The sequence below is a fragment of the Pseudoalteromonas sp. HL-AS1 genome, from assembly GCF_031198785.1.
Classification (GTDB): domain Bacteria; phylum Pseudomonadota; class Gammaproteobacteria; order Enterobacterales; family Alteromonadaceae; genus Pseudoalteromonas; species Pseudoalteromonas distincta.
Genome location: NZ_CP133569.1, coordinates 3,114,258 through 3,229,600, shown reverse-complemented (window position 1 = coordinate 3,229,600; position 115,343 = coordinate 3,114,258). Strand labels below are relative to the sequence as shown.

The following is a 115,343-nucleotide window of genomic DNA, read 5'->3' as shown; positions in this document are numbered from 1 at the left end:
ATTTACGCGCTTTTAAAAGCGATGATTTTATTGATGCGTTATTTAGCCAAGATGAGGACGACGTTTAATTTACCAAAAAAGGGAGCTAGCTCCCTTTTTAATTGCGAGGAATACTAATTTCATTAATGTGTTAATGGAGTTGGCATAATAAAAAGATGATAAATTTTCAGCAAGTAAGTAAGACCTATCCTGGAGGGCACCGCGCCCTCGAAAAAGTTAATTTTCATATTAAACCGGGTGAACTTGCCTTTTTAACTGGCCACAGTGGTGCGGGTAAAAGTACGTTGCTTAAGTTAATTAGCTTAATGGAACGTCCTTCAGCAGGTAGTGTATTTATCAACGGTGTTGATTTAAACAAAGTAAACTCGCGTCAAATTCCTTATGCTCGTCGTGATATAGGTATTATTTTTCAAAATCATAGGTTATTAGAGCGCTATACTATTTTTGATAACGTGGCATTACCTCTCATTATTGAGGGGACTCACCATAAGCAAATAGCTAAACGGGTCCATGGCGCGCTTGACAAGGTAGGCCTAATTGACAAAGTGAAATGTCATCCTTCAATGCTATCTGGAGGCGAGCAACAACGTGTTGGTATTGCCAGAGCTATTGTAAACTCCCCACCAATTTTACTAGCTGATGAACCAACAGGTAATCTTGACCCAGAGCTTTCAATGGAAATACTCAAGTTGTTTGAAGACTTTAATAAACACGGTACCACTGTTCTTATCGCAACGCATGATTTGGGTTTGGTTGCACGTATGAAGTACCGTAGCTTAACCTTAAAAGATGGCCGTATGCTTCAAGACCCGCTTGCTGAGGGGGCACTATGAGTTTACTTTTTAAAGGTCGCCAAAATAGTAATGACAAGCAAAAAAAATCCGTATTAGCTGGCAGTTATTTTTTTATTATTAATATTTTTCGCCAAGGTGTGCATAGCTTAGGTGAAATGTGGCGCACGCCGCTTGCATCTATGATGACTATCGCTGTACTTGGTTTGAGCCTAACGTTACCTGCAACACTTTACTTAGTCGTTAAAAACGTACAGCAAGTGAGTAGTGGCTTTGAAGAGGCGAGTGAAATATCGTTGTTCGTTAAAGAAAGTATGAACGAGCAAGAAACGCAAACATTAGTAAAGCGTTTAGCACTTTACCCAGAAGTGGAAAGTGTTGAGTTTATTTCAAAACAACAGGCATTAACTGAATTTAAAGACGTATCTGGCTTTGGGCAAGCTTTGGAGTATTTAGATAAAAATCCATTACCGGATGTGGTGCTCGTTACTCCAACAAAACGTCACAGACACCCAAATGCCGCTAAAGTACTGCTAACTAAATTAGAAAGTGAACGTGAAGTTGATTTTGGTAAGCTCGATATAGCCTGGTTAGAGCGTTTAAATGCATTACTAGATTTACTTAAAGAAAGTGTAATAACCATCGCATTATTACTACTTACCTCAGTGACACTTATTATTGGTAACACCATTCGTTTGTCGATCATGGATAAAAAAGAAGAAATACAAGTAATGAAGCTAGTAGGCGCAACGAACACCTTTATACATGCCCCATTTTTGTGGACCGGTATTTGGTATGGTGTAATAGGTGGTTTGTTTGCCTTTATATGCGTAGGTTTGATGATGTGGTGGCTTTCAAGCGCAGTGAGCAGTGTGGCGGGGGTGTATCAAACAAGTTTTTCGTTAATAGGATTATCGCTTAATGAACTCGGCTTTTTAGTGTTACTAGCAACAAGCTTAGGATTTGTAGGATCGTACCTTTCTGTAAATCGATATATTAAAGAAATAGAACCCGATAAAGTATAAAAACCCCTGCAAACTATAAGTGAACCAACCCAGCTTGATATGCGTAACGTATCGGACTGGGTTGTACCTCCCGTTATTAAAACTGTCATATTTGTGTACTATCCTCCCATAAAGTAATGAGTTGTAAATAAGGTGATGCGGTTAGGTTAATTGGCTGCAATCCCTCAATTCATCACTTATTCAGTCGCTTGTAGTAGACTAAACACATACTAAAAACTGCTTGATTTATACTTTTAAAAAGTTTTAAATTGGGGTTAGCACTCTTAGAGAAAGAGTGCTAAGATAGTTTCAAATGTTTATCACCGAGGTGAAAAATGAGTAAAGATTTATACGCAATGGCACTTACAGTCGGACAACAAAGCGCAAGCATGGACGGTTACCTTCAAGCGGTAAGCACTATTCCTATGCTTAAAGTTGAACAAGAGCAAGAACTTGCTAAAAGACTTCAGGAAGAAGGCGATCTTAGTGCTGCCAAGCAACTCATTATGTCGCATTTACGCTTTGTAGCACATATTGCTAAAAGCTACTCGGGATACGGCTTACCACAAGCTGACCTTATTCAAGAAGGTAATATAGGCCTGATGAAAGCGGTTAAACGTTTTGACCCTACAGTGGGTGTACGTTTAGTGTCGTTTGCAGTGCATTGGATTAAAGCCGAAATTCACGAGTTTGTTCTTAAAAACTGGCGCATAGTTAAAGTTGCAACCACTAAGGCGCAACGTAAATTGTTTTTTAATCTTCGTAAAAACAAAAAGCGTTTAGGCTGGTTCAACCAAGCTGAGGTTAGCACTGTTGCTAGCGAGCTAGGTGTGAGTGAAAAAGAAGTACGTGAAATGGAATCGCGCATGAGCGGCCAAGACATGGGCTTTGACCTAACTGGTGACGACAACGACGATGCACCAACAAGTACATACTCTCCAGTACAGTATTTAACAGATGGCGCAGCAGACTTAGCTGACGACGTTGAACAAGAGCAGTGGAAAGAGCAAGCGCATACTCGTTTATTTAGCGCACTTAAAACACTAGATGAACGTTCACAAGATATTGTTAGCGCACGTTGGTTGTCTGATGATAAAGCAACCCTTCAGGAGCTTGCACAAAAGTATAGTGTATCTGCTGAGCGTGTTCGTCAGCTTGAAAAAACAGCGATGAAAAAGTTACAAAGCGCTATGAGCTGATATTGCTCAGCAGCAAATTTAAAAAGCCCTGCATGAAAATGCGGGGCTTTTTGCTTTTGAGCAGGTTGGTTTGAGCGAAGCGAAACCCAACGATAAAATATCTAATTAAGTAATACCGATACTCTGCATTATTAAATGGTTATACCAATCCGCAATAATACTTAATGATTTTACGGGGCTAAACGTGTCGCTACCTGCGTTAAAAAATTCTCATTTAGAACAACTGAATAGCGAATTTTTTGCCTAGCTATCAACACGTTTTTCCGCCCTCAAAATAGACCACTTAATTAAGCGAATTGGTATTAGTTTATTATTCGGATATAGCATTATTTAAAGCTTATATTACCGAGCACTCACTCCTTTTCCCTCAGCATGCGCTAACTGAATGTACTTACGTTCAACTAATTGCGAAACCGGTACGAGCTCAAAACCTTGCTTAGTTAGCTCTGGTAAGGCATGGCGTAAAAATTCGATGGTTTCAGGGTAGGGATGAGCAATTGCAATGGCAAAATTGTGATCGGTTGCTTGTTGTTTTAATTCATCAAACCTTAACTGCAATTGTTCTGGTGTAGTTATATTGTCTAAAAACACTTGGCGACTAATATTAGCAACACCCAAAAAGTTAGCAGCATTTTGTGCCTGGCTCAAATCGGTTGTGCGACTATCTAAAAAATATAAATGACGCTTTTTAAGTACTTCCATTGTCCACTTCATAGCTTGGCTTTTTTGCGTAAGCGCTGAGCCCATGTGGTTATTAACGCCTTTAACTTGCGGTAAACTAGCGAGAGCTGTTCCAAGAGTTTGCTGAAGCTGCTCTTTATTCATATTTAAAGTAAGCGCACCAGGCCCTAGTTCTTTACCGTTAAGTGCCTGCATGGGTATATGAAGCAATAACTCTTTATTTGATTGACTAGCAAGTGTTGCAAAAATTTGCGAATAAGGGGTATGGGGCAAAATTGAATACGACAATTGCCCAGGTAAGGAAAGGAACTCTAAGTCCCGTTGATGATAGCCTATATCGTCTATCACTATTGCTATTTGCTTGGCGCTAATTGTTGCAGAGCTAAAACAAATAGCTAATGTTAGCCATTTTATTATTTTCACGTTTATAGTTTTTATTATCTTTTTAGCTTTATTTATACAGCTTATACAAGCTATTGCATGCTAAGTAATTGTTTGGCTTTAACCAACTGTAAATCGGTTAGATTACCAGTAAGTAATTGCGCATTATTGTTAGTGTGTTCATTTTTTATTATAACGGCTTTATTACTTTGTGAAAGGTTTGTTTGATTAACCGCCACATCTGGGGTTATTCCTATTCCATCAATCGATTTACCTAACGGTGTGAAGTATTTCGCTGTGGTGAGCTTTAATGCGGTATTGCCATCACCGAGTGGAATGAGTGATTGTACAGAGCCTTTCCCAAAAGATTGGCTGCCAACAATGGTTGCTCGGTTATTATCTTTAAGTGCTGCTGCAAGTATTTCGGCTGCAGAGGCTGAATTTTCGTTTATAAGCACAACTATGGGCGCATTTTTTAGAATGTCTCCACGCTTTGCATAAAATGCTTGGTTAGCATCGTAAAAACGTCCTTTAGTCGTCACTATAGTGCCACTTTGTAAAAATAGGTCTGATACAGCCACTGCGCTTTGTAATGTCCCCCCTGGGTTATCACGTAAATCAATTACTAAGCCTTTAAGTGGGTAGCCAAAATGGCTTTGCAGGGCGGCAACTTGTAGTGCAACTTCATGTAATGTGTGGTTAGAAAAGTTATTGATAGCTATGTAGCCAGTTCCAAAATCTAAAAGTTCGCTTGTTACACTTTCGAGGTTTATTTGGCGACGTGTAACATGAAAAGTGAGTGGGTTTTTATTGTTATCGCGATTTACAATTATATCTATATTCGAAAATTCACTGTCTCTTATTAGTGTTGCTATTTCGTCGATAGTACGATTTTGAGCTGCATTGTTGTTTACACTTACAATAATATCGCCTGGTAAAATACCTGCTGCTTTTGCGGGCGAATTATTAACCACGTTAACAATAGTCATATTCTCGTCTATGTTTTTAACTTCTATACCAATACCTGTGTAACGACCATTTGTGTTATCAAATAATGAGGCTAACTCATACTCATTTAAGTACTTAGAATAGGAGTCGAGTTTTGAATATAAACGCTCAAACTGCTGGTTGTTATATTTAATATGGTGGCTATTTTGTAAGGTGAGATCTTCAACGTAATAGGTATGAATGTTAAAGAGTATTTCGTCTATTTGTTGTCTTTTAAGATCTTTAATTGAGCTTGCTAGTGCATTACTAGTAAAGGTAATTAGGGTTAGTAATACAAGCAAGTACAGACTTATATAAAAGTCTGCACTTTTTTTATTAACGGTATTTATTGTGTGTTTTTTAGTTGTCATCAGCTGCTCCAGGGCGGTGCAGCGATTTATCTAATTAAATACGTTTGCACCATTTTACAGGATTTACTGCGCGTCCTTTGTGGCGTATTTCAAAGTATAGACCAGAACTTGCCTGTCCGCCGCTTTGGCCTACCAAAGCGAGGGTTTCGCCTTCACGTACCATATCCCCTACATCTCTTAGTAGCGTTTGAGCGTGGCCATATAGGCTCATAAAACCTTCACCATGGTCTACAACAATTACCCATCCATAACCTTTTAGCCAATCGGCAAATACAACTTGCCCGTTGTGCACGCTATTAATATTAGTTCCTTCTTTTGCACCAATTAATACGCCTTTCCAATCAATACCACCATGCTTACGTTGGCCGAATGTGTGCTCTAACTTGCCTTTGCTCGGCCAGTCTAATTTTCCCTTGCTCTTATTTAGGCCAAGTAATTCTATTTTTTGTGTTTTTTCTTTTTCGAGCTCTTTAATCGTTGTTACTAAAGTTTGTTGGTTTTCTTTTAAATAATTTATTGAGCTTTTAGTGCTGCTAAGCTGAGCTTGTAAGTTTTTAAGATTAGCTTGGCGTTCACTTTGTGCATTAAGTAATGCAGTTTGACGCCTTTTTTGTTCATCAAATAAAAGCTCTAGTTTTTCTTGTGTTTTAACGAGCTCTTTTTGGTTTTGTACTATTTGCTGTTGAAGATCTTTTAGATCTTCGATTTGTTCAATACGGGCTTTATTTAAGTAATTGTAATAGCTAAGTGTGCGCTCAAACTTGGCTGTGTCTTCTTGATTCAACAGCATTTTAGAGTAGTCGTCGCCACCGGCCATATAGGCACTTTTGAGTTGCGCGGCTAAAATTTTCTGAAACTGAGTGTGCTTTTTATCAAGCTCATCGGCTTTACTTTGTAACTCTTTTTGCTGTGTTTTAGTCTCTTTTACAGATTGCTCTGCCATGTTAAGTGCTTTAGCATTTTTAGCTATATCGAGTTCATGGCTTTTTAGATTTTTTTGTAGCGACGCTATTTTTTTTCTTTGGGCGTTATATTCAGCTTGGCTTTGCTCAAGTGCATTTTGAACCTCTGATAAGTCTTTTTTAGTACGATCTTCATTAGCAACTGCAGATGCAGCCACTAATGAAGTTAGTATCAAACCGCACTTAATTAACCGGTTAATACGTTTATTCATGTGTTATTTCAACATCATGATAGGCGTACCAGTCATTTCGCTTGGTTGCTCCATGCCCATTAAGTGAAGCATTGTAGGGGCTACATCGCTTAATGCTTTACCTTGCATAGGCTCTGCATCGCGACCAACATATATAAAATGTACCGGTTCACTAGTGTGGGCAGTATGCGCTTGGCCTGTTTTAAGATCAGCCATCTGCTCAGCATTACCATGATCGGCTGTTATTAGTGCTTCACCACCAAACTCTTCAAGTGCATCAACAACACGTCCGATACAGCTATCTACAGCTTCACAAGCTTTAACAGCAGCTTCAAATACACCAGAGTGACCAACCATATCGCCGTTAGGGTAGTTACAAATAATAGCATCGTATTTACCGCTTTTAATTGCTGCTACTAGTTTGTCGGTTAGCATTTCTGAGTTCATTTCAGGTTGTAAGTCGTAGGTTGCAACTTGCGGCGAAGGAATTAGCTCGCGTGTTTCGCCTTTAAATTCACTTTCGCGCCCGCCACTAAAGAAAAACGTAACGTGTGCGTACTTTTCAGTTTCTGAAATGCGAAGCTGTGTTTTGTTATTTTTTTCAAACCACTCACCAAGTACGTTTACTAACGGTGTTGAACCAAAGGCAATAGGTGCATCTATATCGGCTGCATACTCTGTCATCATTACAAATGCACTAAGCTCTGGCGTTCTTTTTCTTGCGAATCCATCAAAATCAGGCTCAACAAAAGCGCGAGTAATTTCGCGGGCTCTATCTGCTCTAAAGTTGGCAAAAATTAGAGTGTCGCCATCGTTTATTGAAGCAGGAGCGGCGCCTGTTGGTGTAATGGTTGTAGCGGCCACAAATTCGTCGTTTTCGTCGCGCTCGTACGCTGCATTAAGTGCCTCTACGCCGTTATCAAAATTAAAGTCACCTTCAGCTAATGCAATTACGTTGTAAGCTTTTTCTACGCGGTTCCAACGGTTGTCTCTGTCCATTGCGTAGTAGCGGCCAATAAGTGACGCCAAACGACCGCATTTAAGTTCGCTAAATAACGCTTCAATACGTTCGATTGACGCTTTAGCACTACGTGGAGGTGTATCGCGGCCATCTAAAAAGCCATGAAAGTAAACTTCTTTAGCGCCACGTTTTGCAGCAAGTTTTATGCTAGCAACTATGTGGTCTTCATGGCTATGCACACCACCTGGGCTTAAAAGACCCATTATGTGAACTGCTTTTCCTGCACTTACCGCTTTATCTATGTTTTCAACTAAGGCTGGGGTTGAATCAAATTCGCCATCGTTAATTGCTTTAGTGATACGGGTAAAATCTTGATAAACAATGCGACCAGCACCTAAGTTCACATGGCCAACTTCTGAGTTACCCATTTGACCATCAGGAAGACCAACATCTAAACCCGAAGCTGATATTAATGTGTGTGGCCGTGTGGCCCATAAATTGTCTAATACCGGTGTGTTAGCTGCAAGAATAGCATTACTTTGCGTATCTTCGCGGTATCCCCAACCGTCTAAAATCATTAATACCAGTGGTTTTTTATGCTCTGTCATAATAGCTCCTGAAAATTAGTATCTGTTGATGGATACTGTGCACCTAAAAGGTTTATTAGCGTGGTTTTAGCATACCGTGTTTTTAAGCTAGGATCAGCATTGAAAACAAGATATTAAATTTTTTCACTTATACCTCATTGACTAACCTGAACTCTGCTTGAGATAGATTTATTATCCAGAGTTCTTGTTAACTATATATGGGGGCTTTATCGTTTTTTAAACGTCTCTAAGTGCTCCTAAACTCGCATTTTAGGTTGGTTTGGGTATACTTGCGTGGCTAAAGTACAAAATAATTAAAACATCACGTTTTAAAACATAATTTCATAGTGGAAGTAGAATGGATCAATATATTGAATTTATTACAAATCATCCCATTTTAAGCCTTGCTTGGGTTGGTATTGTTTTCCTTATTGTTAGTGGCTGGATAAAAAGTAAGTTTTCAGCTGTTCGTCAAATAAATCCTCAGCAGCTTACGTTACTTATTAACCGTGATGACGGTCAAGTAATCGATATACGTGCGCAAAAAGAGTTTAATGCAGGGCGTATTTCTGGTGCTGAGCACTTAAGCCCAGAGAATGCGAAAAAATCTGACTTTTCAAGCCTTGAAAAGTACAAGACTAAACCCATTATAGTTGTATGTACTACAGGTATGACTGCCCAAGGTACTGCAGCCGCTATGAGTAAAGCTGGTTTTGAACGAGTTTACTTATTAGCAGGTGGCATGGGTGCATGGCAATCTGCCAGCTTACCAACTACAACAGGTCGCTAATCAGTTTAGCTAGGCCGATAGAGGATTTATTATGAGTAATGTTGTTTTATACACCAAGGCGTATTGTCCATTTTGTCAGCGTGCTCTTTCGCTTTTAAACAGCAAAGGCGTTGAATACACAAATTATGATATTGGTGTACAGCCTGAGCTACGCGATGAAATGATTGCCAAAGCAGGTGGTGCAAGCACAGTACCGCAAATTTTTATTAATGATGAACATATCGGTGGCTGCGACGACATGATGGCTATTGAAGCGCAAGGTAAACTTGACGCTAAGCTAAACGCTTAATTTAATTATAATAACGAACAAGTTAGGAATAACAATGAACGAAGAAAATCAAAACGTAGCAGCTGCACAAGACGGCGCACAATTTACTATTCAACGTATTTACACTAAAGATGTATCGTTTGAAACGCCAAACTCTCCGGCCATTTTTCAAAAAGAATGGACGCCAGAAGTTAAGCTAGACCTAGATACACGCTCTAATAAACTAGACGAAGGTGTATTTGAAGTTGTTTTAGCGCTGACTGTAACCGCTTCTCTTGGTGAAGAAACTGCGTTCTTATGTGAAATTCAACAAGCAGGTATTTTTACTATTGCTGAAGTTGAAGAAGTGCAACTTGCGCACATGCTAGGTGCATTTTGTCCTAACGTGTTGTTCCCATATGCACGTGAAGCTGTTTCAAACCTTGTTAACCGTGGTACTTTCCCACAGCTTAACCTTGCGCCAGTTAATTTTGATGCGTTATTTGCACAATACATGCAACAACGTACTGCGCAAGTTGACCAGGCTTCAGCAGACGCATAACTTATGAGTACAGCAACTACAGCTGTTACTGTATTAGGGGCGGGGTCTTACGGCACCGCCCTTGCTATTTGTTTAGCCCGAAATGGTCACCACGTGACACTTTGGGGAAGAAATAGCGACGACGTTGCCACGCTTGCAGCTGAGCGGAAAAATCAACGTTACTTACCTGATGCTCCTTTTCCAGATACTCTTACTCTTGAAGCTAACTTACAACATGCCGTTGCTAGCAGCGCTATTGTACTTGTTGTTGTGCCAAGCCATGCTTTTGGCGACACACTTGCGCAGATTAAACCTGCATTGCAAGACGGTGCTAAAGTAGCGTGGGCAACTAAAGGGCTTGAGCCTAATACTGGACGTTTGTTACAAGAAGTGGCTTTGCAAGAATTAGGTGATGATATTCCACTTGCGGTACTGTCGGGTCCTACGTTTGCAAAAGAAATGGCGATGGGGTCACCTACAGCTATTTCAGTGTCTTCTACGTCGCCTGAATTTGCTCAGCAGCTTGCTGATTTACTTCATTGTGGTCGCTCATTCCGTGTGTATAACAATGATGATTTTATTGGTATACAGCTCGGTGGTGCGGTTAAGAATGTAATTGCCATTGGTGCCGGTATTTCGGACGGTGTTGGTTTTGGCGCTAATGCGCGTACCGCACTTATCACCCGAGGCCTTGCAGAGCTTACTCGTTTAGGTTGCGCTCTTGGCGCTAAGCCAGAAACCTTCATGGGGATGGCAGGCCTTGGCGATTTAATACTAACGTGTACAGATAACCAATCACGTAATCGTCGATTTGGTTTAGCGTTAGGTAAAGGCGAAAGCGTCGATGCTGCTATTGAGTCAATTGGTCAAGTAGTTGAAGGCTTTAGAAATACCAAAGAAGTGTATTTATTAGCGCAGCGTAGCGGTGTAGAAATGCCGATTACCGAGCAAATTTATAAAGTGCTTTATGAAAATAAAGATATGAAAGAAGCTGCAATGGCGCTATTAGGCCGAGAGCAACGCGCTGAATAAGCGCTTGAGCTAGGCCTTAACTAAAAAACCGACACTATGTCGGTTTTTTATTGCCTAACGGATTATATTTACTGCGCGTTAGGGAAGCCCAACTGACGCCACGACTCGTAAACAAACACGGCGACTGCATTTGACAGGTTCATACTACGGCTATTTGCTTGCATAGGAATACGTACACGCTGATCGTTTGGTAATGCTTGAATCATTTCATCAGGCAGGCCGCGTGTTTCAGGACCAAACACTAAACAGTCGCCAGCTTCGTAACTTGCTTCATGGTGAAACTGACTACCTTTGGTTGTACATGCATATATTTTTTTTGGTTTACATTTTTCAAGGTAATCTTCAAATGAGGCATGGCGTTGAACATGACTAAATTCATGATAATCAAGTCCTGCACGTTTCACGCGCTTATCGTCCCACTCAAAACCTAGCGGCTCAATTAAATGTAATGCATAGCCGGTATTGGCACATAGGCGAATAATATTACCAGTGTTAGGCGGTATTTCAGGTTGGTATAAAACAATATCCAGCATAATGAGCCTTATAAAATAATCTGTAGTTTGACGAAGGGCAGTATACACGAAACCTTTTAAAAAAATGATATACTCACACTATTGAGTACTCCTAATTATCGGATTAAAACGTGCATAACCGTAGCTACGAATTTTGGGTTAAAACTTCAAGCATTGTTACCATGGTAATGGTTAGTTTAATGATTGGCGCAAAAACATGGGCATGGCTGGCTTCTGGCTCTGCCTCAATGCTTGGCTCGTTAACTGATTCGTTAATGGATATTACTGCCACCGCCATGAGTTTTTTAGTGTTAGGTTACGCACTGCGCCCAGCAGATGATGACCATAGATTTGGACACGGAAAAGCTGAAGCACTTGCAGGGCTTGGACAAGCCGCGTTTATTGCAGGCTCAGGTTGCCTACTTGCTTTTCATGGTATTGAGCGATTATTTAACCCTATACAGTTAAGCCATTCTTTATTAGGTGTGTGGGTAAGTATTTTTGCTATTGCGTGTACGCTCGTCATTGTATTTGTACAAAACAAGGTGGTTAAATACACCGATTCAATTGCTATAAAAGCCGACTCAGTACATTACAAAGGTGATTTAATATTAAATGCCGCTGTGCTATTAGCTATTTTGTTAGCTTATTATGGTGTGTTGTATGCCGATCCTGTTTTTGCGATAGGTGTAGCGGGTTACTTACTTTATAACAGCTGGGATATTGCTCGCGATAGTGCCGATCATTTAATGGATAAAGAACTGCCAGATGATGAAAAGCAAAGCATATTTGATATAGCCAGAGCCCATGCTGATGTACATGGTGTGCATGATATTCGTACGCGCCAAGGCGGAAAAGTTAAGTTTATCCAAATGCACTTAGAGCTTGATGATCATTTAAGTTTGATTCGCGCACATAACGTAGCTGATGAAGTAGAGGCAATGCTTAAAGAGCGCTTTGAGTCTGAGGTAGATATACTGATCCACCTCGACCCTTTGTCGGTACTTATTAAGCCGTCACCGACTCACAAAACTGATACAAGCTTTTAAGCAATGGCTGGCGTATTTCATCACGTTCAAAAAACAGCTCGTGTTTAGCGCCTTCAAAGCTTTTAAGTACCGTGTTTACGTGCCTGTTTGCTAATTTATATTGGGCATTGTTATCAACCACTTCGTCGTTTTGCGCACTGGCAATATAAAGTGGAATAGTCACGCTCAAGTTATCCACAGAAGTTATAAATGCAAACGTCGCATTTAGCCAGCCGTAAGTAACACCGCCGAGCTGTAGTAATGGCTCTTCTTGATATGTTTGCCTAAATAGCTCGTAACGCACTGGGCTGCTGGTTAATACATTTGTAGCAAACTCATCGGGTATGTAATCGGTTTGCCCTAGTGCGTAATTGTCTTTTTGACCCAAAAGGGTAGCGGTACTTGCTATTAATTTAGCTAAAGGCTTTGGTGTGTTTTTTGTATAAATATCAAGCATAGGCGCTGATAAAAACGCGCCACTAAAATTGTGTTCAAAATGCGCAAGGTAATCAAATGCTATGGCGCCGCCCATTGAATGACTCACTAACACCTTTTTACCTTGCCAATGAGTATCCACTATTTGTGTATTAAATAAGTTTAGGTCTGCGCTGTAATCTTTAAATTGATTAACATGGCCTTTGTGCTTATTTGGTAGGTGGCGATAAGAGCGGCCTTGTCCTTGGTGATCGGCTATGAATATGGCAAAATTATTGTTATACAGCTCCCATAACAACTCTTTATATTTATCTAACCCTTCAAGGCGCCCAGAGCTTATTACAATGGCATTTTTGGCTTTATTTGGTATGGCATAAGCATAAAATAATTGCCCGTTAGGCGTATCTAAATAAGCTTTAATTAGCGTGTTTTTATAAAAATTATTAATTGTTATTTGATTACTTTTAAGCTCACGCTCACTACTATAAAACATGCTTTACTCTTTTATTAATGGCAAGGTTATATTAGCACACAAGCCACCTTGTTCTTTATTTGATAATACTAAACTGCCGCCATGTGCAGTAATAGCATTTTTAGCAATCGCAAGACCTAAACCCGTGCCACCACTTACGCGATCCCGCGCATCTGATTGCCTAAAAAAGGGCTCACAAAGCTTGCTCAGTTGATCATCGGGCACACCAGAGCCATCATCACATATTTCTATATAAATGGCATCTGTGTGCTTTAGAGTAATGCTAATTGTATTGTTTGCGTATTTAATAGCGTTACGAAGTAGGTTTTCAAGCGCACTGGCAATAAGTGTTTCGTCGCAATTAATATTTACGTCTACAGCGCCCACTATATTGAGCTGCTTATTATTTTGTTTTGCTTCAAACTGCGCATCGTTAATAACGTGATCTACAATTATTTGTAATGATTGTTTTTGCAATGAAAGCGCTTGGCTTTTTGCTTCTAAGCGAGAAACTTGCAGCACGTCGGCAATCATCTTATCAAGTTGGTTTGCTTCTTTTTCTATGCGTAATAAATACGATTGGCTAGCGTCGTTAGCTTGCATTTGCGCAAGACCGGTAGCCATTTTTAAACGCGTAAGGGGCGAGCGTAACTCATGTGATATGTCGGCTAATAAGCGTTTTTGTGAACTAATTAAAAGCTCTAACTGATTGGCCATGCTGTTAAAGTCTCGCCCAAGTATTCCCAGCTCATCTTTTCGGTTTACAGAAATGTCGGCTCTTGCGCTTAGGTTGCCCGCTGATAGTTTAATAGCTGCTTTTTTAAGACTATTTATAGGGGCTATTAAGTTACGGCTAAATACAAAGCTTAAAATAAGAGAGGCAACAATTGCGATGACTATTTTCATCCAATTAGGCATAAGCTTAAAGCGCATTAATAGCGGCGGTTGATGGTTAATATCTATTTCATAAAGATAAAAACTCCCTTCAGGCACGTTTATGTTAACAGGGCCGAAGGCTTGATATTTTTCAGTAAAAATAATTTGTGGTGACATATTTTGAGTAAAGTTTAATAAACTTAAGTCGATGCTCTCTGGCACCTCTTTACTACTAAGGGAGTCTTCGCTTTGAGCTGCGCTTAAGTATAAAAGTTTACGCTTTGATAGGCGGGGGTGTACTAATACATCGCTTAGGCTGCGCTTATGTTTAATAACAGTGCGCTCAATACTTTTGGCGGTATATATTAAGTTTTTTTTCATAGGGCCATAAAGCGGCTTGTTAGTTACCGCGTTAATAGCGGTAATGTTACTTAAAAATATAAGCGCTGCAACGGTGCCGATTATAGTTAACCAAAACCAAATAAATATTTTAAAAAACAGGTAGTGCCCAGGGTGTTTTAACCAAGCAAAGTAAGTGCTTTTATTCGCCTTGGATAAAGACATAACCCGTACCTCTCATTGTTTTAATTCGCTCACCTGGAATATGCTCTGCTATTTTTTTGCGGATATTACTTACATGCATATCGATAGAGCGATCAAAAGAAGCTAAGCGCCTACCTAGTACTTCTTCACTAATTTGCTCTTTACTAACCACTTCACCTGCATTTTTACACAATAGCGTGAGTATTTCGTACTCTGTACCAGTAAGCGTTAGTGTAGAGCCGTCTATTGAAGCCTCGCGCGCAGCAAGGTTAACAGTAATGCCATTAACGAGTAACTTACTCGTTGTAGCTACATTTAAGCTATTAATGTGCTCTATACGGCGAGTTATTGCTTTTACGCGGGCTAGTAATTCACGATGATTAAAAGGCTTTGGAATGTAATCGTCAGCGCCTAGCTCTAGACCAAAAATACGGTCAAAGTCTTCACCTTTTGCTGTAAGCATTATTACCGGTGTGAGTTTTGTTTGCCTAAGTTGTTTAAGTACTTCAAAACCATCAAGCGTTGGTAACATTACATCTAGCAATATCAGGGCGTAGTCATTTGCTTGTGCTAGTTCAAGGCCTTGTTCACCGTCGTGTACGCATTGTATTTCAAAGCCTTGGGCAGTTAAATATTCACTTAATAGCTCACAAAGGCCAGTGTCGTCATCAATCATTAATAGTTTCATTTACAAACCCTTAGAGTTGTTTATAGCGTTATTTTACCCGCTAAATAGTGCAAAGGTGAATCTTTACACAACCTTTACACTGCTTTGCGTTACTTTGCGTTGAGTTAGGTATAGTTAACTCACTGGCGTATACCCAGTCAGCCTCAAGATACAGAATTCAGCGTTTCACAGCAGCTGGCTATCAAGGCGTGACTTTGCAAGAATGGCATTCCCTTTTAAAAAGTCACAACACCGAGAGCTAGTTGCTGTGAAACGCCCAAAGGGTTGGTTTTAAAACGATTTATTCTGCGTTATAGGTTTTAACAAGGGAGCAACCATTGGTTACAATCAATGCCTTGCCTAAATAGTTTTTAATTCCAACTGAAACTCGCTTCTTGCGGTTGATTGGGTATGTTAGCCACAACCAACCCAATATTAAGGTAATGATTATGACTAAATTAAACACACTTTCAAAATTAGTACTTATCTGTGGCTTAGCAACAGCAACGCTTGGTGCTGGTAGCGTGTTAGCTAAAGGCGACGGACATAAGCAAGGCCATTCTCAAACTCGTTTTTTACTTTCTGAGCGCGGCGTTGAAAAATTAAACCTAACAGATGAGCAGCAAACTAAGCTAAAGGCTATTTTTGAAGCGCAAAAAACACAAATGAAAGCACTGCGTGGCGACGATAAAGAAGCCCGTAAAGCGATGCGTGAAGCGCACAAAGCAAAAATGGATGCATTACTTTCGGCTGCAACATTTGACGAAAATGCAGCAAAAGAGCTATTAAATGAACGTCATGAAAAAGGTGAGCAATTTGGTTTAATTGAACTAAAAACACAACACCAAGTAATGCAAGTGCTTAACGCTGAGCAAAAAGAGAAGTTTGCTAAAATGCAAAAGCGTATGAATAAAAAGCACCGTAAACAAAAAAGTTAATTTTACTTTTTTGTAAATACTAAAAAACCAGCGTAATGCTGGTTTTTGTATTTAGGGCATTATGAAGATAAATTATTTAAAAAAGTCATCTTCATTTTTAGCCATCATTGCCTCAATATCTTCTATCATGTCTTGGCTAAACTCTTGTGCCGAGGTGATTGGTGCAGAAATTTTATTATTTTCGAACGACCATTCACCTAAATCAATTAGTTGGCAGCGCTTTGAGCAAAAAGGGCGAAATGGGCTTTGCTCTGACCATTCAACTTTAGTTTTACAGGTTGGGCAGTTTACAACAGTAGGCATAAATTACTCTCTACAAATTTTTGGTGCATATTACATTACTTAGATATGAGTCTCTAGATATAAGGCTCTGAGCTTAAAGCTTAGAGCCTTATATCTTTTACTGTGGGACTTTTAAAAATTGGTTACGCGGTTAATTTCACCAAGGGATGTAAGGCCATCGGCTGCTTTGCGTAAACCCGATAAACGTAAATTATTAAACCCGGCTTTAAGTGATACGTCTGCTATTTCAAGCGAATTACCACCGCGCATAATAATTTGGGCAATTTCAGGAGTAATTTGCATTACTTCGTAAATACCCACACGCCCTTTGTAGCCATCAGTACAGCTATCACACCCTTTAGGCGTATATAACGTCATTTCTTCAATTTGCTCGGCACTAAATCCTTGGCGAGCTAGTTCTTCACTCGGAAGTTGTTCTGGCGTTTTACATTTAGGGCACAAGCGACGTGCTAAACGCTGGGCTATTATTAAGCTAATCGAGCTTGCTACGTTATAAGCGGGTACACCCATATTTAATAAACGAGTGATTGTTTCCGGCGCTGAGTTTGTATGCAATGTTGATAAAACCAAGTGACCTGTTTGCGCCGCTTTTATTGATATTTCTGCGGTCTCTAAGTCACGTATTTCACCTACCATAACTACATCAGGATCTTGACGTAAAAATGCGCGCAGTGCGTTGGCAAAAGTCATGTCGGCTTTAATATTTATTTGTACTTGGTTTACACCTTCAAGGTTAATCTCAACCGGATCTTCCGCAGTACTAATATTACGCTCAGGTTGGTTTAATATATTTAAACCTGTGTATAGCGATACTGTTTTACCAGAACCCGTTGGCCCTGTTACAAGTATCATCCCTTGAGGCTGGGCAAGCGCATCCATGTAGAGCTTTTTCTGCTCAGGCTCATAGCCTAATACATCAATGCCTAACATAGCGCTTGATGAATCAAGAATACGCATTACTATTTTTTCGCCCCACAAGGTAGGCATGGTACTTACACGAAAATCGATACTTTTGCGTTCAGTAATTTTTAGCTTAATACGACCATCTTGTGGTTTGCGTTTTTCGGCAATATCGAGTCTCGACATAACCTTAATACGCGCAGAAAGCTTAGTCGCTAATGTGTTAGGTGGGCTTGCAACTTCATGCAAAATGCCATCAATACGAAAGCGAATACGGTACTTGTGCTCATACGGTTCAAAGTGTAAATCAGAGGCGCCTTTTTTAATGGCATCCATTAAAATTTTGTTGATATATACGATGATAGGCGCATCATCTTTATCGTCATCTTGCTGGGATGTATCTTTTTGGCTTTCTGAGTCTAAGTCAGCAAATTCTTGAAACTCGTCATCAGTTAAATTTAAGCTGCCAGCAGCATCTAGTAACTGCTCAATTTTGGCATCGAGTTGAATATAATCAACAGCAACAACTTCGCATGATAGACCGGTACTAAACTCAAAGTTTTCAAATGCGCCATAATCTGTTGGGTCTGATGCTGCTATATAAACTTTTCGATCTTTTTGAACAAGCGGCAAAATGTGATGTTTACGTATAAGTTTTTCTTTTACGAGATCGGCTGGAATTTTTGTAGGGTCAAAATCTTTTAAATCAAAATAAGGTACGCGAAACAAATCAATACATTGTTCAGCTAAATCTTTACTATCGATTTTTCCACATTTAGAAATAAGCTCAGCTGTTGAGGCAAATTCATTTTGTTTGTTTTTAACCGTGTCGGCATCAATGCGGCCAAGGGTTATAAATTTTCTCAATAACGGTGAGTTAATATTCATTGCGCACCTGTTTTATTCCTTCAATAGTAAGCAATTTATCAGAAAAAAGAAGGTGATTACATCACCTTTCATTCTTTGTTGTGATTTTACTAACTAAAATACGAGTTTGTGTGAGTTAGTTTTGTTGTGTAATGCATATTGTAGGTACTTTTTATGAAGATCAACAAGTTCTATATGCACTAGGTTTAAACTACGGTCGTTATTTAAAATATCATCCGCTTTTTGCTGTTTATCGGCGCGTGACATTTGCGAGGCAATAATACTTTTAACTTGCTCACTACTTGTGTTGTCACGTTTTGCTGTACGCGCTATTTGCACAGAGGTTGGTACATCAATAAGTAGGGTATGGTCGCAATACTTATCAAGATTATTCTCAAACAATAAAGGCGCTACTAAAACAGCATAAGGGCTAGTTGCATTATTTAAATCGTTTAGTATTTTTGCGCGAATAAGAGGGTGTAGCAACGCATTAAGCCATTTTTTGTCACTGTCGTTAGTAAATATTTTTTTGCGAAGCTCTGCTCTATTTAATGTGCCATCAGGTAATAAAATATCTTTACCAAAGTGGGCTGTAATCGCTTTTAGCCCTTTGCTATTTGGGAGTACGACTTCACGCGCAATTATATCGGCATCAACTATTGTAATACCAAGCTCTCCAAACATATTGCTTACGGCCGTTTTACCACAGCCAATACCGCCTGTTAAACCTAATACCCAGCTGTTTACTTTAGTAATTTTCTCACTCATTTTAATAACCTATTAAATTAAAATAAGCGCCTTGAATTTGGTTGCCCCAAAGCATTGCAATCCAGCCAGCTATCGCTAAATAAGGGCCAAAAGGGATAGGGGTCGCTTTGTCTTTACCTTGTATGCTCAACAGTGCAATACCTATTATGGCACCTACTACGCTCGAAAGCAGAATAATAGTAAGCAATGACTGCCAGCCAAGTAACGCCCCAAATACAGCGAGCAATTTAAAATCGCCATAGCCCATGCCTTCTTTGCCGGTCAATAGCTTAAATAACCAAAATACGCTCCATAAGCTTAAATAACCACAAGCAGCGCCAATAATGGCATCAGTAGGCGTAATTGTGTAACCTAATACCGAGGCAATAAGTGCAAGCCATACAAGCGGTAATGTAAGCTGGTCTGGCAGTAACATGTGATCAATATCAATAAAGGTTAGTGCTACTAAAATCCACGTTACAAAAATATATAAAAGGGCTTGCTCGGTCGTACCAAAGCTGTAGGCAACAATTAAACTTAATACGGCAGTAATTAGCTCTACAGCAGGGTAGCGAGCAGAAATAGGGTTACTGCAGCTTGCACATTTACCTTTAAGTATTAACCAACTAATAATAGGAATATTCTGCCAAGGCTTAATGGCAGTTTTACATTTAGGGCAGGTAGAGTTGGGTTTTACTAAGTTGAAAGGTTCGCTGGTGTTGGCTTGTTTAGATTTATTAGCTGTAAGTTCATCTTCCAACAGTAGTCTGCATTCGCTTTGCCACTCACGTTGCATCATTAGCGGTAAGCGATAAATAACCACATTTAAAAAGCTACCGATACATAAACTAATTAAGCCAACTGTGGTTAAATAAAACCACAATTGGCTTTGCATTACTTCAATAATACTTTGCATCATATTACCTGAAAATTGTTTTAAAAATTAAGTGAAAATTGTTTTAAAAATTAAGTGAAATTATTATCACAAAGAGAAATAAAAGAGAGTAAATGAGAAGACATTACTAGCCATACCTTAACAAAAAGGTAAGCCTCTCTTTTATTTCCTGTAAATTGTTATTCTTGGTAATTAAATGACAGAGCCCAATTGGAAAATAGGTAAGTACATCGCAACAATCAAGCCACCAACAAGTACACCCAGTACGGCCATAATAAGTGGCTCAAGTAGGCTTGAAAGACCGTCTACTGCATCATCAACTTCTTGCTCGTAAATAGTTGCTACTTTAGCAAGCATGCCGTCTAGTGAGCCAGATTCTTCACCAATCGCAACCATTTGTATTACCATATCAGGGAATATTTTTGAGTTACGCATTGCCCAGTTCATTTGGTTACCCGAGCTAACTTCGGCTTTTATATCTAAAATGGCATAGCGGTAAACCGCATTACCTGAGGCGCCTGCAGCAGAATCCAGCGCATCAACTAGCGGTACACCAGCAGCAAAGGTAGTCGAAAGTGTACGAGCATAACGGGCAACAGCAGCTTTATTTAAAATCATGCCAATGATTGGCAGTTTTAAAACAGCTCTGTCGGTAGCATCGCGGAGTTTTAAGCTTTTTAGTTTGGCCTCTTTAAAAGCCCAGCCGAATGCAATAATTGCTATTAGCATCATCCACCAATATTCCTGCATAAACTCCGATATGCCAATTACAAATAGGGTAAATGCAGGGAGCTCAGCACCAAAGCCGGCAAAAATATCCTGAAACTGCGGTACAACAAATATTAGCAATATTGAGGTAACTATAAGTGCGATAACTAATACCGCAATTGGATAAAACATCGCTTTTTTAATTTTTGATTTTAGTGCTTCAGACTTTTCTTTATAAATGGCCACGCGGTCGAATATTTTATCTAAAGCGCCAGATTGCTCGCCCGATGCCACTAAATCGCAATATAAATCATCAAAATAACGGGGGTGACGTCGCAGGGCTTGCGATAACGGTTGGCCAGCCTTTACCTCATCAGCAATGCTTTCCATCAGTTTACTTACACTTTTATTGGGTGAGCCTGAGCCAATCATTTCGATTGACTGAATTAGCGGTACACCCGCCATTAGCATGGTGGCAATTTGCCGAGTCACCAACGCAATATCTTTTGGGGTTATTTTTTGATTGCTAGCTAAACCAAACAATGGTTTAGCTTTTCGCTTAACCTTAGAAGGGGTAATACCTTGTTTACGCAGTTGTGCTTTAACTAAAGCAACACTTGAGCCGGTCAGTTCGCCTTCTAAACGTTTACCGCGAGCACTAACACCTACCCACTGAAACGTGTCTAAGCTTTTATTTTCTGGTTGTTTTGCCATAAAGTTCTCTTATTTTGAGGGAGCTTCCCATATTCCTTTATCCCATGAGATGTTTTGAGGATATAAGGCTTTAGCCAACTTTCTTTCCGCTTCCGCTTGATCCTTTAATCCAAGAAATATTAGCGCTCTGATTCTCTCAAAGTAAATATAGTCACTAGGGTAAACTTGTAAAAACTCTTTCGACCAATTTAAAAAACTATTTACCTTAGCATGGTTTTGATTCTGAATTGCAACTTCAAGTTTTAATGTATTGATTTGTATTTCTTTGAACTTGTATTCAATGAAAGGGTTTAACGTTTTTGATAGCAACATATGGTTGTTAGGTTCATTGTAAATATAATGCCTTAATGTGATACTTGACTGTATCGCTGTTATGGTGAATATGGTAATAAAAACAACTATGAGTAAATTAGTGATTTTCAAAAAGCTTAGGTTTATTTGAATGCTCTTTTCTTTTAGGTTGCATGCTTTAGTTATATAAAACAATAAAAACGTGAAAACAATAAAATGTATAAATGATTGGTAAAAAGGGTGTTCAGTGCTGCTGTGAAGTAAAATAGGTGTAATAAGTAGGAAAAGTCCAAATTTGTTCTGCGAGTTACTTTTAAAAATAATAGAACATAAATAATAAAACAATAAAAGCATGGCGGATGCAGCTATAACACCTCCTTCAACTAACCATAAAATAAATTCGTTATGAGGGTGATTTACTTTTTTTCCTATATTTATATTATTCCTCTCGGCTGCTTTTATAGCTGAGTGATCAGTAATGACTCGATGAAAGCTGCCGTAACCATGCCCAATAATAGGTTTTTCTAAAAAAGCGCCTAAACTATCTTGGTAAATTTGTAATCTTGCATTAGGGGTACTAAACATCTCTTTTTTTGATACGTATTCATTACCCGTACTATATGGAAGAGTTTTCGCCAGTATAAAGCTTGCCATGATACCCGAAAGAAGGAATGCAAGCTTTCTTCTTTCTTTTTCTTTAAATATTAAAAAAATATACCAACAAAGAATAACACCATACGCTAGGAGTCCCGTTCTGGATTGAGTCAAAAATAAAGCCCAGCTATTCACAAAAATACATAGGTATAAAAAGCTTTTTAGACTTCTTGCCTTTAATCCTGTTAGTAAGTAAAACGAAATAGCAATGCCAGTTGCTGTATAACTAGCTAACACATTCACCTGCTGGAAAATACCTGTAGGGCGATCATATTCAATTTTTATCGCAAAGTAACTATCTGCGGTCATTAAGTAGTTCTGATAAAGGGCAAAACAAGCACTCAATAAGCTAGAAAAACAAATTAAATACAAAAGAGATTCATTAAAAGTTTTCTTATCTTTTATCTGTAATAAACAAAAATATGTCAATAAGCCTAAAGCGATATAAATAAACCTAGGCAAAGCTGAGTAAAGTTGGATTTGTTCACTATATAGTGATGGGATCAAAAGTAATGTAAATGAGGCAAACGCAATAGTTAAAAAGAGATCGGATTTAAAAGTCTGGTGGCTTTTTATTGAGTTGTAAATAACGATGAACAACGCCCAGCTTAATGACAATAAAGCAAATGTATTAAAAGGTAATGAAAAGCCAAAACCGCCTACGTTAGGGATGTAAAAAAATATTGAAATGAGCAGTAACGGGGTAAATAGTAAAGCTGTTTTATTAATATGAAGCAAATTGAAAGGCCTAGCAAAAAGAGCGCATCTAGCGCTCTTTAGGTTTTAAAATTAAGAGCAGTTAGTTGGTTTGTGTTCTGCATCAGCTGTTGACGCACATGTCCACTCGCCAGCTTTAGAGCGAGATAATGTTACTGTCTTACCGTTTACTGCAGGACCGCCCGAAACAGTGCCTTTAATACTACCCGTACCTTCACCATCAGCAGAGTCAGCAGTTATTGCCACACCTGAACAAGCCTTATTATTTATACCTAAGTCATCAGCATCAAGAGTGCCAGAAATGCTGCCTTCATTCATTTTGATTTCAAATGCAGTTTTGCCCGGAGCAATTTCAGCTAAACAAGCTGTAACTTGTGATTTAGATGTGTAGTTTTGATAAGCAGGTAGTGCTACTGCCGCCAAAATACCTATAATTGCTACTACGATCATTAATTCAATTAGGGTGAAACCCTTTTGGTTCTGTTGTGTCATTGTTTTCATGTTTCCTCTCCTAAAGGATAATGTTGTGGTAAATAAGCGTTATTTAAGTAGCATTAGTGCTTAGCTTAATTTGTTTATTTAACCTGTTTACTTAATTTGTTTATTTAAACTGTTTATTTAAAGAACAAACTTTACTGTACAGCGTATTATTAGTTTGTATAAACAAGAACACGCTGTGAATTTAGTTATTAAAGTTACCAATATTTAGCACTTTAATGTGTTATTTAGTTACTTTTATATTTATAAATTAGCTTATATTTTTAGGTATAGCTGTATAAATACTTAACTTTTTTATGCATTTCATTGCACTCATTAATATTAAACCAGCTAATTAGTGCTTTTATATTAATGGTACATTCATTTATAGTACAACAGCGTGAGTTTACCACTGTTTTTTTACTTTTTAGTACACGGATTATATTTAAAAAAAGTATTTTATTTAACAAAATGTTAAAAAGCAATCCTTTCGGGTTATTTAATGCTTTATAGTATCTATTGTCAATGAATTAGCGCAGTTTAAATTTAAAGTCTGCGTTATTATTAATCAAATCGCATTGATAAATCGATTGATTGTAAGTTTTTTGTTAGCGCCCCGCTCGATATAAAGTCTACCCCAGCTTGTGAGTGAGTTTTAAGCGTTTGTAGGGTCATATTGCCCGAAACCTCAAGTTTTGCGCGTTTGTTAGTAACTACTACAGCTTGCTTTATTTGCTCTACGTTAAAGTTGTCGAGCATTATAATATCGGCACCGGCATCTAGCGCTTGTTTTAGATCAACAAGTGATTCAACTTCTACTTCTATTGGTTTGTTTGGTTGGTTTTGTTTAGCTTGCGCCACGGCTTTGTTTATACCGCCACACGCTGCTATGTGATTTTCTTTTATTAAAAACGCGTCGTATAAACCAATACGGTGGTTTGCACCGCCGCCACATTTAACGGCGTATTTTTGTAAAATGCGTAAACCAGGTATGGTTTTGCGGGTATCGAGTAGTTGGGTTTTTGTACCCGCAAGTTCTTTTACATAATGAGCTGTGGTAGTAGCCGTGCCCGAAAGTGTTTGTACAAAGTTAAGTGCTGTACGCTCGGCAGTTAAAATAGCGCGAGCCGAGCCTGTTGCTGTAAATAAAGTACTGTTAGCTTTAACTGCATCGCCATCGTTTACTAGTACATTTACTACAACGCTTGGCTCTACTTGCTTAAATACTTCAATAATTAGGTCTTTACCACAAAATATGCAGTCTTCGCGGGTAATTAATTTAGCGTTTGCTTGCTCATTTTGAGGGATCAATTGCGCGGTAATATCGCCTTCTTGTGCGGTTTGATAATTTAAATCTTCGTCAAGTGCTAGAGTAACAAGCTGAGTAATAAGAGTGTGCGAAATAGACATGGAATGCTCATAAGCGTTAATAAATTAAGCAAATTTTACTATGTTTATAAAAGAAAGAGAAGCGATTGCCTTTTCACCAATATAAAGATAAGCGCTTGAAGTAAATTCGTACCTACGTGTGGGTTTGTATTATCTGCAGGTGAGGTTTTATACCTCGCTTTTAATTTCAAAAGTTATGTTACATGAGCGGATGTAAATTAGCACCTACGTATGGGTTTGAATTATTTGTAGGTGAGGTTTTATACCTCGCTTGTTACTATCATTGTTTTAATAAATCCATTAGCATCAGTGCTATGTATATCTTGATATTTATATAATAAACGTATCATGAAAATAGATTTAGACGGTGTTTTAAGTACGGTAGCGCAGCGGCCTTGTTCGCATTTTGATGAGCGCCCTGATGAGGCTGATATTTCTTTATTGGTGATTCACAATATATCATTGCCAGCAGGGCAGTTTGGTACCTCTTTTGTTGATGAGTTATTTATGGGTAGTATTGACTGCAATGCTCATCCGAGTTTTAGTGACTTAAATAATTTACGTGTATCGGCCCATTGCTTTATAAAGCGCACCGGTGAGGTTATACAATACGTGCCTTTTGAAAAATGTGCTTGGCATGCCGGGCAATCGGAGTTTGAGGGGGTATCTGCTTGTAATAACTTTAGCATTGGTATTGAGCTTGAAGGTACCGACACCACGCCATATTCTTTAGCGCAGTACAAAACATTAACTACACTTAGTAAATCTATAATGCAACGCTATCCAAAAATTACCCCTTCGCGTATTGTTGGGCATTGCGATATTGCCCCTGGGCGTAAAACCGATCCTGGCAGTAGCTTTAATTGGCCATTGTTTTTTAATATGCTTGAACAACTAAGTTAAGAGAGTTATTCCCATGATTTTAGTTTCTATAATAATTGCATTAATACTGGAGCGTTTAGGGGCTCGGTCTAATTACTGGCAGATAAGCTACTACACAAATGGTTATTTAAATCGCTCTAATAAGCTACTAGGTGACAAAGGCTTATTTAGCTCAGCACCGGGCTTTTTAATTTGGCTTTTACTTCCAGTGATTGTGATGGCACTAATTTATTGTTTATCTGATTTTGTATTGTGGCAGTTGGGCATTAATATTGCCGTTCTTTTGGTTTGCTTTGGTTGTGCTAAGCAGCGTGCTTTATATAAGTCGTATTTAAATGCGTTAACGCGAGATGACGGTACTGCTGCATCTTTATATGCGTTGCAAATAGGTCAAAAGCGTACTGATGATCAAGATGGTGGCGAAACCTTTGGGCAAACATTGGCGTGGGTAAACTTTAGATTTTACTGTGCGGTTATTTTTTGGTTCGTTGTTTTAGGCGCGCCAGGTGCGGTTTTATATGCATTGGTACGTACTTTAGCTGATTTAGTACGAGAAGATCATAAAGTAATATTTGCTAAGCGTTTTAAACTTATACATAAACTATTGTTTTGGCTCGACTGGTTACCTGCACGTATTACCAGCTTTGGTTATTTAGTAATAGGTAACTTTAATAAAGGCACAAGCTGTTGGCTACGTTACGTACTTAACTTTAAATCTCCAAACCGCGAAGTAGTAACATGTACTGCACTTGCTGCAGAGCAAGTTGAAAAGCGTTATTACGGCTGTACCTACGAAGCCACGTGTATGATTAAATTTGTCAAGCGTAATGTATTATTTTACTTAGTACTAATAGCGTTGCTTACATTATTTGGTGGGCTGTCGTAGTCGCGATTTTACATCGCGCATTGTGTTTTTCGGTTGGGAGGTTAGTTGCCAAATGTCGCGGGATAAACCCGCTGCTACGATATTGCGTAGTCGCGATTTTATATCGCGCATTGTGTTTTTCGGTTGGGAGATTAGTTGCCAAATGTCGCTGCTACGAGTTTAGATAAATACTATCCCAATATGGGTAGTCTGCAATATTTTCTATTAAATTTGCACGCAAAGGGTTTGCGACTATGTATCTAGCACAGCTATTTAAGTCTTCGGTATTTCTTATTAAGTGATCATAAAACCCTTTTTGCCAAAGCTTTTGTCTGCCAAATTGTCTATACACCGTGGCTGAGCGTCCTTTGAAGCTTCTAATTACCTCACTTAATGTTGTGCTATCGGATAATTGTAATAACCAATGAATATGGTTTGGCATTATCACGAAAGTATTTGATTTAATTAGTTGCTCTCTTTCTAATCCCCTCATTTCATTGATAATAGCTCTATTAATTATTAAGCTTGTGAATAGGTTGTTTCGCTCATGACAAACCAGTGTAATAGCATAATATTGGTTTGCTTTTGATACTTTTCCCTTTCGTAATAAATATGAACGATGCATAACATACCCGTATTTTAGCAATCACAGACCCACGAATTTAAAGCATATGCAATTTTTATAAATTTGCGTAGTCGCGATTTTACATCGCGCATTGTGTTTTACGTTTAGGTAATTACTTGCACAATAGTCGCGGGGTAAACCCGCTGCTACGATATTGCGTAGTCGCGATTTTATATCGCGCATCGTGTTTTTTTGGTTGGGAGATTAGTTGCCAAATGTCGCGGGGTAAACCCGCTGCTACGATATTGCGTGATCGAAATTTTATATCGCGCATTGTGTTTTATATTTAGTGGACTGATCGTGTGTAAATTGCAGCTATTTCTTTGGTACTTTTATCCTGTTATTAATTTCTTTAATAAATTCAACTAGAGTTAACACTCTATTTTTCTGGTCAGACCAATTGTTTTCATCCTATTAACGTTATAACAATTTTTGCAAATTGCGCATTGTTTGATCTTCGTTCAAAATGCGTTACGCTACTTTAATTGCTCAAACTACCTGTAAATTGACAGCTAATAGTGTTTTTGATACCGTATTGAAAATTTTTGGTATGACCAATTTACCTTTTGGGTAAATCATACTACTTAAAGCCCCGTTTTATGGGCTCTTGGTATTTATACAACGCGGACGTTGATTCATGTCTTTAAAGATTAAAGCGGCAAAATTATCTGATGTTATTTTACAGCAACTTGAGAATATGATTCTTGAAGGCTCGTTAGCACCAGGTGAAAAGTTGCCACCAGAGCGTGAACTAGCAAAGCAATTTGAAGTGTCTCGCCCGTCACTGCGTGAGGCAATTCAAAAATTAGAAGCGAAAGGTTTAGTTACGCGTCGCCAAGGTGGCGGCACGTTTGTAAAAAATCAGCTCGAAGAAGGGCTTACTGATCCACTTTTTGATTTGATTAGTAAACACCCTGAGTCGCAGTTTGATTTACTTGAATTTCGTCATGCATTAGAAGGGATTGCTGCTTACTACGCAGCACTGCGCGGGACCAGCAACGATTTTAGCAAAGTAAAACAAAGCTTTGATGAAATTGCCTTAGTTAATGATGATTTACAGCAAAAAGCAAAAGCAATTAATGCATTTCACTTTAGCGTGGCAGAAGCCTCGCACAATGTGGTGTTACTGCATTTAGTTAGAGGTATGAAAGCGCTGCTTGAGCAAAATGTATTGCAAAATTTAACTGTTCTATTAAAAAAGTCAGATATTAGCAGTCAGTTAGCCCAACACAGGCGTTTATTAATGGATGCCGTTATTGACGGTAATCCAGAACAAGCCCGTTTAGCAAGTAATGCGCACTTAGCATTTATCGAAGAAGCACTACTTGAAGCAGGCAAAGAGCATTCGCGAATTGAACGTAGTTTAAGACGCACTAAACAAAATTAAGTTAGTACATAACTACTTTGAACACACAAATTAAGTAGCTGTGATATTAAATTAACAATATTCGTATTTTAAACATAAGGAAACCTCCATATGTCTGAAGTCAATAAAATTGACGTAGACGCGCTAGAAACACAAGAGTGGTTACAAGCTCTTGAATCAGTTGTGCGCGAAGAAGGTGTTGAACGAGCTCAGTTTTTACTTGAGCAAGTATTAGAGCAAGCCCGTTTAGACGGCGTTGATATGCCAACGGGTATTACCACGAACTACGTTAATACTATTCCTGTAGATCAAGAGCCTGCTTACCCAGGTGATGTAAATCTTGAACGTCGTATTCGTTCAATTATACGTTGGAACGCGATTATGATCGTTCTACGTGCATCTAAAAAAGATCTCGACTTAGGCGGCCATATGGCGTCTTACCAATCATCTGCTGCATTTTATGAAGTGTGTTTTAACCACTTCTTTAAAGCACCAAATGATGTAGACGGTGGTGACTTAGTTTATTACCAAGGTCATATTTCTCCAGGTATTTACGCACGAGCATTTGTTGAAGGTCGTTTATCGGCTGCGCAACTAGATAACTTCCGCCAAGAAGTTGATGGCGAAGGCTTACCATCGTACCCACACCCTAAGTTGATGCCTGAGTTTTGGCAGTTCCCTACGGTATCAATGGGCTTAGGTCCTATTTCATCAATTTATCAAGCACGCTTCTTAAAATACTTAGATGGTCGTGGCTTAAAAGACACTAAAAACCAACGTGTATATGCGTTTTTAGGTGACGGTGAAATGGATGAGCCAGAATCACGTGGTGCTATTTCTTTCGCTGCACGTGAAAAACTAGATAACCTTTGTTATTTAATTAACTGTAACTTACAGCGTTTAGACGGCCCAGTTATGGGTAACGGTAAAATCATTCAAGAGTTAGAAGGCTTGTTTAAAGGCGCAGGCTGGAACGTAATTAAACTAGTGTGGGGTAGCGGTTGGGATATTCTGCTTGCTAAAGACACAACAGGTAAATTACTACAATTGATGAACGAAACAATTGATGGTGATTACCAAACTTATAAAGCTAAAGATGGCGCATACGTGCGTGAGCATTTCTTTGGTCGCTACCCTGAAACAGCTGCCCTTGTTGCAGATATGACAGATGACGAAATTTTTGCGCTTAAGCGTGGTGGTCATGAACCATCAAAACTATTTGCTGCATTTAAAAAAGCAGAAGAGACAAAAGGTCGTCCAACTGTAATTCTTGCTAAAACTGTAAAAGGTTACGGCATGGGTGAAGCAGCTGAAGGTAAAAACATTGCGCACCAAGTGAAAAAAATGGACATGTCGCATGTTGCACATTTACGTTCACGCCTTGGTCTTGATGACTTAGTATCTGAAGAGCAATTAAAAGAATTACCATACCTAGAGCTTGAAGAAGGTTCACCTGAGTACAAGTACCTACATGCGCGTCGTGATGAGCTTAAAGGCTACACACCTAAGCGTATTCCACGTTTTAGTGAAAAACTTACGTTGCCAGAAGTAGATGCATTTAAGCCACTACTTGAAGAGCAAAAGCGTGATATTTCTACTACTATGGGCTTTGTTCGTGCACTTAATATCTTATTAAAAGATAAAGGCATTGGTAAAAATATCGTACCAATTATTGCAGATGAAGCGCGTACATTTGGTATGGAAGGTTTATTCCGTCAAATCGGTATTTACAACCCGCATGGCCAAAACTACACGCCACAGGATCGTGATATTGTTTCTTACTATAAAGAAGCAACTTCAGGTCAAGTATTGCAAGAAGGTATCAATGAGTTAGGTGCTATGTCGTCATGGGTTGCTGCTGCAACCTCATACAGCACTAACGATTTACCAATGATCCCATTTTACATTTACTACTCTATGTTTGGTTTCCAACGTGTTGGCGACATGGCATGGATGGCGGGCGATCAACAAGCACGTGGTTTCTTATTAGGTGCTACAGCGGGTCGTACAACGCTAAATGGTGAAGGCTTACAACACGAAGATGGTCACAGCCACATTCTTGCAAACACGGTTCCTAACTGTGTTTCTTATGACCCAACTTACGCGTTTGAAGTTGCTGTTATTGTACAAGACGGTATTCGTCGTATGTACGGTGACGACCAAGAAAATATTTACTACTACCTAACGCTTATGAACGAAAACTACCATCAACCAGCTATGCCAGAAGGCGCTGAAGAAGGTATTCGTAAAGGTATTTACAAGCTTGAAAGTTACGAAGGTAAAAAAGCCAACGTACAGCTATTAAGCTCAGGTACTATTATGACTGAAGTGCGCAAAGCTGCTTCAATCTTAAGCGAAGAATATGGTATTGCATCAGATGTTTACTCAGTAACATCTTTCAATGAGCTAACGCGTGATGGTCAAGATGTTGAGCGTTTCAACATGCTAAATCCTGAAAGTGAGCAAAAAACAGCATTTATCACAAGCGTATTAAACGACTCTGTGACTGTTGCAGCAACGGATTACATGAAAAACTACGCAGAACAAGCGCGTTCATTCATTCCAAGCAGCAACTACAAAGTGTTAGGTACAGATGGTTACGGTCGTTCTGATAGCCGTGAAAACCTACGTCGTCACTTTGAAGTTAACGCAAGCTACGTTGTTGTTGCTACGTTATCTGAACTTGCTAAACGCGGTGAAGTTGAGAAGTCAGTAGTTGTTGAAGCACTTAAAAAGTTCAACATCGACACTAACAAACTTAACCCACTGTACGCATAAGAGGTTTGCAATGAGTATTGAAATTAAAGTACCTGATATTGGTGACGACGAAGTAGAAGTAACCGAAATATTAGTAAGCGTTGGCGATAAAGTAGATGTTGACCAATCATTACTAAATGTTGAAGGCGACAAAGCATCAATGGAAATACCTGCTTCTCAAGCGGGGACTGTAAAAGAGATTAAAGTTAACGTTGGCGACACCGTTACAACAGGCTCTTTAGTATTTTTGTTTGAAGGCGAGAGTGAAGGCACTGATGAGAAAAATACATCAGCCGCTGCTCCAGCTAAATCTGAAGAGGCAGCACCAGCTGCTTCTACAGGTTCTTCAATTAAAGAAGTAACTGTACCAGATATTGGCGATGATGAAGTTGAAGTAACTGAAATCATGGTTGCTGTTGGTGACACCGTTGAAGAAGAGCAATCTATCTTAAACGTGGAAGGCGACAAGGCAGCAATGGAAGTTCCAGCTCCATTTGCCGGTACAGTTAAAGAAATTAAAGTAGCCGCTGGCGACACAGTTAAAACTGGCTCGTTAGTGTTTGTTTTTGAAGTAGCAGGAAGTGAATCTGCAGCACCGGCTAAAGAGTCGGCTCCTGTAGAAGCGCCAGCTGAGAGCTCAACAGCAAGTTCAGCACCAAGCACTAAAGAAGTTAATGTACCTGATATTGGTGGCGATGAAGTTGAAGTAACTGAAATTATGGTTGCCGTTGGCGACGAGGTTTCAGAAGATCAATCAATCTTAAACGTTGAAGGCGACAAAGCTGCAATGGAAGTACCAGCTCCATTTGCAGGTACAGTTAAAGAAATTAAAGTAGCCGCTGGCGATAAAGTATCGACTGGTTCATTAATTTTTGTATTTGAAGTTGCAGGCAGTGCGCCAGCGGCATCTGCACCAGCTGAAAAATCAGCACCTGCAGCAGCGGCTAAAACAGAGTCAGCACCGGCTCAAGCGGCACCTGCAAAAGCAAGTAATGAAAGCTTCACAGAAAACAGCGCGTATGCTCATGCATCACCCGTTGTTCGCCGTTTAGCGCGTGAGTTTGGTATTAACCTAGCTAACGTTAAAGGCACTGGTCGCAAAGCCCGTATAGTTAAAGAAGACGTGCAAAACTACGTTAAAAACTTAGTTAAGCAAGTTGAATCTGGTCAATTATCTGCAGGCAGTAGCGCAGGTGGTAGTGAGCTTGGTCTTATTCCATGGCCTAAAGTAGATTTTGCTAAATTTGGCGAAATTGAAGAGAAAAAACTGTCTCGCATTCAAAAGTTATCAGGTAAAAACTTACACCGTAACTGGGTACAAATCCCACATGTTACACAGTTTGATGAAGCTGATATCACAAGCCTTGAAGTATTCCGTAAAGAGCAAAATGCACTTAGCGAGAAGAAAAAGCTGGGTGTTAAAATCACACCACTTGTGTTTGTGATGAAAGCTGCGGCTAAAGCACTTGCAGACTTCCCAACATTTAACTCTTCACTGTCTAACGACGGCGAAAGTTTAATTCTTAAGAAGTACATTAACATTGGTGTTGCTGTTGATACGCCAAATGGTTTAGTAGTGCCAGTGTTTAAAGATGTTGATAAAAAAGGCATTATTGAATTATCACGTGAACTAATGGAAGTATCTGTTAAAGCACGTGACGGTAAGCTTACATCGTCTGATATGCAAGGTGGCTGTTTTACTATCTCTAGCCTTGGCGGTATCGGCGGTACGGCATTTACGCCGATTGTTAATGCGCCAGAAGTTGCTATTTTAGGTGTATCTAAATCTGAAATGAAACCTAAATGGAATGGCAAAGAGTTTGAACCAAAACTAATGGTTCCGCTGTCTATGTCATACGACCATAGGGTTATTGACGGAGCATTAGCTGCACGCTTTACTGTGACTCTTGCAAGTTACATGAGCGATATTCGCCAGTTGGTGATGTAACCAGTTTAGTAAAATTGGTATACGCAATAAAATAAATAGAATCAAATCCCAGCCAGTTGTTTTTAGCTGGGATTTTTACCATTTGCAATGATACAATCTTTGTACGAATTGCATCACTTTGTGCGCTGCTCACTCTTTCTGCCTTGCAGAAACATGGCAGTTAAATTTTAGGGCAGTGTCCCGTTCAAACAATTAAGGTAAAAGCATGAGCAACGAATTAAAAACTCAAGTTGTTGTACTAGGCGGTGGTCCTGGTGGTTATTCTGCGGCTTTCCGTGCTGCTGACTTGGGCTTAGAAGTTACATTAGTAGAATCTCGCGAAACATTAGGTGGCGTATGTCTTAATGTTGGTTGTATTCCTTCTAAAGCACTTTTACACGTAGCTAAAGTGATTGATGACGCAGCAGAAATGTCATCTCACGGTGTTACTTTTGGCGCACCAAAAATCGATCTTGACCAAGTTCGTACTTGGAAAGATTCTGTAGTTGGCCAGTTAACTGGTGGACTAGAAGGCATGGCCAAAATGCGTAAAGTGAAAGTTGTATCTGGATACGGCAAATTCACTGGCAGCAATACTTTAGTAGTTGAAGGCGCAGACGGCGCTACAACTATCACGTTTGATAACGCGATTATTGCAGCAGGTTCTAAACCAGTTAACTTACCTTTCATCCCAGAAGATGACCGTGTAATTGATTCAACTGGTGCATTAGAACTTAAAGACGTACCAGAAAAACTACTTGTATTGGGTGGTGGTATTATCGGTCTTGAAATGGGTACGGTTTACCGTGCGCTAGGTTCTGCAATTGATGTTGTAGAATTTGCTGATCAATTAGTACCAGCAGCTGATAAAGACATTATCAAAATTTACCAAAAATACGTAAGCAAAAAATTCAACGTAATGCTTTCAACTAAAGTTGTTGGTGTTGAAGCTAAAGAAGACGGCTTATACGTAACGTTTGAAGGTAAAAACGCACCAGCAGAACCAGTACGTTACGACAAAGTACTTGTTGCAGTTGGCCGTACTCCAAACGGTAACTTACTTGATGCTGAAAAAGCGGGCGTAAACGTTGATGAGCGTGGCTTTATTAATGTTGATAAGCAATTACGTACTAACGTAAGCCATATTTTTGCAATTGGTGACTTAGTTGGCCAGCCTATGCTTGCGCATAAAGCGGTTCATGAAGGTCATGTTGCTGCAGAAGTTATTTCTGGTCAGAAGCATTTCTTCGACCCTAAATGTATTCCTTCAATTGCGTACACAGACCCAGAAATCGCTTGGGTAGGTGTTACTGAGAAAGAAGCAAAAGAGCAAGGCTTAAAAGTTGAAACTGCGGTATTCCCGTGGGCAGCATCTGGTCGTGCAATTGCATCTGCTCGTACTGAAGGTTCTACTAAACTTATCTTTGATAAAGAAAGTGGCCGTATAATCGGTGGTGCTATGATCGGTATTAACGCGGGCGAAATGCTTGGTGAAATCGGTTTAGGTATTGAAATGGGTGCTGATGGTGAAGACTTAGCGCTTACAATTCATGCTCACCCAACATTGAATGAATCAATCGGCCTTGCAGCTGAAATTTTTGAAGGTTCAATCACTGATTTACCAAACAAAAAAGCAGCTAAAAAGAAGTAATTTAACTTTTTAGTATTTGCTTTAAAAACCCAACTTCGGTTGGGTTTTTTTATGTCTATTTTTAACTTGGATAAATATAAGATTAAATAACAAGAAGTCGTTACAATGCGCGCTTAATTAATTGAAGGTAAATACAGTGAAAAACTCAGTTCTAGCATTACGCGCTCAACAAATAAGTGAATCTCGTCGAGAGTTTAATGCTCGAGGCGGTAAATTAGATCGCTGTGAACAATGCCTGATTGCTAAGCACTACTGTATTTGTAAAGGTGTTGAGCACGCAGATTGTAAGGCCGCTGTATGCTTACTGATGTATCATAATGAAAGCTTTAAACCTTCTAATACAGGGCGTTTAATTGCTGAAATAGTGCCAGATAACCACGCATTTAGATGGGATAGAACAGAGCCTAACCCCGCTCTTTTAGCTTTAATAAATGATTCGCAGTATCAGCCTATGGTCGTCTTTCCCGCAGAAGATGTAGAAGAGGGCAGAGCCATTACAGAAGTGAGTATTGAATCAGGTAAAAAGCCGCTATTTATATTCTTAGATGGTACGTGGCGCGAAGCTAAGAAAATGATTCGTAAAAGCCCTTATTTAGATAACTTGCCTGTACTTTCTGTTACTGCTGATAAACTGTCTGATTACCGATTACGTGTAGCCCCTCATGCACATCAACTAGGCACTGCTGAAGTGGCTATTATGGTATTAGCACTTGCGGGCGAAATGGATGCATCGACAAAATTAGAGCAGCATTTTATTAAGTTTCGTGATGCGTATTTATTGGGTAAGCGCAACAAGGGCCGACCGCTAGAAGATTAATTTTACGAAGTTAAGCAAATGCTTGCTGATTTTTTAAGTGAGCAAGTGCTTTATTTTGAATAGCTCTGAAGCCTTCTTCAGATGTTAATTGTAAAACAGTATTATACAATTGACTTATACTATTATGCACTTGAATAAACGAGATACAGTCTTCACCAATCATTTCTTTTGCTTCTTCAACTCGCTTTAAAAAGTAGCAGCTAATGTCTATTTTGCCATTAAATTGAGTCGTTGCAATTGCGTCTGCTATTCTATTAAGTTGATAGCTAAACTCATCAGGTCGAGCACCTTCACCCCACTTGCTAATACGAATATCGCGTTCTAACTTAATAATTTCTTTAAGTATATTTTTAAACTCACTCATTGGCATATTTAAAAAGTTATAACCTTTGGGGTTAAATAAAGCTTTATACGGATTTTCGTTGGGAGTTTGGGCACTAAAAACACCAATTGGTTTTGCTGTACTTGCGTCTGATAATTTACATAAAAAGGCATTACTTTGGGGTGTTTTAAAATTCATATCCATTGAGTATTTATGATCCTTGCGTTATTTAGTTATCGGCGCAATTAATAAAAAACTTAGCGAAATTTAAAACCTAGATTCAAATTGTAAGTGCATAACTTGTTTTGGCTAGATTAAGTGGTCAGTTGCTCATAAGCTAACTACTTTTTCTCCGGCAAGAGATTTTACAATGAGACATTACAAACAACTGACCTATGCGCAAAGATGCCAGATCGCCGTTCTAAAGAAAAGTGGTTTTACGCAACAAAGTATTGCTGAGCTAACTAATTTATCGCAATCTACGATTTCAAGAGAGCTTTCTAGAAATACAGGTAAGCGAGGTTACAGACACAAACAAGCTCATGAGCGGGCTTTGTTTCGCCGAAGAAGTGTAAGAAAACCGCTTAAGGTGACACCTGAAATGATAGCTTTAATTACCCAGAAGCTTAATGAGAAGTGGAGTCCTGAACAAATAACGGGATGGTTACGCAAAGAAAGTGAACTGTCTGTCAGCCATGAATGCATTTATCTGTATATCTGGGAAGATAAAAAAGCAGGTGGTGAGTTATACCTACATCTGCGCCGACACGGTAAGAAATATCACAAGCGCAGTCATGGTAAAACAAACCGAGGGCAAATAAAAAATCGCGTTAGCATTGAAGAGCGCCCACAAATAGTTGATGAGAAAGGCCGAATCGGAGATTGGGAAATAGATACCGTCATAGGCAAAGGTCATCGAGGCGCCCTTGTTACCATTGTAGAGCGGGTTACCCAATTCACTGTATCAACTCAGGTGGCAGGAAAAACAGCACAAGCCGTCACTGCGGCGACGATAGAACTATTAAGGCCATATAGGTCAGCGCTTCATACCATCACGGCTGACAATGGAAAAGAGTTCGCTTATCACGAGCAAATCACAGAGGCTTTAAGTGTACCTGTTTATTTTGCTCACCCTTATCACTCATGGGAGCGCGGATTGAATGAAAACACGAATGGATTACTACGTCAGTATTGGCCGAAGAGCACAGATTTTAAGGCGGTAACACCAGCGCAAGTTATACCAGTACTTGAGCAACTTAATAATCGTCCGAGGAAGACACTTGGATTTGAAACGCCTGCAAAATTGATGCAGGATCACTTGGCGGCTAAAGCCGCCTAAACGTTATGCACTTCAGGTTTGAATCCGCGAAATATAAATAAAGTATTTTAAGGTCTTAGCATTGATTGGCAGGGATGCGATATATTACTCAGTAAAAATTAGCTATAGTTGCTCAGAGCTTTACTCAACCCAAATTTTAGGCAAAGAAAAGCGCGCTCTATCTCTAGGCGCGCTTGCGGAATCTTCTAATTTTCTGCATCCTGCAATTGAACTTAATCAACTCCAATTTTCACTAATCCATGTTTATTACTATATTACTTTTTAGTTCTATGTAATGTAGACCGTCCGGGCCTGTATCCTTAAATTCCTAAACATCCTGTAGGGTAAATACTATTACCAAATCCTTAATTACACTTCCTAGTGTATCCTTGTTTTAACCAATCCCTTGTGTTGCCTTAAAGGCCTGTCCATTTATTCCTTCAACATCCTGTTGAACAACTTAGCCTTGTTGTTATCCTTTTCGCATCTTCCTGACGCTGTCCTTTTTACAACATTGCGTTGTGATACTCATCCTGAGCCTGTCCTAAAATCCGTGTTGTCCTGATAACTTAATCATTGGTTGGTTGAGTAAGCAGTCCGTTTCCTTTTACTCAATAAGCGTCATTGCTTGGTTGATGCGTAAATTATAGTGCAATAGAGTAACTAAAATAGAGATAAAACTACATTCAATTAGTGTTTTTACAATAGTAATAAAAATAAATTTCATATAATTCATTTGTTTAACTGTTTTTAGGTTGTTTTTCATCTTGTTTTTTACTCATTAGCTGTCACATCCGTAAGACATCTCTTACACCGTATTTCCTTTTTGGGCGTTATTTACATATTTACATTTATTTAAAGTGTGCACTTTTAGAATGAGCACGGTAGAATTCGTTGATAATAACAGTTATTTAGGTGGAATAATGAAGAAAGTATTTGCACTTGTTTTAGGGGTAGTTGCATCGGCACCAGTCTTTGCAAACGATGTTGTTAACATCTACTCTTTTCGTCAACCGTTTTTAATTCAGCCAATTTTAGAAGACTTTACAAAGCAAACAGGCATAAAAACCAATGTTGTTTTTGCTAAAAAAGGGCTAATTGAGCGTGTTAAACGCGAAGGCAAGCACAGTAAAGCTGATTTAGTATTAACCTCTAACTTTAGTGCGCTTATTCAATTAGAAGATTTAAAATTAACACAAACTATAAAAAGTGACAGTGTAAATAATAATGTTCCAGCCGCCTTTCGTGACGGTGATGGCCAATGGGTTGCGCTTACTAAGCGAGTGCGTAATGTGTATTCATCAAAAGAGCGAGTTGGTGAGTTACCTAAGCTCACTTATGAAGATTTAGCAGACCCTAAATACAAAGGACAAATTTGTACGCGCTCTGGCAAACATCCATATAATTTAGGTTTAGTGGCTTCTATGATTGCACACCATGGTGAAGCGCAAACTAAAGAGTGGCTTGAAGGTGTTAAGGCTAATTTAGCACGCAAGCCTCAAGGTAACGATCGTGCTCAAGTTAAAGCTGTTAAAGAAGGTTTATGTAACTTGGCATTAGGTAATAGTTACTACCTTGGCAAAATGCTAGAAGATAAAGAACAAAAAGGTTGGGCAGAGGCCGTAAATATTAACTTTCCAAATCAAGTTAATCGTGGCTCACACATAAATGTATCGGGGGCGGTTATTACCAAATACGCTAAAAACCCTGAAAATGCATTAAAGCTCATAGAATATATGACCGACAGCAAAGCACAAAACATGTATGCCTCATTAAATATGGAGTATCCAGTTAAGTCGGGTGTTGAATTATCAAATTTGGTTGCCTCTTGGGGTAGCTTTAAAGAAGACAGCTTGCCACTTGATGAGATTAGTAAATATCGTCCGTTAGCACTTAAGCTAATTGATGAGGTGAAGTTCGATCTTTAATGACTAATAAATTTAAGCTGTCTAAATGGCAGCTCTTTGCGTGGTCGACTGGCTTAATACTATCGGCCCCGTTGTTTTTTCTTCTTTTTGAATCTCTACAAGGTAGCTCTGAGGTGTTTTCTCACCTGTGGGATACCGTACTTTGGGATTACATAACCAATACCGTATTGTTAGTTTTAGGTGTTTGCGTCCTGAGCTGCGCCATAGCTTTGCCGCTTGGGTGGCTAACGGCTTACTGTAGTTTCCCGGGTAAAAAACAGTTTGAATGGGCACTTATGCTGCCCCTTGCTATGCCTACCTATATTATTGCCTATGTATACACTGATTTATTAGATTATGCGGGCCCGGTGCAAATAGCACTGAGAGAATGGTTTGGCTGGCAATCACCTAACGACTATTGGTTTTTTGATATACGAACATTACCCGGCGCCATCGTTATGATTGCCTTGGTACTTTACCCGTATTTATTTTTAATTTTTAAAACAGCCCTTCGCGAGCAGTCATTCAAATTAGTACAAGCTAGTCAGTTAATGGGGTTATCTCCTTGGCAAAGCTTTTTTAAAGTCAGCTTAGTGCTCTCTCGTGGGGCAATTGTGGCGGCTCTTGCACTTATTAGTATGGAAACCATGGCCGACTTCGCAACAGTGAGTTATTTTGCCGTAAGTACATTAACAACTGCCGTATACGATACGTGGTTTGGTTATTACTCACTTACAGCGGCCGCTAAAATATCGGGTGTGATGTTACTGCTGTTATTTTTAGCATTAATGGCAGAGCGTTTTAGTCGCCGAAACCAAGCGGTATTTGAGCGCCAATCAAGTGTAAATAGCGAATCTCTCTATGTATTAAAAGGAAAGTCTGCTTGGCTCGCAACGGCATTTTGTAGCTTTATTTTACTTATCGCCTTTTTAATCCCTATTGCAGTACTTATAAATTATGCCATTACCTACTTTGATAAAGCATGGGATGTAGAGTTTTTTAGTTACGCTTGGCAAAGTTTAAAGGTGGCGGGAGTTGTAAGTGTTATAACCATTACATTGAGTGTTTTTGTGGTTTTTTATCAGCGTGTTGCAAAGCAAACGTATCCGCTTATTCCTGGTCGTTTAGCAAGCACAGGCTATGCGCTGCCAGGAACTGTACTCGCTATTGCGGTTTTATTACCTCTTACATTATTAGAGAACACTATTAACACAGCACTCGAGCCGTATAACTTAGACATTGGCTTACTGCTTACAGGTAGCATTCTTACTATTATTATTGCTTATATTGTTAGGTTTTACGCCATTGCACACGGAGCAATTGAGTCGAGTTTTTTACGTATTAGTCCATCACTTGATATGGCAAGCCAATCAATGGGTAAAAGCCAAGGGCAAACGCTGCGTTTAGTGCACCTACCTTTACTGCGAAGAGGATTGCTCACTGCTGCCTTATTGGTATTTATTGAGTGTATGAAAGAGTTGCCAGCTGCGCTATTGCTCAGACCGTTTAATTTTGAAAGCTTAGCTACTCATGTATTTCAGTATGTGAGTGATGAGCAATTAGAGCTTGCTTCAATATCTGCATTATTTATTGTTATTGTTGGGTTTATTCCTTTGTATTTTATTAATCGTTCTATGGAGCAGCGTAGTTAAATGAGTAGTTTAATTTTACAAGGCGTGAGCTATCACTATAACGGCACAAAGGTTATTCACGATTTAGATTTAACAGTGGGTAAAGATGAAATTGTTTGTCTACTCGGGGCGAGTGGATGCGGTAAAACAACCACATTAAAGGCGATTGCAGGTTTAATTGAAGCCAAGCAAGGGTCTATTTTTATAGACGGTAAATTAGTGAGTGATGAGCAATCTTTTGTCTCACCTGAGCATCGTAACATCGGCATGATGTTTCAAGATTATGCGTTGTTTCCGCATTTAACGGTGGCAAATAATATTGCATTCGGGCTTGGTAATATGAGCAAAGCTCAAAAGCAGCAACGCGTTGATGAAATGCTTAAGCTTGTGCATTTAATTGGATGTGCTGACAGGTTTCCACATCAGTTATCGGGTGGCCAACAGCAACGCGTCGCTATCGCTCGTGCATTAGCTTATAAACCTAGTTTATTACTCCTTGATGAGCCTTTTTCAAACATCGACACACAAGTACGCTTTGAATTAATTGCCGATATACGTCGAATTATTAAAGCAACTCAAGTATCTGCTGTGTTTGTTACACACTCAAAAGAAGAGGCGTTTGCGTTTTCAGATACACTTGCCATTATGCATTGCGGTAAAATTGCACAACAAGGCACGCCAGAGCAGCTTTTTGCAGCTCCATGTTCAAAGGAGGTTGCAGAGTTTCTGGGTCAGGGCATATACTTAAGCGCAGAAGTGTTAACCGCAACTGAATATAAAACACCATTTGGTTTAGTCGAATCTTATGTTGAGAGTAAGCATAATGTAAGTGCAGGGCTTATATATGTGCGCCCTCATCAAATAGAATTAGTGGCAGATAACCAAAGTGACAAATTCAGCAAGCGAGCTACAATCATAAGTCGTCGCTTTATTGGTTCGGCGTATGTTTATTCGCTTGTTATTAATGAGCAAGAAATTGAAGTTGCTGCACAATATGGCCAGTCATTTGAAAATAATGATCAGGTTATAATAAAAATAAAACCTCACACGGTGAATTTTTTCGAATCGTAATTAATTTGTTATTCGCTGTGTTTTTATCTGTAAAACTAAGGAATAACAATGGCGCAAGCGCAATCAGGGATTTGTGCTGAAGCAAACTTACACGGTTTGCACTTATTTTTTAATGTGTTTGATGGTCAAGACGAATCACTTCGCGCAAAGTTAAAACAAGTAAGCGCTATAGAAGAAGAGTTTAGCGATCAATTTTCAGAATCAATGCTCTCTTGTATGGTTGCTATTGGTGCGCAATACTGGCCGCATATCCTCCCTGAATACATTCCAAGCGAATTACAGAGCTTTCCCAATATAACCCATAGCGATCACCAAATGAGCGTACAACCGTGCGATTTATTTGTGCAAATTCGCTCTGACCGTGAAGACGTTAACCATTTATTTGCGCTGCAAATTTTAAAATTATTTGCCCCCGATGTAGAGCTGGTGGAGCAAATTCGTAATTTTCGCTTTTTAGATGGTCGTGATTTTAACGGTTTTATTTATGGTGGCGACACCGCACATGGAAGAAAAAAGCGCGCTACGGCTTTAATTAGCAACCCTGGTAGCTTTGAAGATCAGGGGAGTTATATTCATGTTCAGCGTTATAAACATGATTTAACTATGTGGCAGCATTTATCATTGAGTGAGCAAGAGCAAATAATGGGACGTACGCGTCTTGATAACACGCTAATTACCCCAGCGAGCGAAACCAGCCATGCTTCGCGAAGTGAGCTAAAAGACGAAGACGGACAACCGCTACTATTAAATCAAAGCATGCCTTATGGCGACGTGTATGAGCAGGGAATGTTATCAATTACATGCGCTTGTACGGGCACCGCATTTGAAAAAGTACTTAATAGTCGTTTAGGGGAAGGGGATTGCTACGACCACTGGCTTGATTTTACTCAAGCCGATATGGGCTCTGCTTTCTTTGCACCTTCATTAGGGTTTTTAAAACAAATTTAATTTGCTATTAAACCGTATCAAATAAAATGCGAACGCGTTCAAGTGTTACATCTATTTCAGATATTTTAGCAGGAGCGATAAAAATAGTATCGTCGCCTGCAATTGTTCCTAGTACGCCATCTGCTTTACCTAATGAATCTAATAAACGTGCAATAAGCTGAGCAGCACCTGGGCTGGTACGAATGATGATCATCATTTCGTTGTGCATAATGTCGATTACTAATTGGCGTAATGGGCTTTTAGCCGTAGGTACACCCATTTCAGCAGGTAAGCAGTAAACCATTTCTTGTTTGGCATTACGTGTGCGTACAGCGCCAAACTTACTTAACATGCGTGATACTTTACTTTGGCTTATATTGTCAAAACCTTGATCTTTTAACGCATCAACTATTTCGCCTTGAGAGCCAAAATTTTCTTCTTTTAATAGTGATTTAAATGCTTTTACCAGTGCTTCTTGTTTATCTTGTGGTTGCATAGTCTTTATTCGTTTTTGTTATTTATGCCGCAAATTCTACACAAAAATGAATAATTATGCAGCAGTTGTTTAGTTAACTTGCCAGTTTGATGCGTTAAATCACATAAGTTTACGACTATGGTCGAAAATATACTTGAAATAGACCGGATAAATTTGTTTTTAGTCGCTAATTTCATTATCTTAAGGGCCACAAATGTTTCCTACCTCAAATTACGGAGAATTCCAATGAAAGTTGCTGTATTAGGTGCTGCAGGCGGTATCGGACAAGCGTTGTCTTTATTATTAAAAACAGGCTTACCAGCTGGCTCTGAATTATCACTTTATGATGTTGCACCAGTAGTACCAGGTGTTGCGGTTGACCTTTCTCACATCCCAACAGATGTTAAAGTTGCAGGCTTTGGCGCAGACGATTTAAATAAAGCGCTTGAAGGTTCTGACATCGTTCTTATCCCAGCGGGTATGCCACGTAAACCAGGTATGGATCGTGCTGATTTATTCAATGTAAATGCTGGCATCATCAAAACTTTAGCAGAAGGCATTGTTGCCAGCTGTCCTAAAGCGTTAGTAGGTATTATTACTAACCCAGTAAATGGCACAGTTCCAATTGTTGCTGAAGTATTCAAAAAAGCAGGTACTTACGACGCTAAACGCGTATTCGGTATTACTACGCTTGACGTTATTCGTTCAGAAGCATTTGTTGCTGAACTTAAAGGCGTAGACGTAGCAACTGTAAAAGTACCAGTAATTGGTGGTCACTCAGGCACAACTATTCTGCCTCTACTTTCTCAAGTTGAAGGTGTTTCTTTCACTGATGAAGAAGTTGCTGCACTTACTCCACGTATCCAAAATGCGGGTACTGAAGTTGTAAATGCTAAAGCAGGCGGTGGTTCAGCTACGCTATCTATGGGTGCTGCTGCAGCTCGTTTTTGTATGTCTTTAGTTAAAGGCCTACAAGGTGAAGAAGTTGTAGATTACGCTTACGTTGCTGTTGAAAATGGCGATGCAGAGTACTTTGCACATCCAGTACGTTTAGGTAAAAACGGTGTAGAAGAAATTCTTTCTTACGGCGAACTAAGCGCATTTGAAACAAAAGCAAAAAATGACATGCTTGAAACTCTGAAAAAAGACATCAAAGAAGGTGTTGATTTCATGGCGTAATAGCCGGTTTAAGCAACAAAAAAGCCTGCATTTGCAGGCTTTTTTATTGCTCAGAATTAATGTCACACTGTGTAACTAGTTAAAACTAGTGGTCGCGGTCAACCGCAATACGGGCAAGGCTTATAAGTGCTTGCTTATAGTCAGACTCAGCTAAAAAGTCTAAACAGGCAATGGCTTTTTCGGCCTCAATCTCTGCTTTTTGCATTGTAAACTCAAGCGCATTAGTTTGTTTTAGTGCAGTTAAAATTTCTTCTAAATGCTCCATACCATTACTGTGCTCTATTGCATCACGAATGAGCTGTGTTTGCTGCTCGCTACCATGTTGCATAGCATAAATAAGCGGAAGGGTTGGTTTGCCTTCAGCTAAATCATCGCCAATGTTTTTACCTAGCTGCTCAGCATCTGCATTGTAATCGAGTACGTCATCTACTAGTTGAAACGCAGTACCTAAATGCATACCGTATAGGTTTAGTGCATCAAGTGTCGCTTGGTCTTGCTCTGTAATAATGGCAGCAAGGCCTGTAGCTGCTTCAAATAATTTAGCCGTTTTAGAGTAAATAACCTGCATATAGCTGGCTTCAGTCGTATCTGGGTCATTGCAGTTCATTAACTGTAATACTTCACCTTCAGCAATAATGTTTGTTGCATCGGCAAGTACTTGCATAACCTGCATTTTTCCAAGGCCAACCATAAGCTGAAATGAACGAGTGTAAATAAAGTCACCAACCAATACGCTAGCAGCATTACCAAACTCAGCATTTGCTGTAGGCGTGCCACGTCGTAAGTTTGATTCATCTACAACATCATCATGCAATAGCGTTGCTGTATGGATAAACTCAACAATTGTTGCAAGTGTTATGTGATCTTTACCCTGATAGCCGAGCGCTTTGGCTGCTAAAATAGCCAGCATTGGACGAACGCGTTTGCCGCCACTGCTAACTATATATAAACCAAGCTGATTAACTAACGCCACATCTGAACGCATTTGCGCATGTATAAGTTGATTGACGTCATTCATATCGCTTTCGATTAACGCCTGGATAGCTTTTATATCCATTGATCTCCGAGCCAATTTTTATGTGTGAACGGCGCAGATTGTACAACAAAAAATGCACTAGCTCGATATTTTGTGACGATTGATTGAAAAAACACTATTAAAGTACTTAATTTAGACTGAATTAGCCAAGATAACTGATTAATTGATAACCAATACACAGTTGGTAGCGTGCTTAGATATTAAGCTGTGAAGGTCATATTTGAGAGCATTAATTTATTTCGGCTAAGAGTTAAAAAGCGCTTGGCAAAAGGGCTAATTAATATAAAATGGGGTAAATATTGAATTGCTCTCAAAGCAGCTACTTTTTATTCATTTTAATTACAAAATAGGCTTGCTAGTTATTTCGCGTTAGCGTAAACTTCGCGCCCTATCGAAGAATATTTTAGTTGCGCCGATTTGAGGGTGCACAGACGGAGTTAATTATGTACGCGGTTTTCCAAAGTGGTGGTAAACAGCATCGTGTGACTGAAGGTCAAACGATTCGTCTTGAAAAATTAGACGTTGAAACTGGTGCGGCAGTAGAATTTGATTCAGTACTTTTAGTTGCTGATGGTGAGAAAATCGAGATCGGTGTACCGTTCGTAAACGGTGGCAAGATAACAGCTGAGGTTGTTTCACATGGTCGCGGTGAGAAGATTAAGGTTGTTAAATTTAGACGCCGTAAGCATTCTCGTAAGCAAATGGGCCATCGTCAATGGTTCACTGAAGTTAAAATCACTAGCATTAGCGCTTAATTAGAGGTACTTAGAAATGGCACATAAAAAAGCAGCTGGTAGTACTCGTAACGGTCGCGATTCAGAAAGCAAACGCCTAGGTGTTAAGCGTTTTGGTGGCGAATCAGTTCTAGCGGGTAGCATCATTGTTCGTCAGCGTGGAACTCGTTTCCATCCTGGTACTAACGTAGGTATCGGTAAAGACCACACTATCTTCGCAAAAGCAGATGGTAAAGTTCAGTTTGAACAAAAAGGTCCTTTAAACCGTAAATACGTAACTATCGTAACTGAGTAATCAGTAAGGTAGTTAAAAACCCCGCCTTTGCGGGGTTTTTTGTTTTGTAGTCAGCCAATATATACCCAAGCCTGCATTTGTGTTGGCTTGGGTATATAATAGAGTTATTAAACAAGCCAATCCCTAAAGTGAGTAATCATGAAGTTTGTAGATGAAGTAGAAATTCGCGCAGAAGCTGGAGACGGTGGCAGCGGCATCGTGTCTTTCCGTCGTGAAAAATATGTTCCAGATGGTGGACCAGACGGCGGTGACGGTGGAGACGGTGGTAGTGTTTATCTACAAGCTGATGAAAACTTAAATACCTTAATTGATTATCAGTTTGAGCGCTTCCATAGAGCTGAACGTGGTACTAACGGTCGTAGCCGTAACTGTACAGGCCGAAAAGCTGATGACTTATTTGTTATGGTGCCTGTAGGCACGCGCATCATGGATGTTGATACCCAAGAGGGACTTGGTGATTTAACACAACATGGTCAACGAATTTTGGTTGCAAAAGGTGGTTTCCACGGCTTGGGGAATGCGCGTTTTAAATCAAGTACTAACCGAGCACCTCGTCAAAAAACATTAGGCACACCAGGTGAAGTACGTAACTTAAAATTAGAGTTACTATTATTAGCTGATGTTGGCTTACTTGGATTACCAAATGCCGGTAAATCTACGTTTATCCGCAGTGTATCTGCAGCAAGACCAAAAGTAGCTGATTACCCATTCACGACGCTTATTCCTAATTTAGGTGTAGTACGTCCTGAAGCAAATAAATCATTTGTTATAGCCGATATTCCGGGTCTAATTGAAGGTGCATCTGATGGCGCAGGCCTAGGTATTCGCTTTTTGAAACATTTAGAGCGTTGTCGTGTGTTATTACACATTATTGATGTAATGCCGGTAGATGGTTCAAACCCTGTTGATAATGCGTTTTCGATTATTAACGAACTGCACCAATACAGCCCTAAATTAGCTGAGAAGCCACGCTGGTTAGTATTTAATAAAATAGATTTATTACCAGAGGATGAAGCAAAAGCGTTATGCGAATCGATTGCAGAAGAGCTGGGCGAAACTGAAAATATCTATCACATTTCAGCAATTAATAAACTTAACACTCAACCATTAATCCACAACATAATGACACTACTTGATAGCATGCCTAAAGAGAAGTTTGTACAAGTGGAAGATGAAGAAGTTGAATTTAAGTGGGATACCTATCATGAAAAAGCCACTAAAGGTAAGGGCAATGATGATGATTGGGATGACTGGGATGAAGATGATTACGACGTAGAAGTTGTCTACGAGCGTTAATTAAATAGAATTTACTAAAAAGGAGCTTATGCTCCTTTTTCTTTGTTTAAGAATAAAGTACTAGGTGTTTATTATGATAATTTCAATGATAGCAGCAATGGCAAATAACCGTGTAATTGGTCTAGATAATAAAATGCCATGGCATTTACCTGCAGATCTTCAGCATTTTAAAAAGGTCACTACGGGTAAGCCTGTGATCATGGGTCGTAAAACTTTTGAGTCTATAGGCCGTCCATTACCTGGGCGCCGTAATATTATTATTACTCGAAACAGCGAATATACTGCACAGGGTATTGAAGTAGTAACTACGCCAGATGCCGCATTAGAACTCGTTGCTACTGCTGAAGAAGTAATGATTATTGGTGGTGGTAATATCTATGAGCAATTTTTACCAAAAGCAGAGCGCCTGTATCTAACTTTTATTGATTTAGATGTTAAAGGCGATACACAGTTTCCTGATTACAATAAAGTTGCTAATTGGTACGTGAAAGAAGAGCAAGAAAACCATCCGGATGACAAGAATTTATCTAGTTATAAATTCGTAACTTTATATAAAGAACGTTAACATTATTGCGTAAATTTTGATAGATTGATATAATATTCGGTAGTCTATATAAGAACAAAGTATTATAAAGGGTTTGTCATGTTTAAATTACCAAAGCTAGTTGCACTTACTGCCGTTGTAGCTGTTAGTTCGTTTTCGTATACAGCACCTGTAAATGCTGAAGATCAATTAGCAGTATCTATTTGTGAATATATTGCGGCAGACGATAAAAACCGATTACGCAGCAAGCTTAAAAGCTCTCGTGTAAAAATTCGTAATATTTATGATGCAGTACAATGTAATGGTAATAACTTATTACGTCATGCTGTTGCTAGTAATGCAGTAGATACTGGTGAGTATATAGTTAAAAACTTATCAAAAAGTGCGTTAACAGATGGTGCTGATATTGCTTGGGCTGAAGGGAATTTTGCCAGCTCACCGCTTATTGCAGTAATTAAAGAGCGTGCAGGTCTTTAATTATAAAAAGGTTTTGTAACGCGACCTTTAGTTAGAAATTTATTGGTCTGGGTTTGTTATTTATAGCAAACCCAGGCTTTTTTCGTTTAGCTAATGTAATCTCACCCCACAACAAAATCATTAATAAACTTCATAACTTACCTGCTCATTTTAAATAACCAAAAATGTAGAGTCTCTGTTTAATAAACAGCTTCAAATTTACTTCTTCAAAAGAGGTAACTTTATTCAGCTGGTATCTATTTTGTATCTGCTAGTTTGTACCAATACGCAATAATACTTAATTATTTTGCGGGGCTAAACGTGTCGCACCTGTGTTAAAAAATTCTCATTTAGAACAACTAAGTAGCGAATTTTTTGCCTAGCTATCAACACGTTTTTCCATCCTCAAAATAGATCACTTAATTAAGCGAATTGATATTATTTACAAACTTAATCACTAAGGACAGATATGAAAGCTGTAATTCCAGTAGCTGGCTTAGGGACGAGAATGCTCCCTATGACAAAAGCTATCCCAAAAGAAATGCTCCCAATAGTCGATAAGCCTCTAATTCAATATATTGTCAGCGAATGTGTGTCCGCTGGTATTAAAGATATTGTGTTAGTTACGCATAGCTCTAAAAATGCAATCGAAAACCACTTTGATACAAGTTATGAACTAGAAGCGACTCTTGAGAAGCGTGTTAAACGAGCTTTATTAGATGAAATTCGCTCTATTTGTCCAAATGATGTAACTATTATGAGTGTACGCCAAGGTGAAGCTAAAGGGCTTGGACATGCTATTTTATGCGCTAAACCAATAGTTGGTGATAACAACTTTGTTGTGCTCCTGCCTGATGTGATACTTGATGCCTATACTGCGGATCAAGAGACTGAAAACTTAGCGGCCATGATTACACGCTTTAAAGAAACTCAAGCAAGCCAAATAATGCTTGAGCCGGTAGCTAAAGAAGACGTTAGTAAATATGGTATTGCTGATATAAACGGTGTTGATCTAATGCCAGGTAAAAGTGCTGCAATTAAAGCAATGGTTGAAAAACCTGATGCAGATTTAGCGCCTTCTAATCTAGCTGTTGTAGGGCGATATGTACTGAGTAAGAATATTTGGCCTCTACTTGCAAAAACGTCTGTAGGTGCTGGCGGTGAAATACAACTTACAGATTCTATTGACGCATTAATGGCACAAGAAACCGTTGAAGCATTTCATATGAGTGGTCGCTCTCACGATTGTGGAGATAAGTTAGGCTACTTAAAAGCAATTGTTGAGTACAGTCTGCGAGATGAAAAGCTAGGTAATGATTTTTCAAGTTTTATAAATGATTTGAATTTACCTTAATACAGCGCGTATTCTTCGTTCTATGGTAGGCTATTTTGAGCTACTAAGTTAGCCGTACTTTTTATACCTAGTAGTAGGCTACGTAGTACGATTGTTACTTATTCTGTATTAATCTTTTCAAGGAATTACCATGATTGAGCAAGGCCAAGAATTACCAGCAGTGACGTTAACGCAATTAACTGACGACGGTATGCAATCTCTTACAAATAAAGAATTGTTTGAAGGTAAAAAAGTCGTGTTATTTGCAGTACCTGGTGCGTTTACACCAACGTGTTCAAATGCCCATTTACCTGAATTTATTACCCTTGCTGATAAAATTAAAGCAAAAGGTGTTGATGCTATTTACTGTGTATCTGTTAATGATGCATTTGTTATGAAAGCATGGGGTGACTCACAAAACGCGCAAGAAATTACAATGCTTGGGGATGGCGATGGAAGTTTCACTAAATCGTTAGGGCTTGATAAAGATACTGCTAGTTTTGGTGGTATACGTTCAACGCGTTACGCTATGATTATTGAAAATGCGCTAGTAACTGGTTTATTTGTAGAACAAGACAAAGAGTTTGTTGTAAGCCGCGCAGAATCAGTACTAGAGAAGCTATAACAGTAATAAAGTGTAGATTTTAGCTTTAACTAATCAGCTAGTTATTATTGAAAAACCGATGTTGGAAACAACATCGGTTTTTTTATTAAAGGCTCAAACTTTAAATTACGGTTGGTATTGCCCGCTAAGCGTTAAACCAGAGAAAGTGCTATAAGCGTTAACGCTTAAGTGCCAAGTACCTGCTTGTGGATTAGTAAATGTACATGTTTCTGCATTGCCATTTTTATAAGGGCGGCAATCGTATGAGCTTGCTGTTGGTTGGCTACCGTATTTTACAAATAAATCAGCATCGCCACTGCCACCCGATGTTGTTACTGTAAACGTACTCATTCCAGCTGGTACATCTAACGTGTAATGTTTCCACTGCCCAGTATTGGCTGACACATCGCTTATAGTGCCGCCGCCTGCTTGTGGAGTACCTGAACCGCCACCCGATGATGAACCACCAGTAATATTACCTACCAAGCTAACAGCTGAATACGCAGAGTAGCCGTTAAGCATTACGTGGTAAGTTCCCGCAGTAGGGTTATCAATAGAACACTCTTCACTATTACCGCCTTTATATGGACGACAATCATAGGTAGTAGTTGTAGGTTTACTGCCTGCACGTACGTATAAATCAGCATCGCCAGTACCACCACTCATAGTGAATGTTACGTTAGTTGCACCGCTTGGAACTGTCATCGTGTAAAATGCTTGTGCATTTGCAGCCCCACTTAAACCTGTTTTAGCTTCACCATTAATAAGCTCGCTATCGCCACCTGTAGGTGGAGTAGTGCCGCCACTTGCTGCTGCAACAGCTGCGGCAGCATCAACAATACCCGTACCACAGCTAGTACATGTCGCAGGGAACGAACGGGTAGTTGATTTTAAAATACTTTCTATTTCGTCAGGCGTTGCATCTGGCTTTGCTTGCTTAATAAGTGCCGCAACACCTGCTACGTGGGGCGCAGCCATTGATGTACCTTGTGAAAAGCCATAGCTGTCGCTTGAAGGTGTAGACGAACCTGAATTGTAAGTTGATAGAACGCCTTCAGAGTCGTTTGCAAAGCTTTGTGCGCCACCTGGTGCTGCAACATCAATATTGCTACCGTAGTTTGAGTAATAAGCTCTGCCGCCATTACGGCCCACTGAGGCTACGTTTACAACACCGTTACAGTTACCTGGGTTGTAGTTTGCTGAGTTATCGTTATCGTTACCTGCAGCAATAACTACCACAGTGCCGTTACTACGTGCTGTGTTAATTGCATTTTGAGTTGTAGAGCTACATGAACCGCTGCCACCTAAACTCATATTAATTACATCAGCAGGGTTTGAGTTAGCAGGAATACCGGAAACACTTCCACCAGATGCCCAAATAATACCGTCTGCAATATCAGAGGTTAAACCACCACACTTACCGAGTACACGAACAGGCACTACTTTTGCGTTATAAGCTACGCCCGCAACACCTTCACCGTTATTGGTTACAGCAGCAACTGTGCCGGCTACGTGCGTGCCATGCCAGCTAGAGTTTTGTGCACCGTTAGTGCCACATTCATTCGCAGCAACTGCATCACCTGGATCACGTGCATCGCTATCGCGACCGCCACCGTCATTAGCTACCGAAAGGTTAGAGATCATATCGTAACCCGGTAAAATATTAGCGTTTAAATCAGCATGAGGGCGGTAGCCCGTATCTAGTACAGCTACAACTACACCGCTACCCGTTGCGGTATCCCATGCGGTCGGTAAGTTTAAACCACCGGCTTGCTCGTAGTAGTGCCATTGGTCATCAAAACGTGGATCGTTAGGAGTTGAAAACGGCTTTAACATTTGATCCACTTCAATGTATTCCACATTGCCAGAATCAACCATTTCTTGCATAAACTCTTGAGCTTCTGCCGCACTTAATTTTTTATCAGCACGCATTACGTGATGATTATTAAGTGCCATTGCACGAACGTATTTTGCTTTTACTTTGCCTTTTTTAGAAGCGAAGTTTTTAACAAAGCTTTGTGCGCGCTTTTTCATGCTAGCTGGGCTTGCGTCTGCAGTTGAGAGGCTCGCCATTTCGTTATTATTTTTATATTTAATAATGAACTGAGTTTCGAAACCGCCTTGGCTTTGTAGTTTAGCCGATGTTTCAGCCATTGAACTTGAAACTGATTGAGCCATGCCAGATGTTGCAGCAAAAAGCGTACTAACTGTAATTGCAATTGCGCATCTTTTAAAAGTTTTACTTGTTGTCATAATTATCCCTAGATTTTTATTTATTATTTCGTGATGTAGGATCACGATGCGGGAACAAAAGTAAACGATCTGTTAACTAGGTTAAAATATCAATTTATTATGTACCTCTTTCATTTAGTTATAACTCAGGTTTTTAGCGGTTTACTCGTTGTTTAGTATTGTCATATAAATTAAAAATAAGTATAAAGGGTTGGTTTGTTGTGCGGGTAATTATTCCCGACTTATTACTGATGCGTTTTTGTTGTGTTATTGCTAATAATTTAAATGCTACGTTGTTAGCTATCAAACTTTGCTATAATCGGAAAAATTTTTTAGTAGGGTAAAATAATGAGTCAAGTAGATGTAATTGTAATAGGTGCGGGAGCAGCAGGATTAATGTGTGCAGCGCAAGCTGGATACCGTGGCCGAAGCGTTACAGTACTTGATATGGGCAAAAAACCAGGTCGTAAAATTTTAATAAGTGGTGGTGGGCGTTGTAATTTTACAAATGAAAACGCAACCCCTGATAACTACTTATGCGCAAATGCTCATTTTGTTAAATCATGTTTAAGTCGCTATACACAGCATGACTTTATTGAGCTGGTAGACAGACATGGCTTGGCGTATCACCATAAAACACTAGGTCAGCTTTTTTGCGATAACAATGCACAAGACATTGTTGATATTTTACTGACCGAATGTGAGTGGGCCGGGGTAAATATAAAACTACGCAGTGAAGTGATCAGCGTATCAAAAACCGAAACCGGCTATAGCGTTACCACAGAGCAAGAAACCTTAAGCTGTGAGTCGTTAGTTATAGCATCAGGTGGCTTAACTATGCCAAAACTAGGGGCTACACCAATAGGTTATAAAATTGCAGAGCAGTTTGGCTTAAGCGTGTTACCAACTATGGCTGCACTTGTACCGTTTACTTTGCATCAGCATGATAAAGAGCGTTTTGAAGGGCTCTCGGGAATTAGCATTCCTTGTGAAGTTTCAAGCGAAGACGGCACCGTATTTAAAGAAAACATCCTCTTTACTCACCGAGGGTTATCGGGCCCAGCAATATTGCAAATAAGCTCATTTTGGCGAGCAGGGCAGGCTGTAACTATAAACCTATTACCTGAAATTGATTTAAGGCAGCAACTTGCTGATTGGCGAGAAACGCAAGCACAAAAGTCGTTAAAAAATAGTCTTGCGACTATTTTACCTAAACGCTTTATAGAAATACTGCACGAAAGCAAAGCGATACCAGATTGTAATATTAATCAGCTTACCCATGCTCAAATAAATGAGTTAGTAAATTATATTCATGCGTGGCAAATTAAACCCAATGGCACAGAAGGTTATAGAACAGCAGAAGTAACATTGGGCGGTGTAGATACCGACGAGTTGAGCTCAAAAACCTTTGAAGCTAAAAAAGCTAAAGGCCTATACTTTATAGGCGAAGTAACTGACGTAACAGGGTGGCTTGGAGGCTACAACTTCCAATATGCGTGGAGCTGTGGATTTGCTTGTGGGCAGTACGCTTAAGTTTAGGCTATAAACCCATTTAAGTAAGTTGATTGGGCGATAACGGTTGAATCGTTATCGCTAACACATACTTTATTGCGTCCATTATTTTTAGCCTTATATAGCGCTGTATCAGCCCGCTCCAGTAGTTTTAGCACTGTATCGTCTTTTTGTATCGTTGCTAATCCAATACTTATAGTAAATGCTACATTTGTAACTGTGTTTTCGGCAATATACTTTCTCAGGTCATCGGCTTTTTTAGCGCTATCATTTAAAGAGGTGTTGGATAAAATAATAGTGAATTCTTCTCCACCCCATCGCGCAATAAGTGCGTCATTTCCCATACGGCTTTTTAATATTTTTGCAAATTCAGTTAGCACGTTATCACCAACCAAATGCCCGTAGGTATCGTTTATATTTTTGAAGTGATCTATATCGCAAATAAGTAAGCAATGTGGGGTTTTAAAAACGTCATTTTTAGCAATTAACTGTGATAATTCAAAATCAAATTTTTGCCTGTTATAAAGCCCCGTTAACTTATCGGTTTCTGCTAAGTGTTGAATTTCTAAGTTACGGATAGATAATCGAGTGTATGCCGAAAACCGTGTTTTTTCGTAAAACCTAAAAATTAAAATATGAGCAAGGCTTACCTCTATAAGATTAAATAAAGAGCCTAAGCCAATTGTTACAGTTTGCTGTTGTTGTAAATACACAAGATACGCACAAATAGCAAAAGCGACTGCACTAAATAGGCTTCCCCAGTTTCTTCCAACTAAAAAAAAGCTAAAAGGCGGGATTAACGTCGCCCAAAATAAAGAATGCGCATGCCCACCTACAGAAACCACAAACATCATTATTAAGCTAACGACCATAAGGGTAACAGCCCACGCTGCTGCATTTACGTTGGCTGTTTTATTAAACCAAGTATAAATACCTAACGATATCGTAAGTCCTAAGGCATCAATTAAAGCAATGTTATAGCTTTCAAAGTAGAAAAGGTTGAGGAGTGTTAAAACTAAAAAATAACATGTAGTTATTAGTAAAGAGTGGGCTATTAAGCGAGTACGCCAAAAATCCTTATGGTCTTTTGGGTATTGTGGAAACTCTTTGTACCAAAAACCTAGCATAATGAACGACTCTTTAACCTCTGAATTTAGTGATTATTACTTATATTAGGCTTTTATTATAGTTTTTTACTTTGATTAAAACGCTTATATACGGTGGTGTTTATAAAAGTTTAAAGATCATTACAGCATTTTTCAAAGGTATGAAGGACTAGGTAGTGACTGATTACTTAAATGTAATATGCCTCGCCTTGATTTAATTGACGCAGAGCTCGCCGTTATCGCTTACGTAGAGCTCTGAATAAATGTTATATCTATTCCTCTATAAATGCCTCGCCTTGTGTCATCCACTTTGCAGCTGGTTTGCCTTTTAAGTAATGATCAAAGTACTGCATCATACGTACTGAAAAATCGACCTGATTAGGAAACTTTTTCAAGTGGTGTGGTTCACCTTCGTATTGTAAAAAGGTTGCATCTTTACCAGCGCGGCGAAGCGCTAAGTAGTACTGCACGCCTTCGTACCAAGGCACTGCATCGTCTTTATCGCCAAACATAATTAAAATAGGGGTATTTACTTTATCTGCAAAAAACACCGGTGAGTTTTCTATGTACAGCTCTGGTGCTTCAAATAAGTTTTTACCTATACGGCTTTGCCCTGTTTCGTATTGAAACTGACGAGCAAGACCTGATTTTAAACGTATGCCACTGTAAGCACTTGTCATGTTTGATACTGGTGCGCCAGATACAACCGCTTTAAACATATCTGTTTGGGTTATCATAAACGCACTTTGATAGCCTGCCCAAGAGTGACCTTGTAAGCCTATTTTATCTGGGTCGGCTATGCCTAAATCTATTAATTTTTGGGTGGCGTTTATCATGGTTTGCGTTGACGATTTACCCGGGTGACCTATTTCAAAACGAATATCAGGTAAAAATACCGCATAACCGTTTGAGGTAAACATAGGAAAATTAGGGCGATGGTTTAATTCCATTTTAGGAAAATCAAACATGCGCTGGCTCATGTAACGATAAAAATACACAACCACAGGCACTTTATCGCCTTTTTTATATCCCGCAGGTTTTATTAATACGCCTTGTAAATCTTCGCCATCAAAACCTTTATAGCTTATCAGCTCTGGCTTTTCGCCCCATACAAAATTACTAATTTGTGGGTTTAGGGTGGTCACTTGTTTTGGTGAACTAAAGCTAAAATCTGTTTGGTAGTAATCAGGAAATTGGCTATAAGTTTGCGAGGTAAATAAGTACTTGTCAGCCTTTTTGGCTTTTTTAACCATATCAAAGCGTTTATTACCGCTAAGCACCTTAGTTAGTGTGTTAGTGGTTAAGTCGAGCTTTGCAACTTCACTTTGTTTAGTTTGTAAGTTAATAGCAGAGACAAGTAATGTATCGCCTTTTTTAAAGCCCACTTGGGTTTTATCAAGCTTAATAGCACGGTACTGCGTATTGCTTTGCTTACCATTAGTTAGGCGTTTAGCTTGCTTAGTTTTTACATCAAACGCCCAAATATCGTATTTACTATAAGCAAGCACTTGGCTGCTATCGGTCATCCAACCAGCAAAACCATAACCAGGTTGAGTAGATGGGTAGTCGTGTTTATCATCAGCAAAGGTTGCCTGAATCGCTTTTGTAAGCGGTGTTACTTTATTATTTTTTAAATCTTTTAACTGTATTTGGCTATCGCTAAAATAAGCTGCAAACTCACCATTAGGTGCAAGGTTCGGTTTAAACGGGTAGTTACTTATAATTGGAGTTTGTTTACCGGTATTTATATTTACTGCAAAGTAATCAGCAAAAAAACCGCCGTACATTATTTTTTCTAGGTAGGGGATGTTAGATGAGCCAAGTAAAGACACATCTCGCTGAGGGTTTAGTGCAACCTCTGGCATGTTTGGTGTACTAAGTTGCGCAACTTTTTGCGAGTTAACGTGATACACCGCACTGTAATGGCGATTTTTATTAACTTCGTTCCATTGCTGCTCTTCACGTGGTTTTATTTGCGCATCGTTGTTGTGCCATACATTAAGACCTTTATGCTCACGTATGGTATCAAAGTCGTATAGTGAGGCTTCGTCGGTATATTCTTTGGCTTTTACTTTAGCTACTAATTTTGGATGGTTTTCAAAATATAAGCGCTCGCCATTTTCTGACCATTTAAGGGAAGCTGTTTTACCTAGAGCCCATGTTTTATTAGGTGAATCTATAGTTGAGAGCTTCTCGTTTTTATATAGCTGTAAAGTGTAGCTTCGGCGGCGCGTGTCATCATTTACATAGTTACCCAATGTAAACGCTGCAATATTGTCAGTGGGGTGCCACGCTATTTTATTTGCGATTACGCCCGGTTCATCAATTAATACGCTGCTATTAAAGTCACTGAGCTCAATTAACGCTATTTGGTTGTTATTACCATCGCTGTAACTTTGGCTCACTAATAATTGGCTGTTAGCAGAGTTAATAGCGTAGCTAAATACATTTTCTATCGTATGGCTGCGTTTATCAGATAAATTGACGATAACAAGCGCATAGCTCTTATCTTTTTTATCGGGCGTGATAGCGTTACCGTCTTCATTTTTAGTGCTATCGGTTTTATCTTCTACTTTTGCGTCATCGTCTTTTTTATTCAAACGATAAGCAAGCCACATACCGTCATCAGATAACGTGTAATCTTTTACATCAGCAAAGCTTTGTTGAGCACCTGATAGTGTGTTTACGAGCACCAGATTGTTTTTAAGGGTATCTTTTTTCTTAGTTTTTTCTTTTTCAAGTAAGGTAGGTACTTGTGTAAAAGCGACCCAGTTTGCGGCTTTATTAATATGAGGTTTAGTGCCGCGCTCTACTTCTGCGATGAGTGTATTGCTTTGTAGTGAGTAAACTTGGCCAGTTGCATTTCCACGATAGGGCGTTGCACTAAAAGTGAGTACTTGACCATTGTCAGATAGTTGTGTGCTTTTAGCTGATTTAAAACTAAATACGTCTTGAAATTGTAGCGATTCTTTGGCGTGTATGCAGGTGCTAGTTAAGCTGGCAACGAGTGCTGTGCTTAATAAGGTGAGTTTTGTTTTCATTATTGATTCTCGTATTATGACATTGTTTCATTGTAACGAGTTTGGCTCACAATTCGAGCGGATCAGATAAATGACAGCTACATACGACAAAACGACCCGAGGGTCGTTTTTTGGTATTTAATTTATTAATTTAGCAGTAATTACAGCCAAATTTTTTGTAGCTCAAGCCATTGTTTTTCAAATTGAACACTAGGCTTTGCTTTAAAGTCGCTACGTACAAACTGATTCATTTTGCCTTCAACGTAGGCAAGTAAAAAGTTTGCAAGTGTAAGCTCATCACTTTGAAAGTTTTTACCTTCACGTAATTTACGCTCACGAAGTACTTGTTTAAACTGAGTTTCTAGTTTTTCAAACAAGGTTTGTACACGTTCGCGTAAACGTTCCTGCTCACCTTGCAGAGCATCGCCCGTTAAAATACGAGTAATACCTGGGTTTTTTTCAGCAAAGGTTAAAAGTAATAATAGAATGTTATAAATGCGCGTTTGGCTTTCTTTTTCGTTTTCAATAATAATATTTATACGAGATAAAAGGGTATCTTCAATAAACTCAATTAAGCCCTCAAACATACGCGCCTTGCTCGGAAAATGACGGTATAGCGCGGCTTCAGACACACCCACCTCAGCAGCTAGTTTTGCTGTGGTGATGCGTTGTCCTAAATTAGTTTCTAACATTTGTGCGAGTGCTTGCAGTATTTGCTCTTTGCGATTACTTCTTTTTGTCGCAGGCATGAACATTCCTTTTTATTAGTTATTCTTAGTGGCGCAGTTAAGAACCCTAGTCATTTTTTGTTCAAATGATTGGCGTATGTTAATGTTTTATTCAGTTTGTTTCCAGCCTTTTTATAGATGTTTAGCCAGCTGTTCGATCACCTTGCGAGCTATTTCTATTTTACTTGTTGTTGGTAATTCTAGTTGTTCATTGTGCCAGTACAGTGTTAAAGCATTATGATCGGAATTAAACCCTAAGCCACTTTTTGATACGTCATTAGCGCAAATCATATCTAGATTTTTATTTTGTAGTTTACCTTTAGCATAGCTTTCTACATTTTGAGTTTCGGCGGCAAATCCAACCGTATAGGGGCGGTTTTGTGTAAGGTTTGCAATAGCTGCAATTACGTCAGGGTTTTTAGTTAACGTAAGGGTGAGTTCGTCGCCTTGCTTTTTCATTTTTTGAGTCGCAATGTTTGCAGCTCGATAATCCGCAACAGCAGCGCAACCTATAAAAGCATCAGATTGTGGTGCATAGGTAAGTGACTCAGTTAATAGCTCCTCAGCGCTTTCTATATTGATAAGGTTTACGCCAGTAGGGGCTTTTATAGTGACAGGGCCCGAAATTAAATTAACCTTAGCACCGAGTTGCAAAGCGGCTTCTGCCAGTGCATAACCCATTTTTCCAGAGCTGTGATTTGATATAAAACGTACCGGATCGAGAGGCTCACGCGTTGGGCCTGCTGTTATTGTAATTGTTTTTCCTGCAAGTAATTGCGGTTGCTCTTCTGCTATACATAGCGCAACTAGCTCATGAGGCTCTAACATGCGTCCAGCGCCTATATCACCACACGCTTGCTCACCTTTACCCGGGCCCCAAATAAGTACGTTACGTGCTTTTAATGTGGCTAAATTAGCTTGTGTTGCTGCGTGTGCATACATTTGCTGGTTCATGGCTGGTGCTACGGCTACTTTTGCAGGCGTTGCTAGCAGTAACGTCGTTAGTAGGTCGTCAGCAATGCCGGCTGCCATTTTAGCAATAATATTACACGTCGCTGGAGCAACTAAAATTAAGTCAGCCCATTTTGCAAATTCAATATGCCCCATTGAAGCTTCAGCAGAAGGGTCTAGTAATGAGTCAGAGACTGTTTCTCCACTAACGGCTTGCATGGTCAGTGGTGTAATAAAGTGTTTAGCTGATTCAGTCATAACTACTTTTACTTCACAACCAGAGTCTTTTAATCGCCTAACGAGTTCTGCACATTTATAAGCTGCAATACCGCCGGTAATACCTAGTACAATTTTTTTGTTTGTTAAGTTAGTCATGGATGTTCATCAGTTTTTATTAAATATTGGGCTTAAAATAACAAATCTTTACCCATACAGCGAAGTTTTTTAATTCGAAATAACAGGCTAAATTTCAAATTTGCATTACATTTATAAGACACTTTCGCCTCTCAAGGATGAATAATGCAACTTACTTCACTACCAAACTCACTTCGACCTCGTGAAAAGCTCATAGCAAAGGGGGCTAAGGCGCTGACTGACGCAGAGCTTCTTGCCATATTTTTACGAACAGGGTTACCTGGAATGAATGTAATTGAGTTGGCTCAGCATTTATTAAACGAGAATAAAACACTTCATAATTTGTTTAATGCCAGCATTGAGGAGTTTTGCTCTCAAAAGGGGTTAGGGACCGCTAAGTATGTTCAGCTACAAGCTGTGTTAGAGCTAAGCCAACGTTATATGCAGGAGCGTTGCCAACGAGACGCCGTGTTTAATTCGCCAAACTCAGTTTACGATTACCTAACAATTCAAATGCGAGGCTTGCAACAAGAAGTATTTATGGTGTTATACCTAGATAGCCAAAATAGATTAGTAAAAGATGAAATACTTTTTTATGGCACAATTAATTCTGCCAGTGTTTATCCGCGTGAAGTGGTAAAGGCTGCCCTTAAAAATAATGCAGCCGCTGTTATTTTTGCACATAATCACCCAAGTGGTATTGCAGAACCGAGCCAAGCAGACAAACTTATTACGAATAAATTGCAGCAAGCACTGCAATTGGTCGACATAAGTGTGCTCGATCACATCATTGTTGGTGGAGAAACCTGTGTTTCGTTTGCCGAGCGAGGCCTGATTTAGCTTTGTCAGACACATAAGTGTGTTAAAAATGAGCTGTTTAACGTGTTTTGGCAAATTAGTTTAATTTAAATGCAGTTTTTACTTTCCCTAAGGGCATTCGATCTTTATAATTAGCCGCTATCAAATTTACATATATGAGCTGATTGGATAGATCAGTGTTTGATCTTTGCCTGTAAAAGCTGTATAAAGAGCGCCCTTCGATTTATCTCTAGGGCGGAAATACACGGCCTTAGATTAAATTAAGCTCGAGCGAAGTTATTGGAGATATATAGACATGTCTAAAGTATGTCAAGTTACAGGTAAGCGTCCAGCGGTTGGTAATCACCGTTCACACGCGAGAAACGCGACTAGACGTCGTTTCCTACCTAACCTACAAACACACCGTTTTTGGGTTGAAAGTGAAAAACGTTTTGTAACATTACGCACTACTACTAAAGGTATGCGTATTATCGATAAAAAAGGCATCGACACGGTTCTTACAGAAATCCGTGCTCGCGGCGTTAAAGTTTAAGGATCTGAATCATGCGCGATAAAATCCGTTTAGTTTCAACTGCCGGTACTGGTTTTTTCTACACTACTGACAAAAACAAACGTAACATGCCTGAGAAGATGGAAATCAAAAAGTTTGATCCAAAGATTCGTAAACATGTTCTTTTTAAAGAAGCTAAAATTAAGTAATTTTAGTTCTTCTTTTAGAATTTAAAAACCCAGCTTAGGCTGGGTTTTTTGTTTTTAAACTATGATTAGCGAATTGACATAAAAAAACCTCGTTGGCATAACCAACAAGGCTTTTAAATCAATAAATGAAAACACAATTAGATTTTTGTGAATGCATCTTGTAGTGGTGGTACTACTTGCTTTTTACGGCTCAGTACACCATCTAACCATACTTTATCATTCTCTGGTTTTACACCGTAAGCCTGCTCAACTAAGTTTGCATCGTCAGATACAATTAGCATTTCTGAGCCTTCTTTCATTATATCGGTAAGCAGTAAAAATACAGAGTGGCGGTTGCCCTCAACTTTTAGCTTAGCAATATCGGCTGCAAGATCTGCTTTAATATCGTCAAAAACAGCAAGGTCGATTACTTCTAGCTGGCCAATGCCTACTAGGTTACCGTTCATGTTGAAATCTTTAAAGTCACGCATTACTAAATCACGTGCTGGTGTGTCTTCTACCGCAGATTTAACGCGGAACATATCCATACCCAATTCTTTAAAGTCTTCGATGCCTGCAATTTCAGCAAGCGCTTCAACACATTTAATATCGGCTGTGGTACATGTTGGCGATTTAAATATAACTGTATCGCTTAAAATTGCACACATCATGATACCAGCGATGTCTTTAGGGATTTCTACGTTGTAGAAGTCATACATCATTTTAATAATGGTGTTTGAACAACCAACAGGACGAATCCAACATTCAAGCGGAGTCGATGATGTTAAGTCACCTAATTTATGGTGATCTACCACACCAACAACGCGAGCTTGGTCGATATCATCAGGTGCTTGTGTTTTTTCTGTGTGATCTACAATATACACATCTTCACCAGCGTAGCTTAGCTTAAGCTCTGGTGCTTCAAAACCAAATCTATCAAGAATAAATTGAGTTTCAGGTGAAACTTCACCAAGACGAGTTGGAATTGCTGGCTCATCAATTTGGTTTTTTAAATAAGCCAGTGCAATTGCACCACAAATAGAATCTGAATCTGGGATTTTATGGCCCACTACATACATAGACATTGACGGAACTCCTTTAAATTTGCCGATATTCTAACAAAGTCTGCGGCCTTTAACATATAGACAGCGCAATTAAGTTTTAGTTACACTTTAAAATCTTGAATTTACTAGGTGTATTTATATGCGACTGGGCCGTAAAGGTTGGAACAACGTTATAATATTTTCGATGTTGATTATGATCTTCTTTTTAAATGGCTGGCATAAGCAATTTTTAGGAGGTGAGGATAAACCAGCGTTACAAGCTGTACTCCCCCAGCAAAGTTTTGTACTGACACTGCAATTTGTTGATCAAAAAATTGAGCGCATAGGAACAAGCTGGCGTACAACCCCACTACAAAAAGACATACCACTTGTGTGGCAAGCATCTGAGCAGCAACTTAGTGATTTAGTTAACCAATGGCAAAGCGCGCAGTTAATGGGTGTTAACGAATCTGTTGTTTTTAATCCTAATGCACCTTTATATGTTGCTACATTTGAGTTGGCTGGCGAGAGTTTACCTTGGGTTTATTTGCTTTATAAAGGCGATGGGCAATATTACTTACTCGAAAAGAGTAGCCAACGAATACTCGCACTCGATTTAAAAACTGCACAGCAGTTATTCCCTAGTTTTGATTTTTCACAAAGTGAGTCTAATTAATGCCTGAATTACCAGAGGTAGAAGTGAGCCGAATGGGCATCACTCCCCACGTACAAAACCAAGTTGTTACAAAGGTAAATATTTACAATGCCAGTATGCGCTGGCCAGTGCCAGATGACGTGTATCAACTTGAAGGGCTAATTGTTACAAGTATTGAACGACGAGCTAAATATTTACTTTTACATTGTGAGCTTGGGAGCACTATTTTACATTTGGGTATGTCAGGTAATTTGCGTGTAGTAGATAAAAGTGAGCCGCTTAAAAAGCATGACCATGTAGAGTTTATTTTTGGCAACGGTAAAGCGCTGCGCTTAAACGATCCTCGTCGTTTTGGTTGTTGCTTATGGCAAGAGCCCGGTGAAGTGCATAAGCTACTCTCTAAGCTTGGTCCTGAGCCGCTTACCGATGATTTTTTTGCTAAACGCGTGTACGAACAATCGCGCAATAAAAAAGTACCGGTAAAGCAGTTTATTATGGATAACGCAGTGGTTGTTGGTGTTGGTAATATTTACGCGAATGAATCATTATTTAAAGCGGGTATACATCCAAAGCGAGAAGCGGGAAAAGTATCGCTCAAACGTTATCAAGCACTTATCCCTATTATAAAAGACACACTTGCAGCGGCTATTATGCAAGGTGGTACAACGCTTAAAGACTTTGCACAAAGTGATGGTAAGCCTGGGTATTTTGCTCAAGAGTTATTAGTATATGGGCGCAAAGGCAAGCCATGTATGACGTGCGAAAACGAATTAGAAGAAATTAGATTAGGGCAACGCAGTACTATTTTTTGCTCAAATTGCCAAAAGTAGTTATCTAGTTATCTAGTTATTTGAGTATTCAGCTATTTGAATTTTATCGATTATAAATTTAATGAGATTTAAGGGCCAGCTTTAAAAGCGGGCCCTTAATTTTAAAGCTCAAACGGTGCTACACCGACCGCTTTCATTTTATATCCTACCTGCGCGATTTCGCCCGACCATGTTTCTGTACTTATTATTCCGGTTACAACGATTGCGTCGTACAAGCTATCTATAGGCACGCCACCTTTAATCGTTACATGGACTATTTGATTTGGCGGTGGTGGTGGTACGTGTATACAGGCACCAAAGTAAGGCACGAGTAAAAACTCAGTAATGACTTCGCTATCGCCTTCTAATGGCACAACAAAACCTGGCAAACTTACCGATTGACCATCAAGCGCTTTTACCACTGGAGCATCTAAATCGGGTTGCACCCAGTTTTGATCGCTGCCTTCGTGATTAGCTTGTGCTTGAGTGTCTATTTGCATATGACCTTTGGGAATTAAGTCTTCCCAAAAAATTTCTTTTGGTGGATTGGCATAGCTCGCTACGCTTATAAATAATAAGTTAATAGCAGCAATGTACTGAAAAGCTGTTTTAAAAAATGTCATAAAATACCTAAAAATTATGCTTTTATACTCATACCATCGCTGAGTGAATAAAAATAAGCGCGAGTAGCGGGTATTAAGCCAATAATAAAACCGGCTGCCATAATAACGCCGATTAAGCCCAGTTCATAGTAAGAGAGTATTGTGATATTTACGCTTATACCGGCATGGCTTTGTAAGTAACCGCCGGCTGAAAAAATAGCTAAATAGTAAAGCGCGCTACCTACTAGGCAACCAAGTAAAGTGGTCAGTAGTGACTCAATACTTATAAGTGTAAATAAATGCCAAGGGCGAGCGCCTACCGAACGTAATATAGCAAGTTCGCGACGACGCTGACTCAGGTTTGCAAGCAATGTCGTTAGCATGCCAAGTAGGCTAATTAACACGACAACAGCTGAGAATAGCAAAAGTATTTTTTCTACTATGGCGAGCATTTCCCATAACTCTTTAAGTGTTACGGTTGGCATAATCCCAAGCAAGGCTTCTGGCTTATATTGATTTATATTGCGCCTAATTTGTAGTGTGTACAAAGGCGAATTAAATCCCATTAAAAATGCTGTAATTTGCTTTGGATGCCCAACTAGGTTGTTATGTTCGTCATGCTCATGCTCATGCTCATGCTCATGCTCATGCTCATGCACAAGGCTAGCTTTACCGCCGTGAATTAAATCGATTGCAGCCAAAGGAATATGCAACGTTTTATCAACAGGCGTGCCTGTAGGGTTTAAAGCACCGACGACTTTAAATGGGTTATCGTCATGATGATGAAAGCTGGTGTTCCCCATGCCGTGCGATATAACAATAGAGTCGTTAAGTTTATAACCTAATTTATTTGCGACTTCACTACCTAACACCACTTCGTTAATTGCGGCAAAAGGACGGCCTTTGTTAAAGGTTAAATTTTGTTTTTTCGCAAAGCGATAATGGCTAAAGTAATCAAGTGTTGTGCCTAGTACCGCTTGGCCTTTATGGCTGTCGCCTAGGCTTATAGGTATACTCCATTTTACGCCTCGCTGACTTGTTATGTATTCGTAACTTTTCCAACTTACGCCGTTATTAGCATGGCCAATTCTAAATACGGACGAAAGCAGCAACTGTATATCGCCGGTACGCGCACCGACGATTAAATCAGTGCCCGAAATAGTATTACTAAAACTACTTTTAGCATCAATTCGTACACGCTCAATACTTAAAAGTAGCATTACACTAATTGCGATAGTGAATAATGTAAGCAGTACACTTGCGCGGCGATTTAATAAGCTTTTGTAAGCAAGTTTAGCGATGATCATACCTGCTCCTGCAAATTTATAAGGTCAATGGAGCGGTCAAATAAAAGCTTTAGTGTTTCATCGTGGCTCACAAACACCAATGTACTATTAGATAGCTTTGCTTGCTCAAACAGTAACTTTATAAAGTTCTCACGATTGTTAGTGTCCAGTGCAGATGTGGGTTCATCAGCAATTATTAGTTCAGGGCTGCCTATGAATGCGCGAGCGGCTGCAACTCGCTGTTGTTGTCCAATACTAAGCTCTGCTACATTTTTATTGTGGTACTGCGCAGTAAGCCCTAAAGCATTTAATAACCGTATCGCTTCATTTTGTAAGGCAGAGTTTTTATTTGATGATTGCTTTAATATTTTTTGTTTTCGGATTTTTGAAAACTCACACCCAAGCGTTATATTTTCAATAGGTGATAAATAAGGGAGCAAGTTAAAATTTTGAAAAATATAGCCAATGTGATCCGCTCTAAACGCATCACGGGTAGTATTACTTAGTGTACTGAGGTTTTTATTTAGAATTAACACTTCACCGCTAGTGACAGTGTTAATACCAGCAAGAATCGCTAATAGTGTCGATTTACCAGAGCCACTAGGGCCATACAAAAAAATACGCTCGCCTTTTTCAATAACTAGCTCTTTTATGTTGAGCGTGGGAGAGCTATCGCTTTTATGCCACTTAAAAGTAACATTTTTTAGGTTTATCATTATTTGGTTACCAACCCCAATAGTTTAGATCTTTACGCATTTTTAGTTGTCTTATTATATTTAGTGGTTTGGATTTTAGTTTATCGCTACTTTGTAAAAATTCATTAGCTGCATTTAATACGCGCTGGCTAGATTGACCATCGGTATATGGATGAAGTTCCTGGCAATAGCTTTCAATACTTTGCATTAAATCACTAGGTTTAGTAAGCGCATGTTCAATAGCTGCTTCTACTTCATCAGCATCGGTAATATCAAGTAAATGAGGAAGTGGTTTTTGATTGCAAAATGTTACTACCGGTTTACGTAGTAGTAAAAACATTAAAAGAACTGACGAAGTATCGCACAGCATAACATCGGCAGCTTGCAGTAACGGCAAGACGTTATCGGTTTCAATAAATGTTAGGTTTTCGTTACTCAACGCTTTGTATTTATTAACCCATTCGGTAGGCATTTTAGGATGAAATTGCATCAAAATACGCCACTTACCTTGTTTACTAAAATGTTTTATTTGCTCATATAATTTAGGAGCAAGTGACAGCTTTCGTGAGAAAGTAGAGCATATAAGTAAAGTAGAGCGAGAGTCGTCACTTACATAAGGATTATTTGAAGTATTGCTAAAAAGTGGATCGAGCGTTGGCCAGCCAGTTTCAGCTACTTTAAAGAAACCATGCTGCTTAGCTAGCTCTTTAAATCGGGTTGTTGTATTTGGACCTTGCGTACAATATAAATCGTAACAACCACGAATAGTAAAATGCCCACGATTACCTTCAGAGCTGCGCTTTTCAGAGTTAAAACCATGAAATACAGCTACTTTTTTACCCGGAATAAAGCTCGGTACTATATTGCCCGGTATAAATGTAATGTTTGGAGACCAGCTTTTAACATCTTTTATGGTATGTAAACGCTGCTCGTTTGTGGTTAAAAAATCGGGGTTTACTTCGCTACCAGCTAAAAACCAGCGTACTTCACCACCATATGCCAATATTTGCGCCTGCAAAGGTCTCAAGATAGCGTATGAATAATTCTGAGAAATATACATCAAGTATTTTTTATTTTTAGTGGCAGTTAAGTAGTTCAAGCTATCTCCTCAGGCTGGTTAGCACATTAAGTTTACCCCATTGCGACTTGCTTATAAATATATGCCTTTATTTGTTTTAAGCATCCGATTGAGCTTTGAGGTTGGCTAGATTATTATACAGCCCATATAACCCCATACCATACTTTGCTCAAAGAGCATCCCTAACCCCGGAGATAGCATGACTAGCTATAAAGTTTTAGACGTAAACGATGATTTACCCATTCGTACCAAAGGTGAAGTACACAGCGGTAAAGTTCGTTCAGTTTATTGGTTAACTGATGAAGACAGCGCACGATTAATTAAAGACAAAGGCTACCAAGTACCGACAGGTACTGAGCTTGCTATTATGGTTATTTCAGACCGAATTTCTGCATTCGATTGCATTTGGCAAGGCGAAAATGGTTTAAATGGCGTACCAGGTAAAGGTATAGCGTTAAACTCAGTGGCAGCCCATTGGTTTAAGTTATTTGATAAAGCAGGCCTTGCGGGTAATCATATTGTTGATATTCCACATCCGTATGTGTGGATTGTACGCAAAGCCAGTACAGTAAAAGTAGAGGCAATTGCTCGCCAATATATTACGGGTAGCATGTGGCGTGACTACGCTAAAGGCATACGTAACTTTTGTGGTATTGACTTGCCTGAAGGCTTAAAAGCGAACCAAAAGCTTGATAACGTTTTAATTACGCCATCAACAAAAGGTATTATTGAAGGCGTTGCTGATATTCCGCCAGTTGATGATGTAAATATTACTCGCGCTAACATTACTAATAACTTAGATGTATTTAACTTTAAATCGGCAGATGATGTAACTAAATACGAAAAACTGTTAGTTGAAGGTTTTAAATTAATTAGTGATGAACTAGCTAAGCTTGACCAAATTTTTGTAGATACTAAGTTTGAGTTTGGTTATGTAGAGGATTTAAATGGCGCGCAACAGCTTATATATATTGATGAAGTAGGCACGCCTGATTCGTCACGTATTTGGGATGAAGCAGCTTACAAAGGCGGTAAAATTGTTGAAAATTCTAAAGAGGGTTTTCGACAATTGCTTATTAATAACGTGCCAGAGAGCGACGTATTATTAAATAAAGATCGCATGAGTGAGCGTGAGCAGTTAGCTAAAGATTATATTTTACCAGAATCAGTAATGCTTGAAGTGTCAAATACCTATGTTGGCATAGCGAGTAAAATTGTTGGCAGAGATATTGTGATCCCTAAAGATCCTCGCCAAGAAGTAATTACTATTTTAGATAACGATTACGAATTAATTGTTAAATAGCAGCACTTAAGTGCTAACAAAGCCAGTAACTAAGTCTTTATTTTTAGTTACTGGGCTATAATTCTTGCAATTAGTGCTCGTCTCTAATTAACTTAACCTAACATTAATATTTAGGTGTTGTTATGTTTGAGCGGGCATTGCAAAAGTTTGCTAAAAGACATTGTTTTTTAGCTATAGGTTTGTTTTTTAGTCAGTTTGCTTTAAGTGCAAATATTGAATTAGTAATAGAGGATCAACACGGCCAAAAGTTATCAGGTGCAGTGGTTGAGCTTAATGTTGCTGATAAGCAAGCCACACCTTCAAATTTGCCCACTGCCATAATGGATCAAGTCCATAAGCAGTTTTTACCCGAATTATTAGTTGTACAACAGGGTCAAAAAGTTAACTTTCCTAACAGCGACAATATTCGCCATCATGTTTATTCTTTTTCACAAGCTAAGCCTTTTCAACTAAGATTATATTCAGGGCAACCAAAAGAGCCCATTACGTTTGAGCAACAAGGGGTTGTTGTTTTAGGGTGTAATATTCATGACTCTATGGTTGGCTATATCTATGTAGCGAGTAGTGAATCCGTATATAAAACAGATAAAAAAGGCTATGTTAGTTTGCCTATTAATATACTGTCTGCACAAGTGAGTGTGTGGCACCCTTTACAAACAGCGCCATTGGAGAATAAAAAAATTATAACAATCAATTCTCAAAAAAAGTTACAGATAACAGTAAACACATCGACCCCAGCACCTAGAAATACCTTTGGTAGTAAGTTTAAGGCTGGTAATGACTAATAGTTTACGAAATCGCATAACCATTTTATGTGTTGGCTTAGTGTTATTAACCACTATGGTCAGCTTGTTTAGTTTTTGGTGGTCTACGAGTAAGTTTCAAGAAGAAAAAGTAAATCAAGACATTACCGTAGCGCAAAATGTTTATAAGCAATATTTAAAATCAAAAGAAAGCCTACTACTAACCGCAGCAAAAGTACTCACCTCCGACTTTGGTTTTAAGCAAGCTGTAGCAACGCGAGATGCCGGGACAATAAGCAGTGTGTTGTTTAATCATAGTCAGCGTATTGATGCCGAATTAATGCTGCTACTTGATTTATCGGGTAGGCTAATTTCCGCCAATACTGACGAAGACGCTTTTGCACATAACTTAAAGCCGTTAATGGAAGAGCTTTTAAGTGCGCCAGAAGAGTCTAGTTTTGTGGTGCTAAATAACGAGCTTTACCAAATTATTTTATTACCCGTAAGAGCGCCACGTACAGTGGCCTATAGTTTGGTGGGCTTTAAAATTGACGACAATGTAGCGAATGAACTAAAAAGCTTAACGGGCATGGATGTAAGCTTTATAGGCAGTGCTGATGATATTGTTATTAGCTCATTAGCTAATCGCCCAGAGCCATTTGAACCCGTTAATTACTTTAATACAGTGACTACATCACGCTTTTTGGGGGAGTACTTAGTGTATCGTAATCGCGATATAAATTTACCATCCCTGCTAACTCACCCCATTATTATTTTACTAAGTGCCGATTTAACTCAAAGCTATAGCGACTTCGAAAAACTTCTTTTTACACTCATTATATTAGCTATTTTAACTATGTTTGTAGGTGTTATTACTAGCAGTTTATTTGCTAATAACTTAACGACACCGCTAACCCAGCTCGCTGTTATTGCAAAGCAATTTGCCCAAGGTAATTATACTTTTGAATTTAAAGGGCAAAAGCAAAGTACAGAAATAGCCACCTTAGTTGCCGCTTTCGATAGCATGGGTAACGATATAAATCAGCGTGAACAGCAAATTAGTTTTCAAGCCAGACACGATTCCCTAACAGGCTTTTATAATCGCTCGGCAATGCTTGAGGTGCTTGATGATGAGTTAGATTCATCAGCCGAGTACACGCTCGTTGCAATAGACATCAAAGGTCTTCGCCACATAAACGATAAGCTCGGTCCGCGCATTGGTGATGACTGCCTAAAGGCGGTTGCTTGCAGAATAAGTGAGTTTTCGGATGAGTTAGGGGGCTTTCATGCTCGTATTGGCGGCGATGAGTTTTTAACTGTGTTTCCGACTGCGGCAGCGCGCGAACACAAAAGCGGTATTGTTGGCTTAATGGCACAATTACAAGCGTGCTACACCATTCAAAAATTAAAAATTAACTTACGCTTTAGTGCAGGCATTGTGCAGTATCCTACACAAGGTATTGCAAGTGATGACTTAATGCGCCGTGTGCTAATTGCAGTTGAAAGTGCTGCAAACACACAAGAGAGCATACATTACTATCAAAATGGCGAAGACGAAGCGCACTTAGAGCGCTTAATAATGCTTGATGAACTAAAGCAGGCTATTAGTGATGACGATGGTCAATTGTTTATGACTTATCAGCCAAAATTACATTTGAAATCGCAAAAAATAGATAAAGTTGAGTCGCTTATTCGCTGGCAGCGAAAAGATGGTAGCTGGGTTAATCCTGAACTGTTTATTGACTTAGCCGAGCAGTCGGGGCTTATTATTGAGCTTACTGGCTGGGTTGTTAATACGGTTGTAGCACAAGTAGCTGATTGGCAGTCTAAAAATATAAACTTACAGGCTGCAATAAATGTATCTGCGCAAGATATAGCATTCCCAGGCTTTCATGCTGCATTAGTTCGTACGCTCAAAAAGTACAAAGTAGATCCTAAGCTGATCACTATTGAGCTTACTGAGCGCGATATGATCGAAAATGAAGAAAAAGGTATTAAAGCGCTCGAAAACCTAAAAGCAATTGGCGTTAAAATATCATTAGATGATTATGGCGTAGGGCAAACATCACTTGGCCGATTAAAAATGCTACCTATTGATGAGCTTAAGCTAGATAAGTGCTTTATCCTAAAACTTGATGAATCGCAAAAAGATCAATTTATAGTGCAATCATCAATTACGTTGGGGCATCAGCTAGGTTTCTCGGTTGTAGCGGAGGGGGTTGAAACGCTTGGCTCATTAAATTTACTTAGAGATATGCAGTGCGACCATGCACAAGGTTATTACTTAAGTAGGCCTTTAAAAGCAAAACTATTAGAAGAATGGCTGGAGGAATACTATGCAAAAGATTAAGTACTTATTAGCAAGTTTGTTTTTAATAGTTAGTGTGCCGAGCATTGCAAGCAATGGAAAACTGCTAGCTACGCCGGGAGTTTCTCAAATTGAAGGCAGTGGCGGCGGGGGGATTGTACCGTGGGCACAACTTGCTGGGTACGCAAGTGATGATGAATTTTCGGTAAATGGCTTTTGTAGCCGCGCAAATGTAACCGACTACACACTTGACGTATGTGGTGCACAACTTAATTTATTTAATCGTGTTGAGCTTAGTTATGCCCAACAGCGCTTTGATGTACCAGCACTTGATGCTGAAATAGAGCAATCAATTACAGGTGCTAAAATACGTTTGTACGGCGATATAGTTTACAGTGATTGGCCACAACTTAGCTTAGGTATTCAGCATAAATCACTGGATGATGGCAGTATTGCAACACTTGTAGGCGCAGAAGATACTAGCGGCACTGACTACTACCTCGCTGCTAGTAAATTACATTTAGGGGCCATTGCTGGTTATAACTGGTTTTGGAACGTAACTACACGATACAGCGAAGCTAATCAACTTGGTTTGCTTGGCTACGGTGGAGAAAATGGTAGTGGTAAAGTGCTATTTGAAGGCAGCACAGCACTATTTTTTAGTCGTGAAATAGCCGTAGGTGTTGAGTATCGTCAAAAATCAAATAACCTAAACTTAGGCGAACAAGATTGGAAAGACTTATTTGTAGCATGGATGCCTAATAAGCACGTAAGTGTGACAGCGGCTTACCTTGATTTAGGAAGCATTGCAGGAGCTGACGATCAAACAGGTTGGTATTTATCGGTAACAGGGTATTGGTAATGAAAAGCGTTGGTATTTTTATAGTCTGCGTAGGATTGCTTTGTAGTTGTGCTAGCTCAACGCAATTATCGCTTTATCAAAAGCTCGATGGTAAAGCGGGGATAGGCAGAATTGTTGATAGCTTTATCTATCAAATAGGTAATGACGAGCAGATAATTCATTACTTTGAACACAGTAATATAGCGTACTTTCGCCAAGGGTTTATTACTCATATGTGCATGTTAGTAGAAGGCCCATGTACATACGATGGCGACTCTATGGTGGCTATTCATACTGGTATGCATATTACAGAGAAAGATTTTAATCATGTTGTTGATTTGCTTATAAATGCAATGAATGAGCAAAATGTTAGCCATAGTTTACAAAACGATATTCTTTCTAGAATGGCGCCACTTCGTGATGAAATCATAAAAATGTAACTATAAAGCTTTCAAAGTAATTATTAAGTAAAGGGAACCTTGCTTTGATTGCATTGTCCACATAGAATTATTTCATAAAAACAACAATTGGCAAATATAGCTTGTATGGCTTATCTATTTATTTCTCGCAAAAATGTACACGCAAAATACTATAAAAAAATAATCAAAAAATTGTCGATGAATTGCCAATTACACATCATGGGAGCGCCTAAGCTTTCTGCTGTGAAATATTTAAAAGATGCGTTCCAAGTTAATTTTACTGGTGTAGTCAACTCTCAACTAAAACGTAAAAGAGCACGTAATACAACTTGGAATAATTCTATCATTACTGCGGTTTATAGTGCTGGTTTAGTTTTATTTGAACGATTACGATACGCTAAATATTTAGCCTTATTAACCGAGACTAATCCTGAATGTATTGTTATTTGGAATGGCAATAAACTTCCAAATACAACCGTTGCTATGGCTGCAAAAGCATTAGGTGTAAAGCAGTTTTATTATGAAAATGGTTTACTACCCGGTACAAGCAGTTTAGACCCTAATGGTATTAACTATAATGCGTCGTTAAGCCGTGACCCTTCTTTTTACCTAAATTTTGACCCACAAAATAAGTTAAACTTTTCTGCGCCGGATTTAATTCCAAGAGCTGATCATAAAAAACGCTGTGAATTTGAGTGCGCCGATGTGCCAGAACGCTATATATTTGCGCCTTTTCAAGTACCTCACGATACTCAATTAGCGAGTTTTTCGCCATGGATAGATTCCATGGATATGTTTTATGAGGAAGTGATTAAAGCCGTCAAAAGCTTAAACGATCCAAGTTTAAAAGTGGTTTTTAAAGAGCATCCGTCATGGCATAAACATTACACTCATCTTTATGAAAAAGATCCGATTGCCATTTTTGCTAATGGAAACCAAACAAGTGACTTAATTGAGTGTTCTGAAGCGGTAGTAACGATTAATTCAACAGTCGGCTTAGAAGCATTACTGCTAAATAAACGAGTATTAACTCTTGGACAAGCCTGTTACAACATTGAGGGGCTGGTAAAGCATGCAAGCACTGCAGAGCAGCTAGCAGAGAATATGAACGAAGTTGCGCAGGGCTGGCAACCAAATACATTATTAAAGGATAAATTTTTTAGCTTTATTGAACATGTATATTGTATTCCTGGCGTTTGGAAATACACTGAAGATAAACACATTAAAGCGATTGAAGCGCGTTTTACGGGTAATGACGAGTTTGCTAAGTATCATGGTGATAAGGAATCGTAGTGAAAAACCTAATTAGCTGTCAGCAATTACACGAGCAAATTAATAATCCTGCATTAGTGATATTTGATGCAGGTATGCTGCGCCCAGGTGTTTTGGGTACTTATTCGCCACAAGCAATGCTGCCCAACGCTAAACGTTTTGACATAAAAAATGAGTTGGCCGATAGAACAAATCCCTTACCAAGTACGGTATGCAGCGAGCAACAATTTACTCATGTTATGCAAAATACAGGCGTAAATAACGATTCGTTTATAGTTGTATACGAAGATGGCGGTTTATTTAGCGCGGCAAGGGCGTGGTGGATGTTTAAAGCTATGGGGCACCACAACGTAAAAGTACTCAGTGGTGGCCTTAAAAAGTGGTTAGAGAGCGGTTACGCCACACAGCAAGGTTATAGCAAATCGTTAGGTAAAGGTGATTTTACGGGAAGCTATAATTCTGAGTATTTTATCAATAGCCAACAAGTGGTTGACGCAATTGATGAGCCCAGCACTGTATTGCTAGATGCACGTGCTTATAAGCGTTTTACAGGCGAAGAAAGTGAACCCCGAAAAGGCATGCGTAGCGGGCATATCCCAAATAGTCGCTCGTTGCCTTTTATGGATTTACTTAATAAAGGTGAAGCTAAACCACTTGCCGAAATTAAAGCGATATTTAGTGACGTGGTTGATGATGCGCGGCAGTTACAGTTTAGCTGTGGGTCAGGTATTACAGCCTGTGTTTTAGCGTTATTTGCTACTGAATGTGGTTACAGTAATTTAAGCGTTTATGATGGCTCGTGGAGCGAATGGGGGGCAAGTGATTCATTACCCATCGCCACAGGAGAAAAGTAGATGTGTTGGATATGTAAAGCTTGCTCACGTTAAAACGCAGCGCCTCTAAACCTCTTTGTGAATAACAGTATTTAAAAATATTACTCACAAGGAGAAGTGAAAGAGAAGAAAGTGAGAAGGTAAAAACCAGTGCTTACTCGTATTTGAATACTATTTTTATACAATCACTTACTCTAAAAGCGCAGCGCCTCTAAACCTCTTTGTGAATAACAGTACTTAAAAATATTACTCACAAGGAGAAGTGAAAGAGAAGAAAATGAGAAGGTAAAAACCAATGTTTGCTCGTAGTTGTATTAAATAGCTTTTACTTTTTAAAACCATAAGGGCAGTTTTTACAACCATTTTTGCAGCACGAACCACGCTTTAAAAAGAACCACTTACTAAATACCATGTAACCACTTTGCATGGTGTAGTCGAGCCCTTCAATTAAATTGTCGTTACCTCTAAATTGCTTTGCAAAGTCTATTTGGGTTTTAATAGGTTGTGTATAAACACCCTCTAAAAAAGTATTTATTTTATTAAGCGTACACTTGCGGCATAAACAACTTGTTGCTGTGATATCAAGCGGTAAAATAGCCGGCAGCTCATTGCACCAACACGCTGATATATCGTCTACATTACACGTTAAAGTACTATGGCATTGAGTACAGTTAAGTTCAGTCATTATAATTCTTTTTAGTAACAGTGAGCCAAGAATAACAAATATTATGAATACACAAAAAGCATTAGCTGAATTTATTACATTTGGTGAGCAAAGGGATGAAGCTATATCGGTTATCGTTTCAAGCCCTGCTGATAGCAATAAAACTCATTATACTCTCTCAACCGAGGTTTTAATTGATGTGCTTAAACGCTGTTTAAGTAACGAAATAGACTTAGATGATTTAGAGCTTTGGGCAAACGTAATTGAATCGCGAGATGACATTGATTGTGCTGAGCACGAAGGTTTTATTTATGCGCTCAGTAATAGCGAGCAAATGGGAGAGCTTAATCATCAAAAGCTTGCTCAAATAGTTGCCTTAGTAAAAATTTGATTTGTTTAAAAAGCGAGGTTTAAAACCTCACCTACAAAAAAACCGCACTTCAATTGAATGCGGTTTTTTAAATTGAAGACGATCGTTTTAAGCGATTACTTATGATATCCCAAGCACGTTTCTACTTCGTTTTTAGAGCCTAAAATAACAGCTACTCGCTGGTGGATTGCATCAGGCTGAATATCCATAATACGCTCGGTACCGGTTGATGCGATACCGCCAGCTTGCTCTACTAGCATAGCCATTGGATTTGCTTCGTAAAGTAGGCGTAATTTATTTGGCTTTTTAGGATCTTTAGTGTCTGTAGGGTAAGTAAATAAACCGCCACGGCTAAGCACGCGATGTACATCGCCCACCATTGCTGCAATCCAGCGCATATTAAAGTTTTTAGCGCGCGGGCCTGTATCGCCTGCTAGCAAATCATTGATATAGTTTTGCATAGCTGGCTGCCAATGGCGTTGGTTAGACGTATTAATGGCAAATTCGTTTGTATCAGCAGGAATGCTTGCAAAATCTTGTGTAAGTAAAAAGCTGCCTTGTGTTTTATCAAGAGTAAACATGCGCGTGCCTTTACCTGTAGTCAGCGCAAGCATTGTTGATGGCCCGTAAAGTACGTAACCTGCAGCAACTTGCTTATGGCCAGGCTGCATAAATATGCTTTGATCAGCAGCGTCAGCGCCTTCAGGCGCTTCCATAATAGAAAATATAGTACCCACAAGTGAGTTAATATCCGTATTTGACGAGCCATCGAGTGGATCAAATGCCACTATAAATTTAGCGTCTGGGTTACCTGCTACTGTGTAGTCTTCTTCTTCAGAGGCGATTGCTTTAACCGTACCTGATTCCAGTAAAATATCTTTTAACAGCTGATTAGATAATACATCGAGCTTTTTTTGAGTTTCACCTTGAATGTTCTCATCAAGGGTTGAGCCTAATACGCCAGAAAGCGCGCCTTGACCAACGCGAAACGAAATTTCTTTACATGCTGCTAAAATTGTTCGAATTAATGATAAAAGTTCTCTTGAACAACCATCTTCAAGTAATACTGGAGGGAGTCTACGCATTCTATTTTCCTGATAACGTGTTAAAACCAATCATAATGTGAGAGAGATTAGCTTAGAGCGCTGAAATTCGTCTTAAATAACTGTATTGTTTAAATAGCACCCTATAATGGGACCACCTAATCGTACTTAAAACACAAATAACAAAGATAAGATTATGAAAAAAATACCACTACTAAGTTACATATTCTTTACTGTGCTGTGCTCTATCATAACTCAAGCGCACGCAGCAATTAAGTCAATTGATGAATTTACTACGCAAATGAATCATTTTCCGGGCTATTATTCGTTTTTTTACGATACCCAAAACGGAAAAGTATATTTAAAAGTTGATAAGTTTGAACAGCAATTTTTACTGCAGCAAAGCTTGCCTTACGGTATTGGCTCTAACGACATAGGTCTTGATAGAGGTCAGCTTGGTAATACTCACCTTGTGCAGTTTGAGCGTTTTGGTGACAAAGTAATGCTACGTGCTGTAAATACTTACTATCGTGCTAATACAAGTAATAAGGCTGAACAGCAAAGTATTAAAGAGGCGTTTGCATCAAGTATACTTGCTGGTTTTAAAGTGGTCGCAGAAGATAAAGCCACAGCACTTATTGATTACACGCCTTATTTATTAAGTGATGTACATGGCGTAAGCCGCACGCTTGCTGCACGTAAGCAAGGGAACTTTAGCCTTGATGAATCACGTAGCGCCGTTTATATGAATCGCTCAAAAGCATTTGTAAAAAACACTGAGCTTGAAGCCGTACTTACATTTAAGGGCACAAAACCAGGTGAATTTGTTCGCCAAGTAAGTGCCGACCCTTATGCGCTTACTGTTCATATGCATCATTCACTTATTCAATTACCAGATGATAACTACACGCCTCGTAAGTTTAATCCGCAATCAGGTTTTTGGAGTATAGAACATAAAGATTACGCAGCGCCGCTTGGTGAGTCTATGTATGTGCGTTATATACCGCGTCATCGTCTAACTAAAAAGGACTCAAGCTTACCTATTAGTGAACCTGTTAAACCAATTGTTTATTACCTTGATCCTGGCGTTCCAGAGCCTGTAAAAAGCGCTTTGCTTGAAGGTGGAAAGTGGTGGAACGACGCATTTACTGCTGCAGGATATAAAAATGCATTTATAGTAAAAGTGCTGCCAAGTAGCGCCGACCCTATGGATATTCGTTACAACGTCATTCAATGGGTACACCGTGCAACGCGTGGTTGGTCATACGGAAGTTCTGTAATTGACCCACGTACAGGTGAAATACTAAAAGGGCATGTAACACTTGGCTCATTGCGTGTTCGCCAAGATATTTTAATAGCTGAAGCACTCGCTGCTCCTTATTTAAAAGGCAATGAAGTTGCTAAAAACTTGCAAGCAATGGCGCTTGATCGTATTCGCCAATTAAGCGCACATGAAATTGGCCACACGTTAGGTATTTCTCATAACTTTGCAGCATCGGTAGGTGATAGAGCTTCTGTAATGGATTACCCACATCCGCTACTTAGTTTTAATGAACAAGGTAAGCTTGATGTAACGCGCGGGTATGCAACAGGCATGGGCGTATGGGATACCCAAGTAATTAAATATGGCTATAGCGATTTCACTAACCAAGATGAAAGCGCAGAACTCGCTGCTATTTTAAAAGAGAACAAAACTAAAGACCTTGAGTTTATATCAGATAGCGACGCTCGTGCTAAAGGTGGCGCACATCCAACAGCTCATCTATGGGATAACGGCACTAATCCTTCTCAGGAGCTTTTACGAGTACTCGACGTACGTAAAAAAGCGCTTTCGCAGTTTGGTATTAATAATATTAAAACGGGCGACTCATTATCGCAATTAGAGGAAAAACTAGTTCCGCTTTATCTGTTTCACCGTTTTCAGGTTGAGGCTGCAGTGAAGCTTATAGCCGGTGTTGATTACGAATACGAAACACGCGGTGACTCACCCGTAAAAGGTGCACAAGTCGTTAATAAAAAAACACAGCAAGAAGCGGTAAACGCTATTTTTGCAACGCTTAAGCCAAGTAACTTATTACTTCCTGAATCGGTACTATCGCTAATTCCGCCAAAAGCGTATGGCGAGTCTAAGTCGCGCGAGAGCATAGTTGGGCGCACAGGGTTAACGCTCGATGCAATGGCATTACCCGAGGTTGCAGTGCAGCACAGCTTGTCGCTTTTATTAAATGCACAACGTTTAAACCGCCTAGCGCAGCAACAAGCACGTAGTAATGACTTTTATAGTTTAGATGAGTTACTTGAGGGGCTATATGGCCAAGTGTTTAACGCGTCATCACCTAATACAATGACAGGTAAAATAACTCAGCGCATGCAATTTTTAACTGCGAAAACCATGGCTGATTTAGTAGCAAGCGATAGTGCAAGCCCTGAAGTGCAGGCGCAGTTACGTTACTACTTAGTTAAGTTGAGTGAAGACTTTAACCAAAACTCAATGCTGAGCCATACAAGTACTGGCGAGAGTGCATTTAAGCAATATTTAGCAGAGCAAGTAAATCAGTTTTTAATTAAAGGGCAATGGCCAAACAACTTTAAAGTGCTGCCAATCCCACCAGGCTCACCAATTTAGAATAAAAAGTAGAAGCGCTTATTTTAAATCAATCATTTAATCAATTACAAAGCAAAACACCGAGTATATTTATACTCGGTGTTATTTTATTCTAAAAACGAATACGTACTCTAAGACTTTATTTGCACTAAATCGTAATCGGCCATACCAGGTACTATTGCCTGTAAGCGAGATTCGGTTACATCGAGTGCATTTAAACATTCGCAATACTCAGAAGCCTTAAGCTCTAATTGATGTGCCTTTTTTTGTAGCGATTTATCAATTTCTCTTGAGATAATATCCATGCGTTGCCCCATGTCGTTAATGCGATCTTCTATATTACCTTCACGCGATTTAAACGCATCGCCAAGTGATACCAAAATAGCACCTAACGATCCATGAACAGCAGAGTGAATTTGCTGGCTGATCTCTTTAGTAAAAAAGTCATCTATTTGCGAAAGTGATTGAGGGGCTATAAAAAAGAAGTCATCTCCGCGCTTAAACTTATCCATTAGCGCGCGCTCTACATACTGCAATTGTGTTTTAAGTACTTCAGGTTCTTTGTCTGACATACCTTCAACTACGTGTTCAATAGCGCTTAAACCTAAGTTAACACCATCGGTAGCAAGGTTTACTAATTCGGGGACTGTGTGGCGAATACCATTACTAAACTGTTCGAGTACTTTGCTTTCGTCATCGCTTAAATCAACCCAATAACCGCGAATAAACAGTTGGTTATTGTTATTAATTTGGACACGAGTTTGGCCTTTATCTAATATGCGAATTGCATCGTCAGTAATAATTAAACCATGACGTAATTCAACATCGCATTGGGCTTGAGCAAAGACACTAGTGCTTGAGAGCGCCATGGATAACGCCAATATCGAACGAGATAGAAACGCCATAAACACCTCAAAAAGACTAAAATGGAAGGCGAGTAGGTTAACAAAAAAACAACTTTATGCAAGGGAAAATAAACCTATCAACTATCTCACAGAATAGTTGTATAGAGTGCAGCTTGAGTTTTTAGATACGGTTATGTTGGGCAAAATCAACAGTCCAACAAAGGGCTTAATATATAGCTAGAGAGGGTAGAATTGGCTCATAATAAAATAAGAACACGTGGTTTTTAAATGAAATTTAAAAAGATACAGCTATTTATATCAATTAAGCTTAATAGCCGACTCTAAATTTACTCTGGAGCCGGCTTAAAAACTAAATATTTAGTGTGAAACCACTATTAAGCGAATTGCATCAAGTTGTAACTGCGTTTTTTCAATATACGTAGTTAGGTCGTTACGTTGCTTATCGTAGAAGGTAATTTCTTCTTGGCGAATATTCGGATTAATTTGCTTAAGGGCAACAAGTCGCTCTTGCTCTTCACTGAGTGACGTTTGCATTTTAGCAAGTGACGCTGCGCGAATAACTTCAAGTTTTTCTTGTGCCATATCTTTAGCGGTAGTGATCATCGGGTGAACAGCGCTTTGCAATGCACCAGCAAGCTTACTTGCTGTTTGGCGGCCAACGGCTGATAACTGCTGATTAAAGCCTTCAAATGCCACGTTTTCACCTAGGTTATTACCTGCTTTATCGAGTAATATACGAATTGGTGTCGGCGGTAAAAAGCGACCAACTTGCAATACTTTTGGTGCCATTGCTTCTGCAACAAAAATAAGCTCAACAAAAAAGGTACCAGGCGGTAACTTTTTGTTTTTAAGTAAAGCCACCGATGCGCTACCAAAGTCGTCGTCACAAATCATATCCATGGTGCCTTGCACCATAGGGTGATCCCAGCTGATAAAGTGTACATCTTCTTGCGAAAGTGCCGTGTCGCGATCAAAGGTAACCGTCATGCCGTCTTCTTTAAGCGATGGGAACGATGCATTTAACATATGTTCCGTTGGCTTTAAGATAATAGTGTTTTCGCCTTTATCTTCTTGGCTTACGCCAAATGTGTCAAACACGTTGATCATGTAGCTTGGCAATTCAAACTGGTTATCGAGCTTTTCGATATCAGTTACAAGCGAGTCAGCAGCACCTTGACCCGATGAATGTAGTTCTAGTAAACGATCTCGTCCGCTTTCCATTTTTTTACGCAGTACCGCATTTTGTTGTGCTACTTGCTCAAGTAATGGATCGAGCTCGTCTTCATCGCAGTTATGCGCAGAAATATACTCAAGTAGGTCATCACGGAACTCTTTATAAAGCATTTGCCCCGTTGTTGATGTAGATTCGAATGCATCTAGACCTTCGTTATACCAACGTAGCAGTACTTCTTGAGCGGTGTTTTCAAAATATGGCACATGAATGTTCACATCTTGCGTTTGACCTATACGGTCTAGTCGACCAATACGTTGCTCGAGCAAATCTGGGTTCAGTGGTAAATCAAACAACACTAAATGATGCGAGAACTGGAAGTTACGACCTTCTGAGCCAATTTCTGAACACAGTAATATTTGTGCATTATCGTACTCGTCTGCAAAAAATGCAGCAGCGCGGTCACGCTCAATAATAGACATGCCTTCGTGAAATACCGACGCTTTAATAGCTTCGCGTTCACGCAGTATTTGCTCAAGGCTGATAGCTGTTTCAGCTTTAGCACATATAAGCAGTACTTTTTCGCGCTTAAGTGTTTTAAGGGTGTCGATTAACCAATCTACACGTGGATCGAATAAACCCCAGCTTGCGCTTTCGCCTTCAAATTCTTGAAATATTTTTTCAGGAAAAAGAGCACGGTGTGCACTTAGTTCAGGGTTTTGAATGCCGCCCATGTTACCAAGAACCGACATAGCCGTTTTATACTGCTTTGGCAATGCCATTGGGTAGGCGTGTAATTTACGACTAGGGTAGCCATCAATGCCGCTGCGGCTATTTCTGAATAATATACGACCTGTACCGTGGCGATCGAGTAGCATGTTAAGTATTTCTTTACGCGCTGGTAAATCACCTTGCTGTGCTTTTTCAAGAATATCAGTAATGTCGGTTTCTTTTAATAACTCAATTAGCGTGGTTTTGGCTGCGTCGTCCAGAGCTTGCTCTTGCAGTAATTGATTTGCCGCTTGCGCTACGTCTTTATAATTTGCTTCTTCTTCTTTAAACACGTCGTAGTCGTAAAAACGATCCGGATCGAGTAATTGTAAACGCGCAAAGTGACTGCTGTGACCAAGTTGATCAGGCGTTGCTGTAAGCAAAATAAGGCCCGGAATATCTTGGCTAAGCTCTGCCATACGTTGGTACTCTGAGCTTGGTTTGCCGTTATTTATACTTAGGTGATGGGCTTCATCTATAACTAGTAAATCCCAATCAGCAAGCGTTGCTTGTTCAAACCAACGTTTTTTCTTGGTTAAAAACTCAAGGCTGGTAAGTACTAGTTGCTCTGTATCAAATACGTTTGGAGAATCTGCAAACGCTTCGTCGCAGCGCTCTTCATCAAAAATAGAAAAACGTAAGTTAAAGCGGCGTAGCATTTCTACTAACCATTGGTGCTGTAAGTTTTCAGGCACCACAATAAGTACGCGGCTTGCACGGCCACTAATAATTTGTTGATGTAGTATCATGCCCGCTTCAATTGTTTTACCAAGGCCTACTTCATCTGATAAAAGTACGCGTGGGGCAAAACGTTTACCCACTTCTTGGGCAATATAAAGCTGGTGCGGAATAAGATTAGCACGCTGACCAATTAAGCCTTTAATAGGCGATTGTTCACGTTCAAATTTATGTAACCACGTTTGGTAGCGAAGTGTGTAGCGATCAAAACGATCGACTTGGCCTGCAAATAAACGATCTTGTGGTTTATTAAACTTAATAAAATGATCTAAAAAGGTCTCTTTTAACTTGGCTGTTTCGCCATTATCAACACGGGTGCCGTGATAACAAAGTAACTCGCCTTGTACTTCAATAGACTCTACTTCTAATTCCCATTCTTCAACGCTTTTGATCACATCACCAGGATTAAATGCCACACGGGTAACAGGTGCTTCTGCACTAGAATAAACACGGTTTTCACCACTGGCAGGAAATAATATGCTGACCTGACGGCCTTCAATGGCAACAACGGTGCCTAATCCTAAATCTGACTCTGTATCACTGATCCAACGCTGACCTAAGGAAAAATTCATGTATGTCTCGTCTATGATGAAAAAGGCGGCTATGTTACCTGTAAGCTAACACCACTGCAAGGCGCTATTTGGCTCACTTTTAATTAATTTTGTAAGTGTTAATTATTACTATTAAAACAGCTTGTTTATGACTCTTTTTTAGGTAAATCAAAACTAATTACAGTTTGTAATAAAACGGACTTTTATGACAAATAGACTAAACTTACATTATGCCTTAGCAATTAAGTATTGCAGGTTTAAGTTTTGCCCGTTTTACTTAGTTATTTTGGTATAGCATAAAAATCATAAAACGTAAGGAAAGTGCTATGGAAAAAGCTTCGAACCTTGAAAGTAAAATGTATGTGCTAGATACCAACGTACTACTTCACGAACCACTCGCTTATTTGTCTTTTCAAGAGCATGACGTTGTTATCCCAATGACGGTGCTTGAAGAGCTTGACCACATAAAAGACAGAAAACACGACGTAAGTCGTGATGCGCGCGTCGCTATTCGTGGATTAGATGAAGTTCTTAAAAATGCAACGCCCGAACAAATGCTACAAGGCGTGGCGCTGCCAAGTAACAAAAAGGCAAAAGCGAGCTCTGCAGGTACCCTCATTATTGTAAACGACCATTTATTTGCTGACTCCATTTCTGGTTTACCAGGTAACGAAAACGACCATCGTATTATTAATTGCGCCGTGTACTTACAAAAGCAGCACAGTGATTCAAAAGTAATACTTGTTACAAAAGACATAAACATGCGTTTAAAAGCCAAAGGCGCCGGACTTAAATATGTTGAGGATTACCGCACCGACCAACTTATTGACGATATAAGCTTACTCACTAGTGGTTATAAAAAAATTGAAGGTGATTTTTGGGATCATGTAGGGGAGTGTAATACCGAGCAACACGGACGTGATACGTTTCATCATGTGCCTAAAAACTTAGTACCTGATGTATTTTGTAATGAATATTTACTTGATGGAGGGGAGCAGTTTGCGGCGCGCGTTAAATGCTACGATGACGAGCACATAACGCTCAAAGATATTGGTGTTGAGCGTTTAATGCATCAACAAGCATGGGGCGTTAAGCCCAAAAATATTTATCAAGGGATGGCATTAGATGCACTACTCGATACAAATATTGAACTTGTTATTTTAACAGGACCTGCAGGGTGTGGTAAAACCTTGTTAGCACTTGCCAGCGCCCTTGAAATGGTCATCGAAAAAGGCATTTACGATAAAGTAATAGTTACCCGTAATACGCCAGAAATAGCAGAGTCCATCGGCTTTTTACCAGGCACGGAGGAGGAAAAAATGGCGCCATGGCTTGCAGCTATCACTGATACTCTGGAGGTATTGCACAAAGGCGACGAAAATCCAATATCGAGTCGAAATTACATAATGGAGAAGGCTAATGTACAGTTTAAATCGGTTAACTTTATGCGCGGGCGTAGCATTCAAAATGCGGTGGTAATTCTAGATGAGAGCCAAAATTTAACGGCATCTCAACTTAAAACGATTATTACTCGCTGCGGCGAAGGTACTAAATTAATTTGTACAGGTAACTTGGCGCAAATAGATAGTAATTATTTAACGCCAGTAACATCAGGCTTAACCTACATAGTAGAGCGCTTTAAAAACTTTGAAGGCAGCGCAACAATAAATCTCAACGGTGTTGTACGTAGCCGCTTAGCATCATTTGCAGAAGAAAATTTATAACTTGCGCTTAACAAATTGGCTCGATAGTCTATCGATTGATTTTCGAGCCAAATGGCAGGCAGTACATTGATTTTTTTACCTCTGAAGCATTATTATCGTTCATTATTTATTGCGCTGTTAGTGCCATTGATTGTCGCTTTTTTACTGTGCTTGCACTTATATAATATAAAGCTTGAGCGGACGGTTGAAAAACGCCAAGCTGATTTTACAAATGTTTCAGCACAGGTTACTCACGGGATGGACTCGGTGAGTAATCTACTTACCACCATGTTTAACTTATACGAGCAAGCGACTTATCCCAAAATAAACCAAGATTTGCTCGAAGGCATAAATCAATATGATGGTTACTATTATCGTCATTTTATTGATCAAAGTACGGAAATTGTAGGTAAAGGTGAGTTTGCGTTATCAGCTAAGGCATTAATGCAGTGGCAGCAGGCTATTACATTAGGGCCTTCGTTTAATACAACGCTTGCGTTGATGCAGTCGTTATCTGCTGTAGCGTATGTTGATGATAATGGTTTTGCTTATGTAAGCAGGCACAACAAAAGCCAAAGTTTAATGCTTACTGAAATTCTAAATGGAAAATTTAAGCCAAAATTTTCGCAAAACAAACTTACTTCAAGTCCTATTGTTAAAGTGAATGACAATTCGTATTTTGCTATTGGTCGACAACGAAGCACAGGCTCAGCCGAGTACATTATTTTAATTTATGATGTTCAAGCAATTTCTGGATGGTTAAAAAAGGTGTCACCAAACAGTGGTGAATACGTTTTTATGAACCAATCGCATCAAATTATCGCCAGCTCTAAACAGATAATAGAGCAAGCAACTGCGTTAAAAAATTATTGGCCGGACTTGGCCGATCATCAGAGTCAAAAAACAGTATTAACTAGTGATAGTAATTACTTTATGCAGCCTATGGATGAGTTACCTATTCACGCAGCATTTTACGAGCACAAACCCCAATTAATAAGCTCAATTAAGTATGAGATATTACTAGAGTTTACATTTTTAACGCTATTTTTAAGTATTATGTTTGGCGTGTTTTTTTGGTTAAGTCAGCGCATTTTTATAAAGCCGATGACTCACTTAATGTCATACCTTGAGAGTAACGGTACACAACCCCAAGAGCAGCTAAATTACAAAGTACCATTGAGCTGGCAACCTTGGTTTTCTAAAGTGAAGCGTGTATTTACTAAAAACAAACAGTTAGTTGATTCATTACAAAGTGCAAATAAAGCTCTGGACGACCAAGTTCAGCTGCAATCAGAAAAGCTAAGCCGCAGTTACGAAGCGAAAGAGCGCCACTTAGCTTTACTCAACACTATGCTAAACAGTGTGCCAGATCTTATTTACTTTAAAAACATTGATGGATCATTCTTAGGATGCAATAAAGCATTTGAGGCGTATATCGGTAAAGATCAAACTGCATTAGTTGGTAAATATGTGGATGATTTAGGTGACAATGATCAGCAAATAAATGCGCTTGAAAAACAAGTATTACAAAACAGGAATAGTGTTGAACAGCGAATAGAAACCGATACAAAATCGTATCAACTTACTATTGCACCTTTTTACAACGAGCACCAACATCTGTTAGGAACCATGGGCATTGGTCGCGATATTACTGAACAGCAACAAACATTATTAGCCTTAAAATCATCTGAATCTAAATTTAGAAGTGCAATTGAATTTGCGGCTAACTGCGTGGTTTTACTCTCGCTTGAACACACCATATTGCAAGTAAATAAAGCAGCAAGAAAGCAGTTTTCTGATCAGCCAGTACTCGTTGGGGAGCAGTTAAAAGCATTATTTGATGACTCCCAATGGCAGCAAATAAAAAGCACTTTAGCGCAATTGTTAGATGACAAAAAACGCGTATACCATTTAACGCTTGCTCAAGGGGGCTTAACAAGCTGGTTGCAACTAAGTGTATCGCTTGTATGGGATGAAAACCGCGATCCAGCTTATTATGTTATACACATTCAGGATGTAAGTGCCTTAACTAAATCAAAACTAGATGCCGAACGAGCAACCCTAGCTAAAAGCCGCTTCATAGCCAATTTAAGCCATGAAATACGCACCCCTTTGAACGCTGTTTTAGGGTTGCTTGATATGTTAATTGAGCAAGGCTTAACTCAAAAGCAATTACAACAAACGGATCAAGCTAAGCATGCAGCACAAAGTTTGTTATCAATGCTTAATAGAATGCTTGATTTTGCGCGTATTGAGGGCTCGCAAACCGATTTAAAACAAGCATCGTTTAGCATGGTTGAGCTGGTGGATATTTGTGAAAGCTTAACGGCTCCATTGTGCGAAGGAAAAGGTATTGAATTTGTTATTGATATTGACCCGTTAATAGCACCTGATTTGATATGCGACAGTATACGTTTACAGCAAATATTAGGTAACTTATTAACTAATGCCGTTAAGTTTACAAAAACAGGTTCCATTACTTTAAAAATGGAACTTATTGAAAGCGATAGCCTAGAGCAACAGCATATTTGCTTTAAAGTAATTGATACTGGTATGGGTATAGATGAAGCCGATCAAAGTCGCTTATTCGACGCTTTTACTCAAGGTGATGAATCTTCAACCCGCATACACCAAGGGGTTGGGTTAGGTTTAGCTATTGTTAAACATGCAGTATCGTTAATGGGTGGGGAGATTGCTTTAAAGAGTAAAAAAGGCCACGGTAGCGAATTTTATTTCAGTATTCGCTTTTTAGTTGATACCACTAAAAACACAGTGTTACCGACTAATACATTGGCTATTTTATCTGATCAAAGTAAAGAGCTTAAGCAGGTGACAAATGCATATAACGAACTTGCTAATATTAATTTAGATGAAGTACTAAAATACCCAATTAAGCTCTCTAATACTCAAAAAATAATAATTGATGCAGCTGACTTACCTGCACTTTTAAATGTTGAAGCGATTAATGATTCGTTATCAGCTAAAGAAACATCGGTAATTATTATTAATCATCAGCACACACTTAATTTACCGACAAGCGAGCACTTAGCTGCGCATCACGTTAAAGCATCGGCATTAGGGCAAAGGCTATTTAGTTTGAACTCTCAGCAAAAGCCTATAGTTAATACAAGTGCCGCAGTTCACAGTGCAACTGAAAGTAAAGCTGATATATCGGGTCTACTTGTATTAGCAATTGATGATAATCAGCTTAACTTAGAAATAATTAGCAGTGTTCTGCGCCAAGCAAACGTAAATGTTGTTACGGCTTTAAGCGCATCAATTGGTATGGAATTATTGCAAGTTTTAAAGCCTGACTTAATATTGATGGATGTGCAAATGCCGAAAATAGATGGTTGTCAAGCAACCGCTTTGATTCGTCAACAGTTTGACGCAAAGCAACTGCCTATTTTTGCTTTAACGGCTCATTGCGAGCCTGCTGATGTAGAGCGTTCTTTAAAGTGCGGCATGAATAAACATTTAACTAAACCGGTTGTTGCTAAAGTACTTATTGATGCAATTGCTGATTTAAACTTAGTTAAACCAAGTTTTTTTGAAAAATCATTTGCTTTAACGCAGTTTAGTATGGATGAAAAACTACTTAATACGATGATTGATAAGTTTGCTAGCTTGTGTGAAACCCAGCTATCGCAACTAGAAGAAACAACCAATAAGGATGATTTGGTACGTTTAGTGCATAGTATCAAGGGTGTAGCAGGTAATTTAGGTTTTAGACGATTATCACATTGTGCTTTATTGTGTGAAAGAACGCTTAAAACAACTAATAAGCCTATTGAAATAACACTACAAGAGCTTATCATACAGCTAGAACAGGTAATTGTTTTTATAAAAGGGCTAGGGGTTAGGGATGTCGAAAAGAGCTAAAGTACTTATTGTGGATGATGATCCAATCAACAGATTAGTACTTGAAAAAACACTTAAAGCAGAACACGACGTGTTCTTGGTTGAAAGTGGTGAAAAAGCACTGACCTTTGTAAAAACAGCGCAAGTTGATTTAATAATCCTTGATGTAATTATGCCTGGAATTGACGGCTATCAAGTACTTGTGGAGCTTAAAGAAAACCCAATAACTCAGTCTATTCCTATTATATTTATATCAGCCAATCGTAGCCATGATGATGAAGCAAAGGGCTTAGAGCTCGGTGCAATGGACTACATAACCAAGCCATTTAGTCCTTCTATTGTTCGCGTTAGAGTGCGCAACCAACTCCTCATAAAGCAAAAAAATGATTTGCTAGAAATGCTAGCTTCGATAGATGACTTAACTGAAATACCAAATAGACGCTACCTTGATGAAAACTTATCTCGAGAATGGCGCCGCAGCAAGCGAAGTGGAACACCGCTATCGGTGTTACTTATGGATATAGACCACTTTAAACGTTACAACGATTGCTACGGACACCGTGCTGGCGATGAGTGTTTAAAGAATGTTGCGCAAGCACTTGCGGCTCAATGTGAACGTGGCAGTGACTTTATTGCTCGTTATGGCGGAGAAGAATTTGCTGCTGTGCTACCAGGAATTGATAAGCATGAAGCTATGGAGTTTGCTAATAAATTACGCAATGCTGTAAATGCTTTGAATATAGAACATAAAGCTTCATTAAATGCAGACCACATCACTATAAGTATAGGTATTGCCACTACACAAAGTGGTAAAGTGTATGCTGAGCAAGCATTATTAGAAGAGGCCGATTTAGGCTTATATGCCGCTAAAGACGCAGGACGAGATAGAATAGTCGCACGCTAAAAACTTAATATACAAAAAACGCCAATATTCATATATTGGCGTTTTTGTATCAAACATTTTTTATTGGTTACTGCGTGATCATACCTAAAGCGGTGTCACCAATGCCCACTAACTTATCATTTTTAAATACAGGTGGCGTACATCCATCTTTTGTTGTTTTTGAATCTGAATGCTTGCTATGCGTTACATAAAAAAGTACTTGGTATACATCATCATCTTTTTTTAATAGCTCAGTGAAATTAGGCGTTTTTAATTGCGTTAAAACAGACTGATAGCTGCTATCCATTTTTAGCTCTGATATAACTTCACGATTATTTTTATGCTGTGCTTGCCAGCTTGATGAGTTTTTCCCTGCCTAATGAGTCTCAGCTTCGCCATCTGACACGGCAATAACACAGCCTGTTAAAAATGGAGCGATTAAAGCGGCTGCTAAAAGTGATTTTTTCATTTTTATTTACCTTAATAAGATTTTTAATTGGTTATTAACTGTATTAAAGCAAAGAGTAGACCATGTTGATAAGTTGTTATTAATCAAATTGTTAAGTGGTTTTAGCTGTTTTTATCTAACAAAATATTAAATATATTAGTAAAAACAGCCATTTTTTAGCTTATTTGATTACTACAATAAAATGGCTAAACCAAGCGGTTGCGTGATTCACCTTTAGTAAATGCCGCAATATTCAAACTTACTTCATTAATTAAACGCACAATAGATTCAGTACTTGCCCATGCAATATGTGGAGTAAGTAATAAGTTATTGCCTGTGTAATTAGCAAGTGGATTTGAAGTTTCAGCAGGTTCTTTAGTTAGTACATCAACACCCGCTCCAGCAATTAGGTTTTGCTTAAGCGCTGTTGCTAAGTCGGCTTCGTTAATAATACCACCACGTGCTGTATTAATAATTATAGCGCTTGGCTTCATCATTTTAAGCTCATTAAGTGCGATTAAATCACGTGTTTCATCTGTAAGTGGGCAGTGTACGCTGATTATATCGGCTGTTTTAATGACGTCTTCAAAAGGCGTACGACCATCACGACATTTAACCCCTTTACGCTCTGCAACAATAACATTAGCGCCAAATGCCTCAGCCACTTTAGCAACGCCTTTGCCTAGTGTACCGCCGCCTATAATGGCAAATGTTTTACCTTGTAAGTCGTTAAAGCTGTAATCGAGTATGCAAAACATTTCACTTTTTTGCCATGCGCCTTGCTGGCAATCCGCCTGATAGCGGTGGGTGTTACCCAGTAAGTTAGTAATTAAAGAAAATGTATGTTGAACAACTGAAGGGGTTGAGTAGCCAGCTACATTAGTTACGGCAATACCAAATTCTTTAGCGGCTTCTAAATCAACATTATTAGTACCGGTTGCACTTACGCAAATTAATTTCAGCTGTGTTAGCTGACTAATTGTATCGCGATTCAAAACTGCTTTATTAGTGATTAATACATCAGCGCCTTGGCAATGCTCAATAACTTGCTCTGGGCTGGTAAGTTCATAAGTCGTTAATTTACCAAGTTGTTCTATACACGAAAGAGATGTTTTAGCTAACGTTGCGTTATCAAGAATAGTAATGTTCATTATGAGCCCTAAAATAAGTGGATCTGAAAGAGTTAAAATCGTAAAAAAGAGGCTTACGATCCATCAAAAATCTAAAATATGGGCTTAAGGTACTACGAAAGAAAGGCTTTGTTAATGCTATTACTACCAAATGATTAGAGGGCTATGTAGTAGTGGTCTGCCCACTAGCAGATTGAGAACATGGTATTTTGCTAGACTGATCAGTTTTATTGCACTAATAAGCAAGCCTATGGTCATAGAAGGTAATTAAACTCGGCATTAAAGCAAGTTGCTAAAAATAAAAATCGTTTTTTTGGTTATTTCGCATTTTAGATTGGCTGAGTTATAATCGGATATAGACATAAACGGTGCGCTTTAGCGTGCCGTTTTTTAACATTGTAGATGTAGTAATGAGTGAATTAGAAGATAAATACGCAGATATACGCCCATACAACGACGACGAAGTTGCGGCGTCGCTTACACGTTTGATTAACGATGATGCGTTTATTGATGTAATAGCAAAGTATAATTTACCGCGCTTTTTATCGGCAGTGCCTTTTATTGCGCGTCCAATGGTAAGAAGTCAGTTACGCAAAAAATGGGGCAAAGTAAGCACCGTTGAAGATGTGCAAAATGAAGTGGCGCAATACTTAGATAAACTAGTGAAGCGCACCACATCAAAAGTTACCTTTTCTGGGCTAGATCAGTTAGACGCTAATCAGGCTTATTTATTTATTTCAAACCACAGAGACATAGTGCTTGATCCTGCATTAGTTAACTGGGGTTTATATCAGCATAAAATGAAAACAGTGCGTATTGCTATTGGCGATAATTTATTGCAAATACCTTACATTACTGAGCTTATGCGTTTAAATAAAAGTTTCATTGTTAAGCGCTCTGCTAAAGCACCAAAAGAAATGCTAAAAGCATTGACCCAGTTATCGTCATATATTTATGACTCTTTAATCGGTGGAAATTCTATTTGGATTGCACAAAAAGAAGGGCGTGCAAAAGATGGTTTTGATCAAACTGATCCTGCGCTTTTAAAAATGCTGCAATTAAATGGGCGTAAACAAAAGAAAGAATTTGGCGATTATATTAAAGAGCTAAAAATAGTGCCTGTTTCTATTTCTTACCAATATGAACCGTGTGCAATTGCTAAGGCAAAAGAGCTTTATCATAAACAGCATCATGGTGAATATATTAAGTCAGCGGGTGAAGATATTGCCAGTATTGTTGAAGGTTTTAGTTCAGCTAAAGGGCATGTGCATTTAGCATTTGGACAATCAATCGAATCTAAATGTGATAGTGCTGAAGAGTTGGCTAAAACAATTGATAGGCAAATTGTAGATTCGTTTTATTTGCATCCAGGTAATTACATTGCTGGTGGCTGTAAAGAGGCGGTAATAGACTCTCCAGATACAGCGACGTTTGAGAAGCGTTTAGCCTGTGTACCAGAAGAGTTAAAACCGTTAGTGTTGGCCATGTACGCTAAGCCATTTCACCGCAAAACAGAGATAAATACCAATAGCTGTGAGCATTAATAATCCCAGCTCAACAAAACTAAGCAGCAATTAAATTGCTGCTTTTTTTTTGCTCAAAAATAACGCTATACTAATACCTCCTCTTCAACTGGGCGGTACTTATACATGCAACAAATTGAAATATTTGATATTCCAAGCCCTTGCAAAAGTATTTGCTTAGTTAATAACAGAGGGTATTGCAAAGGGTGTTATCGTAGTCGGGATGAACGCTTTTCGTGGAATACCTTATCGAACGACCAAAAAAAGAAGGTGCTTAGTTTGTGCCAGCAGCGCTACAAGCGCTACCTACAAAAAAAACAGCAAAATGCAGTGCCAAGCACGCAGGCGCAGCAGCAAGGGTTCGACTTTTAAAAGCTCAATCCATATTTGGCTCTTAGTGCGTACACAGTGCCATTGTTAGTTAAGTTAATTAATGACATTTTAAGCTTTTCTACTAAGTTTTTATTACGCTTATTTAAATAATGATAAAGCGGATGAGTACTCAACACTTCTTTTACAAAACAGCCTTGAGGTGACGGGAGGTCATTGTTTTGCATTATAAAGTTAATCATTAAAGCCCCTTGTACTTTCTGCTGAGCAAGCAAATTGAGTTGGGTATTAATGCTTTTAACTTTAATAATATTTCCTGCAAACTGTGTGTTTGCTAAATAATGTTCTTGCACAGGGTAACCGCCAATAATTGCGACACTATCGAGCTGCTCTAAATGGCTAGGCAAACAGTTTTTATATAATACTAAGTCAAACTTAAATAGCTCATAATCAACTCTAATTAAGTTCTCGTAATTTTCTTCAATGCTTGCGTCTCTCCCTAACTGCCCATCAAGTACGCCATTATTTGCAGCGAGCAAAGCATTTTGATGGTTAAAATCGATTATATTTATTTTAAAACCTATATCTGCGTATGCTAATTTTAAAAGCTCTAAGGCATAATCAGCTTGAGGTGTGCTTTGCGGACGGTTAAAAGTAAGGTTGTATTGATGGCTAAAACAAGGTGCAATAAAAAATAAATTTACCAATAATAACAAGATACTAAAACGTCTGTTCATTATCGGTTCCAATTACTACAGAAATAAATAAAATAAGACGCGTATAATAACAAGTAGATTACCTCTTGCCCAGTTTAGAGGGGGAATCAAATAATCTTAAAAACGAATGAGGAAGTATTGTGAGTTTTAATTTATGTCTATTACCACGTGAAGAAAAATATCAAATTCAGTTAGATTATGAAGCGTCTTTTTGGGCGTATCAAATTAAGCGTAACAAAAAAACGAGAGAGCAAGTTTACAGCACAATCCATAGCCGCCCAATGGCAGAGCAAATGGTCTTGAAACAAAAATTTGAACAGTATTTAGCGCTAATGCTTAGCTAAATATCGATATAAAAATGTATAAAGTTGAAGTGTTAAATGAACTAAAAACCCCACTTGTGAATAAATTTTACAAAAAGCACAGCGTAAGAGGGCGTGCTAATAAACAAGATAAGGTATGGGTTACTTACTATAATAATGAAATAGTGGCAGCATGTAGGTTACAAGATAAAACAGAGTTTTTATTTTTATCTACCATGTTTGTTGCGCTGGAACATCGCGGTAAAGGGATTGCAAAACAATTGCTTTCAACACTCTTAAAGTCGCAAAATAGAGAGATAAAGACCTTCGCATATGAAAACGTAGCTGATTTATATTGTGCTATTGGTTTTAACCAGGTGTTAACATATACTCTTGCTTTACAAGTACTTTTTGATACTTACAAACATCGAAATATAGTCGCTCTAGAGTACCCATAATAATAAATAATAATATGGAATAAGCATGAGTAAATACGTTAATGGGATCATTAGTTGCTTTGTAGTTTTAATAACTATTCTAAGTTGCCAAGTAGGGGCACAAGTAAAACGTTTATCTCCTAGCGAAGGCTTATCGCAAAGCTACGTTAATACAATGCTTATAGACACTAACGGTTACCTTTGGCTTTCGACAGAGGCCGGGCTTAATCGTTATGATGGCTATCAAGTTATTCCAATAAACGGCCCTAATGGTGAGTTAGAAGAGGCGATCATCGATCGTATTTACCAAGACCCTCAAGGGCACATTTGGATAGCCTCTTTACTTGCAGGCCTATTTAGATACGACCCCGTAACAGATTCATATCAGCAATTTCTAGAAAAACCGACCAGTGAAGAAGAAATTATCAATCAGTCTGTTTTTAGTATGGTGGCCGTTGATAAAAAAACACTTTGGATTGGGCGAGGCCGCGATTTTGCAAAGCTTGATATAGCAACCGGAAAAATAACAACTATTTTTGAGCTTCCGGCTAAATATAAAAATACTCTTGTGAGAAAGCTGTTTGCCTACAATGGTTATATATTTATAGGTACAAGCCATGGTGCATACGTATTTGATATTGCCACCGAGCAAGTTAGACCTCTACAGCATTTAAAAGGTGAAGCTGAACATATTTACCAAAATAATGTGAAGTCTTTCGCATTAGGTGAAAATAAACAGTTGTTAGTAGGGGCGGTACAAGGCTTATACGAAGTTGATATTAGTAACTTATCAAAAATGTTTGAACGCCCAGATTTACCTTTTAAAAGTAAAGTATTACTAAGTGACTTAAATGTTTGGAGCATAGTAAACGAACACGGAACAATAGATTTAGCTACCGACAAAGGCTTGTTTAAATTTGATTTAAACACAAAAGAGATGATTAAAAATACTCGAATAGCCAAAAGTAAGTACACACTTGCCGATACCAGTATTATTGATATGGCTAAAGATAAATCGGGTGGTACATGGGTTGCGACTAAGACTGATGGAGCGTTTTACTTATCTCACGACAGCTATCATTTTAATAATGTCGATGGCACTTTGCTCGGAGGGGATGGTTTATCACATCACTCTATCTGGGGGATTACCGAATATAAAGACAAGCTTTGGCTTGCAACGCATAACGGTATTACCGAGGTTGATTTAAAAACAAATATTGGTAAAGCTTATTTAAAAGACTACAAAGTCGACTTACTCAACACTGAGTTTACCGTATATGAAATAACGCCCTATAAAGATAATTTATGGCTTTATACAAACCGTGGTTTATTTATTTTTGACCCTGTAACGCATCAAGTTAGCGAACCTAAAGTGCATAACCCTGCTAATCAAGAGTTGATTACTGGTAGAGTGCATGGCGTTACACTAATGCCAAATGGAGATCTATACTTTGTACACTCAGATCATGGGGTATTTATATACAATATAGATTCTCAAGTAATAACGCGTTTGGGTGGCCAGTTTGATCAATTTGAACCCTTTTTAGCTCATGGCTTTTTACCCGCGTTGAGTAATAAGCCAGACTCGCCACTATTTTTTAATGCTGGAATTTTATATCAAGTAAACCCAACTGATTTAGCACTTAAAATGATTTACAAAGTGCCAAAGCAGCATGAAAACGTAGCCATTAGCGTGCTTTCTTATTTAATAGATAACAACAATATATTGTGGATATCACTTTCTAATTTTGGCTTGATAGGCCTTGACGCGTCTACTTATCAATTAGTACATACAATCGATTTAGAGAAGAATAAATTAGGCACATTGCTTTACGATATGGTGCTAGATGATGATGGCATGATTTGGATGAGTAGCCATAAAGGCATTTGGCGATTAAACCCAGAAACACTTCATTTTCAACAATTTTCTACGTCAGAAGGGCTACTCTCTGCTGAGTTTAATAGTAACGCCATGGCACAGCTTAAAGATGGCCATATTGCGTATGGTAGCTTAAAAGGTTTTACTTATTTTCACCCAATGGAAAACCAAAATTACCAATCACTTATTGATCACGTAAATATTACGCGAGTTGATTTAATGTCACGAGATCTATCGCTTGATTTAAAACAGCCGCTCAACGAGGTTGTGTTAAACCATGATGATATAGGGCTTGAAGTGGCATTTTCTGCCATGGCATTTAGCAATCAAGAACGCATCATTTATGAGTATCAACTCGATAACGGACAAAAAAGTTATACTCGAAATAACAACCGCGTATTGTTTCCAAAATTGAATCCAGGTAATTACCAATTAAAAGTTTGGGCTAAAGACCCTCTGACTGGAGAATATACCTCGCCTGCTATTTTAAAAATAAAAGTAAAATATCCGCTTTGGCGTGCACCTTATTTTATGGTGCTTTACGCCATGCTGTTTATTGGTTTTGTTGCTATGTGGGTTATGCGCCGTAATAAAATTCAGCGTATTTTATTGGCAGCAAATAAAGAAAGTAAAGAAAGCGAAGCCCGTCTAAAGCTAGCGCTTGAAGGCAGCGAATCGGGTGTTTGGGATTGGGAATCAAGCAATCCAAGTATTTACCAACCTCGCTTAGCGAGTGAGTTAGGCTACGAAAATGAAACCGTAAGCCTTGATGAATATTTATCTAAAATTCATCCGCAGGACAAACAGCTATTTCGCTTAGAGTGGCTTGAGTTTTTATCTACCGATAAAGGTTACTTTAATTGTACCTACCGCCTGCGCCATGCAAAAGGCTATTGGCGCTGGTATAAGGACTTTGGAAAAGTAGTTGAGTGGGATGATAAAACACCACAAAAAGTAGCGGGTACTTATACAAATATGACCCGTGAGATGGTGTTTGAAGAACACGCTTTACTATTTACGGCAGCATTTGAGCAAACACGTGATTGGGTGTTTATACTCGATAAAAACTTAAATATTCGGGCTTCTAATAAATCACTGCAAACCGCCTTTAACTTCTCCGCAGAGTCGTTATCTAGCCGGACTTTAAATTTAGGTATATCGCGCAGCAATCGTTTTGATTATTTACGCATTATGCAAAAGCTATCTGTTGGGGAGCATTTTTCGTGCGAAGACAGTGTGGTTTTAGCTAATGGTGAATCGCGTCATGTACTTGTGAAAATAAGTGCAGTGGCCGATAACGAGCAGCGCCTTAATAGTTATGTCATTATTTTAACCGATATAAACGCACAAAAATCAGCTGAAAACGAGCTGCACCTATTGGCCAACTACGATGCCTTAACTGGGCTGCCAAATCGTACATTATTTAATGACCGCGTTGAACACGCCCTTGAACAAGCAAAACTGCATGGATGCAAAGTGGCTTTGTTACATATCAATATTAAACGTTTTAAATACTTTAATGACTCATTAGGGCACGAAGCGGCTGATGAGCTAATTAAAGAAGTTGCTGAGCGCTTAAAGTGCTCTTTGCGACCATCGGATAGTGTTGCGCGATTTGGTGGCGATGAGTTTGTTGTGTTAGTAGAAGATATTCATCAGATAGAGCAAGTACTTATAATATGTACTAAGTTGATGGATTGCGTGAATCAAAATATTGCGATTAATGGTCAAGTTGTAAACGTTAATTTAAGTATTGGTGTGTCGATATCGCCAGATGACGCAGAGCAAGGCCCCGCACTTTTAAAAGCTGCGAGCATAGCGTTATATCATGCAAAAGACTCTTTAGAAGGGCGCTACCAGTTTTATAAGCAAGAGATGAACCAGCATGTTCAAAGAGCGCTGCATCTTGAATCTCAGCTTACTAGAGCGTATCGAGAAGAAGAGTTTTGTAATTACTATCAGCCTATTATTAATGCTAAGAGCCAAAAAACAGAAGGCTTTGAAGTGCTGCTGCGTTGGCCCGAAAATAAACTAGTACAAACTCAAGAGTTTTCGCTGGCTGCAGAGGGGATAGGCTTAATTACAAAAATTATGCTGCAGACTTTTGCGCGCGCTTTATTGGAGTTAAAAGAGTGGCGAAAAGCCTCACCTAACCTGTATTTATCTATTAACTTATCAGCACTAGATTTTGAGTTTAAAGAACTCGTACCTGAAATTAAAAAAGCGTTAAATAATTCAGGTGTATCATCTGAGGCTATTGTTTTTGAAATAACAGAGTCTGTACTTATGCGCGACTCTCACCAAGCTCTGCACAGCATGGAACAACTTAAAAAGTTGGGTTGTAGATTGTACATGGATGATTTTGGCACGGGTTACGCATCCCTTACTTATTTAAAACGTTTTCCTATTGATGTACTCAAAATAGATAGAAGCTTTGTACAAGACATAGGCATAGACTCTGATGATGAGGCCATTATCCAATCAACACTCGCGCTTGCAGATAGTTTAGGCAAAGAGTGTGTAGCTGAAGGCGTAGAAAGCTCGCATCAACTTGCTTTTTTAAAGGCGAGAGGGTGCAAGCATTTCCAAGGGTATTTATTTAGTAAACCGGTACCTAATACCGACGTACTCGCGCTTATTAATCGCGATTGGAGTGGTATATTCAATTGAGAATAGTCGCACGGATTTAGGGCCTTTTACCGCAGTGTCTGCAAAACATATGGCTGTTATGCTCATTTAACTGCGTTTTAATGGCCTTATTAGCTTCTAGCTTACTCAAGCCTAACTTATGACGTAGCTCTTCTAGGTGTATTTGTTGAGTGTCATTAAGTGTGCCCCCTTGAATTGACTCGTGCACAGCGTCTTCAAAAAACTGACGGCGTTTACGTATCTGTTCTGAAAAACTAGACGCGAGTAACCCGGTAGGAATAGCGACCATACCCATGCTCAGTAGCGTGATAACACCACCGAAAAACTTACCCAATGGCGTTATAGGTACTACATCGCCATAACCAACGGTCGTCAGCGTTGCCATTGCCCACCACATTGCCGCAGGAATAGAGCCAAATTTATCGGGTTGTATATCGTGCTCAATTAAATAAATTCCGCATGAAGCTAGAATAAGCACGACGGCCATTATAAAAAAAGCAGCCATTAATGAACTACCTTCATCCATAAATGCTTGTAACAATAACTGCATTGCACGGGAGTAACGAGTGAGTTTAAATACTCTTAATAACCTAAGTACGCGTAAAAAGCGTAAATCGAGCGGGAATAAAAACATCATTAAGCTAGGTAAAATAGCAATTAAATCAATAAGTGCCAGTGGCGATAAAAAATATTTTAATCTGCGTTTACTGTTCGAGCCTTCCATTGCTACATATTGTGTTTTATCTATACAGGCCCAAAGTCTGGCTAAGTATTCAACAGCAAAAATAGCGACAGAGACAATTTCTAAAACTAAAAATTCGTCATAATATTTAAGCGCCACACTGGGAATAGACTCAATAACAATGGCTACAACGTTAATCATTATTATGCTAATGAGTGCAATATCAAGAATATGCCCAGCACGGTGATACTCTCCTGTGCCTTCAAATAGGCAAGCCATTTTTTGTCTTAAAGTTTGCGGATTATTCATTATTTAAGTTTAAGCACCATATTAATACTGCCTTCTTCAAAGTCGCGACTAATTTTAAACCCCAGCTTTCTGGCAAGCTCAATCATACCTGTGTTTTCTGGCAGAGTAATACCTTCAACCGACTCTACACCTTGGCGTTTGCAGTGATTAATTGCAGCGCTCATTAGTATACGACCAAGCCCTAAGCCTTGGCAGTCTGAGCGTACTACAATAGCAAACTCAGCATGTAAGTTATCGGGGTCCATAATAACGCGAGACACACCCAGTGTACGGGTTTTACCTTCAAAGCGTTGGCACACAATAAACGCCATTTCACGGTCGTAATCAATTTGCGTCATTTTAGCGAGTTGATCGTGGTTAAACTGTGGAAGCTCGCCAAAAAAGCGTTTATATCTGTCTTCTTTGTTAAGTGACTCGTCAAATACTTTATGAGCTTGTTCATCTTCCGGTTTTATCGGTCTGAGCGTAGCTTGAGTGTTATTTTTAAGTGTTACCACTTCAACAAGGTCAATAGGGTAGGGACGAATAGATAAGCGCTTACGATTGCTCTGAGCTTGATAGCGGTTAAGTGTCATAGTGGCATCGAGCACTAAAAACTGCCCATTGCTGGCAAGTATAGGATTTAGTTCCATTGAGCTTATATCGGGTTGATCAATAACTAACTGAGAAATACGCGTTAGCAGTGCACATAAACGATACTTATCAACTTTTTCGGGGAGTATGCGCTCCTTTAATACGCCTTTATCGTGCGCTGCAGCAATTAAATACTTTGCCAAGTTCATATTCAGTGGAGGTAGAGCAACGGCGGCTTGTGCATATTCAAGGCCAGTGCCTGCTTCACCTAATAATATAACTGGGCCAAAATTAGGCTCGGTTTTAATAGCAATTCGCAGCTCATTAGCGCCTGCTCGCGGCGCCATTTTTTGTAATGAAAACCCTTCAATAACAGCATCCGGATAAGTGTTTTTAATACGGATAAGCATCGCAAAAGCAGTTTGTTCAACCTCGTTGGCGTCGTTTAAGTTAAGTACCACACCACCTACTTCAGACTTCGAAGCAATACTTGGGCTAATAAGTTTCAGCGCGACTGGAAAACCAAGCTCAATGGCTTGCTCTTTGGCTTCTGTTGGGGTGTAAGCCACTTCAGTTTGAATGCATTTAATATCATAGTGGTTTAATACTTGGCTTGCCTGATGAGTAGGTAAGTAGCTTTGTCCATCATCTAAAAACTCATTAATAAGGGTTCTAGCTGCCACCTTATTTATTTTAGCGTCATCAGTGTTCGACTCAGGTGTTTGCGTTAAATGCTTTTGGTTACGACGATACGTTACCAAGTGCATAAATGCGCCAACAGCCCCTTCGGGCGTACGATAAGTGGGTATTGCGTTGTTTGAGCACACTTTTCTGGCAGCGTAAGATGCGTCTTCACCCATAAAGTTAGTTATAACGTAAGGGCGCGCCATTTTAGGTAATGTTTGTAAGGTTTCTACAATAATGTTGGCGTAGTCTTCGCTGGGCGCAAGCGCTGAGGGAGTATGGATAATCAGTAAGTTTTTAACTTCTTTTGCGTGCAGTAAAATTTCTAATGCTTGCTTATAACGCGCAGGTGCTGAGTCGCCAAAAATATCCACAGGGTTTGAGGTGGTTTCTGATTGCGGAATGACTTTATTTAGCGCATTTCGGGTTTCAATGCTTAGTTCTGCTAATTTACCGGAGCTTTGAATTAGCTCATCAACGGCCATAACACCTGGGCCGCCACCATTAGTTAAAATTGTCAGTTGTTCTACTTTTAATAATTTTGGATGCATGGCGAGTGTTTGTGTCGCTGCAAATAGCTCTCGTAAATCATTTACACGCAGCATACCCGCTCGTTGAAATAACGCATCGTAAACAGCGTCAGAGCTTTGCTTTCCACCGGTGTGAATTTCGGCTGCAAGTGCGCCCGCAGTTGTTTTACCTGTTTTAATCGCAATTACAGGTTTACTAAAGGCCGCGGCTCTTGCTGCTGATATAAAGCCACGAATATCTTCAATGTTATCTATGTAGAGTAAAATAGCTTTTGTTTTAGCATCACGACCTAAAAAGTCGAGTAGCTCATTGAAGTTTATATCAAGGCAATCGCCAACTGATACAAAATATGAAAAGCCAATTTCTTTGTTTTTAGCCCAATCTAAAATGGTTGAGCATACTGCTGCTGATTGCGATACAAATGCTATTTTACCTGGGCTTGCCACGGTATGTGAAAAGCTCGCATTTAACCCAATATGAGGGATCAGCAAGCCTAAACAGTTGGGTCCAAGCAAAGTAACTTGCTTGGCTTGAGCGCATGCTTTAAGCGCGCTTTTTTGCTCCCCAGACAGCCCATCGGCAATAACAATAGCGGTTTTACAGCCAAGCTCTCCAAGCTGCTCAATAATATCAATTAAGGTGTTTTTGTTAGTACAAATAACAGCAAGGTCGGGTACTTTTGGTAAGTCAGCAATAGAAGGGTAAGCAAGTACGCCATGTACTGCGCTATGGCTTGGAGTAACAGGCATTATCGGCCCTTTAAAGCCACCTTGAAGTAAGTTGCGCATAACCACAAAACCAGCCCGAGTTGATATGTTAGAGGCGCCAATAACGGCCACTGAGCTTGGGTTAAAAAATTGGGTTATACGCTTAAGGCTCATGGTTTTTCCTAGGCTGATTAAATTTTGTGTTATTTATAGTTTCAATGTACCCTGTTTACTGTGTTATTTCGAGCGTCTCGATGCTTATTATTGATATCAATCAAGGAGATTATTGTGAATAAAAACCCCGGTTTTTACATTGTTATAGCGGCTATTTGTTTAAGTATAGGCTTAATTAGCTTAGGGTTTATTTTAAAAAGTACCGCTTTGAGTGTGAAAGGGATGGAACGTACTGTGCAGGTTAAGGGATTGGCCGAGCGAGAAGTAATAGCCGATACGGTAATTTGGCCTCTGCAATTTAGTGATGCCGACAATAACCTTGAAAAATTAGTAAGCCGAGTTGAGAAAAAAAATGATGCGGTAACTGCTTTTTTAAAACTCCATGGTTTTGACAACGATGAAATAACAATAGGTAGCCAGTCAGTTATTGATAAGCAAGCACGTGAATACAGTAATGAAAATCAACAATTTAGATACATAGTGCGCTCAAATATTATTGTTTATTCTGCTGCGCCAGATAAAGTGCAAAACGCGCTGAGTAAAGTAAGCCAGCTTGCTAAACAAGATATCGCAATAGTGCAAGATAGCTACGAAACAAAAGTTGAATACATCTTTACTGGCCTCAATGATGTAAAGCCTGCGATGGTGCAAGAAGCAACTGAAAAAGCGCGTGAAGTCGCTAATAAATTTGCTAAAGACTCTAATTCAAAATTAGGCAAAATAAAAACAGCTCGCCAAGGGCAATTTAGTATCAGTAATCGAGATTCAAACACACCGCAAATAAAAAATATAAGAGTGGTAACCAGTGTTGAATATTACTTAAATGACTAGGGCCTGTTGACCTTTCAGAATTAAAATTTGTTCAATCTAGGTGCGATTTAATCGCGGCGTGAGGTTTGTAACCTAGCGGGCTAAGTAAAAACCGAGCTAAGCTTCCGCGTCCTGCTCACGCCCCTTACCTACATCCATGTCATAGGTAGGTACTTAAGAAAAACATTAAGTACAGCCTTAAAAATTTGGTTCTACCCCATACTGAAATACTCCTGTTTTTCGATCGCGTTTGGGGTGTGCCCTAGCTGCATTTTTCCTCAGAAAGTCAAATGCTCCATTAACTGCATTTAACAATCCTTTCCTATGCTTCCTAATAATCGCTGTTAATATGGCAATCCACCAAACACCCGTTGTTTTTGCTACTGTCATTGTAGACATTTCAGTTTTAAATATCTTTTCAATACAGCCAGTTAAAAATCTTTTAAGCGTGGTTACTATTAAACTTACATAAATTAGCGCCTCTTGTAAGGTTGCGTTTGATGTTTGAAAGCCGCGTAAATTATTATAAGACTTACACTCCTTAAAAAGTAATTCAACCTGCCAGCGTAACCTATATAATTTGCCTATTTCAGTCGCTGTAAATTCATCAATAGATAAATTAGTGACTAAAAATGTATATTGTTTTTCTTTTTTTGACCAATACCCAACGACTCTTGTTAGCTTGTTTTTTATGCTAACATTCATATCAATAAGATCATTTTTAGGTAATTCGGGAAGCAATTCACATAACTTTGGGGAATGACTTCCTGTTAATTCCTGTCCATTTTGCTTAAAAGCATTATGTACTCTGACTGCTTTTAATCCCTTCGCTCTTAATACGTAAAATCCTCCTGCTTTATCTAATTCATGAATATAACTACCTGAATAATATCCTCTATCAGCAAGTAACAACTGTCCTTTCAACTCTTTAAATGTTGGAAGTTCTTCACGTTCAGAGTAACTGTCTGGTGTTATACCTGCTTTTTCAAAGCAACCTTGCGTTAAATTTAAAGTAGCATGCAATTCAATGGCTGCTGGACACGTATTTGAAAATCGCCCAGGAAAAACATCTTTTAAAGAACGATGAAGCATAATAGAACTACCGTCCTGAATTAAAATATTCTCAAACTTGAACAAATCTTTTTTAGTGTACTTAAGCGCATCATTTATCCAACAATTAAAAACTCTATTTGTTACCTCTCGCATTAGTTCAGCTAGTTCAGGTTTAACTAACTGGTTATGAAAAGGCTTATACTTAATAGACTGCCCTGTTAGCTGGTTATAAACTCTTAATATTTCGGATAAATAGATCGTTTTTTTATCCCCAAGCGCAGCAACAAGACTAACAACCATATGAAATGCGGTAATATTTCTTTCTCTTTTAGTAAATGCTACTTGTTTACCAAGTCGGTTCAGTTTTTTTTCACTTAGGATACTTTTTAACTTATTAATAAAAATGTTAGCATTCATTTGAAGCTCTTTTCTTGATTCTGTGGTTTGTGTGGTAACAACCATTTGATCATGAATTGAGCTTCAACTCAATTTCTTAAGATCTTACCTATGACATCCATGTAGGCAACAAAGAGTAAATAGCCCCTAGGCAGAACCCTTCGGCAGCGCATGTTTGGCATTTATTCCACGTTACCGCCTATTTATGGGAAATAACCACACTGCATAGGCTCTGCCTTGCCTAAATACCAAACATACTGCTGCAAATTTAACCTCGAAAGATAAACAGGCCCTAGGAAATAATATGTCAGAGTCTAAATATGGTCAGTTTGTACTGGCGCCCCGTTCGTATTTTTTCACTGCTATAGCGAGCGTAGTATTTGCGTTTATAGGCTTTAGTTATAATGCATGGCGGATGGAGGCAAGTGAAGATAACAACAATACACGCATTGCTAGCTTTCAAATTTTACAAGAACTAGCCGAGCTTGAGCTTATTGTATTTGCGGCACATTACGATAATAAAAAAATAGATGGCAGCCCTAGAAAAGGCTGGGTTAAAGTTAACTTAATTCATGACTTAAGCTACTTAGCCGTTGATAAAGTACATTTAAAAACAAAAGACTTACAAAAGGTCTGGCAAACAAATTGGCCAAATATGGTTGATCACCAAAGTGCTGCACAATCTATTACACATGCCATAGACAGTGTGCGTACAGAAGTTGTGAGTGAATTAAAGCGCCTTGATTAAGTGAGCAACTTGCGCCGTTGAGCGTTGCAAGTAAGCGGCGCTCAGTAAAATTGTGGTCTCGTTAACTTTTTGCCCTTTTATTACGTTGGCAAGCTGCTGTTTAGCGTTAGGATTTTGTTTTTGCTCTATTTCCATTAATGCTAACAAAGCTGAAAATTCATGCTTTACCGGTGTGCTAGGTTTATTTGCATAGGCTATGTAGCAGGCAACCGGTGTTAAGCCATGAGAGTTGGGCTGCGCCAGCGCTTTAGCTAACTCATCATTTGATTCAAACAACATCAAAGAGCGCACATAGTTAAATGGCAGCTTTGTCGCATCGGCATGCTTAAACACATTGTGCAGTACGTTATTTCCTTGTGTATCTTGTACTAAAAAGCCTTTATTTACTTTCAGCGCAGGGGTAAAAAAGCTCAATGCGTCAATATTAGTGAGTTGATTAATAAATGGAGAGGGCGCTGTGTTAGAGCTTAATATTCGCGTTGCTATGTTTTGCATAAAGTCATACTTAACACTCAACCGTTGGGCGCTGTCATATAAATGGTTAAGCTGCAAAGTTTGCTGAGCAGGGCTTAACTGCTTAAAGTCGTTATCGAGCTCATTTAACTGTTGCTTTGAAATACGCGCATTAAGTAGTTGTATGCTTAAATCCATTATTATTTCCAAAAATCTTTTTTACTACTATAAAACAAAAAAGGCCGCAAATGCGACCTTTCATATTTAAAGCAATTGTTTAAATTGGTTTTAAGCTTTTTTGCTTGCTACCCATTCATTAACAAAGTTCTCTAGTACATTTAGTGGTACAGGACCATTTTTAAGTACTACGTCGTGGAACTGGCGAATATCAAACTTATCACCCAGTTGCTTTTTAGCGTCTTCACGAAGCTCTAAAATCTTAAGCATACCCACTTTATAAGCCGTTGCTTGTGAAGGCATTACAATGTGACGCTCAACCATTTTAACACCGTCAGATGTTGCATTAGGCGTGTTATTTACGTAGTAATCAATACCTTCTTGACGAGTCCACTTCATCGCGTGAATACCCGTATCAACCACTAGACGACATGCGCGCCATAGCTCCATTGAAAGACGACCAAAATCTGAGTAAGGGTCTGAGTACATGCCCATTTCTTTAGGAATGAACTCTGAGTATAAACCCCAACCTTCAATATACGCTGTGTAACCACCAAATTTACGGAACTTAGGAACGCCTTCTAGCTCTTGCGAAATAGCGATTTGCATGTGGTGACCCGGAATACCTTCGTGGTAAGCAAGTGCTTCCATTTGATATGTTGGCATAGCTTCCATGTCATAAAGGTTAGCGTAGTAAATACCTGGGCGTGAACCATCTGGAGCTGGCTGTTGGTAAAATGCTTTGCCCGCTGCTTTTTCACGGAATGCTTCAACTGCTTTTACTTTTAAATCAGCTTTTGGTTTAACAATGAATAACTCATCTAAGCGTGTTTTCATTGTATCAATAAGTCCAGTGGCTTCATCAAGGTAGCGTTGCTTACCTTGTGCATCATTAGGGTAGTAAAATTGTTTGTCAGTTTTCATAAACTGCATAAACGCTTTTAAGTCGCCTTTAAAGCCTACTTTATCTTTAATTTCACGCATTTCATCATGAATACGTGTCACTTCAGATAAACCAATTGCATGAATTTCTTTAGCCGTTAAATCTGTTGTTGTAGTGCGCTTAAGTGCGTTGTTATAAAACGCTTCGCCATCTGGTAATTTCCATGCGCCATCGCGATCATCAGCACGTTTCTCAAGCTGCGCTAGGTAATTAATTAGCTTAGAGTAAGATGGTTTAACAGCCGATTTTAATGCATCTGATGCATCGCTGATTAACGAGTCTTTTTCGCCTTGGCCAATTTCAAGCGCTGTTACTTTTCGTTTAAAGTCAGCAAGCAATGTAGAATCATCGCCTTTTTCAAACGGTGCACCGTGAATAATGTTTTTGCTTGAATCAATAACATGCGGGAATACAAATTTAGGGGCTATGATGCCTTTTTCTGCACGTACAGTTAAATCAACGATAAGCTGATCAATAATACCAGTTACACCATTTAGGCGTGAAATGTAGTCTTTAGCTTCTTTTACATTACTAATTGAGTGCTGATTAATTAAAAACGCAGGGATCATAGAATGCGTACCAAACATTTGGTTCACAGGGTAATTATGGTAGCGCCATTTAAAGTCAGCAATTGAGCTTTCAAGATCCTGTTTTTTTAAGTCGTAGCTAACTTTTGTTGCATAATCTAATAAATCACGATTAATTGCTTTTAATGCAACTAGGTCAGCTTTTGTTTGTGCTAAATCTTTAAGCTTTCTTTCTTCGCTGCCATCGTCCCATTTATCGTAATCTTGCTTAATCCCCATGTATGTTTGATATACAGGGCTGCTCATTACATCGCGGTTAAATGTATCTTCAAAAAATGCATTGGCTTTGTCTATTTCACTTTGTTGTGATTGAACTGCTTGTGCAATAGGGGCTGAAGTAGATTGTTGTGTTGTTTGCTGGCAACCAGCAAGTAGTGCAACGCTTACTGCGGCCGCAATAAAAGTAAGTTTACGCATTGTTTTCCCTTTTGTTGTTAGAAACCCATTAGGGTGATTTATATTTATTAGTTTTATATTGTTGTGCAGTGCCTTAGCGCTACACAAACAATTCTAGCAGGTCATTTAAAAAGCGATGACCTTTTAAGGTTACCTGCCAATGGCTGTCTGTTTGAGTCAATAAACCTTTATTTATTGCTTGGTTTAATGCACTTTGCTGACTTTGCAGCGGCAGTGTTGTTAGTTTATTAAAATCATTAATTGGGCAAGACTCAACAAGGCGAAAGCGATTCATAAAAAATTCAAACGCTAAATCGTCCTGCTCTACATGCCAGCTTTTATACATATATGGTTTAATTAAATCCATATAGCCGCGTGGATGTTTAACCTTTTCGGTACGCGTTATAAGCCCTGTATTTGCATCAGTAACCTTACCATGCGCGCCACAGCCAATACCGAGATAATCGCCAAAACGCCAATAATTTAAGTTATGTTGGCATTGATAGCCCGGTTTTGCATAGCCCGATATTTCGTATTGCACGTAACCGGCTTGTGCGAGTAACTCAACCCCTTGTTCTTGAATGTCCCACAGTGTTTCGTCTTGTGGCAAGGTAGGGGGCTTTGAAGCAAACTGAGTATTGGGCTCAATAGTTAATTGATACCAAGATATATGCGGAGGATCGAGCGCTATTATTTGTTTTAAATCACTCAGAGCATCATCAAGTGTTTGCCCAGGTAAGCCATGCATTAAATCAAGATTAAAGCTATTTAAACCGGCTTCTTTAGCTTGTTGCGCAGCATAGTTTGCCTCGTCGCTGCCATGAATCCGACCAAGTGCTTTTAACTTGTCGTTTTGCATGCTTTGCACACCGATAGAAATACGGTTAATGCCTGCTTTTACGTAATCTTTAAAGCGACCTGTTTCTACTGTACCAGGGTTGGCTTCAAGGGTAATTTCGCAGTGTTCTTCAAGCCCAATTAGGTTGTCGACTTCATTTAATAATCGGGTATAAGCTGCACCAGTTAATAGGCTTGGCGTGCCGCCACCAATAAAAATGCTGTGAATTTTACGTCCTTGCACTAAGTGCAAATCTGCTTTTAAGTCATCAATTAAGTGTTGAACATATTCAGCTTCAGGTATTTCACCTTTTTGTCCGTGGCTATTAAAATCGCAGTACGGGCATTTTTGCACGCACCAAGGCACGTGCACATATAAGCTCAGTGGTGGAAGGTTCACAGGCCGCCTTTTTGCTGTAGTTCTAGTAATAATTTTTGCAGCGCTTGTCCGCGATGACTCACTGCATTTTTTTGCTCTTTTGTGAGCTCAGCACTGGTACAGTTTTGCTCTGCTACAAAAAACACTGGGTCGTAACCAAAGCCACCGTTACCATTTTGAGTGAGCGTAATTTCGCCTTCCCAACTCGCACTACAAATAAGAGGAGTGGGGTCATCTGCGTGGCGCATTAATACTAGTACACACCAAAAACGCGCACTACGAATAGGGTTATCACCTAAATCAACGAGTAACTTATCGATGTTATCTTGATCGCTAGCACCTGTGCCTGCAAAGCGGGCTGAATACACACCGGGCGCACCATTTAAGCCATCCACTTCCAAACCTGAGTCATCAGCAATAGCTGGCATGCCGGTAATTTTAGCGACATGGCGTGCTTTAATAATGGCATTTTCAACAAAGGTAGTGCCGGTTTCGGCAACTTCACTTACGTTAAAATCGCTCTGTGGAACTACATTAATATTCAAAGAGCTTAGCATGTTAGCGAGCTCTTTTACTTTGCCAGGATTACCTGTGGCAAGTACTAAAGTTTTGGTCATGTTATTAATCTACGTAAAATTTTTGCTGAAACTGTAATTTTTGAAATTGATTACTTTGCTGTATTTCAATTTCAAAGCGTAAAATTTCTTCGTTGGTGTAATCAACTTGGGCAAGGTAATAAATTGAATCACCTTCTTTTACTTCTTTAAAAGTAAGCGTTTGTTTGTTGCCAAGTAGGTTTTTAGCTGTGCCTGTAAGCTTTGCCGTTTGTGCTGTTTTATCGGCATCATTTTTTAATATAGAAATGTTTACAACCCCTTTGTAGCCACTGCGCTCAAGGTTGTATGCTTTTGCTATTTTTGGCTGAATAAAAGTAGAAGGAAAGGCGATGTAATGGACTTGCCAAGGGCCAAGCTCCTTGTATTGTGCGCCCTGCATTTCTTCGCTTTGCGCGTTAAATGCAAATGCTAAACAAGCAATAAAACAAAACTTAATTAAACGGTTCATTATGTATTCCTCAAAACATATAAAAAAGAGGCCTTTGGGCCTCTAATTAAAAAATCCATATTAGACTAAAAAATCCATAAGCAGCATTTGCAAAAACTGAATACCAATAATAAGCACTAAAACTGATAAATCTAAGCCACCCATTGATGGCAATATTTTACGAATTGGTTTTAGCATTGGTTCAGTAAGCTGGTGGAAAACCGCTTCTATAGGGTTATAGCCTTGGCTAACCCAACTTAAAATAGCGCGAATAATAAGTACCCAAAATACTAACTTAAGGCCTTCTTTTAGTACCGTTATAAGTGCTTGAATAAGCACAGGCTGTATTGCCCACGCATTATATATAACAAGCATTAAAGTACTAATTTTGGCTACAGCCACTATAAATGCCAGCAACAGAGATGCTAGATCAAGTCCGCCAAACCCCGGAATGATTTTACGCAGTGGTTTTACCGCAAACGACGTGGCTTTAACCACAAACTGGCTCATTGGATTATAAAAGTCGGCTTTTGCCCACTGCAGCCAAAAGCGCAGTAATACCACCATTAAAAACAAATCAAACAGGGTACTGATTAAAAATTGCATGGCATTCATAGTGTAACCTTCAATAAAAAGTGGTTTTAAAGTTCTTTTTCCATTTGCTCTGCACGCGCAATACACGCATCCATTGCATCGCCAACGGTTTTAGTTAAGCCTTCATCTTTTAAGTGCTCAACAGCTGCGTGAGTAGTACCGCCTTTAGATGTTACGTTTGAACGTAGTTGCGAAATACTAATATCAGGCTGGCTAAGTGCCATTTCGGCAGCGCCAAGGGCTGTTTGTTGCACTAAACGTCGAGCATCTTCATCGTTAAAGCCCAGCGCTTTAGCTTTTTCTTCTATGGCTTCCATAAATAAGAAAAAGTAAGCAGGTGATGAGCCGGTTACAGCAATAATATCGTTAATTTGTGACTCTTTTTCCACCCATACAACAATGCCCGTGCATTCAAAAACTTGTTGTACAAATTCGTGTTCGCTTTGTGTTTCGCCCGCACCATATAAACCTGATACTCCGCGACCTAATAAAGATGGCGTGTTTGGCATGCAACGTACCATTTTAACGTCTTGGCCTAGCATTTCACGCAAACGTTTTACAGTTAAGCCCGCAGCAACAGAAATAAACAGTTTATCGCTAAAGTCTACGCCTGACTCTTGAAACGATTTACATAAATCGCCCATCATTTGTGGTTTAACAGACAAAACAATTACATCAGCATCGCGCAGGGCTTCGTTATTGTCACTGGTGGTTTGCACCTTGAAATCAAATGCTACCTTTTCAAGCTTTTCTTGGTTGCGGTTAGTCGCAATTATGTTACTTGCGTTAAAGCCGTTTTTTACCATGCCACCAATAATGGCGTAGCTCATATTACCTGTGCCTATAAATGCGATTTTTTTATCTGACATAAATCTGTTATCACCTTTTAAGTTCGTGTTCCAAAAATGTCTGTGCCGATCCTTACCATGGTTGAGCCTGCGCTAATGGCAGCTTCAACATCGTTACTCATACCCATCGACAAAGTATCTACTTGAGGATATTGGGTCTTTAGTTTATCAAAGCAAGTTTGTAATTGCTCAAAAGATTGAATTTGCGTATCCAGTTTGTCGCTTTTAGCGGGAATTGCCATTAAACCTCGAAGTGTTAAGTGCTCACATTGGTTAATAAAATTGGCAAGTTCATCTATTTCATCACGGCGGCAACCTGACTTTGCTTCCTCATTACTTATATTTACTTGAATAAGTATATTAAGAGGTGGTTTATCGTCTGGGCGCTGGGAATCTAATCGCTTTGCTATTTTTATGCGATCAACACTTTGCACCCAATCAAAGTTAGCAGCTACTAATGCACTTTTATTTGATTGAATAGGGCCAATGAAATGCCAAATGATGTCGCTATATGACTGTAGTTGAGCTATTTTATCTATAGCCTCTTGAACATAAGATTCACCAAATTCGCGCTGACCATGCTCATAAGCTGCAATAATATCTTCGCTTGGTTTAGTTTTAGACACTGCTAGTAGAGTAACTTCGTTAGTGTTTCGCTGTGTGTTTTTTGCCGCGTCTGCAATTCTAGCGTAGGCGGATGTGAGTCGTTCTGCTATTGTAACCATATATTTATCAGTTAGTTGTGGAGTCATAAATGGATATTACCGAATTATTAGCGTTTAGTGTGCAACACAAAGCATCCGATTTACATTTATCGTCGGGTGTTTCACCTATGATACGCGTAGACGGTGATGTTCGCCGCATTAACATACCAGCCCTTGCAGACAAAGACGTAAACAGTCTGGTTTACGATATTATGAACGATAATCAACGCAAGGACTACGAACAAAACCTCGAAGTGGATTTTTCGTTTGAAGTGCCTAATTTAGCACGTTTTCGTGTGAATGCGTTTAACTCTAATCGCGGGCCTGCTGCGGTATTTCGTACCATACCAAGTGAAGTGTTAACGCTTGATGATTTAGGTGCGCCAGATATTTTTAAAACAATCTCTGATACCCCACGTGGACTCGTGTTAGTAACAGGGCCAACGGGTTCAGGTAAATCAACAACACTTGCCGCTATGGTCGATTATATAAATCAAAATAAACATCACCATATTCTAACAATAGAAGATCCAATCGAGTTTGTTCACGATAATAAATTAAGTTTAATTAACCAACGTGAAGTTCACCGCGATACACATAGCTTTTCAAACGCGCTACGTAGTGCATTGCGTGAAGACCCTGATGTAATACTTGTGGGTGAGTTACGTGATTTAGAAACAATTCGTCTTGCAATGACCGCTGCCGAAACGGGTCACTTAGTGTTTGGCACGCTACATACAACATCTGCACCAAAAACTATTGACCGTATTATTGATGTATTCCCAGGTGAAGAAAAAGCTATGGTGCGCTCAATGTTATCTGAATCTTTACGTGCGGTAATTTCACAAACACTGCTTAAAAAAATTGGTGGTGGGCGTGTTGCAGCACACGAAATTATGATTGCAGTTCCT

104 protein-coding genes and 1 pseudogene (2 of these 105 cut by a window edge) are annotated in these 115,343 nt (G+C 39.1%); 56 read left to right on the top strand and 49 right to left on the bottom strand.

All coding sequences use genetic code 11. The features are described 5' to 3' along the window. The 4 genes from ftsY to rpoH all read left to right on the top strand — a co-directional run. Positions 1 to 68: the 3' end of a signal recognition particle-docking protein FtsY gene (gene ftsY, locus RB214_RS14970; protein WP_309167705.1), read on the top strand. The gene continues 1,864 nt to the left of window position 1, outside the view; the window shows 68 of its 1,932 coding nt (coding positions 1,865–1,932); its start codon lies off the left edge, out of view; the stop codon is at positions 66 to 68. 87 nt (positions 69 to 155) lie between these two features. Further along, positions 156 to 833 (top strand): cell division ATP-binding protein FtsE, encoded by a 678-nt coding sequence (gene ftsE / locus RB214_RS14965; protein ID WP_002957793.1) that lies wholly within the window; start codon positions 156 to 158, stop codon positions 831 to 833. After that, positions 830 to 1,816, top strand: coding sequence for a permease-like cell division protein FtsX (gene ftsX, locus RB214_RS14960; protein ID WP_165744576.1), 987 nt, complete (start codon positions 830 to 832; stop codon positions 1,814 to 1,816). Before ftsE ends, ftsX begins: the two co-directional genes overlap by 4 nt. 314 nt (positions 1,817 to 2,130) lie before the next feature. Continuing rightward, positions 2,131 to 2,994: an RNA polymerase sigma factor RpoH gene (rpoH, locus tag RB214_RS14955; protein ID WP_002957791.1), complete on the top strand. Its 864-nt coding sequence runs from the start codon at positions 2,131 to 2,133 to the stop codon at positions 2,992 to 2,994. 342 nt (positions 2,995 to 3,336) lie between these two features. Here the strand turns inward: rpoH and RB214_RS14950 are convergent, their stop codons facing one another. From RB214_RS14950 to gpmM, 4 genes are read right to left on the bottom strand one after another with little or no spacing between them, the layout of a single operon-like run. Then, positions 3,337 to 4,098: a divergent polysaccharide deacetylase family protein gene (locus tag RB214_RS14950; protein ID WP_309167704.1), complete on the bottom strand. Its 762-nt coding sequence runs from the start codon at positions 4,096 to 4,098 to the stop codon at positions 3,337 to 3,339. A gap of 50 nt (positions 4,099 to 4,148) precedes the next feature. After that, the gene (locus tag RB214_RS14945) at positions 4,149 to 5,414 is read right to left on the bottom strand and encodes a S41 family peptidase (RefSeq protein WP_309167703.1); all 1,266 of its coding nucleotides are present in this window, start codon (positions 5,412 to 5,414) and stop codon (positions 4,149 to 4,151) included. A 34-nt stretch (positions 5,415 to 5,448) separates the two neighbouring features. Further along, a complete protein-coding gene (locus tag RB214_RS14940; protein WP_197098828.1) occupies positions 5,449 to 6,588 on the bottom strand; it encodes a murein hydrolase activator EnvC in 1,140 nt (379 codons plus the stop codon). Positions 6,589 to 6,591: 3 nt separating this feature from the next. Then, on the bottom strand, positions 6,592 to 8,136 hold the full coding sequence (gene gpmM / locus RB214_RS14935) for a 2,3-bisphosphoglycerate-independent phosphoglycerate mutase (protein ID WP_007582830.1): 1,545 nt from the start codon (positions 8,134 to 8,136) through the stop codon (positions 6,592 to 6,594). Between the two features lie 337 nt (positions 8,137 to 8,473). Between gpmM and RB214_RS14930 the strand changes: the two genes are divergently transcribed. The 4 genes from RB214_RS14930 to gpsA are packed head-to-tail and all read left to right on the top strand — an operon-like array spanning position 8,474 to position 10,725. After that, entirely contained in the window at positions 8,474 to 8,905 is a 432-nt protein-coding gene (locus RB214_RS14930) for a rhodanese-like domain-containing protein (RefSeq protein ID WP_007376037.1), read from the top strand. 31 nt (positions 8,906 to 8,936) lie between these two features. Beyond that, entirely contained in the window at positions 8,937 to 9,194 is a 258-nt protein-coding gene (gene grxC, locus RB214_RS14925) for a glutaredoxin 3 (protein ID WP_002957783.1), read from the top strand. 34 nt (positions 9,195 to 9,228) lie between these two features. Next, complete coding sequence (gene secB, locus RB214_RS14920) at positions 9,229 to 9,714, top strand: protein-export chaperone SecB (RefSeq protein WP_309167702.1); 486 nt, start codon at positions 9,229 to 9,231, stop codon at positions 9,712 to 9,714. A 3-nt stretch (positions 9,715 to 9,717) separates the two neighbouring features. After that, positions 9,718 to 10,725 carry an NAD(P)H-dependent glycerol-3-phosphate dehydrogenase gene (gene gpsA / locus RB214_RS14915; protein ID WP_309167701.1) on the top strand — a complete coding sequence of 336 codons (1,008 nt, stop codon included), beginning with the start codon at positions 9,718 to 9,720 and terminating at the stop codon, positions 10,723 to 10,725. A 68-nt stretch (positions 10,726 to 10,793) separates the two neighbouring features. Here gpsA and trmL read toward each other — a convergent pair whose 3' ends face one another. Continuing rightward, complete coding sequence (gene trmL, locus RB214_RS14910) at positions 10,794 to 11,258, bottom strand: tRNA (uridine(34)/cytosine(34)/5-carboxymethylaminomethyluridine(34)-2'-O)-methyltransferase TrmL (protein ID WP_309167700.1); 465 nt, start codon at positions 11,256 to 11,258, stop codon at positions 10,794 to 10,796. Between the two features lie 161 nt (positions 11,259 to 11,419). Between trmL and RB214_RS14905 the strand changes: the two genes are divergently transcribed. Further along, a complete protein-coding gene (locus RB214_RS14905) occupies positions 11,420 to 12,286 on the top strand; it encodes a cation diffusion facilitator family transporter (RefSeq protein ID WP_081709160.1) in 867 nt (288 codons plus the stop codon). On the opposite strand, the gene RB214_RS14900 is transcribed toward RB214_RS14905, so the two are convergent. Genes RB214_RS14900 through RB214_RS14890 form a run of 3 tightly spaced genes read right to left on the bottom strand, consistent with a single transcriptional unit; the run spans position 12,246 to position 15,279 of the window. After that, on the bottom strand, positions 12,246 to 13,193 hold the full coding sequence (locus RB214_RS14900; RefSeq protein WP_309167699.1) for an alpha/beta fold hydrolase: 948 nt from the start codon (positions 13,191 to 13,193) through the stop codon (positions 12,246 to 12,248). The two genes, RB214_RS14905 and RB214_RS14900, sit on opposite strands and share 41 nt — an antisense overlap. Before the next feature lie 3 nt (positions 13,194 to 13,196). Next, positions 13,197 to 14,612, bottom strand: a complete 1,416-nt coding sequence (locus RB214_RS14895) for an ATP-binding protein (RefSeq protein WP_309167698.1) — start codon at positions 14,610 to 14,612, stop codon at positions 13,197 to 13,199. After that, a complete protein-coding gene (locus RB214_RS14890; RefSeq protein ID WP_197098823.1) occupies positions 14,590 to 15,279 on the bottom strand; it encodes a response regulator in 690 nt (229 codons plus the stop codon). The genes RB214_RS14895 and RB214_RS14890 overlap by 23 nt, the downstream gene beginning before the upstream one ends. 428 nt (positions 15,280 to 15,707) lie before the next feature. Here RB214_RS14890 and RB214_RS14885 point away from each other — a divergent pair, with 428 nt between their 5' ends. Further along, positions 15,708 to 16,196, top strand: coding sequence for a periplasmic heavy metal sensor (locus RB214_RS14885; RefSeq protein ID WP_309167697.1), 489 nt, complete (start codon positions 15,708 to 15,710; stop codon positions 16,194 to 16,196). A 72-nt stretch (positions 16,197 to 16,268) separates the two neighbouring features. On the opposite strand, the gene yacG is transcribed toward RB214_RS14885, so the two are convergent. The 8 genes from yacG to nadC form a co-directional block, all read right to left on the bottom strand. Further along, entirely contained in the window at positions 16,269 to 16,499 is a 231-nt protein-coding gene (gene yacG / locus RB214_RS14880) for a DNA gyrase inhibitor YacG (RefSeq protein ID WP_024597564.1), read from the bottom strand. Positions 16,500 to 16,610: 111 nt separating this feature from the next. Beyond that, positions 16,611 to 18,287, bottom strand: coding sequence for a type IV-A pilus assembly ATPase PilB (gene pilB / locus RB214_RS14875; protein ID WP_309167696.1), 1,677 nt, complete (start codon positions 18,285 to 18,287; stop codon positions 16,611 to 16,613). A gap of 93 nt (positions 18,288 to 18,380) precedes the next feature. Continuing rightward, on the bottom strand, positions 18,381 to 19,034 hold the full coding sequence (gene coaE / locus RB214_RS14870) for a dephospho-CoA kinase (protein WP_309167695.1): 654 nt from the start codon (positions 19,032 to 19,034) through the stop codon (positions 18,381 to 18,383). A 1-nt stretch (position 19,035) separates the two neighbouring features. After that, positions 19,036 to 19,929 carry an A24 family peptidase gene (locus tag RB214_RS14865; protein WP_309169028.1) on the bottom strand — a complete coding sequence of 298 codons (894 nt, stop codon included), beginning with the start codon at positions 19,927 to 19,929 and terminating at the stop codon, positions 19,036 to 19,038. Positions 19,930 to 20,100: 171 nt separating this feature from the next. Beyond that, a complete protein-coding gene (locus RB214_RS14860; protein ID WP_309167694.1) occupies positions 20,101 to 21,330 on the bottom strand; it encodes a type II secretion system F family protein in 1,230 nt (409 codons plus the stop codon). Between the two features lie 9 nt (positions 21,331 to 21,339). Then, positions 21,340 to 23,013: a Wzy polymerase domain-containing protein gene (locus tag RB214_RS14855; protein WP_309167693.1), complete on the bottom strand. Its 1,674-nt coding sequence runs from the start codon at positions 23,011 to 23,013 to the stop codon at positions 21,340 to 21,342. Positions 23,014 to 23,064: 51 nt separating this feature from the next. Next, a complete protein-coding gene (locus RB214_RS14850) occupies positions 23,065 to 23,493 on the bottom strand; it encodes a pilin (protein WP_309167692.1) in 429 nt (142 codons plus the stop codon). 540 nt (positions 23,494 to 24,033) lie between these two features. Further along, a complete protein-coding gene (nadC, locus tag RB214_RS14845) occupies positions 24,034 to 24,879 on the bottom strand; it encodes a carboxylating nicotinate-nucleotide diphosphorylase (RefSeq protein ID WP_309167691.1) in 846 nt (281 codons plus the stop codon). A 327-nt stretch (positions 24,880 to 25,206) separates the two neighbouring features. On the opposite strand from nadC, the gene ampD reads away from it, so the two are divergent. Next, on the top strand, positions 25,207 to 25,761 hold the full coding sequence (gene ampD, locus RB214_RS14840; RefSeq protein WP_309167690.1) for a 1,6-anhydro-N-acetylmuramyl-L-alanine amidase AmpD: 555 nt from the start codon (positions 25,207 to 25,209) through the stop codon (positions 25,759 to 25,761). A 13-nt stretch (positions 25,762 to 25,774) separates the two neighbouring features. Further along, positions 25,775 to 26,626, top strand: a complete 852-nt coding sequence (gene ampE / locus RB214_RS14835) for a beta-lactamase regulator AmpE (RefSeq protein WP_309167689.1) — start codon at positions 25,775 to 25,777, stop codon at positions 26,624 to 26,626. 151 nt (positions 26,627 to 26,777) lie between these two features. Here ampE and RB214_RS14830 read toward each other — a convergent pair whose 3' ends face one another. Next, complete coding sequence (locus RB214_RS14830; RefSeq protein WP_309167688.1) at positions 26,778 to 27,230, bottom strand: transposase; 453 nt, start codon at positions 27,228 to 27,230, stop codon at positions 26,778 to 26,780. Between the two features lie 637 nt (positions 27,231 to 27,867). On the opposite strand from RB214_RS14830, the gene pdhR reads away from it, so the two are divergent. From pdhR to RB214_RS14805, 5 genes are all read left to right on the top strand, one after another. Then, positions 27,868 to 28,617 (top strand): pyruvate dehydrogenase complex transcriptional repressor PdhR, encoded by a 750-nt coding sequence (pdhR, locus tag RB214_RS14825; RefSeq protein ID WP_002957764.1) that lies wholly within the window; start codon positions 27,868 to 27,870, stop codon positions 28,615 to 28,617. Positions 28,618 to 28,707: 90 nt separating this feature from the next. After that, a complete protein-coding gene (gene aceE / locus RB214_RS14820) occupies positions 28,708 to 31,374 on the top strand; it encodes a pyruvate dehydrogenase (acetyl-transferring), homodimeric type (RefSeq protein WP_002957763.1) in 2,667 nt (888 codons plus the stop codon). A 10-nt stretch (positions 31,375 to 31,384) separates the two neighbouring features. Continuing rightward, positions 31,385 to 33,301, top strand: coding sequence for a pyruvate dehydrogenase complex dihydrolipoyllysine-residue acetyltransferase (gene aceF, locus RB214_RS14815; protein ID WP_309167687.1), 1,917 nt, complete (start codon positions 31,385 to 31,387; stop codon positions 33,299 to 33,301). A gap of 205 nt (positions 33,302 to 33,506) precedes the next feature. Next, the gene (lpdA, locus tag RB214_RS14810; RefSeq protein WP_002957761.1) at positions 33,507 to 34,931 is read left to right on the top strand and encodes a dihydrolipoyl dehydrogenase; all 1,425 of its coding nucleotides are present in this window, start codon (positions 33,507 to 33,509) and stop codon (positions 34,929 to 34,931) included. 136 nt (positions 34,932 to 35,067) lie between these two features. After that, complete coding sequence (locus tag RB214_RS14805) at positions 35,068 to 35,748, top strand: tRNA-uridine aminocarboxypropyltransferase (RefSeq protein WP_309167686.1); 681 nt, start codon at positions 35,068 to 35,070, stop codon at positions 35,746 to 35,748. 10 nt (positions 35,749 to 35,758) lie between these two features. On the opposite strand, the gene RB214_RS14800 is transcribed toward RB214_RS14805, so the two are convergent. Further along, positions 35,759 to 36,274 carry a hypothetical protein gene (locus tag RB214_RS14800; RefSeq protein ID WP_309167685.1) on the bottom strand — a complete coding sequence of 172 codons (516 nt, stop codon included), beginning with the start codon at positions 36,272 to 36,274 and terminating at the stop codon, positions 35,759 to 35,761. Positions 36,275 to 36,440: 166 nt separating this feature from the next. Between RB214_RS14800 and RB214_RS14795 the strand changes: the two genes are divergently transcribed. Continuing rightward, positions 36,441 to 37,409 (top strand): IS30 family transposase, encoded by a 969-nt coding sequence (locus RB214_RS14795; protein WP_309167684.1) that lies wholly within the window; start codon positions 36,441 to 36,443, stop codon positions 37,407 to 37,409. A gap of 586 nt (positions 37,410 to 37,995) precedes the next feature. Here the strand turns inward: RB214_RS14795 and RB214_RS14790 are convergent. Further along, positions 37,996 to 38,124, bottom strand: coding sequence for a hypothetical protein (locus RB214_RS14790; RefSeq protein ID WP_309167683.1), 129 nt, complete (start codon positions 38,122 to 38,124; stop codon positions 37,996 to 37,998). A 187-nt stretch (positions 38,125 to 38,311) separates the two neighbouring features. On the opposite strand from RB214_RS14790, the gene RB214_RS14785 reads away from it, so the two are divergent. Genes RB214_RS14785 through RB214_RS14770 form a run of 4 tightly spaced genes read left to right on the top strand, consistent with a single transcriptional unit; the run spans position 38,312 to position 42,945 of the window. Then, positions 38,312 to 39,316, top strand: a complete 1,005-nt coding sequence (locus RB214_RS14785) for a Fe(3+) ABC transporter substrate-binding protein (RefSeq protein ID WP_309167682.1) — start codon at positions 38,312 to 38,314, stop codon at positions 39,314 to 39,316. Further along, a complete protein-coding gene (locus tag RB214_RS14780) occupies positions 39,316 to 40,947 on the top strand; it encodes an iron ABC transporter permease (protein WP_309167681.1) in 1,632 nt (543 codons plus the stop codon). Before RB214_RS14785 ends, RB214_RS14780 begins: the two co-directional genes overlap by 1 nt. Next, positions 40,948 to 41,997 (top strand): ABC transporter ATP-binding protein, encoded by a 1,050-nt coding sequence (locus RB214_RS14775; protein ID WP_309167680.1) that lies wholly within the window; start codon positions 40,948 to 40,950, stop codon positions 41,995 to 41,997. Between the two features lie 48 nt (positions 41,998 to 42,045). Beyond that, positions 42,046 to 42,945: a Dyp-type peroxidase gene (locus tag RB214_RS14770; RefSeq protein ID WP_309167679.1), complete on the top strand. Its 900-nt coding sequence runs from the start codon at positions 42,046 to 42,048 to the stop codon at positions 42,943 to 42,945. A gap of 7 nt (positions 42,946 to 42,952) precedes the next feature. Here RB214_RS14770 and argR read toward each other — a convergent pair whose 3' ends face one another. Beyond that, the gene (argR, locus tag RB214_RS14765) at positions 42,953 to 43,420 is read right to left on the bottom strand and encodes a transcriptional regulator ArgR (RefSeq protein ID WP_002957753.1); all 468 of its coding nucleotides are present in this window, start codon (positions 43,418 to 43,420) and stop codon (positions 42,953 to 42,955) included. A gap of 225 nt (positions 43,421 to 43,645) precedes the next feature. On the opposite strand from argR, the gene mdh reads away from it, so the two are divergent. After that, positions 43,646 to 44,578, top strand: coding sequence for a malate dehydrogenase (gene mdh / locus RB214_RS14760; RefSeq protein ID WP_002957751.1), 933 nt, complete (start codon positions 43,646 to 43,648; stop codon positions 44,576 to 44,578). A gap of 85 nt (positions 44,579 to 44,663) precedes the next feature. On the opposite strand, the gene ispB is transcribed toward mdh, so the two are convergent. Then, entirely contained in the window at positions 44,664 to 45,635 is a 972-nt protein-coding gene (gene ispB, locus RB214_RS14755) for an octaprenyl diphosphate synthase (RefSeq protein WP_309167678.1), read from the bottom strand. Positions 45,636 to 46,057: 422 nt separating this feature from the next. Here ispB and rplU point away from each other — a divergent pair, with 422 nt between their 5' ends. The 7 genes from rplU to RB214_RS14720 all read left to right on the top strand — a co-directional run bounded on the left by rplU (position 46,058) and on the right by RB214_RS14720 (position 50,897). After that, positions 46,058 to 46,369 carry a 50S ribosomal protein L21 gene (gene rplU / locus RB214_RS14750; RefSeq protein WP_002957748.1) on the top strand — a complete coding sequence of 104 codons (312 nt, stop codon included), beginning with the start codon at positions 46,058 to 46,060 and terminating at the stop codon, positions 46,367 to 46,369. Positions 46,370 to 46,385: 16 nt separating this feature from the next. Continuing rightward, positions 46,386 to 46,643 (top strand): 50S ribosomal protein L27, encoded by a 258-nt coding sequence (rpmA, locus tag RB214_RS14745; RefSeq protein ID WP_002957747.1) that lies wholly within the window; start codon positions 46,386 to 46,388, stop codon positions 46,641 to 46,643. 138 nt (positions 46,644 to 46,781) lie between these two features. Then, positions 46,782 to 47,939 (top strand): Obg family GTPase CgtA, encoded by a 1,158-nt coding sequence (cgtA, locus tag RB214_RS14740; protein ID WP_002957746.1) that lies wholly within the window; start codon positions 46,782 to 46,784, stop codon positions 47,937 to 47,939. Positions 47,940 to 48,012: 73 nt separating this feature from the next. Then, complete coding sequence (gene folA, locus RB214_RS14735) at positions 48,013 to 48,504, top strand: type 3 dihydrofolate reductase (protein ID WP_138489689.1); 492 nt, start codon at positions 48,013 to 48,015, stop codon at positions 48,502 to 48,504. 78 nt (positions 48,505 to 48,582) lie between these two features. After that, on the top strand, positions 48,583 to 48,960 hold the full coding sequence (locus RB214_RS14730; protein WP_024594810.1) for a DUF3718 domain-containing protein: 378 nt from the start codon (positions 48,583 to 48,585) through the stop codon (positions 48,958 to 48,960). 448 nt (positions 48,961 to 49,408) lie between these two features. Continuing rightward, positions 49,409 to 50,293 (top strand): UTP--glucose-1-phosphate uridylyltransferase GalU, encoded by an 885-nt coding sequence (galU, locus tag RB214_RS14725; RefSeq protein WP_024604539.1) that lies wholly within the window; start codon positions 49,409 to 49,411, stop codon positions 50,291 to 50,293. Between the two features lie 130 nt (positions 50,294 to 50,423). Further along, positions 50,424 to 50,897: a peroxiredoxin gene (locus RB214_RS14720; RefSeq protein ID WP_024594812.1), complete on the top strand. Its 474-nt coding sequence runs from the start codon at positions 50,424 to 50,426 to the stop codon at positions 50,895 to 50,897. Between the two features lie 105 nt (positions 50,898 to 51,002). Here RB214_RS14720 and RB214_RS14715 read toward each other — a convergent pair whose 3' ends face one another. Further along, a complete protein-coding gene (locus tag RB214_RS14715; RefSeq protein ID WP_002957741.1) occupies positions 51,003 to 53,129 on the bottom strand; it encodes a S8 family peptidase in 2,127 nt (708 codons plus the stop codon). A gap of 327 nt (positions 53,130 to 53,456) precedes the next feature. Between RB214_RS14715 and RB214_RS14710 the strand changes: the two genes are divergently transcribed. Beyond that, positions 53,457 to 54,641, top strand: a complete 1,185-nt coding sequence (locus tag RB214_RS14710) for an NAD(P)/FAD-dependent oxidoreductase (protein WP_182768549.1) — start codon at positions 53,457 to 53,459, stop codon at positions 54,639 to 54,641. A 2-nt stretch (positions 54,642 to 54,643) separates the two neighbouring features. On the opposite strand, the gene RB214_RS14705 is transcribed toward RB214_RS14710, so the two are convergent. From RB214_RS14705 to coaBC, 4 genes are all read right to left on the bottom strand, one after another. Continuing rightward, positions 54,644 to 55,747, bottom strand: a complete 1,104-nt coding sequence (locus tag RB214_RS14705) for a GGDEF domain-containing protein (RefSeq protein WP_309167677.1) — start codon at positions 55,745 to 55,747, stop codon at positions 54,644 to 54,646. 251 nt (positions 55,748 to 55,998) lie between these two features. Further along, positions 55,999 to 58,767: a prolyl oligopeptidase family serine peptidase gene (locus RB214_RS14700; RefSeq protein WP_309167676.1), complete on the bottom strand. Its 2,769-nt coding sequence runs from the start codon at positions 58,765 to 58,767 to the stop codon at positions 55,999 to 56,001. A gap of 140 nt (positions 58,768 to 58,907) precedes the next feature. Continuing rightward, positions 58,908 to 59,495, bottom strand: coding sequence for a nucleoid occlusion factor SlmA (gene slmA, locus RB214_RS14695; RefSeq protein ID WP_004335558.1), 588 nt, complete (start codon positions 59,493 to 59,495; stop codon positions 58,908 to 58,910). A 111-nt stretch (positions 59,496 to 59,606) separates the two neighbouring features. Beyond that, positions 59,607 to 60,800 carry a bifunctional phosphopantothenoylcysteine decarboxylase/phosphopantothenate--cysteine ligase CoaBC gene (coaBC, locus tag RB214_RS14690; protein ID WP_309167675.1) on the bottom strand — a complete coding sequence of 398 codons (1,194 nt, stop codon included), beginning with the start codon at positions 60,798 to 60,800 and terminating at the stop codon, positions 59,607 to 59,609. A gap of 144 nt (positions 60,801 to 60,944) precedes the next feature. On the opposite strand from coaBC, the gene radC reads away from it, so the two are divergent. From radC to rpmG, 3 genes are all read left to right on the top strand, one after another. Further along, the gene (radC, locus tag RB214_RS14685) at positions 60,945 to 61,619 is read left to right on the top strand and encodes a DNA repair protein RadC (protein ID WP_007581936.1); all 675 of its coding nucleotides are present in this window, start codon (positions 60,945 to 60,947) and stop codon (positions 61,617 to 61,619) included. Between the two features lie 274 nt (positions 61,620 to 61,893). Then, a complete protein-coding gene (gene rpmB, locus RB214_RS14680) occupies positions 61,894 to 62,130 on the top strand; it encodes a 50S ribosomal protein L28 (RefSeq protein WP_004335549.1) in 237 nt (78 codons plus the stop codon). A gap of 11 nt (positions 62,131 to 62,141) precedes the next feature. Next, positions 62,142 to 62,297 carry a 50S ribosomal protein L33 gene (gene rpmG, locus RB214_RS14675; RefSeq protein WP_004335545.1) on the top strand — a complete coding sequence of 52 codons (156 nt, stop codon included), beginning with the start codon at positions 62,142 to 62,144 and terminating at the stop codon, positions 62,295 to 62,297. A 137-nt stretch (positions 62,298 to 62,434) separates the two neighbouring features. Here rpmG and RB214_RS14670 read toward each other — a convergent pair whose 3' ends face one another. Beyond that, the gene (locus RB214_RS14670; RefSeq protein WP_004335532.1) at positions 62,435 to 63,361 is read right to left on the bottom strand and encodes a manganese-dependent inorganic pyrophosphatase; all 927 of its coding nucleotides are present in this window, start codon (positions 63,359 to 63,361) and stop codon (positions 62,435 to 62,437) included. Positions 63,362 to 63,479: 118 nt separating this feature from the next. Here RB214_RS14670 and RB214_RS14665 point away from each other — a divergent pair, with 118 nt between their 5' ends. Both RB214_RS14665 and mutM read left to right on the top strand, forming a co-directional pair. After that, a complete protein-coding gene (locus RB214_RS14665; RefSeq protein ID WP_309167674.1) occupies positions 63,480 to 63,995 on the top strand; it encodes a hypothetical protein in 516 nt (171 codons plus the stop codon). Next, positions 63,995 to 64,804 (top strand): bifunctional DNA-formamidopyrimidine glycosylase/DNA-(apurinic or apyrimidinic site) lyase, encoded by an 810-nt coding sequence (gene mutM, locus RB214_RS14660; RefSeq protein ID WP_007581941.1) that lies wholly within the window; start codon positions 63,995 to 63,997, stop codon positions 64,802 to 64,804. Before RB214_RS14665 ends, mutM begins: the two co-directional genes overlap by 1 nt. 101 nt (positions 64,805 to 64,905) lie before the next feature. Here the strand turns inward: mutM and RB214_RS14655 are convergent, their stop codons facing one another. The 4 genes from RB214_RS14655 to RB214_RS14640 are packed head-to-tail and all read right to left on the bottom strand — an operon-like array spanning position 64,906 to position 68,465. After that, entirely contained in the window at positions 64,906 to 65,406 is a 501-nt protein-coding gene (locus tag RB214_RS14655) for a DUF3299 domain-containing protein (RefSeq protein WP_182194005.1), read from the bottom strand. A gap of 14 nt (positions 65,407 to 65,420) precedes the next feature. Beyond that, entirely contained in the window at positions 65,421 to 66,692 is a 1,272-nt protein-coding gene (locus tag RB214_RS14650; RefSeq protein WP_309167673.1) for an ABC transporter permease, read from the bottom strand. Next, a complete protein-coding gene (locus RB214_RS14645) occupies positions 66,689 to 67,387 on the bottom strand; it encodes an ABC transporter ATP-binding protein (protein ID WP_309167672.1) in 699 nt (232 codons plus the stop codon). The genes RB214_RS14650 and RB214_RS14645 overlap by 4 nt, the downstream gene beginning before the upstream one ends. A 7-nt stretch (positions 67,388 to 67,394) precedes the next feature. Beyond that, complete coding sequence (locus tag RB214_RS14640) at positions 67,395 to 68,465, bottom strand: CDP-glycerol glycerophosphotransferase family protein (protein WP_290192234.1); 1,071 nt, start codon at positions 68,463 to 68,465, stop codon at positions 67,395 to 67,397. A gap of 178 nt (positions 68,466 to 68,643) precedes the next feature. Here RB214_RS14640 and RB214_RS14635 point away from each other — a divergent pair, with 178 nt between their 5' ends. From RB214_RS14635 to RB214_RS14605, 7 genes are all read left to right on the top strand, one after another. Then, on the top strand, positions 68,644 to 69,747 hold the full coding sequence (locus RB214_RS14635) for a phosphoribosylaminoimidazolesuccinocarboxamide synthase (RefSeq protein ID WP_309167671.1): 1,104 nt from the start codon (positions 68,644 to 68,646) through the stop codon (positions 69,745 to 69,747). A 122-nt stretch (positions 69,748 to 69,869) separates the two neighbouring features. Next, on the top strand, positions 69,870 to 70,532 hold the full coding sequence (locus RB214_RS14630) for a methylamine utilization protein (RefSeq protein ID WP_309167670.1): 663 nt from the start codon (positions 69,870 to 69,872) through the stop codon (positions 70,530 to 70,532). Further along, positions 70,525 to 72,840, top strand: coding sequence for an EAL domain-containing protein (locus RB214_RS14625; protein ID WP_309167669.1), 2,316 nt, complete (start codon positions 70,525 to 70,527; stop codon positions 72,838 to 72,840). Before RB214_RS14630 ends, RB214_RS14625 begins: the two co-directional genes overlap by 8 nt. After that, the gene (locus tag RB214_RS14620; protein ID WP_309167668.1) at positions 72,827 to 73,660 is read left to right on the top strand and encodes a DUF3034 family protein; all 834 of its coding nucleotides are present in this window, start codon (positions 72,827 to 72,829) and stop codon (positions 73,658 to 73,660) included. Before RB214_RS14625 ends, RB214_RS14620 begins: the two co-directional genes overlap by 14 nt. Next, positions 73,660 to 74,079: a group 1 truncated hemoglobin gene (locus tag RB214_RS14615; RefSeq protein ID WP_010553315.1), complete on the top strand. Its 420-nt coding sequence runs from the start codon at positions 73,660 to 73,662 to the stop codon at positions 74,077 to 74,079. The genes RB214_RS14620 and RB214_RS14615 overlap by 1 nt, the downstream gene beginning before the upstream one ends. 105 nt (positions 74,080 to 74,184) lie before the next feature. Continuing rightward, the gene (locus tag RB214_RS14610; RefSeq protein WP_309167667.1) at positions 74,185 to 75,351 is read left to right on the top strand and encodes a capsular biosynthesis protein; all 1,167 of its coding nucleotides are present in this window, start codon (positions 74,185 to 74,187) and stop codon (positions 75,349 to 75,351) included. Beyond that, positions 75,351 to 76,184 carry a sulfurtransferase gene (locus tag RB214_RS14605; RefSeq protein ID WP_309167666.1) on the top strand — a complete coding sequence of 278 codons (834 nt, stop codon included), beginning with the start codon at positions 75,351 to 75,353 and terminating at the stop codon, positions 76,182 to 76,184. The genes RB214_RS14610 and RB214_RS14605 overlap by 1 nt, the downstream gene beginning before the upstream one ends. A 304-nt stretch (positions 76,185 to 76,488) precedes the next feature. Here RB214_RS14605 and RB214_RS14600 read toward each other — a convergent pair whose 3' ends face one another. Next, entirely contained in the window at positions 76,489 to 76,848 is a 360-nt protein-coding gene (locus RB214_RS14600; RefSeq protein WP_309167665.1) for a DUF5522 domain-containing protein, read from the bottom strand. Positions 76,849 to 76,891: 43 nt separating this feature from the next. On the opposite strand from RB214_RS14600, the gene RB214_RS14595 reads away from it, so the two are divergent. Next, positions 76,892 to 77,218 carry a hypothetical protein gene (locus tag RB214_RS14595; protein WP_007581969.1) on the top strand — a complete coding sequence of 109 codons (327 nt, stop codon included), beginning with the start codon at positions 76,892 to 76,894 and terminating at the stop codon, positions 77,216 to 77,218. 95 nt (positions 77,219 to 77,313) lie between these two features. On the opposite strand, the gene RB214_RS14590 is transcribed toward RB214_RS14595, so the two are convergent. Next, positions 77,314 to 78,282, bottom strand: coding sequence for a class 1 fructose-bisphosphatase (locus tag RB214_RS14590; protein ID WP_309167664.1), 969 nt, complete (start codon positions 78,280 to 78,282; stop codon positions 77,314 to 77,316). A 154-nt stretch (positions 78,283 to 78,436) separates the two neighbouring features. On the opposite strand from RB214_RS14590, the gene RB214_RS14585 reads away from it, so the two are divergent. Continuing rightward, a complete protein-coding gene (locus RB214_RS14585) occupies positions 78,437 to 80,866 on the top strand; it encodes a zinc-dependent metalloprotease (protein ID WP_309167663.1) in 2,430 nt (809 codons plus the stop codon). 110 nt (positions 80,867 to 80,976) lie between these two features. Here RB214_RS14585 and RB214_RS14580 read toward each other — a convergent pair whose 3' ends face one another. Together RB214_RS14580 and rapA are read right to left on the bottom strand one after the other, a co-directional pair. Further along, positions 80,977 to 81,750: a YggN family protein gene (locus RB214_RS14580; protein ID WP_024595182.1), complete on the bottom strand. Its 774-nt coding sequence runs from the start codon at positions 81,748 to 81,750 to the stop codon at positions 80,977 to 80,979. 318 nt (positions 81,751 to 82,068) lie between these two features. Next, complete coding sequence (gene rapA / locus RB214_RS14575; protein WP_309167662.1) at positions 82,069 to 84,963, bottom strand: RNA polymerase-associated protein RapA; 2,895 nt, start codon at positions 84,961 to 84,963, stop codon at positions 82,069 to 82,071. Positions 84,964 to 85,268: 305 nt separating this feature from the next. Here rapA and RB214_RS14570 point away from each other — a divergent pair, with 305 nt between their 5' ends. The 3 genes from RB214_RS14570 to RB214_RS14560 are packed head-to-tail and all read left to right on the top strand — an operon-like array spanning position 85,269 to position 91,410. Continuing rightward, positions 85,269 to 86,666, top strand: coding sequence for a PhoH family protein (locus tag RB214_RS14570; protein ID WP_309167661.1), 1,398 nt, complete (start codon positions 85,269 to 85,271; stop codon positions 86,664 to 86,666). Positions 86,667 to 86,717: 51 nt separating this feature from the next. Beyond that, positions 86,718 to 90,527 carry an ATP-binding protein gene (locus tag RB214_RS14565; RefSeq protein ID WP_309167660.1) on the top strand — a complete coding sequence of 1,270 codons (3,810 nt, stop codon included), beginning with the start codon at positions 86,718 to 86,720 and terminating at the stop codon, positions 90,525 to 90,527. After that, a complete protein-coding gene (locus RB214_RS14560) occupies positions 90,511 to 91,410 on the top strand; it encodes a diguanylate cyclase (protein WP_309167659.1) in 900 nt (299 codons plus the stop codon). Before RB214_RS14565 ends, RB214_RS14560 begins: the two co-directional genes overlap by 17 nt. A 67-nt stretch (positions 91,411 to 91,477) precedes the next feature. Here RB214_RS14560 and RB214_RS14555 read toward each other — a convergent pair. Together RB214_RS14555 and RB214_RS14550 are read right to left on the bottom strand one after the other, a co-directional pair. Continuing rightward, positions 91,478 to 91,858: pseudogene (locus RB214_RS14555) on the bottom strand (DUF3192 domain-containing protein). A 185-nt stretch (positions 91,859 to 92,043) separates the two neighbouring features. Continuing rightward, positions 92,044 to 92,988 carry a D-2-hydroxyacid dehydrogenase gene (locus tag RB214_RS14550; RefSeq protein WP_182712855.1) on the bottom strand — a complete coding sequence of 315 codons (945 nt, stop codon included), beginning with the start codon at positions 92,986 to 92,988 and terminating at the stop codon, positions 92,044 to 92,046. A 389-nt stretch (positions 92,989 to 93,377) separates the two neighbouring features. Between RB214_RS14550 and RB214_RS14545 the strand changes: the two genes are divergently transcribed. Beyond that, positions 93,378 to 94,511: a 1-acyl-sn-glycerol-3-phosphate acyltransferase gene (locus tag RB214_RS14545; RefSeq protein WP_309169026.1), complete on the top strand. Its 1,134-nt coding sequence runs from the start codon at positions 93,378 to 93,380 to the stop codon at positions 94,509 to 94,511. Between the two features lie 105 nt (positions 94,512 to 94,616). After that, positions 94,617 to 94,862, top strand: coding sequence for a DUF1289 domain-containing protein (locus RB214_RS14540; RefSeq protein WP_008170756.1), 246 nt, complete (start codon positions 94,617 to 94,619; stop codon positions 94,860 to 94,862). On the opposite strand, the gene RB214_RS14535 is transcribed toward RB214_RS14540, so the two are convergent. Continuing rightward, on the bottom strand, positions 94,859 to 95,557 hold the full coding sequence (locus RB214_RS14535; RefSeq protein ID WP_309167658.1) for a transporter substrate-binding domain-containing protein: 699 nt from the start codon (positions 95,555 to 95,557) through the stop codon (positions 94,859 to 94,861). The two genes, RB214_RS14540 and RB214_RS14535, sit on opposite strands and share 4 nt — an antisense overlap. A gap of 119 nt (positions 95,558 to 95,676) precedes the next feature. Between RB214_RS14535 and RB214_RS14530 the strand changes: the two genes are divergently transcribed. The 3 genes from RB214_RS14530 to RB214_RS14520 are packed head-to-tail and all read left to right on the top strand — an operon-like array spanning position 95,677 to position 100,824. Further along, entirely contained in the window at positions 95,677 to 95,880 is a 204-nt protein-coding gene (locus RB214_RS14530) for a DUF3283 family protein (protein WP_149593895.1), read from the top strand. Between the two features lie 14 nt (positions 95,881 to 95,894). After that, the gene (locus RB214_RS14525) at positions 95,895 to 96,296 is read left to right on the top strand and encodes a GNAT family N-acetyltransferase (protein ID WP_024596205.1); all 402 of its coding nucleotides are present in this window, start codon (positions 95,895 to 95,897) and stop codon (positions 96,294 to 96,296) included. Between the two features lie 25 nt (positions 96,297 to 96,321). Continuing rightward, positions 96,322 to 100,824 carry an EAL domain-containing protein gene (locus RB214_RS14520; protein ID WP_309167657.1) on the top strand — a complete coding sequence of 1,501 codons (4,503 nt, stop codon included), beginning with the start codon at positions 96,322 to 96,324 and terminating at the stop codon, positions 100,822 to 100,824. A gap of 16 nt (positions 100,825 to 100,840) precedes the next feature. Here RB214_RS14520 and RB214_RS14515 read toward each other — a convergent pair whose 3' ends face one another. Both RB214_RS14515 and RB214_RS14510 read right to left on the bottom strand, forming a co-directional pair. Next, positions 100,841 to 101,794 (bottom strand): ion transporter, encoded by a 954-nt coding sequence (locus RB214_RS14515; RefSeq protein WP_309167656.1) that lies wholly within the window; start codon positions 101,792 to 101,794, stop codon positions 100,841 to 100,843. Next, positions 101,794 to 104,463 (bottom strand): bifunctional acetate--CoA ligase family protein/GNAT family N-acetyltransferase, encoded by a 2,670-nt coding sequence (locus RB214_RS14510; protein ID WP_309167655.1) that lies wholly within the window; start codon positions 104,461 to 104,463, stop codon positions 101,794 to 101,796. Before RB214_RS14510 ends, RB214_RS14515 begins: the two co-directional genes overlap by 1 nt. A gap of 114 nt (positions 104,464 to 104,577) precedes the next feature. Here RB214_RS14510 and RB214_RS14505 point away from each other — a divergent pair, with 114 nt between their 5' ends. Next, the gene (locus RB214_RS14505; RefSeq protein WP_165744511.1) at positions 104,578 to 105,294 is read left to right on the top strand and encodes an SIMPL domain-containing protein; all 717 of its coding nucleotides are present in this window, start codon (positions 104,578 to 104,580) and stop codon (positions 105,292 to 105,294) included. Between the two features lie 177 nt (positions 105,295 to 105,471). Here RB214_RS14505 and RB214_RS14500 read toward each other — a convergent pair whose 3' ends face one another. After that, positions 105,472 to 106,743, bottom strand: coding sequence for an IS4 family transposase (locus RB214_RS14500; protein WP_309167444.1), 1,272 nt, complete (start codon positions 106,741 to 106,743; stop codon positions 105,472 to 105,474). 283 nt (positions 106,744 to 107,026) lie between these two features. Here RB214_RS14500 and RB214_RS14495 point away from each other — a divergent pair, with 283 nt between their 5' ends. After that, positions 107,027 to 107,470, top strand: a complete 444-nt coding sequence (locus RB214_RS14495; protein WP_309167654.1) for a hypothetical protein — start codon at positions 107,027 to 107,029, stop codon at positions 107,468 to 107,470. On the opposite strand, the gene RB214_RS14490 is transcribed toward RB214_RS14495, so the two are convergent. From RB214_RS14490 to RB214_RS14455, 8 genes are all read right to left on the bottom strand, one after another. Then, the gene (locus tag RB214_RS14490; protein WP_002962577.1) at positions 107,453 to 108,121 is read right to left on the bottom strand and encodes a hypothetical protein; all 669 of its coding nucleotides are present in this window, start codon (positions 108,119 to 108,121) and stop codon (positions 107,453 to 107,455) included. The genes RB214_RS14495 and RB214_RS14490 overlap by 18 nt on opposite strands. A gap of 90 nt (positions 108,122 to 108,211) precedes the next feature. Further along, positions 108,212 to 110,047: a DUF885 domain-containing protein gene (locus RB214_RS14485; RefSeq protein ID WP_309167653.1), complete on the bottom strand. Its 1,836-nt coding sequence runs from the start codon at positions 110,045 to 110,047 to the stop codon at positions 108,212 to 108,214. A gap of 79 nt (positions 110,048 to 110,126) precedes the next feature. Then, on the bottom strand, positions 110,127 to 111,263 hold the full coding sequence (gene hemW, locus RB214_RS14480) for a radical SAM family heme chaperone HemW (protein WP_309167652.1): 1,137 nt from the start codon (positions 111,261 to 111,263) through the stop codon (positions 110,127 to 110,129). Then, complete coding sequence (locus tag RB214_RS14475) at positions 111,260 to 111,859, bottom strand: XTP/dITP diphosphatase (RefSeq protein ID WP_309167651.1); 600 nt, start codon at positions 111,857 to 111,859, stop codon at positions 111,260 to 111,262. The genes hemW and RB214_RS14475 overlap by 4 nt, the downstream gene beginning before the upstream one ends. Before the next feature lie 4 nt (positions 111,860 to 111,863). Beyond that, positions 111,864 to 112,307: a DUF4426 domain-containing protein gene (locus RB214_RS14470; RefSeq protein ID WP_309167650.1), complete on the bottom strand. Its 444-nt coding sequence runs from the start codon at positions 112,305 to 112,307 to the stop codon at positions 111,864 to 111,866. A 60-nt stretch (positions 112,308 to 112,367) separates the two neighbouring features. Then, on the bottom strand, positions 112,368 to 112,901 hold the full coding sequence (locus RB214_RS14465; protein WP_309167649.1) for a YggT family protein: 534 nt from the start codon (positions 112,899 to 112,901) through the stop codon (positions 112,368 to 112,370). A 26-nt stretch (positions 112,902 to 112,927) separates the two neighbouring features. Beyond that, positions 112,928 to 113,749: a pyrroline-5-carboxylate reductase gene (gene proC, locus RB214_RS14460; RefSeq protein ID WP_002962567.1), complete on the bottom strand. Its 822-nt coding sequence runs from the start codon at positions 113,747 to 113,749 to the stop codon at positions 112,928 to 112,930. Between the two features lie 17 nt (positions 113,750 to 113,766). Further along, entirely contained in the window at positions 113,767 to 114,480 is a 714-nt protein-coding gene (locus RB214_RS14455) for a YggS family pyridoxal phosphate-dependent enzyme (RefSeq protein ID WP_182196817.1), read from the bottom strand. A 2-nt stretch (positions 114,481 to 114,482) separates the two neighbouring features. Here RB214_RS14455 and RB214_RS14450 point away from each other — a divergent pair, with 2 nt between their 5' ends. Beyond that, positions 114,483 to 115,343, top strand: the 5' portion of a protein-coding gene (locus RB214_RS14450; RefSeq protein WP_309167648.1) for a type IV pilus twitching motility protein PilT. Its footprint extends 180 nt past the window's final position; 861 of the gene's 1,041 nt are visible here — the first part of the coding sequence; the start codon lies at positions 114,483 to 114,485; its stop codon lies beyond the right edge, outside the window.

Coding starts and splice junctions, on each gene's coding strand:
- ftsE (WP_002957793.1), top strand. CDS start 156: ATGATAAATTTTCAGCAAGTAAGTAAGACCTATCCTGGAGGGCACCGC.
- ftsX (WP_165744576.1), top strand. CDS start 830: ATGAGTTTACTTTTTAAAGGTCGCCAAAATAGTAATGACAAGCAAAAA.
- rpoH (WP_002957791.1), top strand. CDS start 2,131: ATGAGTAAAGATTTATACGCAATGGCACTTACAGTCGGACAACAAAGC.
- RB214_RS14945 (WP_309167703.1), bottom strand. CDS start 5,414: ATGACAACTAAAAAACACACAATAAATACCGTTAATAAAAAAAGTGCA.
- RB214_RS14940 (WP_197098828.1), bottom strand. CDS start 6,588: ATGAATAAACGTATTAACCGGTTAATTAAGTGCGGTTTGATACTAACT.
- gpmM (WP_007582830.1), bottom strand. CDS start 8,136: ATGACAGAGCATAAAAAACCACTGGTATTAATGATTTTAGACGGTTGG.
- RB214_RS14930 (WP_007376037.1), top strand. CDS start 8,474: ATGGATCAATATATTGAATTTATTACAAATCATCCCATTTTAAGCCTT.
- grxC (WP_002957783.1), top strand. CDS start 8,937: ATGAGTAATGTTGTTTTATACACCAAGGCGTATTGTCCATTTTGTCAG.
- secB (WP_309167702.1), top strand. CDS start 9,229: ATGAACGAAGAAAATCAAAACGTAGCAGCTGCACAAGACGGCGCACAA.
- gpsA (WP_309167701.1), top strand. CDS start 9,718: ATGAGTACAGCAACTACAGCTGTTACTGTATTAGGGGCGGGGTCTTAC.
- trmL (WP_309167700.1), bottom strand. CDS start 11,258: ATGCTGGATATTGTTTTATACCAACCTGAAATACCGCCTAACACTGGT.
- RB214_RS14905 (WP_081709160.1), top strand. CDS start 11,420: ATGGTAATGGTTAGTTTAATGATTGGCGCAAAAACATGGGCATGGCTG.
- RB214_RS14900 (WP_309167699.1), bottom strand. CDS start 13,193: ATGTTTTATAGTAGTGAGCGTGAGCTTAAAAGTAATCAAATAACAATT.
- RB214_RS14895 (WP_309167698.1), bottom strand. CDS start 14,612: ATGTCTTTATCCAAGGCGAATAAAAGCACTTACTTTGCTTGGTTAAAA.
- RB214_RS14890 (WP_197098823.1), bottom strand. CDS start 15,279: ATGAAACTATTAATGATTGATGACGACACTGGCCTTTGTGAGCTATTA.
- RB214_RS14885 (WP_309167697.1), top strand. CDS start 15,708: ATGACTAAATTAAACACACTTTCAAAATTAGTACTTATCTGTGGCTTA.
- yacG (WP_024597564.1), bottom strand. CDS start 16,499: ATGCCTACTGTTGTAAACTGCCCAACCTGTAAAACTAAAGTTGAATGG.
- pilB (WP_309167696.1), bottom strand. CDS start 18,287: ATGAATATTAACTCACCGTTATTGAGAAAATTTATAACCCTTGGCCGC.
- coaE (WP_309167695.1), bottom strand. CDS start 19,034: ATGAGTGAGAAAATTACTAAAGTAAACAGCTGGGTATTAGGTTTAACA.
- RB214_RS14865 (WP_309169028.1), bottom strand. CDS start 19,929: ATGCAAAGTATTATTGAAGTAATGCAAAGCCAATTGTGGTTTTATTTA.
- RB214_RS14860 (WP_309167694.1), bottom strand. CDS start 21,330: ATGGCAAAACAACCAGAAAATAAAAGCTTAGACACGTTTCAGTGGGTA.
- RB214_RS14850 (WP_309167692.1), bottom strand. CDS start 23,493: ATGAAAACAATGACACAACAGAACCAAAAGGGTTTCACCCTAATTGAA.
- nadC (WP_309167691.1), bottom strand. CDS start 24,879: ATGTCTATTTCGCACACTCTTATTACTCAGCTTGTTACTCTAGCACTT.
- ampD (WP_309167690.1), top strand. CDS start 25,207: ATGAAAATAGATTTAGACGGTGTTTTAAGTACGGTAGCGCAGCGGCCT.
- ampE (WP_309167689.1), top strand. CDS start 25,775: ATGATTTTAGTTTCTATAATAATTGCATTAATACTGGAGCGTTTAGGG.
- RB214_RS14830 (WP_309167688.1), bottom strand. CDS start 27,230: ATGCATCGTTCATATTTATTACGAAAGGGAAAAGTATCAAAAGCAAAC.
- pdhR (WP_002957764.1), top strand. CDS start 27,868: ATGTCTTTAAAGATTAAAGCGGCAAAATTATCTGATGTTATTTTACAG.
- aceE (WP_002957763.1), top strand. CDS start 28,708: ATGTCTGAAGTCAATAAAATTGACGTAGACGCGCTAGAAACACAAGAG.
- aceF (WP_309167687.1), top strand. CDS start 31,385: ATGAGTATTGAAATTAAAGTACCTGATATTGGTGACGACGAAGTAGAA.
- lpdA (WP_002957761.1), top strand. CDS start 33,507: ATGAGCAACGAATTAAAAACTCAAGTTGTTGTACTAGGCGGTGGTCCT.
- RB214_RS14800 (WP_309167685.1), bottom strand. CDS start 36,274: ATGGATATGAATTTTAAAACACCCCAAAGTAATGCCTTTTTATGTAAA.
- RB214_RS14795 (WP_309167684.1), top strand. CDS start 36,441: ATGAGACATTACAAACAACTGACCTATGCGCAAAGATGCCAGATCGCC.
- RB214_RS14790 (WP_309167683.1), bottom strand. CDS start 38,124: ATGAATTATATGAAATTTATTTTTATTACTATTGTAAAAACACTAATT.
- RB214_RS14785 (WP_309167682.1), top strand. CDS start 38,312: ATGAAGAAAGTATTTGCACTTGTTTTAGGGGTAGTTGCATCGGCACCA.
- RB214_RS14780 (WP_309167681.1), top strand. CDS start 39,316: ATGACTAATAAATTTAAGCTGTCTAAATGGCAGCTCTTTGCGTGGTCG.
- RB214_RS14775 (WP_309167680.1), top strand. CDS start 40,948: ATGAGTAGTTTAATTTTACAAGGCGTGAGCTATCACTATAACGGCACA.
- RB214_RS14770 (WP_309167679.1), top strand. CDS start 42,046: ATGGCGCAAGCGCAATCAGGGATTTGTGCTGAAGCAAACTTACACGGT.
- argR (WP_002957753.1), bottom strand. CDS start 43,420: ATGCAACCACAAGATAAACAAGAAGCACTGGTAAAAGCATTTAAATCA.
- mdh (WP_002957751.1), top strand. CDS start 43,646: ATGAAAGTTGCTGTATTAGGTGCTGCAGGCGGTATCGGACAAGCGTTG.
- ispB (WP_309167678.1), bottom strand. CDS start 45,635: ATGGATATAAAAGCTATCCAGGCGTTAATCGAAAGCGATATGAATGAC.
- rplU (WP_002957748.1), top strand. CDS start 46,058: ATGTACGCGGTTTTCCAAAGTGGTGGTAAACAGCATCGTGTGACTGAA.
- rpmA (WP_002957747.1), top strand. CDS start 46,386: ATGGCACATAAAAAAGCAGCTGGTAGTACTCGTAACGGTCGCGATTCA.
- cgtA (WP_002957746.1), top strand. CDS start 46,782: ATGAAGTTTGTAGATGAAGTAGAAATTCGCGCAGAAGCTGGAGACGGT.
- folA (WP_138489689.1), top strand. CDS start 48,013: ATGATAATTTCAATGATAGCAGCAATGGCAAATAACCGTGTAATTGGT.
- RB214_RS14730 (WP_024594810.1), top strand. CDS start 48,583: ATGTTTAAATTACCAAAGCTAGTTGCACTTACTGCCGTTGTAGCTGTT.
- galU (WP_024604539.1), top strand. CDS start 49,409: ATGAAAGCTGTAATTCCAGTAGCTGGCTTAGGGACGAGAATGCTCCCT.
- RB214_RS14720 (WP_024594812.1), top strand. CDS start 50,424: ATGATTGAGCAAGGCCAAGAATTACCAGCAGTGACGTTAACGCAATTA.
- RB214_RS14715 (WP_002957741.1), bottom strand. CDS start 53,129: ATGACAACAAGTAAAACTTTTAAAAGATGCGCAATTGCAATTACAGTT.
- RB214_RS14710 (WP_182768549.1), top strand. CDS start 53,457: ATGAGTCAAGTAGATGTAATTGTAATAGGTGCGGGAGCAGCAGGATTA.
- RB214_RS14705 (WP_309167677.1), bottom strand. CDS start 55,747: ATGCTAGGTTTTTGGTACAAAGAGTTTCCACAATACCCAAAAGACCAT.
- RB214_RS14700 (WP_309167676.1), bottom strand. CDS start 58,767: ATGAAAACAAAACTCACCTTATTAAGCACAGCACTCGTTGCCAGCTTA.
- slmA (WP_004335558.1), bottom strand. CDS start 59,495: ATGCCTGCGACAAAAAGAAGTAATCGCAAAGAGCAAATACTGCAAGCA.
- coaBC (WP_309167675.1), bottom strand. CDS start 60,800: ATGACTAACTTAACAAACAAAAAAATTGTACTAGGTATTACCGGCGGT.
- radC (WP_007581936.1), top strand. CDS start 60,945: ATGCAACTTACTTCACTACCAAACTCACTTCGACCTCGTGAAAAGCTC.
- rpmB (WP_004335549.1), top strand. CDS start 61,894: ATGTCTAAAGTATGTCAAGTTACAGGTAAGCGTCCAGCGGTTGGTAAT.
- rpmG (WP_004335545.1), top strand. CDS start 62,142: ATGCGCGATAAAATCCGTTTAGTTTCAACTGCCGGTACTGGTTTTTTC.
- RB214_RS14670 (WP_004335532.1), bottom strand. CDS start 63,361: ATGTCTATGTATGTAGTGGGCCATAAAATCCCAGATTCAGATTCTATT.
- RB214_RS14665 (WP_309167674.1), top strand. CDS start 63,480: ATGCGACTGGGCCGTAAAGGTTGGAACAACGTTATAATATTTTCGATG.
- mutM (WP_007581941.1), top strand. CDS start 63,995: ATGCCTGAATTACCAGAGGTAGAAGTGAGCCGAATGGGCATCACTCCC.
- RB214_RS14655 (WP_182194005.1), bottom strand. CDS start 65,406: ATGACATTTTTTAAAACAGCTTTTCAGTACATTGCTGCTATTAACTTA.
- RB214_RS14650 (WP_309167673.1), bottom strand. CDS start 66,692: ATGATCATCGCTAAACTTGCTTACAAAAGCTTATTAAATCGCCGCGCA.
- RB214_RS14645 (WP_309167672.1), bottom strand. CDS start 67,387: ATGATAAACCTAAAAAATGTTACTTTTAAGTGGCATAAAAGCGATAGC.
- RB214_RS14635 (WP_309167671.1), top strand. CDS start 68,644: ATGACTAGCTATAAAGTTTTAGACGTAAACGATGATTTACCCATTCGT.
- RB214_RS14630 (WP_309167670.1), top strand. CDS start 69,870: ATGTTTGAGCGGGCATTGCAAAAGTTTGCTAAAAGACATTGTTTTTTA.
- RB214_RS14625 (WP_309167669.1), top strand. CDS start 70,525: ATGACTAATAGTTTACGAAATCGCATAACCATTTTATGTGTTGGCTTA.
- RB214_RS14620 (WP_309167668.1), top strand. CDS start 72,827: ATGCAAAAGATTAAGTACTTATTAGCAAGTTTGTTTTTAATAGTTAGT.
- RB214_RS14615 (WP_010553315.1), top strand. CDS start 73,660: ATGAAAAGCGTTGGTATTTTTATAGTCTGCGTAGGATTGCTTTGTAGT.
- RB214_RS14610 (WP_309167667.1), top strand. CDS start 74,185: ATGGCTTATCTATTTATTTCTCGCAAAAATGTACACGCAAAATACTAT.
- RB214_RS14600 (WP_309167665.1), bottom strand. CDS start 76,848: ATGACTGAACTTAACTGTACTCAATGCCATAGTACTTTAACGTGTAAT.
- RB214_RS14595 (WP_007581969.1), top strand. CDS start 76,892: ATGAATACACAAAAAGCATTAGCTGAATTTATTACATTTGGTGAGCAA.
- RB214_RS14590 (WP_309167664.1), bottom strand. CDS start 78,282: ATGCGTAGACTCCCTCCAGTATTACTTGAAGATGGTTGTTCAAGAGAA.
- RB214_RS14585 (WP_309167663.1), top strand. CDS start 78,437: ATGAAAAAAATACCACTACTAAGTTACATATTCTTTACTGTGCTGTGC.
- RB214_RS14580 (WP_024595182.1), bottom strand. CDS start 81,750: ATGGCGTTTCTATCTCGTTCGATATTGGCGTTATCCATGGCGCTCTCA.
- rapA (WP_309167662.1), bottom strand. CDS start 84,963: ATGAATTTTTCCTTAGGTCAGCGTTGGATCAGTGATACAGAGTCAGAT.
- RB214_RS14570 (WP_309167661.1), top strand. CDS start 85,269: ATGGAAAAAGCTTCGAACCTTGAAAGTAAAATGTATGTGCTAGATACC.
- RB214_RS14565 (WP_309167660.1), top strand. CDS start 86,718: ATGGCAGGCAGTACATTGATTTTTTTACCTCTGAAGCATTATTATCGT.
- RB214_RS14560 (WP_309167659.1), top strand. CDS start 90,511: ATGTCGAAAAGAGCTAAAGTACTTATTGTGGATGATGATCCAATCAAC.
- RB214_RS14550 (WP_182712855.1), bottom strand. CDS start 92,988: ATGAACATTACTATTCTTGATAACGCAACGTTAGCTAAAACATCTCTT.
- RB214_RS14545 (WP_309169026.1), top strand. CDS start 93,378: ATGAGTGAATTAGAAGATAAATACGCAGATATACGCCCATACAACGAC.
- RB214_RS14540 (WP_008170756.1), top strand. CDS start 94,617: ATGCAACAAATTGAAATATTTGATATTCCAAGCCCTTGCAAAAGTATT.
- RB214_RS14535 (WP_309167658.1), bottom strand. CDS start 95,557: ATGAACAGACGTTTTAGTATCTTGTTATTATTGGTAAATTTATTTTTT.
- RB214_RS14525 (WP_024596205.1), top strand. CDS start 95,895: ATGTATAAAGTTGAAGTGTTAAATGAACTAAAAACCCCACTTGTGAAT.
- RB214_RS14520 (WP_309167657.1), top strand. CDS start 96,322: ATGAGTAAATACGTTAATGGGATCATTAGTTGCTTTGTAGTTTTAATA.
- RB214_RS14515 (WP_309167656.1), bottom strand. CDS start 101,794: ATGAATAATCCGCAAACTTTAAGACAAAAAATGGCTTGCCTATTTGAA.
- RB214_RS14510 (WP_309167655.1), bottom strand. CDS start 104,463: ATGAGCCTTAAGCGTATAACCCAATTTTTTAACCCAAGCTCAGTGGCC.
- RB214_RS14500 (WP_309167444.1), bottom strand. CDS start 106,743: ATGAATGCTAACATTTTTATTAATAAGTTAAAAAGTATCCTAAGTGAA.
- RB214_RS14495 (WP_309167654.1), top strand. CDS start 107,027: ATGTCAGAGTCTAAATATGGTCAGTTTGTACTGGCGCCCCGTTCGTAT.
- RB214_RS14490 (WP_002962577.1), bottom strand. CDS start 108,121: ATGGATTTAAGCATACAACTACTTAATGCGCGTATTTCAAAGCAACAG.
- RB214_RS14485 (WP_309167653.1), bottom strand. CDS start 110,047: ATGCGTAAACTTACTTTTATTGCGGCCGCAGTAAGCGTTGCACTACTT.
- RB214_RS14475 (WP_309167651.1), bottom strand. CDS start 111,859: ATGACCAAAACTTTAGTACTTGCCACAGGTAATCCTGGCAAAGTAAAA.
- RB214_RS14470 (WP_309167650.1), bottom strand. CDS start 112,307: ATGAACCGTTTAATTAAGTTTTGTTTTATTGCTTGTTTAGCATTTGCA.
- RB214_RS14465 (WP_309167649.1), bottom strand. CDS start 112,901: ATGAATGCCATGCAATTTTTAATCAGTACCCTGTTTGATTTGTTTTTA.
- proC (WP_002962567.1), bottom strand. CDS start 113,749: ATGTCAGATAAAAAAATCGCATTTATAGGCACAGGTAATATGAGCTAC.
- RB214_RS14455 (WP_182196817.1), bottom strand. CDS start 114,480: ATGACTCCACAACTAACTGATAAATATATGGTTACAATAGCAGAACGA.